This window comes from Streptomyces sp. NPDC001904 (genome assembly GCF_040297005.1).
GTDB lineage: Bacteria > Actinomycetota > Actinomycetes > Streptomycetales > Streptomycetaceae > Streptomyces.
Window position 1 is genome coordinate 111196 of the sequence record NZ_JBEOYI010000005.1, and the last position, 113311, is coordinate 224506.

100 protein-coding genes (2 of these 100 running past the window's edge) are annotated in these 113311 nt (G+C 72.3%); 39 read left to right on the forward strand and 61 right to left on the reverse strand.

Going from position 1 to position 113311, the window contains the following annotated elements:
• Positions 1 to 175, reverse strand: the 5' portion of a protein-coding gene (locus ABT127_RS09860; protein WP_351446463.1) for an N-formylglutamate amidohydrolase. 641 nt of this gene lie to the left of the window's left edge; only the first 175 of its 816 coding nucleotides appear in the window; the start codon lies at positions 173 to 175; its stop codon lies off the left edge, out of view.
• A 93-nt stretch (positions 176 to 268) separates the two neighbouring features.
• Entirely contained in the window at positions 269 to 1237 is a 969-nt protein-coding gene (locus ABT127_RS09865) for an esterase/lipase family protein (RefSeq protein WP_351446465.1), read from the reverse strand.
• 317 nt (positions 1238 to 1554) lie between these two features.
• On the opposite strand from ABT127_RS09865, the gene ABT127_RS09870 reads away from it, so the two are divergent.
• The 3 genes from ABT127_RS09870 to ABT127_RS09880 all read left to right on the forward strand — a co-directional run bounded on the left by ABT127_RS09870 (position 1555) and on the right by ABT127_RS09880 (position 4527).
• Positions 1555 to 2823, forward strand: a complete 1269-nt coding sequence (locus ABT127_RS09870; RefSeq protein WP_351446467.1) for a PucR family transcriptional regulator — start codon at positions 1555 to 1557, stop codon at positions 2821 to 2823.
• A 123-nt stretch (positions 2824 to 2946) separates the two neighbouring features.
• Positions 2947 to 3237: a tetratricopeptide repeat protein gene (locus ABT127_RS09875; RefSeq protein WP_351447213.1), complete on the forward strand. Its 291-nt coding sequence runs from the start codon at positions 2947 to 2949 to the stop codon at positions 3235 to 3237.
• A 93-nt stretch (positions 3238 to 3330) separates the two neighbouring features.
• Entirely contained in the window at positions 3331 to 4527 is a 1197-nt protein-coding gene (locus ABT127_RS09880; RefSeq protein ID WP_351446469.1) for a methyltransferase, read from the forward strand.
• Here the strand turns inward: ABT127_RS09880 and ABT127_RS09885 are convergent.
• Positions 4501 to 5715 carry an MFS transporter gene (locus ABT127_RS09885; protein ID WP_351446471.1) on the reverse strand — a complete coding sequence of 405 codons (1215 nt, stop codon included), beginning with the start codon at positions 5713 to 5715 and terminating at the stop codon, positions 4501 to 4503. The two genes, ABT127_RS09880 and ABT127_RS09885, sit on opposite strands and share 27 nt — an antisense overlap.
• Complete coding sequence (locus ABT127_RS09890; RefSeq protein WP_351446473.1) at positions 5712 to 6314, reverse strand: ArsR/SmtB family transcription factor; 603 nt, start codon at positions 6312 to 6314, stop codon at positions 5712 to 5714. Before ABT127_RS09890 ends, ABT127_RS09885 begins: the two co-directional genes overlap by 4 nt.
• Positions 6315 to 6593: 279 nt before the next feature.
• Here ABT127_RS09890 and ABT127_RS09895 point away from each other — a divergent pair, with 279 nt between their 5' ends.
• Positions 6594 to 7271 carry an AIM24 family protein gene (locus tag ABT127_RS09895; RefSeq protein ID WP_351446475.1) on the forward strand — a complete coding sequence of 226 codons (678 nt, stop codon included), beginning with the start codon at positions 6594 to 6596 and terminating at the stop codon, positions 7269 to 7271.
• Between the two features lie 27 nt (positions 7272 to 7298).
• Here the strand turns inward: ABT127_RS09895 and ABT127_RS09900 are convergent, their stop codons facing one another.
• Both ABT127_RS09900 and ABT127_RS09905 read right to left on the reverse strand, forming a co-directional pair.
• Positions 7299 to 7751, reverse strand: a complete 453-nt coding sequence (locus ABT127_RS09900; RefSeq protein ID WP_351446477.1) for an SRPBCC family protein — start codon at positions 7749 to 7751, stop codon at positions 7299 to 7301.
• 73 nt (positions 7752 to 7824) lie between these two features.
• Complete coding sequence (locus ABT127_RS09905; RefSeq protein ID WP_351446479.1) at positions 7825 to 9267, reverse strand: dihydrolipoyl dehydrogenase family protein; 1443 nt, start codon at positions 9265 to 9267, stop codon at positions 7825 to 7827.
• Positions 9268 to 9409: 142 nt separating this feature from the next.
• On the opposite strand from ABT127_RS09905, the gene trxA reads away from it, so the two are divergent.
• A complete protein-coding gene (gene trxA, locus ABT127_RS09910; protein ID WP_351446481.1) occupies positions 9410 to 9805 on the forward strand; it encodes a thioredoxin in 396 nt (131 codons plus the stop codon).
• A 27-nt stretch (positions 9806 to 9832) separates the two neighbouring features.
• Here the strand turns inward: trxA and ABT127_RS09915 are convergent, their stop codons facing one another.
• Both ABT127_RS09915 and ABT127_RS09920 read right to left on the reverse strand, forming a co-directional pair.
• On the reverse strand, positions 9833 to 10885 hold the full coding sequence (locus ABT127_RS09915; protein WP_351446483.1) for a LacI family DNA-binding transcriptional regulator: 1053 nt from the start codon (positions 10883 to 10885) through the stop codon (positions 9833 to 9835).
• Positions 10886 to 10929: 44 nt separating this feature from the next.
• Positions 10930 to 11988 carry a glycosyl hydrolase family 18 protein gene (locus tag ABT127_RS09920; RefSeq protein ID WP_351446485.1) on the reverse strand — a complete coding sequence of 353 codons (1059 nt, stop codon included), beginning with the start codon at positions 11986 to 11988 and terminating at the stop codon, positions 10930 to 10932.
• Between the two features lie 71 nt (positions 11989 to 12059).
• On the opposite strand from ABT127_RS09920, the gene ABT127_RS09925 reads away from it, so the two are divergent.
• On the forward strand, positions 12060 to 12515 hold the full coding sequence (locus ABT127_RS09925; protein ID WP_351446487.1) for a type II toxin-antitoxin system PemK/MazF family toxin: 456 nt from the start codon (positions 12060 to 12062) through the stop codon (positions 12513 to 12515).
• Here ABT127_RS09925 and ABT127_RS09930 read toward each other — a convergent pair.
• Positions 12500 to 13342, reverse strand: a complete 843-nt coding sequence (locus ABT127_RS09930; RefSeq protein ID WP_351446489.1) for a TIGR02452 family protein — start codon at positions 13340 to 13342, stop codon at positions 12500 to 12502. The two genes, ABT127_RS09925 and ABT127_RS09930, sit on opposite strands and share 16 nt — an antisense overlap.
• A 234-nt stretch (positions 13343 to 13576) precedes the next feature.
• Between ABT127_RS09930 and egtA the strand changes: the two genes are divergently transcribed.
• Genes egtA through egtD form a run of 4 tightly spaced genes read left to right on the forward strand, consistent with a single transcriptional unit; the run spans position 13577 to position 18025 of the window.
• Positions 13577 to 14884, forward strand: a complete 1308-nt coding sequence (gene egtA / locus ABT127_RS09935; RefSeq protein WP_351446491.1) for an ergothioneine biosynthesis glutamate--cysteine ligase EgtA — start codon at positions 13577 to 13579, stop codon at positions 14882 to 14884.
• Positions 14881 to 16272 carry an ergothioneine biosynthesis protein EgtB gene (egtB, locus tag ABT127_RS09940; protein ID WP_351446493.1) on the forward strand — a complete coding sequence of 464 codons (1392 nt, stop codon included), beginning with the start codon at positions 14881 to 14883 and terminating at the stop codon, positions 16270 to 16272. The genes egtA and egtB overlap by 4 nt, the downstream gene beginning before the upstream one ends.
• Positions 16272 to 17027 carry an ergothioneine biosynthesis protein EgtC gene (gene egtC / locus ABT127_RS09945; RefSeq protein WP_351446495.1) on the forward strand — a complete coding sequence of 252 codons (756 nt, stop codon included), beginning with the start codon at positions 16272 to 16274 and terminating at the stop codon, positions 17025 to 17027. Before egtB ends, egtC begins: the two co-directional genes overlap by 1 nt.
• Positions 17024 to 18025 carry an L-histidine N(alpha)-methyltransferase gene (gene egtD / locus ABT127_RS09950; protein WP_351446497.1) on the forward strand — a complete coding sequence of 334 codons (1002 nt, stop codon included), beginning with the start codon at positions 17024 to 17026 and terminating at the stop codon, positions 18023 to 18025. Before egtC ends, egtD begins: the two co-directional genes overlap by 4 nt.
• A 67-nt stretch (positions 18026 to 18092) precedes the next feature.
• Here egtD and ABT127_RS09955 read toward each other — a convergent pair whose 3' ends face one another.
• The gene (locus ABT127_RS09955) at positions 18093 to 19385 is read right to left on the reverse strand and encodes an extracellular solute-binding protein (RefSeq protein ID WP_351446499.1); all 1293 of its coding nucleotides are present in this window, start codon (positions 19383 to 19385) and stop codon (positions 18093 to 18095) included.
• Between the two features lie 170 nt (positions 19386 to 19555).
• On the opposite strand from ABT127_RS09955, the gene ABT127_RS09960 reads away from it, so the two are divergent.
• Positions 19556 to 19771, forward strand: coding sequence for a dodecin (locus tag ABT127_RS09960; RefSeq protein ID WP_111661451.1), 216 nt, complete (start codon positions 19556 to 19558; stop codon positions 19769 to 19771).
• Positions 19772 to 19803: 32 nt separating this feature from the next.
• On the opposite strand, the gene ABT127_RS09965 is transcribed toward ABT127_RS09960, so the two are convergent.
• Positions 19804 to 20292, reverse strand: coding sequence for a phosphatase domain-containing protein (locus ABT127_RS09965; protein ID WP_351446501.1), 489 nt, complete (start codon positions 20290 to 20292; stop codon positions 19804 to 19806).
• A gap of 53 nt (positions 20293 to 20345) precedes the next feature.
• Here ABT127_RS09965 and ABT127_RS09970 point away from each other — a divergent pair, with 53 nt between their 5' ends.
• A complete protein-coding gene (locus ABT127_RS09970) occupies positions 20346 to 21353 on the forward strand; it encodes an LLM class flavin-dependent oxidoreductase (protein ID WP_351446503.1) in 1008 nt (335 codons plus the stop codon).
• Between the two features lie 4 nt (positions 21354 to 21357).
• On the opposite strand, the gene ABT127_RS09975 is transcribed toward ABT127_RS09970, so the two are convergent.
• Both ABT127_RS09975 and ABT127_RS09980 read right to left on the reverse strand, forming a co-directional pair.
• Entirely contained in the window at positions 21358 to 22344 is a 987-nt protein-coding gene (locus ABT127_RS09975; protein ID WP_351446505.1) for an alpha/beta hydrolase, read from the reverse strand.
• Between the two features lie 56 nt (positions 22345 to 22400).
• The gene (locus ABT127_RS09980; RefSeq protein ID WP_351446507.1) at positions 22401 to 24005 is read right to left on the reverse strand and encodes a phosphodiester glycosidase family protein; all 1605 of its coding nucleotides are present in this window, start codon (positions 24003 to 24005) and stop codon (positions 22401 to 22403) included.
• 216 nt (positions 24006 to 24221) lie between these two features.
• On the opposite strand from ABT127_RS09980, the gene ABT127_RS09985 reads away from it, so the two are divergent.
• On the forward strand, positions 24222 to 26585 hold the full coding sequence (locus tag ABT127_RS09985) for an ATP-binding cassette domain-containing protein (protein ID WP_351446509.1): 2364 nt from the start codon (positions 24222 to 24224) through the stop codon (positions 26583 to 26585).
• On the opposite strand, the gene ABT127_RS09990 is transcribed toward ABT127_RS09985, so the two are convergent.
• From ABT127_RS09990 to ABT127_RS10005, 4 genes are all read right to left on the reverse strand, one after another.
• Positions 26561 to 28078: an acyl-CoA synthetase gene (locus tag ABT127_RS09990; protein ID WP_351446511.1), complete on the reverse strand. Its 1518-nt coding sequence runs from the start codon at positions 28076 to 28078 to the stop codon at positions 26561 to 26563. The genes ABT127_RS09985 and ABT127_RS09990 overlap by 25 nt on opposite strands.
• Positions 28079 to 28204: 126 nt before the next feature.
• Positions 28205 to 28951 (reverse strand): succinate dehydrogenase/fumarate reductase iron-sulfur subunit, encoded by a 747-nt coding sequence (locus ABT127_RS09995; RefSeq protein ID WP_351446513.1) that lies wholly within the window; start codon positions 28949 to 28951, stop codon positions 28205 to 28207.
• A complete protein-coding gene (locus tag ABT127_RS10000; protein ID WP_351446514.1) occupies positions 28948 to 30906 on the reverse strand; it encodes a fumarate reductase/succinate dehydrogenase flavoprotein subunit in 1959 nt (652 codons plus the stop codon). Before ABT127_RS10000 ends, ABT127_RS09995 begins: the two co-directional genes overlap by 4 nt.
• A gap of 6 nt (positions 30907 to 30912) precedes the next feature.
• Positions 30913 to 31584 carry a succinate dehydrogenase gene (locus ABT127_RS10005; protein ID WP_351447216.1) on the reverse strand — a complete coding sequence of 224 codons (672 nt, stop codon included), beginning with the start codon at positions 31582 to 31584 and terminating at the stop codon, positions 30913 to 30915.
• A 132-nt stretch (positions 31585 to 31716) separates the two neighbouring features.
• Here ABT127_RS10005 and ABT127_RS10010 point away from each other — a divergent pair, with 132 nt between their 5' ends.
• Positions 31717 to 32631 carry a LysR family transcriptional regulator gene (locus ABT127_RS10010; RefSeq protein ID WP_351446516.1) on the forward strand — a complete coding sequence of 305 codons (915 nt, stop codon included), beginning with the start codon at positions 31717 to 31719 and terminating at the stop codon, positions 32629 to 32631.
• Positions 32632 to 32659: 28 nt separating this feature from the next.
• On the opposite strand, the gene ABT127_RS10015 is transcribed toward ABT127_RS10010, so the two are convergent.
• The 4 genes from ABT127_RS10015 to ABT127_RS10030 form a co-directional block, all read right to left on the reverse strand.
• The gene (locus ABT127_RS10015) at positions 32660 to 33370 is read right to left on the reverse strand and encodes a VOC family protein (RefSeq protein WP_351446518.1); all 711 of its coding nucleotides are present in this window, start codon (positions 33368 to 33370) and stop codon (positions 32660 to 32662) included.
• A 4-nt stretch (positions 33371 to 33374) separates the two neighbouring features.
• Positions 33375 to 35522, reverse strand: a complete 2148-nt coding sequence (locus ABT127_RS10020) for a putative bifunctional diguanylate cyclase/phosphodiesterase (RefSeq protein WP_351446520.1) — start codon at positions 35520 to 35522, stop codon at positions 33375 to 33377.
• Positions 35519 to 36343 carry an SAM-dependent methyltransferase gene (locus ABT127_RS10025; RefSeq protein ID WP_351446522.1) on the reverse strand — a complete coding sequence of 275 codons (825 nt, stop codon included), beginning with the start codon at positions 36341 to 36343 and terminating at the stop codon, positions 35519 to 35521. Before ABT127_RS10025 ends, ABT127_RS10020 begins: the two co-directional genes overlap by 4 nt.
• A 330-nt stretch (positions 36344 to 36673) precedes the next feature.
• On the reverse strand, positions 36674 to 37627 hold the full coding sequence (locus ABT127_RS10030) for an SCO0930 family lipoprotein (protein ID WP_351447219.1): 954 nt from the start codon (positions 37625 to 37627) through the stop codon (positions 36674 to 36676).
• A 221-nt stretch (positions 37628 to 37848) separates the two neighbouring features.
• On the opposite strand from ABT127_RS10030, the gene ABT127_RS10035 reads away from it, so the two are divergent.
• The 3 genes from ABT127_RS10035 to ABT127_RS10045 all read left to right on the forward strand — a co-directional run bounded on the left by ABT127_RS10035 (position 37849) and on the right by ABT127_RS10045 (position 39939).
• Positions 37849 to 38478, forward strand: coding sequence for a hypothetical protein (locus tag ABT127_RS10035; RefSeq protein ID WP_351446524.1), 630 nt, complete (start codon positions 37849 to 37851; stop codon positions 38476 to 38478).
• 20 nt (positions 38479 to 38498) lie between these two features.
• Positions 38499 to 39260 (forward strand): bestrophin-like domain, encoded by a 762-nt coding sequence (locus ABT127_RS10040; RefSeq protein WP_351446526.1) that lies wholly within the window; start codon positions 38499 to 38501, stop codon positions 39258 to 39260.
• Between the two features lie 169 nt (positions 39261 to 39429).
• Positions 39430 to 39939, forward strand: a complete 510-nt coding sequence (locus tag ABT127_RS10045; RefSeq protein ID WP_351446528.1) for a hypothetical protein — start codon at positions 39430 to 39432, stop codon at positions 39937 to 39939.
• A gap of 120 nt (positions 39940 to 40059) precedes the next feature.
• Here the strand turns inward: ABT127_RS10045 and ABT127_RS10050 are convergent, their stop codons facing one another.
• Positions 40060 to 40551 carry a hypothetical protein gene (locus ABT127_RS10050; RefSeq protein WP_351446530.1) on the reverse strand — a complete coding sequence of 164 codons (492 nt, stop codon included), beginning with the start codon at positions 40549 to 40551 and terminating at the stop codon, positions 40060 to 40062.
• Positions 40552 to 40899: 348 nt separating this feature from the next.
• Between ABT127_RS10050 and ABT127_RS10055 the strand changes: the two genes are divergently transcribed.
• Positions 40900 to 41559, forward strand: a complete 660-nt coding sequence (locus tag ABT127_RS10055; RefSeq protein WP_351446532.1) for a class F sortase — start codon at positions 40900 to 40902, stop codon at positions 41557 to 41559.
• 37 nt (positions 41560 to 41596) lie between these two features.
• Here ABT127_RS10055 and ABT127_RS10060 read toward each other — a convergent pair whose 3' ends face one another.
• The gene (locus ABT127_RS10060) at positions 41597 to 42451 is read right to left on the reverse strand and encodes a polysaccharide deacetylase family protein (RefSeq protein ID WP_351446534.1); all 855 of its coding nucleotides are present in this window, start codon (positions 42449 to 42451) and stop codon (positions 41597 to 41599) included.
• A 131-nt stretch (positions 42452 to 42582) separates the two neighbouring features.
• Between ABT127_RS10060 and ABT127_RS10065 the strand changes: the two genes are divergently transcribed.
• From ABT127_RS10065 to ABT127_RS10080, 4 genes are all read left to right on the forward strand, one after another.
• A complete protein-coding gene (locus tag ABT127_RS10065; protein WP_351446536.1) occupies positions 42583 to 43044 on the forward strand; it encodes a universal stress protein in 462 nt (153 codons plus the stop codon).
• A 97-nt stretch (positions 43045 to 43141) separates the two neighbouring features.
• The gene (locus tag ABT127_RS10070; RefSeq protein WP_351446538.1) at positions 43142 to 44581 is read left to right on the forward strand and encodes an amino acid permease; all 1440 of its coding nucleotides are present in this window, start codon (positions 43142 to 43144) and stop codon (positions 44579 to 44581) included.
• Positions 44582 to 44688: 107 nt separating this feature from the next.
• Positions 44689 to 45225: a sigma-70 family RNA polymerase sigma factor gene (locus ABT127_RS10075; RefSeq protein WP_351446540.1), complete on the forward strand. Its 537-nt coding sequence runs from the start codon at positions 44689 to 44691 to the stop codon at positions 45223 to 45225.
• 146 nt (positions 45226 to 45371) lie between these two features.
• Entirely contained in the window at positions 45372 to 45875 is a 504-nt protein-coding gene (locus ABT127_RS10080; protein WP_351446542.1) for a hypothetical protein, read from the forward strand.
• Positions 45876 to 45896: 21 nt separating this feature from the next.
• On the opposite strand, the gene ABT127_RS10085 is transcribed toward ABT127_RS10080, so the two are convergent.
• The 4 genes from ABT127_RS10085 to ABT127_RS10100 all read right to left on the reverse strand — a co-directional run bounded on the left by ABT127_RS10085 (position 45897) and on the right by ABT127_RS10100 (position 49776).
• Positions 45897 to 47096, reverse strand: a complete 1200-nt coding sequence (locus ABT127_RS10085) for a sensor histidine kinase (RefSeq protein WP_351446544.1) — start codon at positions 47094 to 47096, stop codon at positions 45897 to 45899.
• Positions 47093 to 48607, reverse strand: coding sequence for a sodium/solute symporter (locus ABT127_RS10090; protein ID WP_351446546.1), 1515 nt, complete (start codon positions 48605 to 48607; stop codon positions 47093 to 47095). The genes ABT127_RS10085 and ABT127_RS10090 overlap by 4 nt, the downstream gene beginning before the upstream one ends.
• A complete protein-coding gene (locus ABT127_RS10095) occupies positions 48604 to 48957 on the reverse strand; it encodes a hypothetical protein (protein ID WP_351447222.1) in 354 nt (117 codons plus the stop codon). Before ABT127_RS10095 ends, ABT127_RS10090 begins: the two co-directional genes overlap by 4 nt.
• A 69-nt stretch (positions 48958 to 49026) precedes the next feature.
• Positions 49027 to 49776 carry a LytR/AlgR family response regulator transcription factor gene (locus ABT127_RS10100; protein WP_351446548.1) on the reverse strand — a complete coding sequence of 250 codons (750 nt, stop codon included), beginning with the start codon at positions 49774 to 49776 and terminating at the stop codon, positions 49027 to 49029.
• Positions 49777 to 49855: 79 nt separating this feature from the next.
• Here ABT127_RS10100 and ABT127_RS10105 point away from each other — a divergent pair, with 79 nt between their 5' ends.
• A complete protein-coding gene (locus ABT127_RS10105; protein ID WP_351446550.1) occupies positions 49856 to 50524 on the forward strand; it encodes an anti-sigma factor family protein in 669 nt (222 codons plus the stop codon).
• A 3-nt stretch (positions 50525 to 50527) separates the two neighbouring features.
• Here the strand turns inward: ABT127_RS10105 and ABT127_RS10110 are convergent, their stop codons facing one another.
• From ABT127_RS10110 to ABT127_RS10120, 3 genes are read right to left on the reverse strand one after another with little or no spacing between them, the layout of a single operon-like run.
• Positions 50528 to 51388, reverse strand: coding sequence for an Fpg/Nei family DNA glycosylase (locus ABT127_RS10110; protein ID WP_351446552.1), 861 nt, complete (start codon positions 51386 to 51388; stop codon positions 50528 to 50530).
• Positions 51389 to 51418: 30 nt separating this feature from the next.
• Positions 51419 to 53524 (reverse strand): SpoIIE family protein phosphatase, encoded by a 2106-nt coding sequence (locus ABT127_RS10115; protein WP_351446554.1) that lies wholly within the window; start codon positions 53522 to 53524, stop codon positions 51419 to 51421.
• 47 nt (positions 53525 to 53571) lie between these two features.
• Complete coding sequence (locus ABT127_RS10120) at positions 53572 to 54822, reverse strand: DUF6777 domain-containing protein (protein ID WP_351446556.1); 1251 nt, start codon at positions 54820 to 54822, stop codon at positions 53572 to 53574.
• A gap of 107 nt (positions 54823 to 54929) precedes the next feature.
• Between ABT127_RS10120 and ABT127_RS10125 the strand changes: the two genes are divergently transcribed.
• The gene (locus ABT127_RS10125; RefSeq protein WP_351446558.1) at positions 54930 to 56351 is read left to right on the forward strand and encodes a lipase maturation factor family protein; all 1422 of its coding nucleotides are present in this window, start codon (positions 54930 to 54932) and stop codon (positions 56349 to 56351) included.
• Here ABT127_RS10125 and ABT127_RS10130 read toward each other — a convergent pair.
• The 8 genes from ABT127_RS10130 to ABT127_RS10165 are packed head-to-tail and all read right to left on the reverse strand — an operon-like array spanning position 56312 to position 64312.
• Positions 56312 to 57172, reverse strand: a complete 861-nt coding sequence (locus tag ABT127_RS10130; RefSeq protein ID WP_351446560.1) for an amidohydrolase family protein — start codon at positions 57170 to 57172, stop codon at positions 56312 to 56314. The two genes, ABT127_RS10125 and ABT127_RS10130, sit on opposite strands and share 40 nt — an antisense overlap.
• Complete coding sequence (locus tag ABT127_RS10135; RefSeq protein ID WP_351446562.1) at positions 57169 to 57483, reverse strand: L-rhamnose mutarotase; 315 nt, start codon at positions 57481 to 57483, stop codon at positions 57169 to 57171. Before ABT127_RS10135 ends, ABT127_RS10130 begins: the two co-directional genes overlap by 4 nt.
• Positions 57480 to 58493, reverse strand: a complete 1014-nt coding sequence (locus ABT127_RS10140) for an aldo/keto reductase (protein WP_351446564.1) — start codon at positions 58491 to 58493, stop codon at positions 57480 to 57482. Before ABT127_RS10140 ends, ABT127_RS10135 begins: the two co-directional genes overlap by 4 nt.
• A 5-nt stretch (positions 58494 to 58498) precedes the next feature.
• Positions 58499 to 59266, reverse strand: a complete 768-nt coding sequence (locus ABT127_RS10145) for an SDR family NAD(P)-dependent oxidoreductase (protein WP_351446566.1) — start codon at positions 59264 to 59266, stop codon at positions 58499 to 58501.
• Complete coding sequence (locus ABT127_RS10150; protein ID WP_351446569.1) at positions 59263 to 60627, reverse strand: L-fuconate dehydratase; 1365 nt, start codon at positions 60625 to 60627, stop codon at positions 59263 to 59265. The genes ABT127_RS10145 and ABT127_RS10150 overlap by 4 nt, the downstream gene beginning before the upstream one ends.
• 28 nt (positions 60628 to 60655) lie before the next feature.
• The gene (locus ABT127_RS10155) at positions 60656 to 61681 is read right to left on the reverse strand and encodes an ABC transporter permease (protein WP_502971682.1); all 1026 of its coding nucleotides are present in this window, start codon (positions 61679 to 61681) and stop codon (positions 60656 to 60658) included.
• A gap of 19 nt (positions 61682 to 61700) precedes the next feature.
• Positions 61701 to 63218 (reverse strand): sugar ABC transporter ATP-binding protein, encoded by a 1518-nt coding sequence (locus ABT127_RS10160; RefSeq protein ID WP_351446572.1) that lies wholly within the window; start codon positions 63216 to 63218, stop codon positions 61701 to 61703.
• Positions 63215 to 64312, reverse strand: a complete 1098-nt coding sequence (locus ABT127_RS10165) for a sugar ABC transporter substrate-binding protein (protein ID WP_351446575.1) — start codon at positions 64310 to 64312, stop codon at positions 63215 to 63217. Before ABT127_RS10165 ends, ABT127_RS10160 begins: the two co-directional genes overlap by 4 nt.
• A 244-nt stretch (positions 64313 to 64556) precedes the next feature.
• On the opposite strand from ABT127_RS10165, the gene ABT127_RS10170 reads away from it, so the two are divergent.
• Positions 64557 to 65255, forward strand: coding sequence for a FadR/GntR family transcriptional regulator (locus ABT127_RS10170; RefSeq protein ID WP_351446578.1), 699 nt, complete (start codon positions 64557 to 64559; stop codon positions 65253 to 65255).
• Between the two features lie 150 nt (positions 65256 to 65405).
• Here the strand turns inward: ABT127_RS10170 and ABT127_RS10175 are convergent, their stop codons facing one another.
• The gene (locus tag ABT127_RS10175) at positions 65406 to 66110 is read right to left on the reverse strand and encodes a TetR/AcrR family transcriptional regulator (protein WP_351446581.1); all 705 of its coding nucleotides are present in this window, start codon (positions 66108 to 66110) and stop codon (positions 65406 to 65408) included.
• Between the two features lie 136 nt (positions 66111 to 66246).
• Between ABT127_RS10175 and ABT127_RS10180 the strand changes: the two genes are divergently transcribed.
• Together ABT127_RS10180 and ABT127_RS10185 are read left to right on the forward strand one after the other, a co-directional pair.
• Positions 66247 to 67728, forward strand: coding sequence for an APC family permease (locus ABT127_RS10180; protein WP_351446584.1), 1482 nt, complete (start codon positions 66247 to 66249; stop codon positions 67726 to 67728).
• A gap of 80 nt (positions 67729 to 67808) precedes the next feature.
• Positions 67809 to 69455, forward strand: a complete 1647-nt coding sequence (locus ABT127_RS10185; protein ID WP_351446587.1) for an amidohydrolase — start codon at positions 67809 to 67811, stop codon at positions 69453 to 69455.
• Positions 69456 to 69555: 100 nt separating this feature from the next.
• Here ABT127_RS10185 and ABT127_RS10190 read toward each other — a convergent pair whose 3' ends face one another.
• The 7 genes from ABT127_RS10190 to ABT127_RS10220 all read right to left on the reverse strand — a co-directional run bounded on the left by ABT127_RS10190 (position 69556) and on the right by ABT127_RS10220 (position 76660).
• Positions 69556 to 71106, reverse strand: a complete 1551-nt coding sequence (locus tag ABT127_RS10190; protein WP_351446590.1) for an alpha-L-fucosidase — start codon at positions 71104 to 71106, stop codon at positions 69556 to 69558.
• A gap of 24 nt (positions 71107 to 71130) precedes the next feature.
• On the reverse strand, positions 71131 to 73017 hold the full coding sequence (locus ABT127_RS10195; protein ID WP_351446593.1) for a family 20 glycosylhydrolase: 1887 nt from the start codon (positions 73015 to 73017) through the stop codon (positions 71131 to 71133).
• A 220-nt stretch (positions 73018 to 73237) separates the two neighbouring features.
• Positions 73238 to 73411 carry a hypothetical protein gene (locus ABT127_RS10200; protein ID WP_351446596.1) on the reverse strand — a complete coding sequence of 58 codons (174 nt, stop codon included), beginning with the start codon at positions 73409 to 73411 and terminating at the stop codon, positions 73238 to 73240.
• Between the two features lie 355 nt (positions 73412 to 73766).
• Positions 73767 to 74546: a DUF4142 domain-containing protein gene (locus ABT127_RS10205; RefSeq protein WP_351446598.1), complete on the reverse strand. Its 780-nt coding sequence runs from the start codon at positions 74544 to 74546 to the stop codon at positions 73767 to 73769.
• 87 nt (positions 74547 to 74633) lie between these two features.
• Positions 74634 to 75512, reverse strand: a complete 879-nt coding sequence (locus ABT127_RS10210; RefSeq protein ID WP_351446601.1) for a cytochrome c biogenesis CcdA family protein — start codon at positions 75510 to 75512, stop codon at positions 74634 to 74636.
• Complete coding sequence (locus ABT127_RS10215) at positions 75509 to 76246, reverse strand: DsbA family protein (protein ID WP_351446604.1); 738 nt, start codon at positions 76244 to 76246, stop codon at positions 75509 to 75511. Before ABT127_RS10215 ends, ABT127_RS10210 begins: the two co-directional genes overlap by 4 nt.
• Before the next feature lie 60 nt (positions 76247 to 76306).
• Positions 76307 to 76660: a hypothetical protein gene (locus ABT127_RS10220; RefSeq protein ID WP_351446606.1), complete on the reverse strand. Its 354-nt coding sequence runs from the start codon at positions 76658 to 76660 to the stop codon at positions 76307 to 76309.
• 169 nt (positions 76661 to 76829) lie between these two features.
• Here ABT127_RS10220 and ABT127_RS10225 point away from each other — a divergent pair, with 169 nt between their 5' ends.
• Both ABT127_RS10225 and ABT127_RS10230 read left to right on the forward strand, forming a co-directional pair.
• Positions 76830 to 77408 carry an inositol oxygenase family protein gene (locus tag ABT127_RS10225; protein ID WP_351446609.1) on the forward strand — a complete coding sequence of 193 codons (579 nt, stop codon included), beginning with the start codon at positions 76830 to 76832 and terminating at the stop codon, positions 77406 to 77408.
• A gap of 109 nt (positions 77409 to 77517) precedes the next feature.
• A complete protein-coding gene (locus tag ABT127_RS10230) occupies positions 77518 to 78339 on the forward strand; it encodes an SDR family oxidoreductase (protein WP_351446612.1) in 822 nt (273 codons plus the stop codon).
• Here ABT127_RS10230 and ABT127_RS10235 read toward each other — a convergent pair.
• The 5 genes from ABT127_RS10235 to ABT127_RS10255 form a co-directional block, all read right to left on the reverse strand.
• Positions 78318 to 79817: an SDR family NAD(P)-dependent oxidoreductase gene (locus ABT127_RS10235; RefSeq protein WP_351446615.1), complete on the reverse strand. Its 1500-nt coding sequence runs from the start codon at positions 79815 to 79817 to the stop codon at positions 78318 to 78320. The two genes, ABT127_RS10230 and ABT127_RS10235, sit on opposite strands and share 22 nt — an antisense overlap.
• Positions 79818 to 79877: 60 nt before the next feature.
• On the reverse strand, positions 79878 to 81284 hold the full coding sequence (locus ABT127_RS10240; RefSeq protein ID WP_351446618.1) for a wax ester/triacylglycerol synthase family O-acyltransferase: 1407 nt from the start codon (positions 81282 to 81284) through the stop codon (positions 79878 to 79880).
• 202 nt (positions 81285 to 81486) lie between these two features.
• The gene (locus ABT127_RS10245) at positions 81487 to 83853 is read right to left on the reverse strand and encodes a GH92 family glycosyl hydrolase (RefSeq protein WP_351446621.1); all 2367 of its coding nucleotides are present in this window, start codon (positions 83851 to 83853) and stop codon (positions 81487 to 81489) included.
• Positions 83854 to 83915: 62 nt separating this feature from the next.
• Positions 83916 to 86315, reverse strand: coding sequence for a beta-L-arabinofuranosidase domain-containing protein (locus tag ABT127_RS10250; RefSeq protein ID WP_351446624.1), 2400 nt, complete (start codon positions 86313 to 86315; stop codon positions 83916 to 83918).
• A 67-nt stretch (positions 86316 to 86382) separates the two neighbouring features.
• A complete protein-coding gene (locus ABT127_RS10255) occupies positions 86383 to 89022 on the reverse strand; it encodes a PA14 domain-containing protein (protein WP_351446627.1) in 2640 nt (879 codons plus the stop codon).
• A gap of 190 nt (positions 89023 to 89212) precedes the next feature.
• On the opposite strand from ABT127_RS10255, the gene ABT127_RS10260 reads away from it, so the two are divergent.
• The 7 genes from ABT127_RS10260 to ABT127_RS10290 all read left to right on the forward strand — a co-directional run bounded on the left by ABT127_RS10260 (position 89213) and on the right by ABT127_RS10290 (position 96856).
• A complete protein-coding gene (locus ABT127_RS10260) occupies positions 89213 to 90229 on the forward strand; it encodes a LacI family DNA-binding transcriptional regulator (protein ID WP_351446630.1) in 1017 nt (338 codons plus the stop codon).
• A gap of 194 nt (positions 90230 to 90423) precedes the next feature.
• A complete protein-coding gene (locus ABT127_RS10265; protein WP_351446633.1) occupies positions 90424 to 91524 on the forward strand; it encodes an ABC transporter substrate-binding protein in 1101 nt (366 codons plus the stop codon).
• Position 91525: 1 nt separating this feature from the next.
• Positions 91526 to 93052, forward strand: coding sequence for a sugar ABC transporter ATP-binding protein (locus ABT127_RS10270; protein ID WP_351446636.1), 1527 nt, complete (start codon positions 91526 to 91528; stop codon positions 93050 to 93052).
• Positions 93045 to 94007: an ABC transporter permease gene (locus ABT127_RS10275; protein ID WP_351446639.1), complete on the forward strand. Its 963-nt coding sequence runs from the start codon at positions 93045 to 93047 to the stop codon at positions 94005 to 94007. Before ABT127_RS10270 ends, ABT127_RS10275 begins: the two co-directional genes overlap by 8 nt.
• Complete coding sequence (locus ABT127_RS10280; RefSeq protein WP_502971671.1) at positions 94004 to 95035, forward strand: ABC transporter permease; 1032 nt, start codon at positions 94004 to 94006, stop codon at positions 95033 to 95035. Before ABT127_RS10275 ends, ABT127_RS10280 begins: the two co-directional genes overlap by 4 nt.
• Before the next feature lie 79 nt (positions 95036 to 95114).
• Positions 95115 to 96074, forward strand: a complete 960-nt coding sequence (locus ABT127_RS10285; RefSeq protein WP_351446642.1) for an ATP-binding cassette domain-containing protein — start codon at positions 95115 to 95117, stop codon at positions 96072 to 96074.
• Positions 96071 to 96856, forward strand: coding sequence for an ABC transporter permease (locus tag ABT127_RS10290; RefSeq protein WP_351446645.1), 786 nt, complete (start codon positions 96071 to 96073; stop codon positions 96854 to 96856). Before ABT127_RS10285 ends, ABT127_RS10290 begins: the two co-directional genes overlap by 4 nt.
• Here the strand turns inward: ABT127_RS10290 and ABT127_RS10295 are convergent.
• The 3 genes from ABT127_RS10295 to ABT127_RS10305 are packed head-to-tail and all read right to left on the reverse strand — an operon-like array spanning position 96837 to position 102625.
• Positions 96837 to 99947 carry an ATP-binding protein gene (locus tag ABT127_RS10295; protein ID WP_351446647.1) on the reverse strand — a complete coding sequence of 1037 codons (3111 nt, stop codon included), beginning with the start codon at positions 99945 to 99947 and terminating at the stop codon, positions 96837 to 96839. The two genes, ABT127_RS10290 and ABT127_RS10295, sit on opposite strands and share 20 nt — an antisense overlap.
• A gap of 9 nt (positions 99948 to 99956) precedes the next feature.
• A complete protein-coding gene (locus ABT127_RS10300; protein WP_351446650.1) occupies positions 99957 to 101426 on the reverse strand; it encodes an MFS transporter in 1470 nt (489 codons plus the stop codon).
• The gene (locus ABT127_RS10305; protein WP_351446653.1) at positions 101423 to 102625 is read right to left on the reverse strand and encodes a M20 metallopeptidase family protein; all 1203 of its coding nucleotides are present in this window, start codon (positions 102623 to 102625) and stop codon (positions 101423 to 101425) included. Before ABT127_RS10305 ends, ABT127_RS10300 begins: the two co-directional genes overlap by 4 nt.
• Before the next feature lie 122 nt (positions 102626 to 102747).
• Here ABT127_RS10305 and ABT127_RS10310 point away from each other — a divergent pair, with 122 nt between their 5' ends.
• Positions 102748 to 103788 (forward strand): Lrp/AsnC family transcriptional regulator, encoded by a 1041-nt coding sequence (locus ABT127_RS10310; RefSeq protein WP_351446656.1) that lies wholly within the window; start codon positions 102748 to 102750, stop codon positions 103786 to 103788.
• Between the two features lie 3 nt (positions 103789 to 103791).
• Here the strand turns inward: ABT127_RS10310 and glgC are convergent, their stop codons facing one another.
• Both glgC and glgA read right to left on the reverse strand, forming a co-directional pair.
• Positions 103792 to 105009, reverse strand: a complete 1218-nt coding sequence (gene glgC, locus ABT127_RS10315; protein WP_502971672.1) for a glucose-1-phosphate adenylyltransferase — start codon at positions 105007 to 105009, stop codon at positions 103792 to 103794.
• Positions 105010 to 105029: 20 nt separating this feature from the next.
• Positions 105030 to 106187 (reverse strand): glycogen synthase, encoded by a 1158-nt coding sequence (glgA, locus tag ABT127_RS10320; protein WP_351447230.1) that lies wholly within the window; start codon positions 106185 to 106187, stop codon positions 105030 to 105032.
• Between the two features lie 315 nt (positions 106188 to 106502).
• Between glgA and ABT127_RS10325 the strand changes: the two genes are divergently transcribed.
• Positions 106503 to 107585, forward strand: coding sequence for a DMT family transporter (locus tag ABT127_RS10325; protein ID WP_351446661.1), 1083 nt, complete (start codon positions 106503 to 106505; stop codon positions 107583 to 107585).
• Here ABT127_RS10325 and ABT127_RS10330 read toward each other — a convergent pair.
• A complete protein-coding gene (locus ABT127_RS10330; protein WP_351446664.1) occupies positions 107575 to 108825 on the reverse strand; it encodes a transglycosylase family protein in 1251 nt (416 codons plus the stop codon). The genes ABT127_RS10325 and ABT127_RS10330 overlap by 11 nt on opposite strands.
• A 107-nt stretch (positions 108826 to 108932) precedes the next feature.
• Positions 108933 to 109904 carry an acetylxylan esterase gene (locus ABT127_RS10335; RefSeq protein WP_351446667.1) on the reverse strand — a complete coding sequence of 324 codons (972 nt, stop codon included), beginning with the start codon at positions 109902 to 109904 and terminating at the stop codon, positions 108933 to 108935.
• A 137-nt stretch (positions 109905 to 110041) separates the two neighbouring features.
• Between ABT127_RS10335 and gnd the strand changes: the two genes are divergently transcribed.
• Positions 110042 to 111481 carry an NADP-dependent phosphogluconate dehydrogenase gene (gene gnd, locus ABT127_RS10340; RefSeq protein ID WP_351446670.1) on the forward strand — a complete coding sequence of 480 codons (1440 nt, stop codon included), beginning with the start codon at positions 110042 to 110044 and terminating at the stop codon, positions 111479 to 111481.
• 407 nt (positions 111482 to 111888) lie between these two features.
• Here the strand turns inward: gnd and ABT127_RS10345 are convergent, their stop codons facing one another.
• The 3 genes in view from ABT127_RS10345 to ABT127_RS10355 are tightly spaced (at most 51 nt apart) and all read right to left on the reverse strand, a layout consistent with a single transcriptional unit that may run on beyond the window.
• Positions 111889 to 112320 carry a nitroreductase family deazaflavin-dependent oxidoreductase gene (locus tag ABT127_RS10345; RefSeq protein ID WP_351446672.1) on the reverse strand — a complete coding sequence of 144 codons (432 nt, stop codon included), beginning with the start codon at positions 112318 to 112320 and terminating at the stop codon, positions 111889 to 111891.
• Between the two features lie 51 nt (positions 112321 to 112371).
• A complete protein-coding gene (locus ABT127_RS10350; RefSeq protein WP_351446675.1) occupies positions 112372 to 113028 on the reverse strand; it encodes an aspartate/glutamate racemase family protein in 657 nt (218 codons plus the stop codon).
• A 25-nt stretch (positions 113029 to 113053) separates the two neighbouring features.
• Positions 113054 to 113311, reverse strand: the 3' portion of a protein-coding gene (locus ABT127_RS10355) for a GNAT family N-acetyltransferase (RefSeq protein ID WP_351446678.1). It continues 96 nt past the right edge of the window; the window shows 258 of its 354 coding nt (coding positions 97–354); its start codon lies beyond the right edge, outside the window; the stop codon is at positions 113054 to 113056.

Here is a 113311-nt window from a genome sequence, read left to right on the forward strand (position 1 = left end):
GCGCGTCGGTGATCAGGTCCAGCTCCCGCTCCAGGGCCGCGTCGCCGAGGAGGATGCCGGAGCGGACGTCCGCCGGGATGGCGCGGGAGCCGTGCGGCACGTGGAGGATCACCGGCGAGTCCGGGGCGCCGGGGAGGAGCCGGTACGCGGGGCCGTCGGTGTCCGTGGTGTTCATGACCCCAGCCTGCCCGGCGCCGCGGGCACCACACGGGGCGGGGTCCCCGAACGGCCCCGCCCCGCAACGCGCTTCTCCGGCCGGTCCCCCTTGCTAGCCGACCGGGCCGACGGGACCGGTGAGCGGGAGCACGGTCCGGCACTTCACCGGGCGCGGGTGCGCGGGGTCGAGCGCGTTCAGCACGTACGTGAGGGTGATGGGGTCGTACGCGGCCTCGAGGTGGTCGGTGAGGTCGAGGGCGCAGCCGTCCTGGACGCGGATGTTGCGGACCGTCGCGCCCGGACCCGCCGTCAGATAGCTGTTGGTGTAGGGCGTGACGACCTCGTCGTACTTGCTGGCGATGACCGTGTAGTCGACGCCGGACACGGTGTCGCCGCCCGCGTCGAGCTGCTTGTTGAAGTCCGAGCCGATCTCCTGCTCGACGAGGGCCGGACTGGTCTTGGTGAGCAGGTCGTTGGCCGGCTCCAGCAGGTGCAGGGCGCTGCCGAGCTGGGTGATGCCGCTCAGGGTGGTGCCGTGGTTGGACGGGGTGATGCCGATGAGCTTGCCGACCTTGCCCGCGGCGCTCGGGTCGTTCTTCAGGTAGTAGCGCGGCATCGGGCCGCCGCCCTGCGAGTGGCCGACCAGGTCGACCTCGGCGGCGCCGGTGGCGGCACGCACCTTGTCGACGAAGGTGCCCAGCTTCGCGGCGCTGTCCTTCATGGGCCCGAGCCCCTGGACGGCGCCGGTCTCGCTGTCGGAGCCGTAGTTGAAGGCGAAGACGCAGTAGCCGTTGTTGGCCAGCAGCGGCGCCGCGCCGCGCCAGTTGTCGTTCATGTTCTCCAGCGTGCCGTGGATGAGGACGACGGGCTGCGGATGGTCGGCGCTCGGCCTGCACGCCCAGTCGTTGGCTCCGTCGGGGGCCTGGCCCGCCTGGAGGAATCCCTTCAGGAATCCGCTGGTGAAGTTGTACTCGACCGGCCGGGCGCTGTCGGCCGCCGAGGCGTTCGGCGCGCCAAGGGCGAGCAGCCCGGAAATACCAAGGGCGCTCGCGGCGACCGCGCCGAAAATCGTGTGTCTCATTTCCAGTACCGTCCCTTGTTCTGGAATACCGCGCCTTTCATGGCGTCGGACGGCGAGAAGCTAGAAGCAGTACCGGGCCACGGCAACGGTGTGGGCGCAGGGATTCGTGAGGCACGCAGGACGGTGCCAGGATTGGCCCGCGGCCGTCGGCGAAGGTGTCACCCACATGAGTGTTTTGCGGGTAGTCCCACCCGGACGGCTCACAATATCGCTGGTGAGCGGCCCACCCACGAGGCTATTTGACTTGACGTCAACATCTTGACCCGTGAGTAACAACGGCCCATACTCGGCGGGACGGACGGACGTTGAGGTGGGGCATGAAGGCTTCCGGCACGGCCGGTGCGCCGGGCTTCGGCGGCGCGTGGGTGGCCTTTCCGCAGCGGCTCGCGGTCGAACTCCGCAAGGAGAACCGCACCCTGGCCGCCGAGATCATCCATGAAATCCGCCGGCAGATTCCGGAATTCTCCCGCCCGTTGTCGGGGCAGTTCGGCGCCGCCATCCAGAACGGGGTGGAAACCGCTCTCGCCGAATTCGTCGACCGGGTGGAGGAGGGCGGCGGGGAACTCGACGCGGAGCGGCTGCCCGTCTACCGGGCCCTGGGGCGCGGCGAGTTGTCGGAGGGCCGCAGCCTCGACGCGCTGCAGGCCGCGTACCGGCTCGGCGGCCGGGTCGCGTGGCGGCGCTATGTGCGCGTCGCCCGTCGTCTGTCGCTCGCCACGGACGCGGTGGCGCAGCTCGCGGAGACCGCCTTCACGCACATCGACGAGATCGCGGCCGCGTCCGTCGCCGCCTACGCCCGGGCCCAGGCCGACGCGGCCGGGACGCTCGGCCGTCGCCGGCACCGCCTGCTCACCCTGCTGGTCGCGCCCGACCTCTCCCCCGGCCCCCCTCCGCGTACGGCACGGGCGGAGCCCGTGTCCGACGACGTGCTGCGGCAGGCCGCGCGGGACGCGGAGTGGCCGCTGCCCCGGACGGTCGCGGCGGTCGCCCTGAGTCCTGTGCCCGGGCCGTGGTCGCGCGCGGGCGTCCCCTCGTCGCCTCCCCGCGGGTTCTCACGCGGACTGCGGCTGCCCCCGCTGGTGCTCGCCGATCTCGACGGACCCGCGCCGTGTCTGCTCGTGCCCGATCCGGCGGAGCTGCTCGCCGATCCCCTGCTGCGGCAGGCGCTGCGGGACCGGGCCGGTGCCACGGGCCCGGTCGTGCCGCTGCGACAGGCCGCCGACTCGCTGCGCTGGGCCCGCGCGCTGCGTGCCCACGCCCCGGCGGGCGAGCCGGCCGAGGCGGACCGGCGGCTCACGGATCTGCTGCTGCTCGCCGATCCCCCGCTGGTCCGGCTCATGGCGGCCCGGCGGCTCGCCCCGCTGGACACGCTCACACCGAAGCAGCGCGACCGGCTCGCGCACACGCTGCTCGCCCATCTGCAGACGCCGCACGGCAGCGCTCCGGAGCTCGCCGAGCGCCTGGCGATCCACCCGCAGACCGCCCGGCAGCGGCTGCACCACCTGCAGCGCCTGTTCGGCGCCCAGCTCGCCGATCCCGACGCCCGATTCGAGCTGGAGGCGGCGCTGCGGGCGGGCCTCGCCTGAGCCGTGCGGGCCCGCGGAATATGCCGGGGGCCCACCCTGTTGACGGCCGCGAAGGAGGCAACAGTGGAGCAGCAGAAGTACTACTCGCACGGAACGGCCGCGGAGCGCTGGGAGCGGGCGCGGATGTTCTTCGACGCCAAGGAGTACGCGACCGCCGCCCGGATCCTGGACGGTCTCGTCGCCGAGGTCCCGGAGCAGGTCGCCCCGCGTCTGCTGCTGGCCCGCTCCTACTACCACTCGGCGCAGCTGCGTCGCGCCGAGGCCGAGCTGCGCACCATCGTGGAGCGCGACCCGGTGGAGCACTACGCCCGCCTGATGCTCGGCCGCACGCTCGAGCGGCAGGGCCGGGACACCGAGGCCGCCCCGCACCTGCGGATGGCGGCGGCGCTCGCCGGGGACTTCCCCGAGGACTGATCCGCGGCGGTGCGGCCGGAGCGCGAGCCCGGCCGCACCGCGCTGTCAGCCGGGGCGGGACGGCCCCGGGGCCTCGGCTAGCCTTGCGAGACGATGAACCGCACCGACAAGGCCGCCCCCGCACCCGTGCTCACCACCCCCTGGTCCGACCTGGCCCTCACCCGCCATCCCGAGGACCCGCGCGACCCGCTGCGCGCCTGGGACGCGGCCGACTCCTATCTGCTGAAGCACCTCGCCGAGCAGGGCGTCGACCTGTCCGGGTCCGTCGTGGTCGTCGGCGACCGCTGGGGCGCCCTGGGCACGGCCCTCGCGGGAGCGGGCGGCCGCGCGCCGACGGTGATCTCGGACTCGTACCTCGGCGGGCAGGCCACGCGGACGAACCTGGAGCGCAACGGCCTCTCGGGGCCGGCCCTGCTGACCACGCAGGACGCCCCGCCGTCCCGGGCGGACGTGCTGCTCGTGCGCGTGCCGAAGAGCCTGGCACTCCTGGAGGACCAGCTGCACCGGCTGCGGCCGGCCGTCCACGCGGACACGGTGGTCGTCGGCACCGGCATGGTCAAGGAGATCCACACCTCGACGCTCCAGCTGTTCGAGCGGATCATCGGCCCGACCCGCACCTCGCTCGCCGAGAAGAAGGCGCGGCTGATCCTCACCACGCCCGACCCGTCCCTGACGCCGGGCCCGAACCCCTGGCCGCACCGGTACGCGCTGCCCGACGGCATCGGCCCGCTGTCGGGCCGCACGGTCGTCAACCACGCCGGAGTGTTCTGCGCCGAGCACCTCGACATCGGCACCCGCTTCTTCCTCCAGCACCTGCCGCGCGCCACGGGCGCCCGCCGGATCGTCGACCTCGGCTGCGGCAACGGGATCGTGGGCACGACGGCCGCGCTGACCCACCCCGGCGCCGAGGTCCTCTTCACCGACGAGTCGTACCAGGCGGTGGCGTCCGCCGAGGCCACGTACCGGGAGAACGCGAGCGGTGCGGCGCGCTTCCGGGCCGCCGACGGTCTGGAGGGCGTCCCGGACGGCAGCGTCGACCTCGTCCTGAACAATCCGCCCTTCCACTCCCACCAGGCGACGACCGACGCGACGGCCTGGCGGATGTTCACACAGGCGCGGGCCGCGCTGGCACCCGGCGGGGAGCTGTGGGTGGTCGGCAACCGGCACCTGGGCTACCACCTCAAGCTGCGCCGTCTGTTCGGCAACAGCGAACTGGTCGCCGGTGACCCGAAGTTCGTGGTCCTCAAGGCCGTGAAGCAGGCATCAGGCGCGCGGGGCCGCCGGAAGTGACAGGGCGAGCGCGGCGGCCAGCAGGCACACCGCGCCGCATCCGGCGAGGAACGCCCCGGCACCCCGGGCCGCCGCGACCAGCCCGGCGAGCGGCAGCAGCAGCGGGCTGAGCCCGAGGGTGCACAGCGAGGTGACCGAGGTGACCCGGCCGGTGTAGCCGGGTTCGGTCCACTGCTGGAGGAGGGCGTGGCCGAGGACCATGGGCACTCCGCTCGCGGCGCCGAGCAGCGCGCACAGGGCGACGGCGGCGCCGGGGCCCGGCCGCGCGAGCCCGAGGGCGGCCACGAGCACGCCGGTGGCGGACAGGCTGACGGCGAGCAGGGTGCGCGGTGCGGGAACACGCCGTACGAGGCTGAGCGCGACGCCCGCCGCGGCGCCCGCCACGCTGAACGCGCCGAGCAGCAACGACAGCATGCCGGGGCGCCAGCCGCGTTCCTCGGTGAGCAGGACCAGGGCGGCGCCGACGGGACCGCTGAAGCACATCTCGCCGAGGCCGATGACGGCGACGAGCCGGACGAGGTGCCGGTGGCTCGCCAAGTAACGCAAACCGTCGCGGAGTCGGGAGCCGTCCGAGGTCGCGGCCGGTGCCGGTTCGCCGGGCACGCGGAGGCGGGCGAGCAGTACCAGGGACACGGCGAACAGCGCGCCGACCGCCGCGAACGCCCCCGCCGCACCGGCCGCCGTGAGTGCCGCGCCCGCCGCGAACGGCCCCACGGTGTTGGCACACCGCACCGCGAGTGACCGCATGCCCTGTACGCGCGTCAGCTGGTCCGGCGCGGTCAGCCGCGGGGGCAGCGCACCCACGGCCGGCAGGAACAGCGCGTCGGCGACGCCGAAGCAGACCGCGAGCGCGCCCAGTACCGCGAGGTGCGCACCGCCCGCGGAGAGGGCGACGGCCACGGCGAGCACGGTCAGACAGCGTGCGAGATCGCTGACGATCAGCACCCGGCGCGGTCCGACCCGGTCGGCGAGCACCCCGCCGCCGAGCATGAGAAGGGCGCGGGGCACGGCGCCCGCCGCGAGGACGAGCCCGGCCTGAGCGGGTCCGGCGGTGTCGACGACGGCCCAGGTCAGGGCGGTCATGTAGAGCACGTCGCCGGTGACGGAGGTGGTGTAGGCGCCGAGCCAGCGCAGCACGTTCGGATCGCGGTGGGCGGCGGTCGCCGTCGCCGCCGCCGTCTCGGTCATGTCTCCGCTGCCCCGTCGGCCGGGAACGCCTGGAACTGCACGGTGGCGGGGACGGCGCCCGGCACGGGCTCCTTGTCCCGGTACCGGGCGACGACGGCGTGCACCTCGCTCTTCAGCGCGTGCAGTTCCTCGGGGGTGACCCGCACCGTGAAGTCGCTGAACGCGGACACGGCGAACCACGCGTCGGGCATGGCGGGCACGGTCCGCGCGGCGGCGGCGCGCAGCCTCTCGGCCGCGGCGAGGGCGACGGCCCGGGTGTAGGCCCGCCCTTCGGGTCCGCCGCGCTCGGCCGGATCGTGCTGCGAGGAGCGATGGAGCGCCCGCCACCACCGGTCCCGCCGGTTGCCGCGCTCGACGTCCTCCTCGATGAGTCCGCCCGCGGCGAGTCGGCGCAGGTGATAGCTGGCGGCCCCGGAGTCGAGGTCGAAGCGCCCGGCCAACTGCCGCGCGGTCGCGGGTCCTCGGCGTCGCAGGTCGTCGAGGAGTGCGAGCCGCACGGGGTGGGCGAGCACCCGGAGTGCGGCGGTGTCGAGGGTGAACTCGGCTTCGGAGGAGGGGACATGCGGGTTCAGGGGCCGGTCGTCGGGGGCTTCTCGCATGGCACCCGAGCGTAGATGGAGAAGAGTTGTTCGGGAAGAGTTCTTCGCGAACAACTCTTCGCGATCGATCCTCCAAGGAGAAAAAAGAACTTCCCAACACGTGCATCCACGGGCCGACTTGGGTCGGTAGTACGGGGTGAGTCAGCGGGCTCTACCTCGCCCGCTCACCTCTCTCGTCGCCGGCGCCCGGTGCGCCTGCACGCCCGGGCGTCGGCGGCGTTCACCAGGGATCTCGCGCGCACCTTGTCGGAACGAGTCCCTCCGGGACACGATGCCCGGATGAAGGGTGATCTTTTCGCGAGTGAGTTCATGGTGCAGGCGGCCGAGACGCCGGGCATGTCCGTTCAGAACGCCAAGTCGATCCGGTACGTCGTCGACGGAGAGATGCTGGCGCGGCAGGGGGCGATGATCGCCTACCGGGGGAATCTGCAGTTCGAGCGCAAGGGCCAGGGCGTCGGCGGAATGCTGAAGCGGGCCGTCACCGGTGAGGGGCTCGCCCTGATGAAGGTGAAGGGGAGAGGCGAGGCCTGGTTCGCGCAAGAGGCGCAGAACGTGTTCGTGGTCGACCTCGAACCCGGCGACGTGTTCACCGTCAACGGCCGCAACGTGCTCTGCTTCGACCCCACGCTGTCCTACGACATCAAGACGGTGAAGGGCGCCGGCATCAGCGGCGGCGGCCTGTTCAACAGCGTGTTCACGGGGCACGGCCGGCTGGGCCTGGTCTGCGAGGGCAATCCGCTGGTGCTGCCGGTGTCGCCGCAGCAGCCGGTGTACGTCGACACGGACGCGATCGTGGGCTGGACCGCCGACCTGCGGACCTCCCTGCACCGTTCGCAGTCCCTCGGGTCGATGATCCGCGGCGGGTCCGGGGAGGCGGTCCAGCTCATGCTGGAGGGCGAGGGGTTCGTGGTGGTGCGCCCGAGCGAAGCGGCACCGCAGAAGCCGCAGCAGCACTGAGCACCAGGCGCTGGGGCGACACACGTCCTAGGACCCCGCGGTGGCCGTCCGTTCGGCCACCGCGATCCTGGCCAGCTTGGTGAGCATCATGCCGTTGCGGACCTTCACCAGGTAGTCCACGGGCAGGCCGTGCATCCGGGTGCCCGGGCCCCGCAGGGGATGCCAGTCGAGGACGAACAGCGTGTGCTCTCCCCACGGAATCAGCTTCATGGCGACGCGGGCGGCGCCGAACGGGTCCGCCTTCGCCTCCAGCTCCAGCCGGTGCCCGGGCTCGCAGATCCGGACGATGCTGGTGTCGTCGGTGGTCAGCGGGCCGATGCCGACCCGGAAGCGCAGCGTGGTGCCCACGGCGGGCCAGCCGGGGTCCACCGCGAGCACCTGCTGGTTCCCGGTCACCCATTCCCCGTAGCGGTGGCCGTCGGAGAGCAGCCGCCAGACCTCGGCGGGCGGGCTCAGGATGAGTCGGCGGTTGCGGGCCACGGTGATCACGCTCCTTCTCAGGACAAGCGTGCGACCCCGGTGCCACTCCGGCAACCGCCGACCCGGGACCCGGCTAGCCGCGATACGTCTCCAGCAGCCGCAGCCACACCTCGCTCACCGTCGGGTACGCCGGCACCGCGTGCCACAGCCGTTCGATCGGCACCTCACCGGCGATCGCGACGGTCGCGGAGTGGATGAGTTCGCCGACACCGGGGCCGACGAACGTGACGCCGAGCAGCACCTCTCGGTCCAGGTCGACGATCATGCGGGCGCGGCCGGTGTAGCCGTCGGCGTAGAGGCCGGCTCCGGCCACGTTCGCCAGGTCGTAGTCGACGGCGCGGACGCGGTGGCCCGCCGCCTCGGCCTCGGCGAGGGTCAGGCCCGCGCTCGCCGCCTCGGGGTCGGTGAAGACGACCTGCGGAACGGCGGCGTGGTCGGCGGTGGCGGCGTGGGCGCCCCACGGGTCGGTCTCGAGGAGCGGGACCCCGGCCGCACGGGCGGCGATCGCGGCGCCCGCGATGCGCGCCTGGTACTTCCCCTGATGGGTGAGGAGCGCCCGGTGATTGGCGTCGCCGACCGCGTACAGCCAGTCGCTGCCCTCGACGCGGAGGCTGTCGTCCACGGTGAGCCAGGAGCCGGGGGCCAGTCCGACCGTGTCCAGGCCGATGTCCTCGGTGCGCGGCGCGCGGCCCGTGGCGAAGAGGATCTCGTCCGCCTCCAGGACCGTGCCGTCGGTCAGCGTGGCCGAGATCGTGCCGTCCCTGCGCTCGACCGCCGTGACCGACACGCCGGTGCGCACGTCGGCCCCGGCCTCGCGCAGGGCGTCGACGACGAGTTCCCCGGCGAACGGCTCCATGCGGTCGAGTACTCCGTGGCCGCGCACCAGCAGGGTGACCTGCGAGCCGAGCGCCTGCCAGGCGGTGGCCATCTCGGTGGCGACGACCCCGCCGCCGACCACGATCAGCCGTCCGGGCGCGTGGTCGGCGCTGGTCGCCTCCCGGCTGGTCCAGGGCTTCGCCTCCGGCAGGCCGGGCAGCTCGGGCAGGGCGGCGCGGGTGCCGGTGCAGACCGCGACGGCGTGCCGGGCGGTGAGCACGGTGACCGTGCCGTCCTCGGCGGTCACGGTGACCCGGCGGGGCCCGTCGAGGCGGCCGTGGCCACGGTAGAGGTCGGCCCCGATGGACTCGATCCAGCCGACCTGGCCGTCGTCCTTCCAATGCGACGTGAAGTCGTCGCGGTGGGCGAGCACGGCGGCCGTGTCGAGGGGGCCCTCGACGGCCTGGCGCAGGCCCGGGACGCGCCGGGCGTCGGCCCGCGCGATCACCGGGCGCAGCAGTGCCTTGCTGGGCATGCAGGCCCAGTACGAGCATTCGCCGCCGACGAGCTCGCTCTCCACGATCGCCGCGCTCAGTCCGCCTGCCCGCACCCGGTCGGCGACGTTCTCTCCGACCGGTCCCGCCCCCAGCACGACGACGTCGTACGCGTGGTCATTCGTGGTATCCGTGGCATGTGTCATGACGTCCAGTGTGGTCGTAGGTGTGCGTGCGGGCCACATGGGTATGGGCGCGGAATACGTCCGTCATACGGACGGTTGTGCACAAAGGCATTGCCCCCTACGGCTTCGCCCCGAACCCAGGAAGCAGGAAGAGGGAAACACCATGAGCAGCACCACCATGGAGCTGACGAAGGAGAACTTCGATCAGACGGTCACGGAGAACGAGTTCGTGCTGATCGACTTCTGGGCGTCCTGGTGCGGGCCCTGCAAGCAGTTCGCCCCGGTCTACGAGAAGGCCGCCGAGTCCAACCCGGACCTGGTCTTCGGCAAGGTCGACACGGAGGCGCAGCCCGAGCTGGCCGCCGCGTTCGGCATCCAGTCGATCCCGACGCTGATGATCGTCCGTGACCAGGTGGCCGTGTTCGCCCAGCCCGGCGCGCTCCCCCAGGAGGCCCTGGACGACGTGATCGGCCAGGCCCGCAAGCTGGACATGGACGAGGTCCGCAAGTCCGTCGCCGAGCAGCAGGCTCAGCAGGGGCAGCAGACCGACGAGGCCTGAGCCCTTCGGGGCGGGGTGCGGCGCGGGTCAGGTCGACTCGCGCCGCACCAGGCTCGCGCCCAGCACGTCCCTGGTCTCCGGCTCGGCGGTCGGGGTGCGCACGAGGCGGTCGACGAACTCCGCGAGTTCCTGCCCCGAGGGCAGGGCGAGCCGGACGGTCGTCAGACGGGGGCGCAGCAGCCGTCCCAGCATCAGATCGTCGGCGCCGACGATCGCGACGTCGTCGGGGATGCCGACGCCCGCGTCCTGCAGTGCCCGCATCAGCAGCATCGCGTACTCGTCGTTGTAGGCGAAGACGGCGCCGAGCCCCAACTCTCTTATCTGTGCGACGACTTGAGCCGCATGCTCCTCGTCGTACGCGATCGGCAGCCCGACCGCCTCGGCGCCGGTCTCCCGGATGCCCGCCAGGCGTGGCGCGGCGAACGCGTCCAGGCCCTCCTCGCGGGGCATCAGCACGCCGATCCGGTGGTGCCCGCGCTCCCGCAGGTGGTCCGCCGCGACCCGGCCCACCGCGCGATGGTCGGCGATCAGGGCGTGCGCCCCCTCGACCGGTTCGGCGCCGAGGGTGATGACGGCCCTGGCGCCGGACCGCTGAAGGATGTCGATGCCGCGGCGTCCCATGCCGGCCGGGGCGAGGACGGCGACGGGCCGCAGTTCGGCCCAGGCGCGGGCCGCGTCGTCGCCGCCGACGCCCACGCTCCCGTACTGCACCGCGGTGTAGTCGAACCGGCTCAGGGCCCACTGGAACTCGTTGAGGAATCCGCTGTACAGGGTGCCGACCGGAACGTCCGGCGCCGGCATGAGGACGATGCGGGTGTGCCCGGCGCGCAGGCTGCGGGCGGCCGCGTGCGGGACGTAGCCGAGTTCTCTCGCGGCCTCGTGGACGCGGCGCCGGGTGGGTTCGCTGATCCGTACGGCGCTGGTGTTGTTCAGGACGTAGCTGACGGTGGCGCGCGACACCCCGGCCTGGCGCGCGACGTCCGCGCTCGTCGGCGCCGAACCGCGGGGCGGGCCGGCGGAATCGACGGGCGCGGGCTGCTGTCTGGGTATCTGCGGTTTCTCCACCATGACGTACGGCATCCTTCCAGACGGCTTGCCCGCGCCGTGCGCCCAGGGCGTGTGTCCTAGCCCTCGGCGAGCGCCTTCCACACGGCCGGGTCCTCGAAGCCCAGCGCCCACAGCACCGTGTGCGGGACGTCGTGGGCGCGCAGGACCGTCAGGTGGGCCGCGGTGCCACGTGCGTCCTGGTACCAGACGGTGCGGCGGGTCGTGCCGTCCCGGTACGTGAAGTGCGGGGTGCTGGAGTCGGGGTCGAGGGTGTACGGCGCCTTCTCCTTGCGGCGCAGGGCCTCGGCGTCCTTCCATGTCACGTGCCGGGCGCGGCCCTTGTCGCCGACCGCCCAGTTCCAGCCGTAGGCCGGCAGCCCCATCTCCAGTTTGGCGCGCGGGACTTGGGCGGTGGCCGTGGCCAGGATCTCGTCGTACCACTGCGGGGTGGAGAGCGGGCCGGGCGCGCCCTCGGCCCAGTGCAGGTTGTACCCCATGATGCGGACCCGGTCGGCGGCGGCGCCCAGCCGCTCGTAGTCCCAGACGCGGCCGCTGGTACGGGTCTTGGGGGTCACGGTGACGAAACACTGCTTGCCCAGCTCGTGCAGGCGGGCACAGAGGTCGGTGACGAAGTCGGCGTATCCGGCGCGCACGGCGCGGTAGGTGGCGTCGGGGCTCGGCGCGATGGTCTCGTAGTCGAGGTCGATGCCGTCGTAGGCGCGGCTGCGGACGACGGCGAGGAGCGCGTCGACGTGCTCGGCGCGGCGGGCGGCGCTGGTCATGACGGCGCCGAGGGCGCCGGGCTTCATCTGTTCCATGACGGTCGGGACGACCTGGATGCCCTTGTCGTGCAGGCCGTTGACGATGCGGCGCTCGCCCGCGCCGGGGTGGCCGTCGACGCGGGTGGCGGACTTCGTCTCGTACCAGAAGGGGCTGATGGTGCGGATCTGGTCGGCGTGCGCCAGGGCGTCCTGGTAGGCGTTCTCCTGGTCCCAGTACGGCAGCCAGGCCGAGACGGTGCGCGGCGGGGGCGGTGCGTCGGCGGCCCGCGCGGTGACGGGCGCGAGGGCGCCGGCCAGGAGCAGCAGGGCGGGGAACGCGGTCGGGGCGGTCAGGTGTATGCGTCGTCGTGCCATGTGCCGAGCCTGCGGGTCGCGCGCCGGACCCGCCGCACGGATTGGGCCGTCCAGGCTCTACCGTGACCCGCGTGACTGCCTTTACGGATGATTCCGCGAACGAACACCCCGGCCGCTTCGGAGCGACGGCCACGGTGGAGGCCGAGCCGCACCGGGTGGGCCCGGTGCGCACCGAGTACGCGCCCGCGCACGACGGCGACCCCGATCCGGGGGAGATCGTCTGGACGTGGGTGCCCTTCGAGGAGAACGACGGGCGCGGCAAGGACCGTCCCGTTCTCGTCGTCGCCCGCGAGGCGGCCGGGACGCTGCTGGCCGTGCAGTTGTCGAGCAAGCGGCACGACCAGGACCGCGAGTGGGTGGCGCTCGGCTCCGGGCCCTGGGACCGCGACGGCCGCGATTCGTGGGTGGATCTGGACCGGGTGCTGCGAGTGCACGACCAGGGGATGCGGCGCGAGGCGTGCGCCCTGGACCGCGGTCGGTTCAACACGGTGGTGCTGCGGCTGCGGGAGCGCTACGGCTGGCGCTGAGCGGCCCGTCGACCGGTGAGGACCCGCTCGAACGCCGAGCGGGTCGCCGCGTCCTTCGTGCGGTCGAGCACCGCGAAGACGATCTGCTCGAACCGGCCGTGGAAGCGGCCGTCCAGCAGGTCGGCGAAGGCCCGTGCGACCTGCTCGGGGTCGTTGCGGAAGACGCCGCAGCCCCATGCGCCGAGCACGAGGCGCCGGTAGCCGTGCAGGGCCGCGACCTCCAGGACGCGCTCGGCGCGGCTCGCCAGGGCGGCGGGGATCCGGTCGACCCGCTCCGGGGTGTGGCGCGCGATCACTCCGGCGTTCGGCGCGGGTGAGGTCAGGAAACCCACCGGGAAGGGCTCGTCGAGGAGCCGGCCGCGGTCGTCCCGGAACACCGGAACGCCGGGGGTGTGGATGACCCGGTCGCTGTAGAAGACGTCCCGGTCGGCCCGGTGGTGGTCGTAGAACTCCGGCGCTTCGAGCAGGCAGGTGTAGAGCGCCGAGGCGCGGCAGACGGCCTCCTCCTGGGCCTGTGCCCCGTTCAGGTAGCCGCCGCCGGGGTTGCGGGCGGACGCGAAGTTCAGCACCGCGATCCGCTCCGCCCGCTCCCCCGTCATCCGGCGGGCCGCGTCGAGGCTGCTCTCCCCCGTGACCTCGACCGACGGCTCCGCCACGGCCGGCGCGTGCGGCACGGCCACCGGGCCGGGACCGTACATGCGGGTCCCTTCCCGGGCCCGTGCCACCGCGTCGGCGAGGTGGATCGTGCGCCCGTCCCCCGTGACGTACTCCCCCGTGGCGACGATCTCCTCCGTGCGCTGCGCGAGCTCCCGCAGCCGGGCACTCACGTGCGCTCCCCCGTCGTTCTCATGAACCCATCGTGTGCGCTCGGTGACCCCGCGGACAACAGGTTTTCGCTCGGACGACCGGGCCGCGCTCACCCCCAGGCGCACCCTTGTGCGATTCCCGGCGAGGGACTTGGGTAGACGGGCGATGCCCGAAACGGCCCGACCCGGGCCGAATCGACGCCATGGCCCCGACCGGGGACCATGGGACGGGTGAGGACCAGGAGGAATCCCGGTATGAGCGAGGCAGACTGTACGAGCCCCGGTGTGCTGCGCACCGAGGCCGAGGTGGAGGCCCTGATCCGGGGCATCTGTTTCAAGACCGGCCCGCCCCGCGCGGTCGGTGTCGAGCTGGAATGGATCGTGCACGAGCCGCGTCCGCAGGGGACGCCCTGGCTCCCGTTACCTCCCGAACGACTCGACGCGGCTTATGTCGCACTGCGTGCCGTGCCCCTGCGCTCGGCGCTCACGGTGGAACCCGGCGGCCAGCTGGAGCTCAGTTCGCTCCCCGCCGCCACCCTGACGGAATGCGTCTCGGCCATGCGGGCCGATCTGACCGCCGTCCGCACCGTCCTCCGCGACCACGGGCTGGTCCTGTCGGGCCGGGGCACCGACCCCTGGCGGCCGCCCCGCCGCGTCCTGCACGAACCGCGCTACGACGCCCTGGAGGCCTCCCTCGACCGGGCCGGTCCCGCCGGCCGCTCCATGATGTGCTCGTCGGCGTCCGTGCAGGTGTGCCTGGACGCGGGGTACGAGGAGCCGGGCCCGCTGGGCCACAGCAGGCGCTGGGTGCTCTCCCATCTGCTCGGCGCCGTCCTGGTCGCCGCCTTCGCCAACTCCCCGATGCTGTCCGGACGCGCCACCGGCTGGCGCTCCACCCGGCAGCTGCTGTGGGAGCGCATCGACCGGGGACGCTCCGGCGCGCCGGACCCGGCCCCGGAGCCGCGCACCGCATGGGTGCGGCACGTCCTCGACGCGCCGGTGATGTGCGTGCGCCGGGACAGCGGGCCGTGGGAGGTGCCCGAACGGCTGACGTTTCGCGAATGGGTGCGCACGGGTGCCCCGCGGCCACCGACCCGGTCGGACCTCGACTACCACCTGACCACGCTGTTTCCGCCGGTGCGCCCGCGCGGCCACCTCGAACTCCGCATGATCGACGCCCAGCCCGGCGACGACGGCTGGCTGATCCCGCTCGCCGTGACGACGGCCCTGTTCGACGACCCGCAGGCCGCCGAGACCGCGTACCGGGCCGTGAAGCGGCTGGCGGAGCGTTCCGCGCCGCTGCCCGCGCCGCACAACCCGCTGTGGCAGGACGCGGCCCGCCTGGCCCTCACCGATCCCGAGCTGCGGGAGGTGGCGGGCGTCTGCTTCACGGCGGCGCTCGACGCGCTCCCCCGGATCGGCGCGGATCCCGGGGTGTGCCGGGCCGTCGCCGACTTCACGCAGCGCTACGTCCTGCGCGGCCGCTGCCCCGCCGACGACGTGCTCGACCTGCTCAGCGATCCAGCGACCGCACCCGCACAGGGGAGGACCGTCCGCTCATGAACAGTCGGCAGAACCACCGGAGCGCGGAGACCACGGAGAGCGCCGAGAGCGGGGCCGTGGACCCGGAGGCGCTCAGGCGCCGTGCGGTCGACGCCCTGGAGACCGCGCGGCTGCGCACGACCCTGCTCACGAGCTGCGTCGAGGAGCCCGAACTGACGGCGCAGCACTCGCCGTTGATGTCCCCGCTGGTGTGGGACCTCGCGCACATCGGCAACCAGGAGGAGCAGTGGCTGCTGCGGGCCGTCGGCGGCCGGCAGGCGATCCGGCCGGAGATCGACCCGCTGTACGACGCGTTCGAGCATCCGCGGGCCGAGCGCCCCAAGCTGCCGCTGCTGGCGCCGCGGGAGGCGCGCGGTTACGCGGCGGAGGTGCGCGGAAGAGCCCTCGACGTGCTGGCCGGCGCGTCGTTCGACGCCGAGGGCGGCGCGCGGCTGACCCGGTCCGGCTTCGCCTTCGGCATGATCGCCCAGCACGAGCAGCAGCACGACGAGACGATGCTGATCACCCATCAGCTCCGCACCGGTGCGACCACGTTGACCGCCCCGGACCCCGAGCCGCCGGCCGTGCCGTTCACCGAACCGGCCGAAGTACTCGTCCCCGGCGGCCCGTTCACGATGGGGACGACCGCCGAACCCTGGGCGCTGGACAACGAACGCCCCGCCCACACCCGGCTGGTACCGCCGTTCTTCATCGACACGACGCCGGTGACGAACGGGGCGTACCTGGAGTTCATCGCCGACGGCGGCTACCGCACGCCCGAGTGGTGGTCGTCGGCGGGCTGGGCCCTGGTGCAGGACCACGGCCTGGAGGCACCGCTGTTCTGGCGGCGCGACGCGGGCGGCCAGTGGCTGCGCCGGCGGTTCGGGGTGACGGAGGTGGTGCCGCCCGACGAGCCGGTGCTGCACGTGAGCTGGTACGAGGCCGACGCCTATGCCCGCTGGGCGGGGCGCCGGCTGCCGACGGAGGAGGAGTGGGAGAAGGCGGCCCGCTTCGACCCGGCGACGGGCCGCTCGACGCGCTACCCGTGGGGCGACGCCGATCCGACGCCGGAGCGGGCGAACCTGGGCCAGCGCCATCTGCGCCCGGCCCCCGCGGGCAGCTATCCGCTCGGCGCGTCCCCGCTCGGGGTGCGGCAGCTGATCGGTGACGTGTGGGAGTGGACGTCCAGCGACTTCCTGCCCTATCCCGGCTTCGTCGCCTACCCGTACCGCGAGTACTCGGAGGTCTTCTTCGGCCCCGACCACAAGGTGCTGCGCGGCGGGTCGTTCGCGGTGGACCGGATCGCCTGCCGGGGCACGTTCCGCAACTGGGACTATCCGGTGCGCCGCCAGATCTTCTCCGGCTTCCGCACGGCGCGGGACGCCCAGCCGCGGGAGGACGGTTCCTGATGTGCCGTCATCTCGCCTACCTGGGACCGCCGGTGGTGCTCGGAGAGGTGTTGAACGCGCCGCCGCACAGCCTCTTCCGCCAGTCCTGGGAGCCGCGCAGGCAGCGGCACGGAACCGTCAACGCCGACGGTTTCGGCGTGGGCTGGTACGCCGACGGTGACCCGGTGCCCGCCCGCTACCGCCGCTCCGGCCCGGTCTGGGGCGACGCCTCGTACGCCGATCTGACCCGGGTCGTCCGCAGCGGGGCGCTGCTGGCCGCCGTGCGGGACGCGACGCTCGCGGGCGCGGACGGGGAGGCCGCCGCCGCGCCGTACGCGGCGGGCCCCTGGCTGTTCAGCCACAACGGCGCGGTGCCGGGCTGGCCCGGGTCGCTGGCGTCGCTGGTGCCCGCGCTGCCCGCCGCCGACCTGCTGTCGATGGAGGCACGGTGCGACGCGGCGTTCCTGTGGGCGCTCGCCCTGCACCGGCTGCGCACCGGGGACGAGCCCGCTCAGGCCCTGGCCGACACCGTGCTCGACGTGGCCGCGGCCCAGCCCGCGGCCCGCCTCAACCTCCTGCTCACCAACGGCGAGACGATCGCCGCGACGGCCTGGGGCGACACCCTGTGGTATCTCGCGGACCCCGATCGCGGCACCGTCGTCGCCTCCGAGCCCTACGACGACGATCCGCGCTGGGCCGAGGTCCCCGACCGCACCCTGCTCGCCGCGAGCCGCACCGACGTCCTGCTCACCCCCCTCAAGGAGCCTGCCGCGTGACCACGAACCCCCCTGTGTCCCCGTCCGGTGTCTCCGACGCCTTCGACGTCACCCGCACCCTGCCCGCGGACGCGACCGATGCCGCCCTGCGGGCCGACGCCCTGCACGGTCTGACCCGCACGCCCAAGACGCTCCCGCCCAAGTGGTTCTACGACGCGCGCGGCAGCGAGCTGTTCGACGAGATCACGACACTGCCGGAGTACTACCCGACCCGGGCCGAGCGGGAGATCCTGCTGGCCCGCGCGCCGGAGATCGCGGCGGCGACCGGCGCGCTCGCGCTGGTCGAGCTGGGCTCGGGCTCGTCCGACAAGACCCGCCATCTGCTCGACGCGCTGCCGGATCTCGCGGCGTACGTGCCGGTGGACGTCAGCGAGAGCGCGCTGCGGGGTGCGGCGCGCTCGCTGCTCGCCGAGCGTCCCGGGCTCGGCATCCACGCACTCGTCGCCGACTTCACCCGCGATCTGGTCCTGCCCGCGACTCCGGGGCCGCGTCTGGTGGCGTTCCTCGGGGGCACGATCGGCAATCTGCTGCCCGAGGAGCGGACGGCGTTCCTCGCCTCGGTGCGCGGGATGCTGTCGCCGGGTGACTTCTTCCTGCTCGGCACGGACCTGGTCAAGGACGAGGCGGAGCTGGTCGCCGCCTACGACGACGCGGCCGGGGTCACCGCCGCGTTCAACAAGAACGTGCTGACCGTGATGAACCGGGAGCTGGGCGCCGATTTCGATCCGGCCGCCTTCGCGCACGTCGCGCTGTGGGACGGCCGGACCGAGTGGATCGAGATGCGGCTGCGCTCCGTCCGGGAGCAGGTCGTCAAGATCCCGGCGGTGAACCTGGTGGTCGAGTTCGCGGCCGGTGAGGAGGTGCGGACCGAGGTGTCCGCCAAGTTCCGGCGGGACGGGGTCGCGGGTGAACTGCGTTCCGCCGGGATGGAGTTGACGCACTGGTGGACCGACGAGGCGGGGAGGTTCGCGCTGTCCCTCAGCACAGTCGGAGGCTGAGGATTCGCCAGGATGCCGGTTCGTCGTGGCTGGTCGCGCAGCTCCCCGCGCCCCTGACGGGGCCCGGCTACTCCGCCCGGTCGTCCAGGCGCTTGGTGATCTCCTTCGACGCCTTCTCGGCCTCGGCCCTCGGGTCGGCGCCCATCAGCACCCGGGACATGTACGCCTTGATGGGGTTGTCCGCGGCCTCCACGCTCGCCCAGAGCGGTGAGGCCGGGGTCGCCTTGCCGTGGGCGGCGCCGACGGCCATCGCGGCGACTCCGGGCTCGCCGGCCACGGCGGCGGAGAGCGTGGTCTTGTTCGGCACGTAGTTCATGGTCCTGGCCAGGTCGGTGTTCCACTTCTTCCCGGCCAGGGCCTCCACCACCGCGACCGCGCCCGAGCGGTGGGTGGTGTTCGCGGGGATCACGAGGTCGGACCCGCCGGTGAACACGGAGCCCGCCCGCGCCGCGGTCTTCCCCGGGATCGGGAAGAAGCCCAGTTTGTTCTTCAGGGACGGGTTCTTCTGCAGGATGCGCTGGGCCGCGCCCGGCACCGAGATGATCTGGGCGACGTCGCCCTCGGCGAACCGGTCGGCCTGTGAAGGGTGTTCCTCGTCGGCGTCCTTGGGGCCGTCGCCGAGCGCCTGGAGCTGCCCGTAGAAGGCCATGCCGCGCAGGGCCGCGTCGGTGGCGAGGGCGCCGGTCCAGGTACCGGACGACTCGTGGGCGAGTTCGCCGCCCTCGTCCCAGATGAAGCCCGACAGCGTGTACCAGTCCTGCCCGGCCAGGTAGATGCCCTGCGTGCCGCCGGAGTCGAGACGGCGCGTCATGTCGAGCCACTCGTCCCGGGTCTTCGGCGGCTTCTTGATGCCGGCCGCGTCGAAGAGGGACATGTTGTAGATGACGACTCGGTTGGCGGCGTACCAGGGAATGCCGAACTGGCGGCCGTTGTCGGCGCCGGGCTCGGCCAGGCCGGGCAGCCAGTCGTCCATGCCGAGGTCGCGTGCGGCCTCCAGCGACAGCTCCAGCAGGCCGTCCCCGTCGGCGTATCCCGGGACCTGGGTGTTGCCGACCTCGATGACGTCGGGAACACCGGAGTCCCCGCTCTTGGCGGCGAGCGCACGGGTGACCTTCTCGCCGATGCCCGTCCACTCCTGAATGCGGACGTCGAGACGCAGATCGCCGTGCGCGGCCTCGAAGTCCTTGGTGAAACGGTCGATGAAGGCGTCCGACGCGCTGCCCTGCATCAGCCACACGGTGATGGTGGTCCGCCCCGCGTCACCGCCCGGCAGCACATTGCACGCCGTGGTCAGCAGGCCGGACGCGGCGAGGAGGGGACCGAGGGACAGCACGGCACGGCGGGAGATCACGTGGGTCACTTTCTGCCTGCGGACAGGGAGGTTCGGCCCGACGTGGGGGGACGAGCGGAATGCTCGTACGGGTGTGGCTGGATTTTGGTATGGACCATTGCCGTGGTCAAGAGTTACCGGGGAGTAAGTCGAACACGCGCTCCCTCGCGGAAGTCGCCGGCCTGGGGCACGGTGGAAGCATGTCGAACCACACGTACCGCGTCACGGAGATCGTCGGCACCTCCCACGAGGGGATCGACCAGGCGATCCGCAATGGCATCAGCCGTGCCTCGCAGACCTTGCGCAACCTCGACTGGTTCGAGGTCACGCAGGTCAGGGGCCAGATCGTGGACGGGGAGGTCGAGCACTACCAGGTGGGTCTCAAGGTGGGATTCCGTCTCGAGGACGGTGAGTGAGCGGTCCCCGTCCCGGTCCCGCCCACCGGCTGTCAGGTGCGGCCTTCCCGCTCCTGGGCGTCCTTCAGGGCCGTCGACGCGCTAGCCCAGCGGGCGCGCACGACGGTGAATCCGGCGCGCTCCGCCTCGTCGCAGACCAGTTCGTCGTCGTCGACGAGCATCCGGACGGTGCGGCCGCGCGCCATGCGCCGCAGGGTCTCCAGTTTCGTCCGCCGGGCGGGCCTGCGGTCGTTGTCGCGTCGCATGTGCAGCGTCCCGTCGGGCAGCCCCTGCGCGGCGAGCCAGGCCACGGTGTCGGCCCGGCACCGCTCGGGCCGCCCGGTCAGGTACTGGACCTCGCACTCCTCGGCGCTCTCCCGCGCCAGGGCGATCCCCTTGGGCAGGGGAGGATCGTCCGGGGCCGCGCCGAAGAAGCCGTCCCAGTCCCGCGGCTTGCGCTCCAGGAACCGCTGCCGGTGCGCGGTGTCGGCAAGCGTTCCGTCGAGATCGAATACGGCCAGCGGCTTCTTGTCGGAGGTCACGGGTTTCAGCCTATTGCCGGGAATCTCCGCCGGCTCAGTACGTTGAACACAACGTGAGCACCCTGATCGAAACGACCCGCTTCTCCGTCCTGGACCGCTCCCGCACGCGCGAGGGCCACTCCGGCCCCGACGCGCTGCGCGACACCGTCGCCCTCGCCCAGGATCTGGAGCGGCTCGGGTACCACCGGTTCTGGGTCAGCGAGCACCACGGGGTGCCCGGAGTGGCCGGATCGGCTCCCACCGTGCTGGCGGCCGCCGTCGCGGGGGCCACCAGCAGGCTGCGCGTCGGCACCGGCGGCGTGATGCTGCCCAACCATCAGCCGCTGGTGGTGGCCGAGCAGTTCGGGGTGCTCGAGTCGCTGTTCCCGGGCCGGATCGACATGGGCCTGGGCCGGTCGGTCGGGTTCACGGACGGGGTGCGCCGGGCCCTCGGCCGGGACAAGGACGTCGCCGACGACTTCGCGGGCCAGCTCGACGAACTGCTCGCGTTCTTCGCCGGCACCTCGGCGACGCGCGCGCACGCCCGCCCGTCCGAGGGGCTGCGCGTCCCGCCCTTCGTCCTGGCGATGGGCGAAGGGGCGTCGATCGCGGCCCGGGCGGGCCTGCCCATGGTGATCGGCGATCTGCGCAGCCGGGAGAAGATGCTGCGCGGCATCGACCGCTACCGCGCCGAGTTCCGCCCCTCCGCCTGGGCGGCGGAGCCGTACGTGGTGATCTCCGGGACGGTCGCGGTCGCGGGCAGCGAGCCGGAGGCCCGCCGGCTGCTGATTCCGGAGGCGTGGTCGATGGCGCACTCGCGTACGCACGGCACGTTCCCGCCGCTGCCGCCCGCCGAGCGGGTGGCGTCCCTGGAGCTGACCGCGAAGGAGCGCGAGTTCTACGAGGCGGGCCTGCGCGGCCACATCGCGGGCACCGAGCAGCAGGTCACCGACGAGCTGGAGACGGTGATCAAGGAGAGCGGCGCGCAGGAGGTCCTGGTGACGACCAGTACGTACGACCGGGAGGGCCTGCTGGAGTCGTACCGGCGGCTGGCCCGGATCGCCCGCCTGGCGTCCGCCTAGGGCATCAGCGGACTCCGAGGCCGTGCAGGAGCATCGGCAGCGAGGCGTGCAGTTCGCGCTGCCAGTAGGGCCAGGTGTGGGTGCCGGGGCCGTAGAAGTGGGTGGTGAGGTGCTTGGCGCCCAGGCTCTTCAGCCGGGCGGCGAGTGCGTGGTTCTGCCGGTTGAAGTCGGCCTCCAGGGCGTTGGTGGCGCCCGGCGGGTCCGGCGGGCCCGCGGTGCCGTCGCCGCTGGAGAGGTGGACCGGCAGCTTCTTGAGGCGTGCGGCCAGGTGGTACGGGTCGTGGGCGGCCCAGACGGCGCGCTGGGCGACGGGATCGCCCCACACGCGCAGCGGGTCGGTGCCCTGGCCGGCGAAGAAGCCGAGGATGCGGGTGGTGGACTCGTCGTTCAGGAGCGGGTGGGCGGAGCCGGAGTAGGCGGCCGCCGCCTTGAACATGCCGGGGTGCCGGGCCGCGTAGACCAGCGCGCCCTGACCGCCCATGGACAGCCCGGCGACGACCCGGCGGGAACCGGCGCCCCAGTCGCGCTCCAGGAGGCGGCGCAGGTCGCGGGTGTGGAAGGTGTCCCAGGCGGGGTCGCCGCCCCGGCCGTGGTTCCACCAGTCGCTGTACCAGCCGTTCCAGCCGGCCTCGGGCATGACGACGAGAACGTCTCGCAGGCTTTCGAGCGAGGCCACGTCGGTCTTGCCGGTCCAGGACGTGTAGTCACCGCAGCAGCCGTGCAGCAGCCACAGGGTGGGCCAGTGCTGACGGCGGTCGGCGGGGTCCCAGCCGTCGGGGGTGAGCAGGCGCACCTGCACCGTGCGGCCGCCGAGCGCCGACGCGCGGACCGAGAGGTCCACCTGCCGCTCGGCGACCCGGGTGACGGCGACGACCTCGGCGGCGGGCGGGGCCGGTGCGGCGACGGTGGACGGCGCCGCCCCGAAGGTGAGCAGCAGTGCGGCCAGGACGAGCAGCAGGCGTCCGGCGCGGCGGGTCGGGACGGCGGTCATGGCGGCTCCCACGGGTCGTCGGCGGATCGTGGTCCTGCTGCGGTTCCGGGTCCGTCTCAGTGCGCGGCGGGGAGCACCAGGAGGGCGTCCCCGACCGGGCGTTCACCGGTGGCGTCGGACGGGTCGTTGATGACCTGCCCGTCGACGACCATCGTGGTCGAGCCGCCGCCGTCGAGGTTCACGGCGTCCGTCAGCCCCAGTGCGCGGGCGACCGCCGCGCTCTCCGGGATGCTGAGGCCGAGCGATCCGGTGCTGCGGCCGTCGGCGGTGACGAGCACGGTCCGGCCCGCGGCGTCCGTCCCGGCGAAGGTGCGCGGGTTCCGCTTGTGCACCCAGCCGTAGTAGAAGCTCGGGTTGCCGGGCTGCGCCATGCCGTCGGTGGCCGGGGTGACGTGGAGACGGCCGTCGCGGACGAGTTCGGGGCCGCCGTTGAGGACGCTGGTGGTGCGGGACGGGGTGACGGGGCGGCCCCGGGTGTCCTTCAGGCCGCTCCGGATCCGCAGCGGGCGGCCGGCTTCGGCGAGTGCGGTGAGCCGGGCGGCGGCGGTGCCGGTGGCCTGGACGCTGCGGCCCCCGGCGGGCAGGGCGACGCCGCGCGACGGGCGCACCGCGACGACCTTGCCGTGCCGGTCGAGTACGGCCTCGGCGCCCGCGCCCTTCGGGGTCTCCTTGCCGAACTCGGGGGTGAACGCGACGAGTTCGTCGGGGTCGGTGCAGGTCGTGTCGTGCAGCGGGCGGGCCGTCGGGAGGTCGTCGGCGGTGCCGCCGCAGTTGCGGATCAGGCCGGGTACGCGGTCGACGCCGTCCAGCGGCAGCGAGGTGCGGCCCGCGGTGACGGTGCCGCTCCAGGTGAAGCGGGTGACGTCGGTGCCGCGCGCGGAGTCGTGGACGACGAGGCCGGGTCGGCCGTTCACCGCCTCGCTGAGCAGTTGCCCGTCGTAGACGCCGACGCCGGCCGGGTCTCCGGGGGCGCCCGCCTTGGGGTCGAGGACGAAGAAGCCCGCGTTGACCCCGGCGGTCGCTCCGTCGGCGGCGGCGAGCGCGCTGGTCGTCTCGCGGTTCTCCAGGTCGGGCCCGTAGGAGGCCTTGAGGTCGCCGTGGAACTTCTTCGGGTCGATCGTGAGGACGTCGATGTGCCAGGGGCCGCGGTCGCCCGCGTCGCCGTCCCAGCCGGTGTACCAGGCGGAACCGGTGTATCCGGCGGCGCGCAGCCGGGTGCGCTCCGCGGTGGCCGCGCTCTCGTCGGGGAAGGTGCCGACGCGGACCCGCCAGCCGAGCGTGCCGCCCGCGTAGTCGGCGGTCGCCGGGGTGGTGACCTCCTCTGAGCGGGCGTCGAAGCCCTTCGCGCGGAGCGCCGCGAGGAGTTCGCCCGCGCTCTCCTCGTCCTTGAGCGCGGTCGGCGGCGCGTCCGGGTCGGGGGATCCGGCGCCGCCCGGGATGGACAGCTCCACGGTCCAGGCCATGGCCGGGGTGTCGGCGCCACGCACGATGCGGGTGAGCGTCACGCCCGGCTGGAGGGTCCGCGTCGTCCGGGTCTCGGAGAGCCCGACGGCGCCGAGCGGGAGCCCGTGCAGGGACGCCGACGGGGTCGGTGACGGTGCTGCCCCCACGAGGGCGAGGGCGCACACTGCCGCACCGATGCCGAACAGTCTGCTGTTCACGAACCCCCCACTGGACCGACTGTCGAACCGCTGTCCGAAGAAGACCTCCGTAACGGTGCGTGGGCCCACGACCGGCCGTCAAGGCATGTGCACATCATTCATCGGACGTTCTCCCGGGCGTCCGCCGCCGCGCCGCCGGGCGCGCGCCACCACCACCGGTGGGTGGATCATGGAGGACGACGAAGAGTGACCTCCGCCCGACCGGGAGCCCGCCCCATGCACCACCCCGCCCCGTCCGACCCGCGCCACGACGGCTTCGTGCGGGTGCGCGGCGCCCGTGAGCACAACCTCAAGGGTGTCGACGTCGACGTCCCCCGGGACGTCCTCGCGGTCTTCACCGGGGTGTCCGGCTCGGGCAAGTCGTCCCTGGCCTTCGGAACGATCTACGCGGAGGCGCAGCGCCGCTACTTCGAGTCGGTCGCCCCGTACGCGCGCCGCCTCATCCATCAGGTCGGCGCGCCGAAGGTCGGCGAGATCAGCGGACTGCCGCCCGCCGTGTCGCTCCAGCAGAGCCGTTCCGCGCCGACGTCCCGGTCCTCGGTCGGCACGGTCACCACGCTCTCGAACTCGCTGCGGATGCTGTTCTCGCGGGCCGGCGACTATCCGCCGGGCGCCGCGCGGCTGGACTCGGACGCGTTCTCGCCGAACACGGCGGCCGGCGCCTGCCCGGAGTGCCACGGCCTGGGCCGGGTCCACCGCACCACGGAGAAGCTCCTGGTCCCCGACCCGGCGCTGTCGATCCGCGAGGGCGCGATCGCGGCCTGGCCCGGCGCCTGGCAGGGCAAGAACCTGCGGGACATCCTCGAGGCGCTCGGCTACGCGGTGGACCGGCCCTGGCGGGAGCTGACGCAGGAGGACCGGGACTGGATCCTGTTCACGGACGAGCAGCCGGTGGTGACCGTGCACCCGGTACGGGACGCCGACCGCATCCAACGCCCTTACCAGGGCACGTACATGAGCGCGAACCGGTACGTGCTGAAGACGTTCTCGGACTCCAAGAGCAAGTCGCTGCGGGCGAAGGCGGAGACGTTCCTGCACAGCACGCCGTGCCCGGTGTGCGGCGGGGCGCGGCTGCGGCCCGAATCGCTGGCGGTGACGTTCGCGGGGCACGACGTCGCGGAGCTGGCCCGGCTGCCGCTGACGGAGCTGGCCGCGGTCCTGGACACGCCCGCCCCCTCCGAGACCGCGCGCGTCCTCACCGAGGATCTGCGCGCCCGCATCGGCACGGTCACCGAACTCGGGCTCGGCTATCTGAGCCTGGACCGCGCCACCCCCACGCTCTCGGCGGGCGAGCTGCAACGGCTCCGGCTCGCCACGCAGTTGAGGTCGGGGCTCTTCGGTGTCGTCTACGTCCTCGACGAGCCGTCGGCGGGTCTGCACCCGGCCGACACCGAGTCGCTGCTGACGGTCCTGGACCGGCTGAAGGCGGCCGGCAACTCCGTCTTCGTCGTCGAGCACCATCTGGACGTGATGCGGCACGCGGACTGGCTGGTGGATGTGGGTCCGCTGGCCGGCGAGCACGGCGGCGAGGTGCTGCACAGCGGTCCGGTGGCCGTGCTGAAGGGGGTCGGGGGTTCGGCGACGGCGCGCTTCCTCTTCGACGATTCTCCGCTGACCGCTCGTCAGACCCGCACGCCACGGGGCTGGTTCACGCTCGGTCCGGTGACCCGGCACAATCTGCGGGACGTGACGGCCGAGGTCCCGCTCGGCGCGTTCACGGCCGTCACCGGCGTCTCGGGGTCCGGCAAGTCGACGCTGATCGGCGAGATCACGGAGGACCGGGAGGGGGTGGGACGGCTCGTGGTCGTGGACCAGAAACCGATCGGGCGGACACCGCGCTCCAACCTCGCCACCTACACCGGCCTGTTCGACGTCGTACGCAAGGTGTTCGCGGCCACCGACGAGGCGAAGGTCCGCGGCTACGGCGTGGGCCGGTTCTCCTTCAACGTCGCGGGCGGACGCTGCGAGACCTGTCAGGGCGAGGGATTCGTCAGCGTCGAACTCCTCTTCCTGCCGAGCACGTACGCGCCCTGCCCGACCTGCGGGGGCGCCCGGTACAACGAGGAGACGCTCCAGGTCACGTACCGGGGGCTGACCATCGCCGACGTCCTCGACCTGACCGTGGAGTCGGCGGCCGCGTTCTTCGCCGAGGACCCCGCGGCGACCGCCGTGGAGCGCAGTCTGCGCACGCTCCTCGACGTCGGTCTCGGTTATCTCCGGCTCGGCCAGCCCGCGACCGAGCTGTCCGGCGGCGAGGCCCAGCGCATCAAGCTGGCCGGCGAGTTGCAGCGGGTACGCCGCGGCCACACCCTGTACCTCCTGGACGAGCCGACCACCGGACTGCACCCGGCCGATGTGGAGGTACTGCTGCGGCAGCTGAACGGGCTCGTCGACGCGGGGCACTCCGTGGTGGTCGTGGAGCACGACATGGCGGTCGTCGCGGGCGCGGACTGGGTGATCGACATGGGCCCCGGCGGCGGGGACGCGGGCGGCCGGGTCGTCGCCGCGGGGCCGCCCGCCGCGGTGGCCGCTCGCCCCGAGAGCCGCACCGCCCCCTATCTCGCGCGTCTGCTGCCCTGACGGAGCCGGCCCTTGGCCAGCTTCCCGGTGGGCGTGCGCGGCAGCGAAGCGACGAACTCGACGTCCCTGGGCACCTTGTAGTGCGCCATGCGGTCACGGACGTACGCGATCAGGACGTTCGCCGTCTCCGGCCCCGCCTCGGCGCCTTCGGCCAGTTCGACGTACGCGCGTACCGACTCCCCCATCTCCTCGTCCGGCACCCCGACGACGGCCACGTCGGCGACTGCCGGGTGCAGGACGAGACAGTCCTCGATCTCCTGCGGATAGATGTTGACCCCACCCGAGATGATCATGAACGCCTTGCGGTCGGTGAGGAAGAGGTAGCCGTCCTCGTCGACATGGCCGATGTCCCCTGTGGTGGTCCACGCCGGGTGCTCGGGGTGCTGGGCCTCGCGGGTGCGGTCGTCGTCGCGGTGGTAGCGGAACGGGAGTTCGTCGCGCTCGAAGTAGACGGTGCCGGTCTCCCCTGGCGGCAGGACCTTCCCCTCCTCGTCGCAGATCCTCAACTCGCCGAGGAGACCGGCGCGTCCGACGGAACCCGGCTTGCTCAGCCACTCGTCCGGGCCGATGAACGTGATCCCGTTACCCTCGGTGGACGAGTAGTACTCGTACAGGACGGGTCCCCACCACTCCATCATCCGTCGCTTCACCTCCACAGGACAGGGCGCCGCCGCGTGCACGGCCACCTTCATCGAGGAGGTGTCGTACCGCTCGCGGACGGCGTCGGGCAGTTTCAGCATCCGGACGAACATGGTCGGCACCCACTGGCTGTGGGTGACCCGATGACGCTCGATGGCCGCCAACGCCCCTTGCGCGTCGAAGGAGTTCATCAGGACGACGGTGCCGCCGGTCGCGGTGATCGTGCCGCAGAAGCGCAGTGGCGCCGCGTGGTAGAGCGGTGCGGGGCAGAGATAGACCGTCGTCTCGTCGAAGCCGTACATCGGCTGGAAGAGGAGCTGCACCGTGGACGGCTCGGTGCGGACGTCGCCCTCCGGCAGGGCGGGTTCGACGCCTTTGGGGCGGCCGGTGGTCCCGGACGAGTAGAGCATGTCGGTGCCGCGCGGCTGCACCTCGGGCGGTTCGGCGGACGCGGCGCGCAGCGCGGCGTCGTAGGTGCCGTCGTCCAGACCGAGCACGTGGGTGACGCCGGGCGACAACGCGGCCACGGCCGAGCCGAGTTCGCTCAGGGGGCCGGAGACGACGAGGGCGCTCGCCCCGCAGTCGCGCACGATGTAGGCGGCTTCGTCGGCGGTGAGATGGTGGTTGACGGCCGTGAGGTAGAGGCCGGAGCGCATCGCGGCCCAGTAGACCTCCAGGGCGCGCGGCTCGTTGCCGCAGAGCAGGGCGAGATGGTCGCCCCGGCGCAGTCCGCGCGTGCGCAGGTGGTCGGCGAGGCGCAGCGAGTTCTCCTCCAGCTCGCCGTAGGTCAGAGTGGTGTCGCCGTCGGCCGTGACGACGGCCGGCCTGGCTCGGTCGTACGTTCCCGGATACATGGAGGGGACGGTACCGCGCACAGGTGACGCTGCGTCAGACCCCGGAACGCGATGACGGGACCGGGAGAGCACCTGCTCCCGGTCCCGCCCACCCCGCGCTGTTCGCGGGACGTGTGAGGGTGCGGCTCAGCGGCTGACCTTGCGGTTCGCGCGCAGCCACTCCTTGTTCATGCTCGTGATGGAGAACAGCGGGATGCCCTTGGGGCAGGCCGTCGCGCACTCGCCGGTGAGCGTGCAGCCGCCGAAGCCCTCGTCGTCCATCTGCGCCACCATGTCCAGGACGCGGGTCTCGCGCTCGGGGGCGCCCTGCGGCAGGACGTTCAGGTGGTTGACCTTGGCGGAGGTGAAGAGCATGGCCGCGCCGTTCGGGCAGGCGGCCACGCAGGCGCCGCAGCCGATGCACTCGGCATGCTCGAAGGCGAAGTCCGCGTCCGGCTTGGGCACGGGCGTGGCGTGCGCCTCGGGGGCCGTGCCGGTCGGGGCGGTGATGTAGCCGCCGGCCTGGATGATCCGGTCGAAGGCGGTGCGGTCGACGACCAGGTCCTTGATGACCGGGAAGGCGGAGGCGCGCCAGGGCTCGATGTCGATCGTGTCGCCGTCCTCGAACGACCGCATGTGCAGCTGGCAGGTGGTGGTGCGCTCGGGACCGTGGGCGTCGCCGTTGATGACGAGCGAACAGGCGCCGCAGATGCCCTCGCGGCAGTCGTGGTCGAAGGCGACGGGATCCTCGCCGCGCACGATCAGTTCCTCGTTGAGGGTGTCGAGCATCTCCAGGAACGACATGTCCTGGCTGATCCCGTCCACCTCGTACGTGGACATGGCGCCTTCGGCGTCGGCGTTCTTCTGGCGCCAGACGCGCAGGGTGAGCTTCATGCGTAGCTCCGCTGAGTGGGGTGGACGTACTCGAAGACCAGGTCTTCCTTGTGCAGGGTGGGGGCTTCGCCGGTGCCGGTGAACTCCCAGGCGGCCGCGTAGGAGAACTCCTCGTCGACGCGGGCCGCCTCGCCGTCGGGGGTCTGCGACTCCTCGCGGAAGTGGCCGCCGCAGGACTCGGCGCGGTGCAGCGCGTCGAGGCACATCAGCTCGGCCAGCTCCAGGTAGTCGACGATGCGGTTCGCCTTCTCCAGGGACTGGTTGAACTCCTCGCCGACGCCGGGCACCTTGATGCGGCGCCAGAACTCCTCGCGGATCTGCGGGATCCGGTCGAGGGCCTTGCGCAGGCCCTCGTCGGTGCGGGCCATGCCGCAGAACTCCCACATGAGTTCGCCGAGTTCGCGGTGGAAGGAGTCCGGGGTGCGGTCGCCGTCGACGGACAGCAGCAGGTTCAGCCGGTCCTCCGTCTCGGCGACGACCTCCTGCACGTCCGGGTGATCGGCGCTCACCTCGTCGTGGTGCGGGTTCTTCGCGAGATAGTCGTTGATCGTGGCCGGGAGGACGAAGTAGCCGTCGGCGAGGCCCTGCATCAGCGCGGAGGCGCCGAGGCGGTTGGCCCCGTGGTCGGAGAAGTTCGCCTCGCCGATCGCGAACAGGCCCGGGACGGTGGTCGACAGGTCGTAGTCGACCCACAGACCGCCCATCGTGTAGTGCACGGCCGGGTAGATCCGCATGGGCACCTGGTACGGATCCTCGTCGGTGATCCGCTGGTACATGTCGAAGAGGTTGCCGTACTTGGCCTCGACGGCCTTGCGGCCCATCCGCTGGACGGCGTCGGCGAAGTCCAGGTAGACGCCCTGTCCGCCGGGTCCCACGCCCCTGCCCTCGTCGCACACGTTCTTGGCGGCGCGGGAGGCGATGTCACGCGGCACGAGGTTGCCGAACGAGGGGTAGATGCGCTCCAGGTAGTAGTCGCGCTCGTCCTCGGGGATCCGGTTCGCGGGCCGGTCGTCGCCCTTGGCCTTCGGGACCCAGATGCGGCCGTCGTTGCGGAGCGACTCGCTCATCAGGGTCAGCTTCGACTGGTGGTCGCCGGTGCGCGGGATGCAGGTGGGGTGGATCTGGGTGAAGCAGGGGTTGGCGAAGTACGCGCCGCGCCGGTGCGCCCGCCAGATCGCCGTGGCGTTGGAGTTCATCGCGTTCGTCGACAGGTAGAAGACGTTGCCGTAGCCGCCGGAGGCGAGCACGACGGCGTCCGCGAAGTACGTGTCGATCTTTCCGGTGACGAGGTCCCGCGCGACGATGCCGCGCGCCTTCCCGTCCACGATCACGAGGTCGAGCATCTCGGTACGGGGGTGCAGCTCGATGTTGCCCGCGGCGACCTGGCGGCTGAGTGCCTGGTAGGCGCCGAGGAGGAGCTGCTGGCCCGTCTGGCCGCGCGCGTAGAACGTGCGGGAGACCTGCACACCGCCGAAGGAGCGGTTGTCGAGCAGTCCGCCGTACTCGCGGGCGAACGGCACGCCCTGCGCCACGCACTGGTCGATGATCTCGACGGAGATCTGCGCGAGACGGTGCACGTTCGACTCGCGGGCGCGGAAGTCGCCGCCCTTGACCGTGTCGTAGAAGAGGCGGTGCACGGAGTCGCCGTCGTTGCGGTAGTTCTTCGCGGCGTTGATGCCGCCCTGCGCGGCGACGGAGTGGGCGCGGCGCGGCGAGTCCTGGAAGCAGAACTGCACGACGTGGTAGCCCTGCTCGGCGAGCGTCGCGCCGGCCGAGCCGCCCGCGAGGCCGGTGCCCACGACGATGACGGTGTGCTTGCGGCGGTTGGCGGGGTTGACCAGCTTGGCCTCGAAGCGCCGGGTGTCCCAGCGCTCGTGCACGGGTCCGCCCGGCGCCTTGCCGTCGACGACGGGTTCACCGGTGGAGTAGTCGGTGTACTCACGGGACGAGGTCATGATTGTTCAGCTCACCAATCCGGTCATGACGCCCACGGGCACGGCGATGAAACCGAGCGTGAGAGTTGCGGCGAGGACGTTGCCGACGGTCTTCAGGACGCGGTCACGGGTACGGCTGCCGACACCGAGGGTCTGCGCGGCGCTCCAGAACCCGTGCTGGATGTGCAGGCCGAGGGCGAGCATCGCGACGATGTAGATGACGTTGCCGTACCAGGTCGAGAACGTATCGATGATGTTCTGGTACGGGTGCAGGTGCTGGTATCCGCCGGGGTGCACGGTGCCGGTCGTCAGGTCGAGGATGTGCCAGACGATGAACAGACCGAGGATGATGCCGCCCCAGCGCATGGTGCGCGTGGCGTAACTGGCGCTCGGCTTCTTGTGCACGTACTTGCTGGGGCGCGCCTTGATGTCGCGGCGGCTGAGCTGGTACGCGGACGTGGCGTGTGCCACCACGGCGACGATCAGCACGATGCGCGCGATCCACAGGCCCCACTCGTAGTGCAGGACCGGGCCGCCCATGGTGCGCAGCCAGCGCGCGTAGTGGTTGATCTCCTCGGGGCCGAAGAAGATCTTGAGGTTTCCGATCATGTGGGCGACCAGGTAGAGCAGCATCACGATGCCGCTGACCGCCATCACGGTCTTCTTCCCGACGGAGCTGTCCCACACCGTGCGTGCCATGGACGGTCGTCGGTCCGTCCGCGTTGCCAGAGCCATGTCACAAGACGGTAGGGCCCGAAGACCCGATCGGTCCAAGACATGGTCCAGCTCATTTCCATAGGACACGCCTATCGTGGCGGTACAGTGGCCGGTATGCAGTTCCAGCAGCTCCAGTACTTCGTCGCGGTCGCGGAGACCCGGCACTTCACCCGCGCCGCCGAGCTGGTGCACGTCGCCCAGCCGTCACTGTCGCAGCAGATCAGGGCGCTGGAGCGGGAGCTGGGGGCCGATCTCTTCCAGCGGGCGCGCGGCAACATCACGCTCACGGACGCCGGGGAGGCACTGCTGCCGCTGGCCCGGCGGATCCTGGCCGACGCCGACACCGCCCGCCACGAGGTGCAGGAGCTGGCACAGCTGCGGCGGGGCCGGGTGCGGCTCGGGGCGACGCCGTCCCTGTGCACGGGCCTGCTCCCGGACGTGCTGCGCGCCTTCCACGACCGCTATCCGGGGATCCAGCTGCTGATCGAGGAGGGCGGCTCGCTCGACCTCGTACGGGAGCTGGCCCGCGGGGCGCTCGATCTGGCCCTGGTCGTACTGCCGCTTCCGGCGCCGGCGCCCGCGCTGACCACCGTGGAGCTGCTGCGCGAGGAGCTGGTCGTGGTGTCGTCGCCGAGCGCGCCGCGGCCGGGGCGCGGGCGGCGGTCCGTGCGCATCGCCGACCTGGAGGGCGAGCGGCTCGTCATGTTCCGGCACGGCTACGACCTGCGGGAGCTGACCGTCACGGCGTGCCGGGCCGAGGGGTTCGAGCCGGACTTCGCGGTGGAGGGCGGGGAGATGGACGCGGTGCTGGGGTTCGTGCGGGCCGGGCTGGGGGTCGCCGTGGTGCCGTCGATGGTGGCGATGCGGCCCGGGTCCGACCTCCGGGTCACGCCGCTGTCCCGCCCCGGCCTGCACCGCACCATCGCCCTGGCCCACCGCTCGGACGTCGCGCCACCGCGGGCTGCGCGGGAGCTTCAGGGGATGCTGGTGGAGCGGGGTGGGGGTGACAGCGGCTCGTCACCCGGCTGACGGTCGGTGGGGGCTGGGCGCAGCCCCCCTACGGCGTACGGTCCGTCAAGCAGTACAGGCCCCCGAAGGGATCCCGCAGCACCGACCAGCTGCGACCCTCCCGCACCGGCACACCCCCGGCCGCGACATGCCACCCCCGCACCCGCGCCCGATCGGCGGTCGCGAGATCCAGGTGAGCCGACGCAGGCGCGTCGGAGTCCAGCCGTTGGAGGAGCAACTGGATCGGGGCCGACTTCAGCAGGCGGAACTCCGGGCTGCGGCACGGCACTTCGGGCCATCCGGTCAGCGCCGCCCAGAAATCGACCTCGGCCGCGTACACCCCCGGCGCGGTGTCCAGGCACACCTGATCGAGCCGCCCGGACTCCTCGGCCCCGGCGGGCACCACGGACTCCCCCAGCCACGACACCAGGCAGAACAGATGCCCGGCGGGTGAGCGGAGCACCGCCAGACCCTCCTCGGAGAAGACGAGTTCAGCCCCGAGGGAGAGCGCCCGCGCCGCCTCGCCCGGCACGTCCTCCACCGCGAGATCGAGGTGCGCCCCGCCCGGCCCGTCCGCGACCCCCTGCACCTTGACGTACGGGTCGCCCTCACCCTCGTACGGCACCAGGGTCGCGAACTGCCCACGTTCACCGCGCAGTTCGGACCGGCGCGTCCCCGTCACCCGCGCCCAGAAGTCGCAGGCCGCACCGAACTCCGCGTACGGACGGTCGATGAACACGTACGTCCAGCGGACGGTCACCGGATCACCCCGTGGCGTCGGCGAGCGCCAGCTCGTGCAGGCGGTCCGGCGGGCCCGGACGGGCGTAGTACCAGCCCTGGGCCGTGTCGCAGCCGAGTTCCCTGAGCTGCTCGGCCTGGGCGCCGGTCTCCACGCCCTCGACCGTGACCGCGAGATCCAGGCTGTGGGCGAGCGAGACGATGCCCTCGACTATCTTCAGGTCGACCGGGTCGGCGGGGAACTGCTGCATCCCCTGGGTGAAGGAACGGTCCAGCTTGAGCACGTTGACCGGGAGACGGCGCAGGTTCGCGAGGTTCGAGTAGCCGGTGCCGAAGTCGTCCAGCGCTATGTCGACGCCCATCTCCGAAAGGCGCCGGAGCGGCTTGAGCAGGTCGTCGTCGGCGCCGATCAGCGCCGATTCGGTGACTTCGAGACAGAGCGCGCCGGGTTCGAGGCCGGAGCGTTCCAGGATGTCGACCGTGTCGGAGACGAGCCCGGGGTGCGTGAGCTGCTTCGGCGAGAGGTTGACGTTGATGCGCAGCGGGCCCGCGTCCTCGTGCCGGTCCTGCCAGACGCAGGCCTGGCGGACCGATTCCTCCAGGACCCAGCGGCCGAGCGGCACGATGAGCCCGGTGTGCTCGGCGAGCGGGATGAAGCGGTCGGGGCCGAGGACGCCGTGCTGCGGGTGCAGCCAGCGGACCAGTGCCTCGGCGCCGCGGACGCTGCCGTCGCCGAGGTGGACCAGCGGCTGGTACTCGATGAAGAACTCACCGCGGTCCAGGGCGGCGGGGAGCGCCGTCGTCAGACCGTGCCGGGTGATGGCGCGGGCGTCGGCCTCGGGGTCGGCCAGCTCGTAGCGGTTGCCGCCGGCCGACTTGGCCCGGTACATCGTGATGTCGGCGCTGCGCAGCACCTCGGCGGGGCTGCGGTCGGCGGCCGGGCCCTCGACGATGCCGATCGAGCCGCGCACCGTCAGCTCGCGGCCGTCGATGCGGATCGGGGTGGCCAGCGCGTTCATGATGCGGCCGGCGAGTTCGTCGACCTCGGTCTGCGTGTCGGGGCCCGTGGTCAGCGCCACGAACTCGTCGCCGCCGAGCCGGGCCACCATCTCGCCGCGCTTGGTGGCACAGGCCTGGAGCCGGTCGGCGACCTCGACGAGGAGCCGGTCGCCGACCGCGTGGCCGAGACTGTCGTTGATGGTCTTGAAGCCGTCGAGGTCGAGGTAGCACAGGCCGAACCGCCGGCCCTCGCCCGCGCCGAGCACCTTCTCCAGGCGCTCGAAGAACAGGGTGCGGTTGGGCAGTCCGGTCAGCGCGTCGTGCGTGGCCTCGTAGCGCAGCCGCAGGTTCAGCAGGCGGCGCTCCGTCGTGTCCTCCATCAGCGCCAGCTGGTACTGCGGTTCGCCGTCCTTGTCGCGCAGCAGCGACATGGTCAGGTTGGTCCACAGTGCCGTGCCGTCGGGGCGGTAGAACGCCTTCTCCACCCGGTAGTGCTCACGGTCTCCGCGCACCAGCTCCTGGTAGAGGTGCCAGACCTGCGGGGCGTCGTCGGGGTGGGTCCAGTCGCGGAGGTTGCGGCCGCGCAGCGTGCCCTCGCTGCCGCCGAACATGCGCACCAGCGCGTCGTTCACCTCGAGGACCGTGCCGTCGAGCGCGGCGATGGCGATGCCGATCGCGGCGCCGTGGAACACCGCGCGGAACCGGGCCTCGCTCGCGTGCAGGGCTTCGGCGACGGCGCTGCGCGCGTTCAGCGCGGCCCGCGAGATGGCCTCCTGCTCCGCGAGGGTGCGCTCGCGCAGCGCGGCGGCGAAACCGGCGGCGACGGCGTGCTGGATGCGGGCGCAGCGGGCCCGCAGATCGTCCTCGCGCTCAGGTGTGTCCGCCTCTTCGCCGCAGTACAGGACGAGATAGGAGTCGACCACGCCGAGGGTGCGGCTGAGCGCCTCGGGGTCGGTGCAGTGCGCGTCCACGAGCGCGGCCCCCACGGCCTGCCCCTGGGCCGCGTTCAGCGTGCGCGCGGCCAGCGCCGCCCGCAGCTCGCGGGCCAGCGGGACGAGTTCCTCCTCGAACTCCGGCCTGGTCAGGGACGTCGCCGTCACCGGGAAGATGGCCCGGCTCCAGATCGTGGCGAACCTGCGCAGTCTGTCTTCCGGTCCGCCCGGCTCTTCGCTCACGCCTTGCGCCCCACTCCCACATAGCCCGCGAATGTGTACGGATCCGCGTCCTCGATGTCCTGCGGCGCGTTCTCCGGCCGCCATTCCGGTATCGGGACGATGCCGGGGTCGACCACCTCGTACCCCTTGAAGAACCGTGCGATCTCCTCACGGTTCCGCATGATCAGTGGATTGCGGACATCGTTCCGGTAGACGTCGACCGCGCCGCCGGCCTCTTCCGTCGGTATGGGCATTCCCTCATAGGAGGCATGCGTCACGATCAACAGGCTGCCGGGTGCGAGCGCCTCGCTGAGTTCGGCCACCGCGCCGTACGGGTCGTCGGCGTCCTCGATGAAGTGCAGTACGGCGACCAGGAGCAGTGCCACCGGACGCTCCAGGTCGAGGAGGTCACCGACCTCGGCGCTGTGCAGGATCTCCCGCGGGCCGCGCAGATCGGCCGCGAGCACGGCGGTGTCGGGGTTGCTCTCCAGGACGGCCCTGCTGTGCGCGACGGCGACGGGGTCGTGGTCGACGTAGACGACGCGGGCGCCCGGCCGGGCCCGCTGGGCCACCTCGTGCACATTGCCGAAGGTGGGGATGCCCGAGCCGATGTCGAGGAACTGGCTCACGCCCTGGTCCGCGGCGTAGCGCACCGCCCGCCGCATGAACGCCCGGTTCGCCTGCATGATCTTGGGCAGGCCCGGCAGGAACTCCATGGCCTTGCGGGCGGCTTCCCGGTCGACCTCGAAGTTGTGCGAACCGCCCAGGTAGTAGTCGTAGATCCGGGACACACTGGGCACCGTGATGTCAATGCCCTGCGGGGCCCAGGCAGGACGCTCCATCAATCTCTCCAAGGCGTAGGCGATCCGGTGTTCGAGGCGAGGCTACTGATCAACCGACAAAGGAGCGAGCCAAAACGGAAATTGACCATCCGTTCTCGGTCACTACCTGCGGCACAGACCATTTGGCGGCGATCCGAAACCACCCCGAAACCATCTCTTTCCCAACCGAAAAGAACCGGTCCGTTCCCCCCGCATGACCATCACTTGGCCGCGTGGGAACGGACCGGCGATTCGCCAAATCCTTGACGACTCTACTGTGAGCCGCGCGCCGGACGCACCGGCCCCTCCTGGGTTGTTACCGGGCTCACCGCCCGGCGCGTCACCCGTGGATCACTTCGGCGCGCCCACCGGCTTTCCCTCCGGAGAGGCCGCGTACCAGGTGCCGCCGACGCCCTGGCCATTGGTGTCCCCCGGCTTCTTGTCACCCGAGAACGTGTAGACAGGCCAGCAGTTCAGCGTCTGCTGCTTGCTGCCGTCGGGCCTGGTGAAGGACATGAATCCCTTCAGGGGAATGTTCTTGGTGTCGTTCTTGCCGACCGGTTCGACGGCGGGCCACTTCGTGGCGCACGCGCCCACGCAGTTGGACTTGATGGGCCACGCGGAGTCCTTGAGGAAGCGGTAGACGGTCATGCCGTTCTTGTCGACGACGATCTCGCCCAGCTTCGGATCGTTGCGGGTGGACAGGCCCTTCAGGTCCGCCGGGGCGGCGGCGGCCGGGCTCGCCTTCTTGCCGTCGGGGGCGGCCGCGAACCAGACGCCGCCCACGCCCTGCCCCTTGGCGTCGCCGGGAGCGGTGTCCATCGCGTACCGGTAGACCGGCCAGCCGGCGACGGTGAGCTGCTTCGTGCCGTCCGCCGCGGTCACCGAGCCGATCAGCGAGGAGTCGACCCCGGTGGCGGCCTTGGCGCCGCTCGCGGGCACCGCGGGCCAGGTCTTCAGGCAGGCCTCGTCACAGTTCGACTTGGGCGGCTTCGCGGTGTCCTTGTCGAAGCGGTAGAGCGTCATCCCGGCGCTGTCGGTGAGGACCTTGCCGAGCTTCTTGCTGTCCCACGCGGCGAGTTGACCGGCCGGCTCGGCCTTGGCCGCCGGGCTCGCGGAGCCGTCGCCCGAGGAGCCGTACGCGTCGGAGCCGCCGGATCCGTAACCGCCCTGCGCCCGGGACGCGTTGCCCACGTTCTGCCCGGTCGTGCTCTGGGCGCCCTTGTCCTGACCGCACGCCGTCGTCAGCGCCAGCAAGGCCGCACCTGTCGCTACGAGCGAGGCGCTCCGCCAGGAGGTCTTCATCATCAACTCCCGCTGATTGCTTGGGTGTTGTGCGATCCCGGTCGGGTTCGCACATGGCCCTAGTTACGGGCGGCGGTGCCCCGCGCGTTCAACGCGCGACAAGATTTCTCCCGGACCCCCTCGTGGGGCGCGCAAACCAGAAGTGCTCCCACACCCCTCCTTCGGGGCAATCCGCGCCGATCACGGCGTGCCGGAGCGCGCCGGTGCTCATGCTCTCGGTCGTGCATCGAACCCAGCGGGCCGGACGCCGTTCCTCCGGCCTGGTCCCACGCGCCCTCGCGGCGCTGCTCACCGCCTGGCTGTGCGGCGTGCCCGCCGCGGCGGCATCGGCCCTCGCCCCGTCCGACAGCTGCGCCTACGCGTCCGTCGACGGCGGCGCGCAGGGCGGCGCCGTGGCGGTCTCCGGCGACGGCGGCTTCTGCAGCGCGGGCCCCAGTACGCCCCCGCCGAAGAAGCCCACGCCCAAGCCCACGCCCAAACCGCCGCCCAAGCCCACACCCAAACCCACACCCAAGCCGCCACCACCCCCTCCCCCTCCCCCGTCGCCGCCACCGCCGGCGCCCGAACCGACACCGGAACCGCCGCGCGCGACCCCGGCGCCGCCTCCGCCACCGAAGCCGACCCCCACACCGACACCGACGCCCACCCCCACCCCCACCCCCACCCCGACGCCCACCGAGAGCCCCACCCCGAAGCCGACCCCGACCCCGACTCCGACGCCCGTGAAGTACCCGGCCTACCGCCCCGCGGTCCACCGCGCTCCGCCCCAGAGCGGTCCGTCCCTGGTCACGCTCACCCTGCTCATCACCGCACCCGCGGTGCTCGCGGTCGCGGCCCTGCGCCCCCGCTGACTTCTTTCGTGAGGTAAACGATGTCGGAATGGCTTGTTCTCGCCCTCGCGATGGTCGCCGTGTGCGCCATCGTGCTCGCCGTCCAGGTCCTGCAACAGCGCAGAATCGGCGACGACGACGATCCGTCCGAGACCCCGGACGTGATCGAGTACATGACGATGATGATCGGCGTGGTCTACGCGATCGTCCTGGGTCTGGCCATCGCGGGCGTCTGGGAGGCCCGCAGCGCCGCCCAGGACCACGTCCGCAACGAGGCGCAGGCACTGCACGAGATCCACGAACGCGTCCGGGTCTACCCGGCCGGCGTCCGGGACCGGATCCGCGCGGACGTCGACGCATATGTCAGCCATGTCGTGACCACCGAGTGGCACACCATGCGCACCAAGGGCGAGCTGACCGACCGGGGCTCCCAGCTGCTCGACAAGGTCCGGTACGACGTCACCGACTACGTGCCGAAGAACGACTTCGAGGCCCAGGCCTACCAGCCGCTGCTCGACCAGGTGACCGCCGCCGACGACGCCCGCAACGCCCGCGCCGACTCCACCGGCGCCACCATGCCGGGCGTGGTCTGGTTCGGGCTCGTCATCGGCGCCCTGGTCACCATCGGCATGATCTTCGCGCTGCAGATCCGCCGCACGCCCCGCGAGCTGATCCTCGCCGGCCTGTTCTCCGCGCTGATCGCGTTCCTGCTCTTCCTCATCTGGGACTTCGACGCGCCCTACAGCCGCGGGGTGGCGGCGACGGCCGCGCCGTTCCTGATGCTGTTCCCCGGCGCAGGGTGACGCCGACGGGCCGCCGTGTCCCCTGTCCGGCCCACACGGATGCCCCGTTCGTACGACACCGATCGCGCCCATAAGGGGGTGTCCCTAGCGTTTCGGGCATCGAGGTGCTTGTCCCAAGCGAGCGGAACCGGTCCGCAGCTGCTCCTCGTGGACCCGGAGGAACTCCATCATGACCGCGATACGCACCGCTTCCGCAGCCGCGCTCGGCCTCACCGCCGTCCTGCTCGCCGCCCCCGCGGCGATGGCGGGCGACAACGACTCGTTCCAGGTCAGCGTCGCGCCCACGACCATCGCCGCGGGCGGTCAGGTCACGCTCTACGCGAGCGGGTGCAGCGACATCACCACCGTGTCGGCCGGGATCTTCGACACGGTCACGATCGACAGCGGCAGCGGGCAGAAGACCGCGACCGTCGACTGGGACGCCAAGCAGGCCGCCCTGTACACCGTGAAGTTCGAGTGCAAGGGCGGTCCGAGCCGCAGCGTGGACCTGACCATCGCGTCGGGCAGACAGAACAATCCGCAGCCACTGCCCGTGCCGCACGGGGTGAAGGCGGGAGTCGGCGGCAGCTTCGCCGGGTTCGATCTGCACGAGATCGGTCTCGGCGCGGCACTGATCGTGGGCGCGATGGGCGGCGCGTACTACTTCTCGCGTCGGCGCACCGGCGAGGGCGACGCCTGACGGACCTCGAGAGGGCCGGTGCCCCGAAGACCGCTCGGTCCTCGGCGTACCGGCCCTCTCACGTGCACGGGCCCCGCGAAGGGGGGTCGGGGCCCGCCGTCCCGGGGGTGTCCCGCGGCCCTACGCCTTGCCCTCCGCGCGTCGGCGCATCCAGAACACGCCGCCGCCGATCAGCGCCGAGGCGACGAGGGCCCCGCCGATCGCCATGTCGGTCGGGGTGGCGCCGGTCTGGGTCGAGCCGCCGAGGCCACCGCGGACACCGCCGTGGATGACGGTGAAGGCCGCGGGTCTCATCAGCGGGGCGCCCTGGCAGCTGACGCTCACGTCGTGCGCACCGACCGTGGCGTCGTGCTTGATGGTCGCCGTCCCGCTGGCCATGCTGCCGCCCGGGACCTGGCTGAGGCTGATCGTGCCGAAGGCGTCCGACGACGCCGTGCTGTTCGTCTGGCACTTGGTCCCGTCGACCGACACGGTCACTTCGCCACCGCGCGGGACGACGCTGGGCGAGACGGAGAGGTTGGTCGGGTCCTCCCAGGCCGACGCGGCGGGGGCGGCGAGTCCGACGGCGAGGACCGCGGCGGCGGACACCGCCAGGGCACGGGTGGTACGCATGGAAATCCTCCGCGGAAGACGTCCCCGGGGAACGGTCCCCGGGACTTTCGGCGAGAACGCCTCCCAGACGAACCCTCAGATGCCGTGCGCAGAGCCGCATTTCGGGAATCGGCCGTCCTGGTGAGGCGACACACCGTGAGAATTCCGTAAAGACGGTTATCACCGCAGGTCACGGACCGTCAGAAATTTCCTGGAAGCGGCGACTCGGATGGCTCACCGGGCCTCTGAGCTGCGATGTCGGGGCCACCCGTTCGCCCTTGCCCCGTCGCTGGGCAGGCGCCGCCGACTTAGCGTGCTGATACGCGCAACGGATTCGGTCTCGCCGCCGATTCCAGAGGGGATGAGCGAATGTCCGACGCAATCCTTGAAGAGGAGGAGCAGCCGAGAAAGCGCGCCCCATGGGGCGTGATGGCGCTGGTCCTGCTCACCGGTCTCGCCCTGATCCGCAATGGTTCGGGGGAATTCGACATCGGTCCGCCACAGCCCGCCTCGGCCGCCGCCGCGGACAGCCGTACGCCGGTCTGGGCCACCTCGAAGGCGCCCGATCCGCTGCCGTTCTCCGCGGTCGACCGGGTGCGCATCCCGGCGATCCAGGTGGACGCGCCGGTGATGCCGGTCGGTCTCGACGCCGAGGGCTGGGTGGACGCGCCGCCGCCGCAGGACCCGAATCTGGCGGGCTGGTTCTCGGGCGCGGTGTCCCCCGGGGAGAAGGGCACGGCCGTCGTCGTCGGGCACGTCGACAACATGCAGGGCCCGGCGGTCTTCTACGGTCTCGGCTCCCTGAAGAAGGGAAACCACGTCGAGGTGAAGCGGAAGGACGGGAAGACGGCCGTGTTCAAGATCTACGGAATCGAGGTCTTCGAGAAGTCCGCCTTCCCCGGGAAGAAGGTGTACGGCTCGACCGGCGCCCCGGAGCTGCGGGTCATCACCTGCGGCGGCGGCTTCTCCAAGCAGCACGGCTACGACGGGAACGTCGTGGTCTTCGCCCGCCTGGTGTCCGTGCGCTGAGCGCACGGCCCCGGCGGGCGCCCGGCCGCGGTCCGGGTCAGACGGGGCGGCGCGGCGGCACGGTGAGGCGGTAGCCGTCGTCGAGCAGTGCGGGCAGGTACTCGCGCAGCGCGGCGACGCTCTGCGACCGGTTGCCGCCGGCGTCGTGGTTGAGGACGACGACGCCGGGGGCCGCGCCGGCCAGCACCCGGGAGACGATGGTGCCGGTGCCGGGCGTGTTCCAGTCCAGGGTGTCGACGGTCCAGGCGAGGGGCTCCATGCCGAGTTCGGCGCCGAGCCGGAAGGCGGCCCGGTTCCAGGCGCCGTAGGGGGCGCGGAACCAGGCGGGCGGCTCGCCGACGGCGTCCTCGACGACCTCGCAGGTCCGCTCGATCTCGGGGCGCATCCCCGAGCGGGTCATCCGGGTCAGCAGCGGATGTGTCCAGGTGTGGTTGCCGATGACGTGCCCGTCGTCGGCCATCTCGCGCAGCAGGTCCTTGTTGTCCACGGCCATCTCGCCGCACACGAAGAACATCGCCCGGACGTCGTGCTTGCGCAGGGTGCGCAGGATGTCGGGGGTGTAGCGGGGGTCGGGCCCGTCGTCGAAGGTGAGCACCATGGCCCGCTCGCCGCGGCCGAAGTCCCAGCTGAGGATGGGCTGGTGACGGGCCTTCAGCGGAGTGCGGGCGGTGCGCTGCGGACCGTATCCGGTGAGCGGTCTGAGCCGGTACGCGGACGGCTTCAGGGCGCGGGCAGCGGGCGGGCCGCCGGCGGCGGGCGCCGGGCTCGGGCTCGCCCCCGGCGGCGGGCCGGCCGGGTCGGCGGCGGCGCAGCCGGTGAGGGCGGCCAGTCCGACGGCGGTGAATCCGCGCAGCAACGTCCGGCGTCCGGGCGTGATCTGATGGTTGGTCATGTCTCATCCGTCGCACGGTGCCGGGGGCACCGCGCACACCACCACCGGATGAGACCTGCGAAAGCACCCGTCCGGCCCCGCGCCCCTGCCCCGCCGCCGTCCCCACCAGCGCTTTCCGTTAGCCTCTGGCCGTGACCGAACAGCAGCCCCATCAGTTCGAGCGCGGCACGGACGGCCCGAAGGTGATCGTCGTCGGTGTCGACGGCTCCGACTCGTCGTTCCGGGCCGCGGCCTACGCCGGCGGCCTGGCCCGGCGGCAGCACGCCCTGCTCGCCGTGGTGTACGTACAGCCCGTGATGGCCGCCGGGGCCGCCCTCGGGGTGTCCGTGGCGGAGACGACCGACGAGATCGCGGAGAGCCTCGTCGCGGAGATCAGGGCGGCCTCCGAGCGGGTCAAGGACATATACGACGTCCGCTGGGAGTTCCACACCTTCCGCGGCGACCCCTTCAGCGGTCTGGTGACCGCGGCGGACGAGCTGAAGGCGGACGCCGTGGTCGTCGGCGCGTCGGAGCAGGCCGGGCACCGCATCGTCGGATCCGTCGCGGTGCGTCTGGTGAAGGCGGGGCGCTGGCCGGTCACCGTCGTGCCGTAGGGCGCGTCCGGCAGCGCGCGCCTTCTTCCGCCGCTGTCGTCCTGGGTGCATCATGATCGGCCATCAGCCGACGTCGCAGATGCGAAGAGGTGCGCTCATGACAGCTTCACCGAGACTGCGGATGGGACAGGGCGTGCTGCGCCGCAAGCCCATCGACCAGATCGACGACTCGGCGGCCGGCGGCGGTGGGGACGGCCCCGGTCTGACCCGGTCGCTGGGGCTGTGGCAGCTCACCGCGATCGGTGTCGGCGGGATCATCGGAGCCGGCATCTTCACGCTGGCCGGCACGGTGGCCAACGGCACGGCCGGGCCCGCGGTGCTGATCTCGTTCCTGATCGCGGGCGTGGCGAGCGCGGCGGCCGCGCTGTCCTACGCGGAGTTCGCCGGGCTCATCCCGAAGGCGGGCTCCGCCTACACGTACGGGTACGCGGTCCTCGGTGAACTCGTGGGCTGGTTCATCGGCTGGGACCTCCTCCTGGAGTACACGGCGATCGTCGCGGTCGTGGCGATCGGGATCTCCGGCTACTTCAGCTTCCTGCTCGGCGAGATGGGTCTCGACCTGCCGAAGTGGATGCTGGGCGCGCCCGGTACCGGCAGCGGCCACAAGGTGGACCTGTTCGCGGCGGCCCTGTGTCTGCTGATCGCGTACCTGCTGACCCTGGGCATCAAGAACGCGGCCCGCTTCGAGACGGTCGTCGTCGTCCTCAAGGTGCTCGTGGTGCTGCTGGTGATCGGGGTGGGCTTCTTCCACATCAACACCGGCAACTACACGCCGTTCTTCCCGTTCGGCGTCAGCGGTGCGTTCACGGGTGCGGCGACCGTGTTCTTCGCGGTCTTCGGCTACGACGCCATGTCGACGGCGGCGGAGGAGTCCAAGGACGCCCAGCGCCACATGCCGAAGGCGATCCTGTACTCCCTGGCGATCTCGATGGTGCTGTACGTGCTCGCGTGCCTGGTGCTCACGGGGATGCAGAACTACAAGGACATCGACCCGGAGAGCGGGTTCTCGACGGCGTTCAAGGCGGTCGGGCTGAGCGGCCTGGCGGACGTGATCGCGGTGGGCGCGATCATCGGCATCCTCACGGTGATGTTCACGTTCATGCTGGGCGTGACCCGGGTGTGGTTCTCCATGTCCCGGGACGGGCTGCTGCCGAAGTGGTTCGCGAAGACGCATCCCACGCGGCACGTGCCGACCCGCGTGACCTGGATCGTCGGATTCGCCTCCGCCGCCATCGCCGGGTTCCTGCCGATCGGCGAGGCGGCCGAGCTGACCAACATCGGCATCCTGCTGGCCTTCGTCGTGGTGTGCGTCGCGGTGATCGTGCTGCGCTACCGGCAACCGGAGCTGCCGCGCACCTTCCGGACGCCGGGGATGCCCGTGGTGCCCGCTCTCGGGGTGGTCTTCTCCATCTGGCTGATCACGTTCCTCCAGTGGCAGACCTGGGTGCGGTTCGCCGTGTGGTTCCTGATCGGGCTGATCATCTACTTCGGGTACTCGTACAAGCGCTCGGCCCTCAACGGCGTACCGGAGAAGTAGCGCGGGCGCGTCCGTTCGCCGCACCGTTCGTCGACGGCTTCGACCGTCTGCCGCAGACGCGTGCGCGGTGCCTGGGCGGGCGCGCGGGCATGCGCTGCCATACGCGCATGACGACGGCGCTCACCACACCCACCACCACGGAGGACGGCCTCGCCCGGGTTCAGCGCGAGCACGGCCAACCGCTGTTCTCGTTCCTGCTGCGGCTGTGCGACGGGGACCGGCAGCGCGCGGAGGACCTGGTCCAGGAGACGTACGTACGGGCCTGGCAGCATCCCGAGGCGCTCGACGCGAAGTACGGGTCGGTGCGGCCCTGGCTGTTCACGGTCGGCCGCAGGCTCGCCATCGACGCCCGGCGGGCCCGGCTCGCCCGCCCGGCGGAGGTCGGTGACGCGGTGCTGGAGAACGCCCGGGTCTGTGCCGACCACGCCGACCGGTCCACCGCCGCGCTCGACGTGCGGGACGCGGTGGCGACGCTCAGCCCCGATCACCGCGCGGTGCTCATGGAGGTCTACTTCAGGGGCGCCAGCGTGGCGGAGGCCGCACGAGTGCTCGGCATCCCCGCGGGTACCGTCAAGTCCCGTGCGTATTACGCGTTGCGGGCGTTGCGGAGGGTCCTTCCGGGTTACGCACCTGACCTGGGCTGAAACCGGACCGTAAGTCAAGCATCAGTAAAGCGCCTTGCTCAGGGTGCCGTTTCCTCGGTTGAGTAATCCGCTGTCCTCCCCGGTGAGTTGGACGGGTGGGACCCGGGGGCCGGCGAAGCGCACGGACCGGAGGAAGGCAGGAAGGGATGTTGCACGGAAACGAGGGCGGCTCGTCGGGTGCCGCCGAGGGTGAACTCACTGTTCCCATGGCCTGGTTGTATGCCGAGTACATCGCGGACGAGCTGCTGCGGACCGGCGATCTGATGCCGCCCACGTCCTTCGAGTTCCGGGCGGGCCGTGACGCGCTGGCCCTGACGATCTTCCTGTCCGACGCGGGTGACGAGCTGTCCGGGATCCGGGTGGTGTCGCAGCTGGAGACCTGGTCGTCGCTGACGGCGTACGACCAGCCGTGGCAGGCCTGGGTGCGGGCGCGGTTCCGGGAGCGGGAGGCGCGGGCACGCGGCGCCGGGCACCGCTCGCCCGATCTGCGGCTGGCCACCGCGGCGTGGAGATGGCTGGAGGAGACCGAGCTGCTGGCGCCCGACCTCGACGCCGTGCCGGTGCCCGAGGAGGAGGACGGGCCGCAGGTGTGGACCCCCGCGTGGCAGCTCGGGCTCCCACTGGGGCACCTGGCCATCCATCTGTTCTGACGCGAGGGGCAGGAGGCGCGCTCAGGGTGCGTGGACGCCGGCCCGGTACTTCGGGATGCGGACGGTGATCTTCGTCCCCGCGCCCACGCCGGTCTCGATCACCAGGCCGTAGGCGTCGCCGAACACCTGGCGGAGGCGTTCGTCCACGTTCGACAGGCCGATGCCCGTCGAGCGGTCGCCCTCGCCGCGCAGGATCGCCCGCAGCCGGTCCGGGTCCATGCCGACGCCGTCGTCCTCGATGACGACCTCGGCCTCCGCGCCGGCGTCCCTCGCGCCGATGGAGATGCGGCTGCGGGTCACGGTGCCCTCCAGGCCGTGCTTCACCGCGTTCTCCACGAGGGGTTGCAGGCACAGGAACGGGAGCGTGACCGGAAGGACCTCCGGGGCGATCTGGAGGGTGACGGCGAGGCGGTCGCCGAAGCGGGCCCGGACGAGAGCCAGGTACTGGTCGATGGAGTGCAGTTCGTCGGCCAGGGTGGTGAACTCGCCGTGGCGGCGGAACGAGTAGCGGGTGAAGTCGGCGAACTCCAGCAGGAGTTCGCGGGCGCGCTCGGGGTCGGTGCGGACGAAGGACGCGATCGCGGCGAGCGAGTTGAAGATGAAGTGGGGCGAGATCTGCGCGCGCAGGGCCTTGATCTCCGCCTCGATCAGGCGGGTGCGGGAGCGGTCGAGTTCGGCGAGTTCGAGCTGGACCGACACCCAGCGGGCCACCTCGTCGGTGGCCCGGGCCAGCACGGCGGATTCGCGGGGCGCGTAGGCGACGACGGCGCCTCGTACGCGGCCGTCGGCCACCACCGGGGCGGCGACCGCCCAGCGCAGCGGGCAGTCGAGCGTGTCGCAGCCGCAGTCGAACGCGACGGTGCGCCCGCCCGCGAGCAGCGGTTCCAGCTGCGGCATGACGTGCTGGGCGTGCGGCTGCTCGGACGCGCCGTCCCAGGCGAGGACCGTGGAGCGGTTGGTGAGGGCCAGCGCCTCGGTGCCGAGGAGGCTGCGCAGCCGGCGGGCCGACTTGCGGGCCGTGTCCTCGGTGAGGCCCGCGCGGAGCGCCGGGGCGGCGAGCGACGCCGTGTGGAGGGTTTCGAAGGTGGCGCGCTCCACGGGGGTGCCCACGTCGCTGCGGCCCGTGGGATGGGCCGTGCGGCGGCCAAGCACGAAGCCCGCGCCCAGGAGGACCGGGCAGAGGGCGAGGAGGGTCGCCGTGACGGTGCCGGTGACGGTCACTGGGCCTCGCCTCTCGCCAGGGACTCCGGGAGGTGGAGACGGGTCATGGTGGCCGTCGTGTGCGGGGGGATCGCGGACGGGGTGGCCAGGGAGACCAGGATCATGGCCAGGAAGCCGACCGGGACCGACCAGACCGCGGGCCAGGCGAGGAGGGCGTGCAGCCAGCCCGAGGTGGCCGCGCCGAAGACCGTGAGCGTGACCGCCAGGAGGGCCGAGCCGCCGCCCAGGAACAGGCCCGCGAGCGCGCCCGGCGGGGTGAGGCGGCGCCACCAGATGCCGAGGACCAGGAGCGGGCAGAAGGAGGACGCCGAGACCGCGAAGGCCATGCCGACGGCGTCGGCCACCGGGACGCCGTCGACGAGGAGGGCGCCGCCCAGGGCCACCGCCATGGCCAGGACCACGCCGAGCCGGAAGTGCCGCACTCCCCTGCTGGGCAGCACGTCCTGGCTGACCACGCCGGCCACCGCCATGGTCAGGCCCGACGCGGTGGACAGGAACGCGGCGAACGCGCCGCCCGCCACCAGCGCGCCCAGCAGGTCCCCCGCGACTCCGTCGATCATGCGCCCCGGCAGCAGCAGCACCGTGGCGTCCGCGTCGTGGGCCGCGGTGAGTTCGGGGACGTAGCGGCGGCCGAGCCAGCCGTAGAGCGGCGGCAGGAGGTAGAAGACGCCGATGAGGGCGAGGACCACGACGGTCGTGCGGCGGGCGGCGCGTCCGTGCGGGCTCGTGTAGAAGCGGACCACGACGTGCGGGAGGCCCATGGTGCCGAGGAAGGTCGCGACGATCAGGCCGTACGTGGCGTAGAGCGGATGGTCGGCGCGGCTGGTGGCGAGGGGCCGGCCGGCGCCCGCGCCGGCCGCGGGCAGGTCCGAGGGCGGCAGCGCCCCGGGCTGGCCGCCCTGGCCGCGCCAGGCGAGGAGCAGGAAGCAGGCGGGCACCAGCAGCGCCGTCAGCTTCAGCCAGTACTGGAAGGCCTGGACGAAGGTGATGGAGCGCATGCCGCCCGCGGCGACCGCGAGGACCACGACGGTCGCCACCAGCGCGGCACCGAACCAGCGGGGCGCCCCTGTGAGGATCTGCAGCGTCAGTCCCGCCCCCTGGAGCTGGGGCACGAGATAGAGCCAGCCGGCGCCGACGACGAACAGGCTCACCACCCGGCGGACCTGGCGGGACTCCAGGCGTCCTTCGGCGAAGTCCGGGAGGGTGTACGCGCCCGAGCGGCGCAGCGGGGCCGCGACGAAGACCAGCAGCACCAGGTAGCCCGCCGTGTAGCCGACCGGGTACCAGAGCATGTCCGGGCCGTGCACCAGGACCAGGCCCGCGACGCCGAGGAAGGAGGCCGCCGACAGGTATTCGCCGCTGATCGCGGCGGCGTTGAGGCGGGGTCCGACGGTGCGCGAGGCCACGTAGAAGTCGGACGTGGTGCGGGAGATGCGCAGGCCGAAGCCGCCGATGAGGACGGTGGCGAGGACGACGACGGCCACCGCGGGGATCGCGTACGCCTCGTTCACGGTGCTCCGGGCTCGCTGCTGTCGCGGCCGTGGACGAGGGCCGCGAAGTCGCGTTCGTTGCGTTCGGCCCGGCGCACGTACCACCAGGCGAGGAGGACGAGGAACGGGTAGCAGCCGAAGCCGAGGACGAGCCATTCGACGGCCGCGTTGCGCAGGGCGCCGAAGAAGAGCGGGAGGATCGCCACGGGGGCGGCCAGGACGACGAACGCGGCGATACCCGACCGCAGTTGGCTGCGCATGAGGGAGCGGACGTACGCGGCGCCGAGCGTCGTCTGTTCGTCGATCTCCCACTGGGTGCGCAGGCCGGGCGGACCGGTCGCGCCGTGCGCGGTGCGCGGCTCGCCGGTCACCACCTGACGTCGTGGTTCGGACACGGGCGGAGTGTAGGCATCTGTGGCGCGTCTGAGGAAGGGGGCTGGTCAGCCGCTGGAGCGGCGCATCAGCAGCTCCCGCACCCGGCCGGTGTGGCGGCGGCTGACGGCGATCTGCGCGGCGCCGACGCGCACGGTCATCCCGGCGCCGTCGAGGCGGAGTTCGTCGATGCGGTGCAGGGCGACGAGGTGGCTGCGGTGGACGCGGACGAAGCCCAGGGGCTGCCAGCGTTCCTCCAGGGTGGTCAGCGGGATGCGGACGAGGTGGCTGCCGCCGTCCGCGGTGTGCAGGCGGGCGTAGTCGCCCTGCGCCTCGGCGTAGGTGATGTCGGCGACCGCCAGCATGCGGGTCACGCCGCCGAGTTCGACGGGTATCCGGTCGGCGACGGTGGCCGGGGGCGGGGCGAGGGTGATGCGCTCGGCGGCTCTGCGGACGGCTTCGGCGAGGCGTTCGCGGCGCACCGGCTTGAGGAGGTAGTCGACGGCCTTGAGCTCGAAGGCCTGGACGGCGAAGTCCTCGTGGGCGGTGACGAAGACGACCAGCGGCGGACGGGCGAACCCGGCGAGGAGGCGCGCCACGTCGAGGCCCGTCAGGCCCGCCATCTGGATGTCGAGGAAGAGCACGTCGACGGCGCCGTCGCCGCCGGGGCCCTCCTCCAGGGCGCGGCCGATGCGGCGCAGCGCCTCGGTGGCGTCGGTGGCGCCCTCGGCGCTGTGCACGCGGGGGTCCGCGCGCAGGAGGTAGAGGAGCTCGGCGAGGGCGGGTTCCTCGTCGTCGACGGCCAGTACGCGCAGCATGCGGCGGAGTGTAATCGCGCGGTCGCTTGAATGAATCGGCTGCCCCGTGCGTACCGGTGGTCGAGAGCGGGAGGAACGCATGAGGTCCCTGGAACGGCATCGTGACGCGGGCGCCTACGCCCTGGGGGTTCTCGACCCGGCGGACCGGTTCCGCTTCGAGGACCATCTGGCGGGCTGTGCCGCCTGCACGGCGTACATCGGTGAACTGACGCCCACCACAGGGCTGTTGGCGATATACGCGCGGGCGACACCGCCGTGCGTGGACTGGTGCGCGCGGGCCGCGCCGACGCTCGTCGAGCGGGCCGTGGACCGGCTCGGCGCGCTGCACCGCGCCGGGCGCAGGCGCGTCTGGGCGGCGGTCGGCGTGCTGGCGCTGCTGGCGGCGGCCGGGGCGGGCGCCGTGCTGCGGCATCCGGCCGGGGGCGGGAACGGGCTCGCGCTGCACGGACGCGACTCGGCGTCCGGGGTGACGGCCCGGCTCACCGCGGACGGGCGCGGCTGGGGCAGCCGGGTCGACCTGGAGGTACGGGATCCGGGCGGGCCGCGGGTGTGCCGGCTGGTCGCGGTCGGGCGGGACGGGACGGAGCAGACGGTGGCGAGCTGGTCGGTGCACGGCGGCGCCGGCCCGGACCGGGTGACGGTGACGGGCGGGGCCGCCGAACGGCCGGACGCCATCGCGCGGTTCGAGGTGCGGTCGGCCGGTGGCGGGCGGCTGCTGTCCCTGCCGGTGCCCGTGCCGTCGCCGTGACGCTCACTTCAGCAGCCGGGACATCCTGCGGTCGGCCAGCGGCTTTCCGCCCGTCTGGCAGGTCGGGCAGTACTGCAACGAGCTGTCGCTGAAGCTGACTTCACGGATGGTGTCGCCGCACACGGGGCACGGTTCGCCGGTGCGGCCGTGCACGCGCAGGCCGCTCTTCTTCTCGGCCTTGAGGCGGCCCGCGGCGACCCCGCGCGAGCGTTCCACGGCCTCGGTCAGGGTGGTGCGCAGCGCCTCGTAGAGGGTGTGCACGTCGTCGGGGGTGAGGGTCGCGGCGAGCTTGAAGGGGGACATGCGGGCCGCGTGCAGGACTTCGTCACTGTAGGCGTTGCCCACGCCCGCGATCAGCTTCTGGTCCCTCAACGCCCCTTTGATCTGGCGCCGTTCGCCGTCGAGCAGCGCGGCGAAGGCCCGCTCGTCGAAGGTGTCGGCGAGCGGGTCGGGGCCGAGGCGGGCGACGCCCGGGACGTCGCCGGGGTCGTGGACGACGTACACCGCGAGTTTCTTGGTGGTGCCGGCCTCGGTGAGGTCGAAGCCCTCGCCCGTCTCGAGGGCGACGCGCAGCGCCAGGGGGCCCTTGCCGGGTTTCGGCGGGCCGTCGGGGAGCCGGTCCTTCCACTGCAGCCAGCCCGCCCGGGCCAGGTGGGTGACGAGGTGCAGTCCGTCGGCGTCGATGTCGAGGAACTTGCCGTGCCGGGCGACGGCGGTGACCGTGCGGCCTTCGAGGGCGGTGGGCGCGGGGTCGTAGGTCTTCAGGACGCTGATCGCGACGGGCAGCACGCGCACGATCTCGTGGCCCACCAGATGGTCGGCGAGGAAGTCCTTCAGCGCCTCGACCTCGGGCAGTTCCGGCATGGGGTTCCTCCTTCTGTCACAGACGGACTGTCAGCCGCGGGCGCGCACCACGAACTCGCACCACACGCATTTGCCGCCGCCGCGCGCCTCCACGCCCCACACGTCGGCGAGCCGGTCGACGAGGAGCAGTCCGCGCCCGGAGACGCCGTCCTCGCCCGCTTCGCGGCGGCGGGGCAGGGCGCTGGAGGTGTCCTCGACGTCGACCCGGAGCCGCCGGTCGGTGCCGGTCAGGACGCGCAGGGTGACGATGGCGGCGCCTTCGGTGTGCATGAGGGCGTTGGTGACGAGTTCGTCGGCGACGAGTTCGATCTCGTCGGCGCGCTCGGCCGCTCCCCAGGCGCGCACGGCGGCGCGGATCATGTGCCGGGCCGCGGTGAGGGCCTCGGGGTCGCCGGGCGGCACGTGTTCGGTGAGCCGGCCGCCGCTGCGGGCCGCGCCCGCGCCGCGGCGGCGCAGCAGCAGGAGCGCCACGTCGTCGTCCCCGCCCCGTTCGTCGACGGAGCCGCAGAGCCGGTCGGCGAGCCGGTCGATGTCCGCGGGGCCGTTGCCGACGAGCGTGGAGAGCGCCTGCATCCCGTCGTCGAGGTCGGTGCCGGGCTGTTCGACGAGGCCGTCGGTGCACAGCAGCAGCATTTCGCCCGGGTCGAGTTCGACGGTCGTGACCGGGTATTCGAGCCGCCCGAACTCGGCGGACAGGCCGAGCGGGAGGCCGCCCTCGACGGGCACCTTGCGGCACATGCCGTCGGTGCGGCGCAGCAGCGGGTCGAGGTGGCCGGCGCGCACGAACTGCACGACGCCGGTGGACAGGTCGGTCTCGGCGTACAGGCAGGTCGCGAAGCGTTCGGTGTCGAGTTCGTGGAGGAAGACGGAGGCGCGGGCCATGACGGTCGCGGGGGTGTGGCCCTCGGCGGCGTACGCGCGCAGCACGATGCGCAGTTGTCCCATGACGGCGGCGGCGTGCGTGTCGTGCCCCTGGACGTCTCCGATGACGGCGCCGACCCGGCCGCCGGGCAGGGGTATGACGTCGTACCAGTCGCCGCCGATGTCCCGGCCGAGGGACGCGGAGCGGTAGCGGACGGCGATGTCGGCGCCGGGCACGTTGGGGATGGTGCGGGGCAGCATGGCCTGCTGGAGCCCCTGGGCGAGGTCCTTCTCCTGCTCGTAGAACATGGCGCGCTGGAGGCTCTGCGCGATGCTGCTGCCGAGGGCGACGAGGACGTTGCGCTCGGACTCGGAGAAGCCCTTGCGGTCGTGGTAGAGCAGGCCCACGACGCCGATGGGCCGGGCCTGGGCGATGAGCGGCAGATAGGCGGCGGAGCGGATCCCGAGGTGGGTGATGTGCGGCCACAGCGCCGGGTACGAGACCTCGAAGTCCTCCGGGGACTCGATGAACCGGGGGGCGAGGGTGCGCACGACCTCGCTCATCGGGTACGGGTCGTCGATGCGGGTGACGTGGGTGCCGGGCACGAAGCTGCCGCGCGGGCCCTCGGCGACGAGATGGATGCGGCCCGCGCGCACCAGGCCCATGACGAAGCTGGTGGCGCCCAGGTGCTCGATGCCGTGGGTCTCGCGCAGCACGTCGATGACGTCTCGGACGGTCCGGGCGTGCGCGAGGGCGGCGGTGGTGTTCTGCACGACGCTGGTCTCGCGCTGCCGGGCGGCCGCGCGGGCGGCGCGCTCGTGCTGGACGGTGGCGTCGTTCAGCTCGTCGGTGGCGTCGCGGACGACGCCGACGATACGGCGCGGGCGGCCGTCCTCGTCGCGGCGGATGTAGCCGCGGGTGTGGGTCCAGCGCAGTTCGCCGTCGCGGGTGCGGATGCGGAAGTAGGCGCCGTAGTTCTCGTCGCCGTTCTTCAGGGCCCGCGAGACGATCGCGTCGAGGCGTCCCGCGTCCGCGGTGGGGACGCGCGTCCCGAGGCTCTCGGGGTGTCCGTCGTACTCCTGCGGCAGCAGGTCGAACACGTCGTGGGCGTTGCCGTCCATGTGCATCAGGCCGCCGACGAGGTCCCACTCGAAGCTGCCCATGCGCAGACCGCGCCCGTAGGCCTCCAGGAATCCGTGCGGCGAGTCGTCCCCAGGGAGCTCCCCGCCCGGGGAACTCCCTGGCTCCTCGCCGCCCCCGCTGTCCGCGTCCATAACGCCACGCTATGCGCAGGTCCGGGGGGCCGCACGTCTGCGCCCGGTCACGGGGAGACGCCGTCCGAGGCGTCCGGGACCAGGCCGCCGCCGTCGGACTGATCGGGGCTGTCGGGGACCGTGTCGGGGCCGGTGTCCTCGTCCGTCGCGCCGGTGCCCGTCGTGTCCCCGCCGGTGTCGGACGGCTCGTCGAAGCTCGGGGTGTCACTGGTGGGTACGTCGCCGGAGTCGTCCGGGGACACGTCGGTGCCGGAGCTGCTGGGTTCCGAGGACGCCGGGGTCGGCGTCGGGCAGCCGGACGGCCAGGGGGACGGGGACGGGTTGCCGCTGCTGTCGGTCGCGGTGACCGTGGGGCAGGCGGTGCTGGAGGTGGTCTCGCTCGGCGTGCCGGTGTCGGTGGCGCTCTCGGACGTCGAGTCGCTCGCGCTCGGTGACGTGGTGCTCGGCGTCGGGGTGCCGCTCGCGCTGTCGCTCGGGCTCGTGCTCGGGGTCAGGGTCGGTGTGCGGGTGGGGGCCGGCGGCGGGACCACGTGGTCCTTGTGGCCGTCGTCGCCGATCTTCCGCTCGATCCAGGTGTTGTTCACGACGTTCACGATCGTGATGTTCTCGATGACCGTCGGGGCCGGGGTCACGACGACGACCCGGGTCGGCTCGTAGCCGTTCCACGCCTGGCCCTGGCGGCTCGGGCTGCCGTTGAGGGCGACGGGCTGCTTGAGCGGGTTGCCGCAGGCGCAGCGCACGCGCGGCGTGCCGCGTCCGTCGACCATGACGGCGGTGCCGGACTGGAGCACCGACTGGAACGTGGTGGCGCGGCCGTCGCGGTAGCCGTGGTTGGTGACCCGGGTGTCGGCGCGCAGCACGACGGGGGTGAGCCCGCGCAGGAAGCCGGGGACGTCGGCGCGGGAGATCCCGGAGGCGTCGGCGAAGGCGCCGGCCTTGGCCTGGTCGGCGATGAGGAAGCGGACCTGCTTCTCGACGTCGCAGCTGCCGAGCGCGTGGGTGCCGCCGTAGAGGCCGGGGGTGGCGCCGGAGATCTCGCGGGCGCCCTGCTGGGCGGCCGAGGGGGTGCCGGTCGGCGAGGGTTGCGGCGTTCGGGTGACGGGCGGGCTGCTCGCGTCCGAGGTGGCGGTGGAGTCGGTGAAGGGGTCGGGGCCCTGGGCGGCGACCGGCTGGAGGAACAGCTCGCCCTTCCCGTCGGCCGTGTTCTTCCCTCCGTCCCCGGAGCATCCGGCGAGCAGCAGGGCCGCCGATATGCCGAGGGCCGTGACGTAGGTTCTGGTCCTGATCCGTGCGCGCACGCGCCTCTCCCACCTGTGCACCAGCGATGTGTCCCTCCATCTCTGGGCCCGGCGCGCGGGAGCCGCAAGTCGTGACCTTCGCGGGGGCCCGGGCCCACACTGAGGGCGTGGACTGGTTCTCGGCGTCCGATTCCGCCTGGCTGGGCCGCCTGGTCCTCCAGCGCGGTCTGGCGGCGCTGTACCTCGTGGCGTTCGCCGGGGCGGCGTTCCAGTTCCGGGCGCTGATCGGGGAGCGCGGGATGCTGCCGGTGCCGCGGTTCCTGGACCGGGTGCCGTGGCGGCGGGCGCCGACGCTGTTCCGGCTGCACTTCTCGGACCGGTTCTTCGCCGGGTGCGCGTGGAGCGGCGCGGCCGTCGCGGCGGCGCTGCTGGCGGGGGCGGACGGGCTGCTGCCGCTGTGGGGCGCGATGGCGCTGTGGCTGGTGCCCTGGGCGCTGTATCTGTCGATCGTGAACGTCGGGCAGGTCTGGTACGGCTTCGGCTGGGAGTCGCTGCTCCTGGAGGTCGGTTTCCTGGCGGTCTTCCTCGGCAACGACGAGGTCGCGCCGCCGGTCCTGGTGCTGTTCCTGCTGCGCTGGGTGCTGTTCCGGCTGGAGTTCGGGGCGGGGCTGATCAAGCTGCGCGGGGACGCCTGCTGGCGGCGGCTGACCTGTCTGTACTTCCATCACGAGACGCAGCCGATGCCGGGCCCGCTGAGCTGGTTCTTCCACCACCTGCCACGGCCGCTGCACCGGGTGGAGGCGGCGGCGAACCACGTCACCCAGCTCGTCGTGCCGTTCCTGCTGTTCGCGCCGCAGCCGGTGGCGTCCGGCGCGGCCGCGCTGATGATCGTCACCCAGTTCTGGCTGATCCTGTCGGGGAACTTCGCCTGGCTGAACTGGCTGACGGTGGTGCTGGCGGTTCCCGTCCTCGATCTCTCGCTGCCCCCGTTCTCCCTGCGGATCCCGCCGGAGCCGTCCGGTCCCCCGCTCTGGTACGAGGTCGTCGTCCTGGCGCTGTGCTGCGTGGTCGCCGTGCTGAGCGTCCGCCCGGTGCGCAATCTGCTCTCGCGGCGCCAGTCCATGAACCGTTCGTACGACTCGCTCCACCTGGTGAACACGTACGGGGCGTTCGGCACCGTCGGACGGGTCCGGCAGGAGATCGTGGTGGAGGGCACGGCGGACCCGGAGCCGGGGCCCGCGTCCGACTGGCGGGCCTACGGGTTCAAGGGCAAGCCGGGTGATCCGCGCCGGATGCCGCGGCAGTTCGCCCCGTACCATCTGCGGCTGGACTGGATGATGTGGTTCGCCGCGCTGTCGCCCGCGTACGCCCGTTCCTGGTTCGGGCCGTTCGTGGAGCGGCTCCTCGCGGGCGACCCAGACACGCTGCGGCTGCTGCGGCACTGCCCGTTCCCCGACGCGCCGCCCGTGTACGTGAGGGCGCGGCTGTTCCGCTACCGGTACACGACCCGGGGCGAGCGGCGGGCGTCGGGGGCCTGGTGGGAGCGGACCTACGTGCGGGAGTTCCTGCCGCCGACGCGGTCGAGATAGATCCGCTCGGCGGTGCGCGCGAACACGTCCTCGTCGCGGGCGCCCACCAACGCCACTGCGGCGTCGACCACTTGTCGGTACGTGGCTGCGAGGGTGCACACCGGCCAGTCGGACCCGAACAGGACGCGTTCGGGTCCGAAGGCGTCGAGCACCGCGTCGGCGTACGGGCGGAGGGTGTCGACGGTCCAGGTGGCCGGGTCGGCCTCGGTGACCATGCCGGAGAGTTTGCAGACGGTGTTCGGCAGCTCGGCGAGCGCGCGCAGGTCGGTGCGCCACGGGTCGAGCCGTCCGGCCGCGATCTCCGGCTTGCCCAGGTGGTCGAGGACGAAGGTGAGTTCGGGGTGGTCGGCGGCCGCCTTCACGCAGGCGGGCAGCTGGTGCGCGTGCACGAGGAGGTCGTAGACGAGTCCGGCGTCGGCGACCGCGGTCAGGCCGCGCCGCACGTCGGGCCGGATCAGCCAGCCGGGGTCCGGCTCCCCCTGGACGGGGTGGCGGATCCCCACCAGGTGCTGCCCGCCCGGGAGTCGGCGCAGCCGGGCGAGTTCGTCGGCGATGTCGGGCCGGGTGAGGTCGGTCCAGCCGACCACGGCGGCGACGAGGGGGCTGTCCGCGGCGAGCGCCAGGAACTCGGGGGTCTCCTCGGCCACCGGAACCGTCTGCACGAGGACGGTCGCCGTCACCCCGGCCGCGCGTGCCTGGGGCAGAAGCTCTTCGAGGGTGAAGTCGCGGCGGATCGGCGCGAGTTCCGGGCCGGTGATCCAGTCCTGGTCCCGTACGGAGAGGTCCCACACGTGGTGGTGGGCGTCGACGATCGCGGTCACGGCAGCTCCCAGACCACCGGCAGGCCGGCGTCCGCGCCCTCCGCGGAGTAGTCGTGGACGACGTCGAGGAGCTCGTCCATGCGGGCCTGCCAGGCGATGTTCACCGGCAGCCGGTCGAGTTCGGCGAGCAGCCGGGAGTAGTCCGCGCACTCCAGGACGTGGAAGAGGTCGGTGCCGCTGCGCCAGATCGTCCACCGTTCGGCGCCCGCCGCGCGGATCGCGGCGACGAGCTCGGCGGGGACCTCGCGGTGGGCGGCCTCGTACTCCGCGACGCGGTCGGCGCGGACCTTGGTGTGCAGGGCGACTCTCACGCGGGCTGTTCCTCTCCGGGGGCTGTGGGGGTCGGGACGTCGGCGGGCAGCAGCTTCTCCGCACGGGCCTCCCGCCAGAGGTCCGCGGGCACCGAAGAGGCGAACTGCCGTGCGGTGTCGTGGACTTCGGCGGCGGAGCGGGTGCCGACGAGGACGCCGGTGACGGCTTCGTGCCCGTACGGGAAGGCGAGGGCCGCGGCCCTCAGGGTGGTGCCGTGGCGCCGGGCGAGGGCCTGCCAGGCCAGGGCGCGCTCCACCAGGTCGGCCGGGGCGATGTCGTAGTCGAAGGTGGCGCCCTGTCCCGGGTCGGCGAGCAGGCCCGAGTTGAAGACGCCGCCGACGACGACGGACACCCCGCGTTCGGCGGCCGCGGGCAGCAGCGCGTGCAGGGCCCGCTGGTCGAGGAGGCTGTAGCGGCCCGCGCAGAGCACCACGTCGACGTCGGTGTCCCGGACGAACCGGGTGAGCATTCCGGCCTGGTTCATGCCCGCGCCGATGGCGTCGACCAGGCCTTCGGCGCGCATCCGTTCCAGCTCCGGGTAGGCCTCGCCGAAGGCCTGCTCGGCGTGGTCGTCCGGGTCGTGGAGGTAGACCACGTCGACCCGGTCGAGGCCGAGCCGCTCCAGGCTGTCCTCCAGGGAGCGCCGCACGCCCGCCGCGCTGAAGTCCCAGACGCGGCGGTGGGCGGCGGGCGTCGCGAAGCCGTCGGCGCTGTCGTCTCCCCCGGCGCCCGCGTCGTCGGCGGGCTCCAGGATCCGGCCGGCCTTCGTGGACAGGGTGTATTCGGCGGCGGGCCGGGTGCGCAGGAACGCGCCGACGCGGCGCTCGGAGACGCCGAGGCCGTAGTGCGGCGCGGTGTCGAAGTAGCGGATGCCGGCGTCCCAGGCGGCTTCGAGCGCGGCGTGCGCCTCGTCGTCGACGACCGGGGTGTAGAGGTTGCCGATCGCCGCGGCACCGAAGCCGAGTGCGGTGACGGGTACGCGGGTGCGGCCCAGGGTGCGGGTGCGCATCGGGGTCACTGTCCCGCGGGGCGCAGCCGCAGTCCCTGCATGCCGCCGTCGACGGCGAGGGCGGTGCCGGTGGTGGCGCCGGAGAGGGGGCTCGCGAGGTAGGCGACGGCGCCCGCGACCTCGTCGGCGGAGACGAGGCGGCCGGTGGGCTGGCGGGCTTCGAGGGCGGCGCGTTCGGCGGTCGGGTCGTCGGCCCGGTCGAGGAGGCGGCCGATCCACGGGGTGTCGGCGGTGCCCGGGTTGACGCAGTTGACGCGGATGCCCTCGCGTATGTGGTCGGCGGCCATGGCGAGGGTGAGGGACTGGACCGCGCCCTTGGATGCGGAGTACAGGGCGCGCTGCGGCAGGCCCGCGGTGGCCGCGATGGAGCAGGTGTTGACGACGGCCGCGTGGCCGGAGGCGCGCAGCGCGGGCAGCGCGGCACGGGTGACGCGGACCATGCCGATGACGTTGACGTCCAGGACGCGGTGCCATTCGGCGTCCTCGTTGTCGGCCACGGTGCCCTGGGCGCCGATGCCCGCGTTGTTGACGAGGATGTCGAGGCCGCCGAGGTCGGTGACGGCGGCGGCGACGGCGGCCCGCACGGTCTCGTCGTCGGTGACGTCGGCGGCGTATCCGCGCAGCGGCTTGTCGACGGTGGTGATGTCCCGGTCGAGGACGGCGACGGTGGCGCCGCGCGCGGTGAGGAGTTCGGCGGTGGCGCGGCCGAGGCCGGAGGCGCCGCCGGTGACGAGGGCCTTGAGGCCGTCGAAGTCCTTGAGGGTGTCGCTCATGCTGCGGCTCCGTTCGTGTGGGGATCGTGCTGCCCGGCGCGGTCGCGCACCCAGAACGCGCCGTCCGGGAAGGTGAATTCGGCGATGGACTCGGCCCGCATGGTGGCGGAGAAGCCGGGTGCGGCGGGCGCCGTGTAGTGGCCGCCGGCCATGACCACCGGGTCGACGAAGTGGTCGTGGAGATGGTCGACGTACTCGATGACGCGGTCCTCGGTGGTGCCGGACAGGGCGACGTAGTCGAACATCGACAGGTGCTGGACGAGTTCGCACAGGCCGACGCCGCCCGCGTGCGGGCAGACGGGGACGCCGAACTCGGCGGCGAGCAGCAGGATCGCCAGGTTCTCGTTGACACCGCCGACGCGGGCGGCGTCGATCTGCAGGATGTCGAGGGCGCCGGCCTGGAGGAGCTGCTTGAAGACGATGCGGTTCTGGACGTGTTCGCCGGTGGCGACCTTGACCCGGCCGACGGCCCGGCGGATGGCGGCGTGCCCGAGGACGTCGTCGGGGCTGGTGGGTTCCTCCACCCAGTACGGGTCGAACTCGGCGAGCGCGCGCGTCCATTCGATGGCCTCGCCGACGTTCCAGCGCTGGTTGGCGTCGATGGCCATCCGGATGTCCGGGCCGATGGCCCGGCGTGCGGTGCGGCAGCGGCGGATGTCGTCGTCGAGGTCGGCGCCGACCTTCAGCTTGATCTGGGTGAAGCCCTCGGCGACGGCCTCCCGGGCGAGCCGGCCGAGCTTGTCGTCGCTGTAGCCGAGCCAGCCGGGGGACGTGGTGTAGCCGGGGTAACCGCGGGCCAGCAGGTCCGCCGTGCGCCCGTCGGCGCCCGCGCGGCCCGACCGGAGCAGTTCCAGGGCCCGCTCGGGGGTGAGGGCGTCGGCGATGTAGCGGAAGTCGACCTGGGAGACCAGCCATTCGGGTTCGGCGTCGGCGAGCAGCCGCCACAGCGGTTTCTCGGCGCGCTTGGCCGCGAGGTCCCACACCGCGTTGACGACGGCGCCGATCGCCATGTGCATCACGCCCTTCTCGGGTCCGAGCCAGCGCAGTTGGCTGTCGCCGATCAGGTCGCGGTTGAGGCTGCCCGGGTCGGCGCACAGCTCGTCGACCGGGCGGCCGACGACGTGGTGGCGCAGGCTGCGGATGGCGGCGACCTGGACGTCGTTGCCGCGACCGATGGTGAACGTGAAGCCGTGCCCCTCGTGTCCGTCGGCGGCGTCGGTGCGCAGCACGACGTAGGCGGCGGAGTAGTCGGGGTCGGGGTTCATGGCGTCGGAGCCGTCCAGTTCCCGGGAGGTCGGGAAGCGGATGTCGAAGGTTTCGAGCGCGGTGACTCGGGTGACACCGTCGGTGGTCGGGGGCACGTGTTGCCTTTCGGGGCGGGGGCGGGGATCAGTCCTGGGCTCTGCCGGACGTGAGACGGGCGATGATCAGCGCGAGCAGGATGATTCCGCCGTAGATGGCGTCGATCCAGAAGGACTGCACCTGCGCCATGGTCAGCATGTTCTTGACGACGCCGAGCAGCAGGATGCCGGTGAGCGCGCCGAGGAGGGATCCCTTGCCGCCGTCGAGGCTGATGCCGCCGATCACGGCCGCGGCGAACACGGTGAAGATCCAGTTGTTGCCCTGGTTGGCGCCGATGGCTCCGACGTAGCCGGTCTGCATGATGCCGCCGACGGAGGCCAGCACCCCGGCGAGCACGAAGACGCCGAGCATCACGCGGTCGACCCGGATGCCGGCCGCGCGGGCGGCCTCCCGGTTGCCGCCGATGGCGTACAGGGCGCGGCCCCAGCGGTGGTACTTGAGGAGCAGTCCGGCCACGAGGTAGCAGGCGCCGGCGACCCAGACCGACAGGGGGATCTTCAGGAATGTGGTGGTGGCCAGGGCGAAGAACGCGTCGGGCAGCCCGAAGAGGGTCTTGCCCTTCGTGGCCCCGACCAGCAGGCCGCGCATGATGATGAGCATGGCGAGGGTGACGATGAAGGCGTTGAGCCTGAGCTTCACCACCAGGACGCCGTTGAAGGCGCCGATGGCCGCGCCGACGACGAGGATCGCGAGGATCGCCAGCCAGGCGGGGAACTCGGTGCCGAAGCCGGACTGCGCCACGGGCAGGAGCAGCAGCGCGCCGACCGCGGGCGCGATGCCGACGACGGATTCCAGGGAGAGGTCGAACTTCCCGCTGATCAGGACGAGGGACTCGGCGAGCACCACCATCGACATGGCGGCCGAGGCGCTCAGGATCGAGATGAGGTTCGCCTCGGTGAAGAAGGCGTCGTTCAGCACCGCCCCGAGGACGAGCATCAGCACCAGGGCGGGTACGAGGGCGAGTTCGCGGGCGCGGCGCAGCAGGACGCCCTTGGGGGTGCGGGCTCCGGGGCGGGCGGGGATGTCCGTCGCCGGGGCCGTGGTGCCGGTCACGATGGGCTCCTTCTCGAGGTCAGTCACGGTCCACCCCCTCGATGGAGGCGATGAGTTCGTGGTCCGACCAGCCAGCGGCGTGCTCGGCGACGAGGCGCCCGTGGAAGAGCACGAGCACCCGGTCGCAGCGGCGCAGGTCGTCCAGCTCGTCGGAGACCACGAGCACGGCGGTGCCGTCGTCGCGGGCGCTGTCGACCCGGCGCAGCAGGGATTCCTTGGACTTCACGTCGACGCCCGCGGTGGGGTTGATGAGGACGAGGAGGTGGGGGTCGGAGGCGAGGGCGCGGGCCATGACGACCTTCTGCGCGTTGCCGCCGGACAGGTCGGAGACAGGTTGGTCGGGGCCCTCGGTGTGGATGTCGAGGCGGTCGATCAGGTCCCGGGCGACGGCCCGGCGGCGGTCCGTGCCCACGAATCCGTACCGGCCGAGTCGTCCGAGGACGGAGAGCGTGGCGTTGTCGCCGATGGTCATCCCGGTGACCAGGCCCTGGTCGTGCCGGTCGCGGGGGACGCATCCGACTCCGGCGCGGAGCGCTGCCGGGACGTCGCCGAACGGCAGCTCCGCGCCGTCGATCCGGGCCGTGCCGGAGGTGGGGGTGTGCAGTCCGGTCAGGGATTCGGCGAGCGCGATCTTGCCGCTGCCGCTGGATCCGGCGAGGCCGACGACCTCGCCGCGGCGCACGGTCAGGTCGATGTCGGCGTAGGTGTCCGAGGTGAGTCCCGTGACGGAGAGGACCACGGGAGCGTCCACTGCGTTCTGTTCGGCGACCGCCTCCGCCGCGGCGGCCGCCTGTTCCGCGATCGCCTCCCCCGCCATGGCCTCCACCAGCGCGGGGCGCGGCAGTTCGGCGACGGGCGCGGTGGTGATCCAGCGGGCGTCGCGCAGCACGGTGACCGTCTGGCAGACCTCGTAGACCTCTTGCAGGTGGTGGGAGATGAACAGGAAGGTGACGCCGGAGTCCTGGAGTGCGCGCATCCGGGCGAAGAGGCGCTCGATCTCCTTGTTGTCGAGCTGTGCGGTCGGCTCGTCGAGGACGATGAACCGGGCGCCTCCGCTCAACGCCCGTGCTATCTCCACCATTTGGCGGTCCTCGACCTTGAGGTCGGCGGTGCGGGCGTCGGGGTCGACGTGGATGTCCCAGGTGCGCAGCAGCCGGTCGGCCTCCGTGCGCAGCTTCTTCCAGCTGAAGAATCCGTGGCGGGCCTCGGGCTGCCGGTTGATGAAGAGGTTCTCGGCGACGGTCAGTTCGGGGACGACGGTCGGTTTCTGGTAGACACAGGCCACCTTGGCGCGCCAGGCCGCCCGGTCGCCAAGCGGCGGCGCGGGCTCGCCGTCGAACAACAGGGTTCCCGCGTCGGGTGCCTGAAGTCCCGTCAGGATGGTGACGAGGGTGGACTTGCCGGCGCCGTTGCGGCCGACCAGCGCATGGGACTCGCCGGCGCGCACGGTCAGCCGGCCGTCGGCGAGGGCGACCGTGGGCCCGTACCGTTTGGCGATGCCGTCGGCCTCGACCAACGGTGCTGTGGGAGACGTCATTTGACCGTGTTTCCCCACAGCTCGGGGTCGTCGACGTTCTTCTTGGTGACCAGCGGGGCGGGCAGCTGGTCCTCCAGGATGCCGCTGGGCAGCTCGACGATCGTGGAGTGGTGATCGGTCGGCCCGGGCTTGAACGTCTTCCCCTTCATCGCCGCCTTGATGTAGTACATGCCGTACTTGGCGTACGCGTCGGCGGGCTGGGAGACGGTCGCGTCGATCTGGCCCTTGCGGATGGCGTCGAACTCCTGCGGGATGCCGTCGTTGGAGACGATCGCGATGTGCCCGGCCGTGCCCGCCTTCTTCAGCAGGCCCTTGGACTTGAGGGTCTGCAGGGTCGGCGCGAGGTAGACGCCGCCCGCCTGCAGGTAGATGCCCTTGATGTCGGGGTTGGCGTTGAGGAGGGTGTCCAGCTTGGAGGCGGCGGTGTCCGACTCCCACTTGGCCGGGATCTCCAGGACCTTCAGCTTCGGGTACTTCTTCTTCACGCAGTCGCGGAACGCCTTGGACCGGTCGCGGCCGTTGACCGACGCGAGGTCGCCCATGATCTGCACGACCTTGCCGGACGTCACCTGCCCGCCGAGGTAGTCGCAGGCCTTCTCGCCGTACGCGACGTTGTCGGCGCGCACCACCATGGCGACCTTGCCCTTCTCGGGCGCGACGTCCACGGCGACGACGGGAACGCCCTTGCGTTCGGCCTGGTCGAGCCCGGCGGCGACGGCGGCGCTGTCCAGCGGGGCGACCACGAGGCCCTTGACGCCCTGGTTGAGCTGGTTGTTGATGTCGGTGATCTGCTGCGAGGGGTCGCTGTTGGAGTTGACGGTCTTCAGCGCGTCCACGCCCTCGGACGTCGCCATCTTCGGCACGTAGTCGTTGTACGACTGCCAGAACGGCGAGGTCAGCAGCGGCAGGACGACACCGACCTTGCCGGTGCCGTCGCCGCCCGAGCCGCTGGAGCCCGCCGCGTCGTCCTTCGTGCTGCCGCAGGCGCTCAGGGCGAGGGCGACGCATCCCGCGACGGCCGCCGCGCGCAGCGTCCGGCCGCTCGGGCCCCGTACGGCTCTCGAACTCTTCGTGCCTTTCGTGGTGCCAGTCATCGGACCGCTCCTCGGCTCCGGAGGTCATGGGGGGGACGGGCCGGTTCCTGCCCGTCCAGGCACCGGCCGCGCCCAGAGATTTATCAGACCACTTCGCTTCCCCGACACCCTCCGGCGCCATTTTTCTCGGTATTTACGCCTCCGAGACCCCAGAGAGGTCGGACCACCTTGGTAGTGGTCGGACCACTTGGCTGGTTAGACTGCTCGGCATCCGGCAGCGGATCCTGTGTGGGAGGACGTCATCGTGGAGCAGACCGCACCCCAGCGGGGCACTGTCACGGAGCGGGCGATCGAGCAGATCAAGGCGATGATCGGCGGCGGCCGTCTGGAGCCGGGGCAACGGCTGCCGACGGAGCGCGATCTGGCGGCGCAGCTGGGCATCTCGCGCTCGTCGATGCGGGAGGCGATCCGGGCGCTCACGGTGCTCGGCGTCCTCGAGGCGCGGCACGGCTCCGGCATCTACGTGACGCAACTGGAGGCCGGCGACCTGCTGGAGACCTTCGGGGTCGTCGCCGACCTGTCACGCGGGCCGCAGCTCGTGGAACTCCTGGAGGTGCGCCGCATCCTGGAGTCGACGGCGACGGCGCTCGCCGCGGCGCGCATCACCCGGGCTCAGCTCGCCGAGGTGGAGGAGCACTTGGCGGCGATGGAGGCCACCGACGATCCGGAGGAGATCCTCTCCCACGACCTGGCCTTCCACCGGGCGATCGTGGCGGCCGCCGGGAACGAGACGATGGCGGCGATCCTGGAGGGCCTGTCGTCGCGGACGTTCCGGGCGCGGGTGTGGCGGGGGTATCAGGAAGAGGGCGCCTTCGAGCGGACCCGACGCGAGCACGCCCGCATCCACCGGGCCCTCGTGGCGCACGACCCCGAGGCCGCGCGGGCCGCTGCCGCGGCGCACGTGGGCGAGGTGGAGGCCTGGTTGCGGAGTCAGCTGGCCTGACCCGTCGTGCGGCTCCGGTGGGGGCTGGTCGCCCGAGATGCGCACTGCGTGCGGCATCTCATCGGGGAAGGCTGCGCGCAGCGCATGCCTTCAGGGGCGCGGGGAACTGCGCGACCAGCCACACTCGACCCGCACCCGGCAACGCACCCACTAACCCCCCTCCCCCGGCGCCGCCGCAACAAGCGCAGCCAGCACCAGCTCCAGCGCCGTCTCGAACGAACTCCCCGCCATCAGCGGCAGCTCCCCCCGCACGGCGGCGAGATGCGGATGCCCGGCGTCCGACAGCTCGGCGTACACCCCGACCCACGCCCGGTCATCGGCCTCCCGCCGCTCCACGGGCAACGCCAGATGCGCGGCATCCAGCGCCGCATGCCCCAGCACGGTGTCCACGAAAGCCGAATAGTGCCGGACGGCATCGGCGTCCCCGAACCCGGCCCGCCGCAGCAGCCCGATCCCCGCGTCCACGGCCCGGAACTCGTGCGCCCGCCGCGTCACCCGGTACGCCGCGAGCGCGGCGACCCGCGGCTGCTCCCGGTACCCCCGATGGATCCGCAGCGCCATCTCCCGCAGCGCGTCCCGCCACGGCATGCTGTCGGGCTCGAACCCGGCCATCGCGTCGCCGATGATCCGGTCGGCCACGGCCAGCAGCAGATCGTCGGTGTTGTGGAAGTACCGGTAGAGCGCGCTCGGGTCACAGCCCAGAGCGGCCCCGAGCCGCCGCACGCTCAGCGCGTCGGGCCCGTGCTGCCCGACGAGCCGGAGCGCGCAGTCCACGATCACGTCCTCGGACAGCAGCACCCCCGACCTGGTCGGTTTGCGGCGCCGCCGCTCCGCGGGAATCCGCCCGTCGGCCATCGCGTGCACCCCTTCCTCCGGGACATTGCCGAACTGCGTCGTTCTTATGTCAACACCATTGACGCAATGTTGACAAGGCCGGTTTGATCGCAGCCTCCTCCCACACCTCCCGTTCTCCGGTCCCAGGAGTCTGTCCATGAGAAGTGAACCCCCAGGCCTGCGCCGTTCCCTCGGCGTCGTCGACGGCATCGCCATCGCCGCCTCGAGCACGGCCGCCACCACGAGCATCGGCATCGGGATGGGCTCGCTCGCAGCGACCGTGGGTCTCCAGGCGCCGGCGATCCTGCTCGTCGCGTTCGTCCCGATCCTCGGCATCGCGACGGCGTACGCCCGGCTGAACCGGCACGAGCGGAACATGGGCAGCGGCTATGTGTGGGTCGGCCGCTCGCTCGGCCCCTGGCTGGGCTTCCTCACCGGCTGGGTCACCCTGGTCGGCACCCTGATCTTCATGGCGTACACGAGCGCGGTGACCGGCTCGGTGTTCCTGCAGTTCGCGAACAAGGCCCATCTTGAGTCCGTCGGCGGCCTGCGGCTCGACCCGAACTCGACGGCGCTGTCCACCGTCGTCGGTCTGCTGGTGCTGGCCGCGGTCACGGTCACGGCCGTCACCGGGGTGCGCAAGGCGACCCGGCTGCAGGCGTGGCTGCTGGTCTTCGAGTACGCGGTGCTGCTCGGCTTCTGCGGCTGGGCGCTGGTCCACGGCTCGCACGGCTTCTCCTGGTCGTGGCTGAACCCGCTGGCCGTGCACGACGGCACCGGCTTCGCCCAGGGACTGGTCCTTGCGGTGTTCTTCTTCTGGGGCTGGGACGCGGCGTTCAGCGTCACCGAGGAGACGAACGACGTGCGGGACGCGGGGCGCGGCGGCTTCATCGCCCTGTTCACGATGCTGGCGCTGTTCCTGTACGGGTCCGTGGCCTTCCAGCGCGAGATGTCGCTGTCCGAGCTGATGGAGCAGGGGCCGCAGGCGCTGACCTACCTCGGCGCGAAGCTCGCCGACGAGCCGTGGGCGAGCCTGCCGCTGCTCGCGCTGCTGTTCTCGGCGGTGGCCTCGCTCCAGTCCAGTGTCATCCCGACGGCCCGCGGCCTGCTGGCCATGGGCCGGGACCGCACCATGGGTCAGGTGTGGACGAAGGTCAGCCCGCGCTACGGCTCCCCCGCCATCGGCACCGTCCTCGTCACGTCGATCTCGGCGGCCGTGGCCCTGCTGGCGCTGGCCATCCCGAAGCTGAACGAGATGATCCTGGCCGCCGTGAACTCCATCGGTCTCGTGGTCGCCCTGTACTACGGCCTCACGGCGCTCGCGTGTGCGGTGCGCTTCCGCGGGATGCTGCGCACCGCGCCGCGCGAGGCGCTGCGCGCGGTCGTGGCACCGGGTCTGAGCGGGACCGCCCTGCTGGGCATCGGCGTCTATCTCGGCCGTGACTACGCGACGATGAGCGACCACTTCGAACTCAGCCCGGACAACGGCTGGTTCATGCTGTCGGTGCCCGCGGCGATCCTGCTGTCGGGGCTCGCGATGGCGGCCGTCGCCAAGTACCGCCGACGCTCGCCCTACTTCGTCACGGGCCGGGGCACCGACGCCGACGCCGTCCCGCTGGCAGCCACCGAGGTCCCGTAGGAAGACCCCACCCCCTCCCTTCACACCCGTACCACCCGCATCGCCCGTACCACCCGTACTGAAGCAAGGAGTTGCCGCACATGCCCGACACCCCCTCCGCCGATCTCGTCCTCACCGGCGGCCCGGTCCACACCGGCGCGCCGGCCCGGTCCCGGGCGACCTCCGTGGCCGTGCGCGGCGAGCGCGTCGTGGCCGTCGGACACGACGAGGTGCGCGAGCTGATCGGCCCGCGCACCGAGGTCGTCGACCTGGCGGGCAGGCTGCTGATCCCGGGCTTCCAGGACGCGCACGCCCATCCGGTCGGGGGCGGTCTGGAGATGGGCCAGTGCGATCTGAGCGGGGCGACGACGCTCTCCGAGTACCGGGAGACGATCGCCGCGTACGCGAAGGCGCACCCCGACGCCGAGTGGATCACCGGGGGCGGCTGGGCGATGGAGGCGTTCCCCGGCGGCCTGCCGACCGCGGCCGAGCTGGACGCCCTCGTCCCCGACCGGCCGGTCTATCTGGTGAACCGGGACCATCACGGCGCCTGGGTCAACTCCCCGGCCCTGGAGCGGGCCGGTCTCGACGCCCGTACACCCGACCCGTCGGACGGCCGGATAGAGCGGCACCCGGACGGCTCCCCGACGGGCATGCTCCAGGAGGGGGCCGCGAACCTCGTCGGCAGGCTGGTGCCGACGGTGACCCGGGAGGAGCGCGTCGCCGGGCTGCTGCGCGCCCAGCAGCTGATGCACTCCCTCGGTGTGACCGCCTGGCAGGACGCCCTGCTCGGCGACCACGCCAACCTCACCGACCCGACCGACGCGTATCTGGCGTGCGCCGAGGACGGCAGTCTGACCGCGCGCGTGGTCGGTGCGCTGTGGTGGGACCGGGCGCGCGGCACCGAGCAGATCGAGGAGCTGCTGGCGCGGCGCGCGGCGGGCACCCGGGGCCGGTTCCGTTCGACGACGGTGAAGATCATGCAGGACGGGGTGGCCGAGAACGGCACGGCGGCGCTGCTCGGCCCGTACCTGGACGGCTGCGGCTGTGTGTCCGACAACAGCGGGATCAGTTTCGTCCCGCCCGAGGACCTCAAGACGTACGTCACCGCACTGGACGCCCACGGCTTCCAGGTGCACTTCCACGCACTCGGCGACCGGGCCGTGCGCGAGGCGCTGGACGCGGTGGAGGCGGCCCGCCGGGCCAACGGCCGGACGGACACCCGGCCGCACCTCGCCCACCTCCAGGTGGTGCACCCGGACGACATCGGCCGGTTCCGGGCGCTGGGCGCGACGGCGAACCTGCAGCCGTTGTGGGCGGCGCACGAGCCGCAGATGGACGAGTTGACCATCCCGTTCCTGGGCGCGGAGCGCGCCGGGTGGCAGTACCCGTTCGGGGCGCTGCTGCGGTCGGGGGCGACGCTCGCGGCGGGCAGCGACTGGCCGGTGAGCAGCCCCGATCCGCTGCAGGGCATCCACGTGGCGGTGAACCGGCTGGCCCCGGACGCGCCCGCGGGGACCCCGGTCTTCCTCCCCGGGGAGCGGATCGGCCTGCTGGACGCGCTCACCGCGTACACGGCGGGCAGCGCGTACGCGAACCACCTCGACCACGAGACGGGCACGATCGCCCCGGGGTTCCTGGCGGACCTGGTGGTCCTCGACCGTGACCCGTTCGCGGGACCGCCCGAGGAGATCGGCACGACGCGCGTGGAGCAGACCTTCGTGGGCGGGTCGAGGGTGTTCGGCTGAGACGGGCCGTCACTCAGGCGTCGGCTCGCACGCGGGCCGGCAGCCTGGAGAGGGCTGCCGAGGGGGCGGGGACCCGCGCCGGGACCCCGCCCTCCCCGCCTCACGCCTGTGACTTGTACAGCCCGAACTGCTTGAGGCGGACCGTCGAGCGGGCCCGCGTCACGCGCAGCCGCCAGCGGCGGGCCGTGACGGGGGCGGGCAGCGCGATGATGCGGGCCGCGCCGACGGTGCCGAGTTCGGCGGCGGTGGTCCAGGCGCCGTCGACCTGCGCCTCGACCACGGCGTGCTCGATCTGCTGGCCGTGCCGGATGTCCTCGGCGATCCGGATCCGGTCGACCGCGCGCGGTGCGCCGAGATCGACGGTGCGGCCGCCGCCCCGCTCCGCCCGCACTCGGGCGCCGCGCGCCAGGTCCTCGGGCAGCTCGCGGTCGGTGCGCTCCCGGAACTCCTTGAGGCGGGCGACGTCCGCGGCGGGCAGCCGTCCGTCGGTGTCCGGCGGAATATTGAGCAGCAGCACGGCCCCGCGCCCCACGGACCGGTACCAGATGTCGGTCAACTCGGCGACGGACTTGGGCTGTTGGTCGGCGTGGTAGAACCAGCCGGGCCGGATCGACACATCGCACTCGGCCGGCCACCACTGCAGCGCGGCGGCGTCCGGCTGCGCGGCCAGGAGGGCGTCGCGGCTGCCCTCGTCGGCGGAGTCGTAGGGCAGGACACGGTCGTACTTGCCGTTGCCGCTGTCCTTGACGGCGATGACGCTCCACTCGTTCTCGCGCGCCATGCCGTCCTCGTTGCCGACCCAGCGGACATCGGGCCCGGACACGGCGATGGACGCGTCCGGGGCGAGGGCGCGCACGAGGGCGTACCAGCTGTCCCAGTCGTACGTCTCGACCTTGTCCGGCGGGATGCGGCCCTGTGCGCCGTCGAACCAGACCTCGTCGACCGGTCCGTACTCGGTGAGGACCTCGTAGAGCTGGTTCAGCATGTGGGCGCCGTAGTCGGTGGCGTCGAGTTCGTGCGCGGGCAGGTCGCGGCCCGTGCGGTCGTCGCCGTCGACGAGGGTGGGGATCGTGCGGGCGGTGCGGGCGCTGCCGTTGGCGTAGACGCCGTCGAGGTACTGGTTCTCGTCGGCGGGCGAGATGTAGACGCCGACCTTGATGCCGTGGGCGCGCATCGAGTCGGCGAAGGAGCGCAGGACGTCGCCCCGCCCGTCGCGCCAGCCGCTGCTCGCCACGGTGTGCCGGGTGTAGCGCGACGGGTAGAGGACGAAGCCGTCGTGGTGCTTGACGGTGAGGATGGCGAGCTTGAATCCTCCGTCGCGCAGGGCGCGCGCCCACTGGTCGGTGTCCAGGGCGGTGGGACGGAAGACGTCCGGGTCCTCGTCACCCGTGCCCCATTCGAGGCCGGTGAAGGTGTTGACGCCGAAGTGCAGGAAAGCGGTCTTCTCCAGTTCCTGCCAGGCGAGCTGACGCTTCGTCGGCCGTACGCGCGCCGCCTTGGCGATGAGTTCGGCGGGGGTGTCGTCGGGGCGGACGGGGATCCGGAAGTGGGGTTCGGCGGTGGCCGGTGCGGCGATCGCGGGCGGGCCGGTGGTGGCGACGACCGCCGTGGCGGTGGCGGCGAGAAGGACGTGCCGTCTGCTGAGAGCCATGGCTTGCGGGTCCTTTCGGTCGGGTCAGGTGCGGGTCAACTGCCAGACGGCCGGAGCCTGCTGATCGTCCGGGTACTGGACGAGCGAGCCGTCCGAGGTGACGTGGACGCCCATCCGGGTGAGGGCGTTGGTGAGCCGGTAGCCGCCGGAGGTCTCGGTGAGCTGCCAGCGCTGGAGGGTGTTCTTGGCGTCGCAGGTCTCCCGGGTGACGGCGGAGCCCGGTTCGAGCGGCAGACCGTGGGTGAGCCTGCCGCTGCGCGTCTCCAGGCAGGCGCCGGCCGCGTCGGTCAGGGTGACGTAGCCGTCGGCGGTACGGGTGACGGTCAGCTCCTGGACCGTGGCGCGGTGCCGGGTGTCGGTGAACGCGTAGGTGCCGTCGGCGACCGGTACCCGGGTGAGGTCGCGCCACCCGGGGGCGTGGGTGACGGACCCGGCCCGCGCGGTGAAGTCGGCGTAGGTGGCGTCGGGGTGCGGTGTTCCCCAGGTGGCCTGGGCGATGTGGGCGAGGGGCAGCTCGGTCGTCGCCGCGACCTGGTTCTCCGTCTCGGCGGCCGCGTAGTCCGGCCAGAGGCTGATCTTGGCGCCGGTGATGCCCCGGGCGGAGGCGAGCTTCTCGCCCTCGAAGCTGCGCGGGTCCCACCGCTCGTCGTACAGCTTCTCGGTGTCGCTGTGGAAGCCGCCGCGCACGAGGTAGAGGGAGTAGGCGGCGTTCATCACGGGGTGGCCCTGGGCGATGAGCTCGCTGGGCTTCACCTTCACGTCCAGCCAGTGCTCGACCGTCGTGCCGGGGGCGACGGGCACGGTGTTGTCGCCGGTCAGTCCGTCGTTCCAGATGCGCAGTCGCTTGCCCTTGCGCGCCGCGTACGCCTCGACCCGGTTGACGAAGTCGATGAAGGCGTCCTGCGGAGTCGCGTCCTGCCCGTACCTGGCCCGCGCGTACTCCAGGATGTGCGGATACTTGGCGAAGTCGGAGCCGAGCATGAATTCGTCGGCACCCATGTGCCACCACTTGGCCGGGAACACGTCGCTGTACTCGTCGATGAGGCTCGTGTAGTAGTCGAAGGCCTCGGGCGCGGTGATGTCGAGCCGCGAGGGCTGCGCCTGGCCGTCTGCGTCGACGAGTTGCAGGTCGGGGCGGTTCTCGAGCCACGGGTCGAAGTGTCCGGGTGAGTTGATCTCCGGGACGATCGTCACGTGGTACTTCTCGCCGAGCGCGACGAGCCCGCGGATCTCGCTCCTGGTGTAGTAGCCCCAGGAGTTGGCCTCGGGGTGGGCGTCGCTCTTCACCTTGAGTTCGAGGAGGAGCTGGTTGAGCTTGTGGTACGCCATGTCGCGGACCAGGTTCTCCAGCCATTCCGTGGAGATGTGCACGTAACAGGCGCAGACACCGACGCCGCGCTCCCGGTAGCGCGGCACGTCGACGGCGCGTCCCGCGGGGATCCTGTCCCCCTGGGCGAGGAACTGCAGGAGGGTACGGGTGCCGTAGAAGGCTCCGGTCTCGGCGGCTCCGGTGATCCGCAGCCGCTTCCCGGCGGTCAGCTCGTAGCCTTCGCCGCCCAGCCGGGCCCGCGCGCCGGGAGCGACGTCGACAACGATGTCACCAGTGCGGGAGGGGCCGCCGACCACCGGCACGACGCCGTGGCCCGCGGCCCGCAGATCGTCGGCGAGGGTGCGGGCCACGCGCCGGGACGCGGCATCGGCGGCGACGAGGCGGCTGTCGTCCCCGTAGGTGAAACTCCCCTCCCCCGGCGTCCAGTCGGCGAGGGCCGGCACGGTGGCGGGGGCGGCGGCCGGTTCGCCGGCGGCGCGGGCCGAGGGGGCCGGTGCGGCGAGCAGCAGCAGGGCCGCGGCGGCCCCGGCGAGCCGGTGTCCGCGCCACCGCGACGGGTTGAGCGCACTCGATTGGGTCATGACATCGGATGGTTCAAGCTAGGCATGAACGTGTCAATGGAGCAGAGTCCCTGACTGCTTGGACTTTCCTGAGACACCTACGACAGACGCCCCGACATCCATCCGATGAATACGGCCAAGCACCGAAGACGGCCGGACGGCACCCGGAAAACCCGTTCGCCCGCACCCCTCGTCATCGAGGGGTGCGGGCGACGGGCTCAGGGTGGCGCTACCCCGAAGATCAGTCGACGCTGGGCAGGATGTGCGGCTCGGCCAGATCGTCCTCGTAGCCGGCCAGCCGAATGGGCGCCGAGCGGGCCCAGACATCCAGGCTGCCGAGCTTCTCCGGCCTGCGGCCGGCGCGCTCCGTACGGTCCTTCGGGCGTTGTTCAAGATTCGTCTGCTCTGGTGTCACCGCGCACTCCTTGTGTGTCGGGTAACCCGCTCCGGCGGTACCGGCCCAGCGTCACGCAGGACACCGGACGCCCGATCGGGTGTGAGTAGAGGGCCAGTTCGGGCGCGGTGGCGCCGGTTGCGCTGGTGGGATCGGCCGTGGTGACCGGCCTCTCCCCGGACGGAACCATGGGTACGGGTGGGACCCACGTGCGGTAACCGTCCGGCTACAGACTAACCAAATGAGCGGGCGTCCGCTCGATAGGGCTGAATTCTGTCGTCCCCTCGGGGGTCGTCAGGTGTTCATTCAGCCATGCGGCTCCGTTCCGGCGCGACCGGATTTGCCTCCGGCCGCCCCGCGGTCCGGCACGGGTGGGTCAGGAGGTGGGGGCGGGGCGGTCGGTGTTGATCGTGCGGCCCTCGTCCGCGGTCGGCTCCGCCGACGGGCGGGAGGTCGCGTCCGGGGAGCCGGTGGGCAGAGCGGGTTCCGGCGTGTCCGGCGCACGGCCGTTCGGCGGGGGCGGGCCGGTCGGGCTGGCGGTGGCGCCGTTCGCCGCCTCGTTGGCGATCGCGTCGAAGTCCACGTCACCGGTGTTCTCCAGCATCGTGATGTGGTCGAGGACGGTCTGGTTGGCGTCGGTGGCCAGTTCCCGCACCAGTGAGTTGCGGGTGGTGTGGCGGATCTGCGCCAGCAGCGCGAAGACCTTTCCGTGGGCGTCCCGCAGCAGATTGGCGAACTTCTGCTCATAGTCCTTGCCGCTGGCCGCCGTCAGCTCGTTCAGCCAGCCCTGCTGCTGGGCGTTGGGCTGGTTGGGGAGTTCCACGCCCAGCTTCGCGGCCACGGAGCGCACCCGCTGGTCCAGGTCGGTGTGGCCGACGACGAGGTGGTCGCCCGCGTCCCTGATCGCCTTCGTCGGCGCGCGCTCCATGGCCTGCTGGCCCGCCGGGATCTCCCACAGCCCGGCGAGTCTGACGCGGACGACGAAGTCCCGGTCGCTCGCCGACAGCGGGCCCCACTGGGTGGCCACGGTCGCGGCGTTCAGGTTCGCCTGCCCGGTTCCCGACCGGCTGGCGTACGACCAGATCGGGAACGCCAGGGCACCGACGGTGGCGACCAGGGCGGCGAGGATGAGGGCGGTGCCGTTGACGCGACGCAAGCAGGCCTCCCGGAGACCGAGGCCGGCTCGCCCCGACGGCGAGCCGGATGGTGACACGGGAAGATACGCGCGGGACGGACCTCGTGTTCAGTTCTTCGCGGGGTTCGCAGGACTGACGGTCGCCTCGTTCTCCTCCGGCGCCGTCCGCGGCCGGCCCCGCCCCCAGGCCCGTACGACGAGGACGATCCCCACCAGGGCCACGACGGCCGCGAGCAGCACCCCGTCGGGGACGTGGGCGCCGGCCTCGCGCGCCCACTGCTCGGCGGCGAACGAGCCGTCCACGTCGAGCAGTCCGGGCAGCGCCGTCGTCCCGTCGAAGACCAGGAAGAGGGTGCCGAGGACGATGAAGAACAGCCCCGACGCGAGGGTGGTGCTGTGCGTCTCGAAGCGGCCGAGCCGGACCGGCCGCCCGCGCAGCAGGCGCCGTCGGCCCAGGTCCCAGCGCTGCCACAGCAGCGCGAGCAGGAACAGCGGCACCGCCATGCCGAGCGCGTAGACGGCGAGCAGCAATCCGCCGTACACCGGGTGGCCGCCGAGCGCGGCCACGGTCAGGACGCTGCCGAGGATCGGGCCCGCGCAGAATCCGGCGAGGCCGTAGACGGCGCCGAGCGCGTACGTGGACAGGGCTCCGGTCGGGCGGATGCGGCCGGACAGTTCGCTCATCCGGCGCGAGGCGAAGCCGCGCCCGGCGATCTGGAGCACCCCGAGCGCGATGATCAGCCAGCCGCCCGCCGAGACGAGCAGGTCCCGGTTGCCGTAGAAGAACCGTCCCGCGTACGAGCCCGCGGCGCCCAGCGGGACGAGCGTGGTGGCGAGCCCGAGGTAGAAGATGCCGGTGCGCGCGACGAGGCGGGTGGGGCTGTCGATGGAGTAGGCGAAGAAGGCGGGCAGCAGCAGCGCGCTGCACGGGCTGAGCAGGGCGAGCAGTCCGCCGAGGAAGGCCGCGAGGTAGCCGATGTCGCTCACCGGGCGGCCTGCGCCTTCGCCGTCTCGATCGCCTGCTCGAACGTGGCGTCGGGCTGGGCCCCGGCGATGGGCTGCCCGTTGACGAGGAAGGACGGGGTCGAGGTGGCGCCCAGCGCGTACGCCTCGTCCCGGTCCTTCCGCACGGCCGCGCGGGCCGCGTCGCTGTCGCGGTCGGTGCGGAACCGGTCGAGGTCGTCCACGCCCGCCTCGCGGGCGAGCGCGTCGAGCCGGGCCGCCGCGAAACCCTTCTCCTTGGCGCCCTCGGCATAGGCGGCGCGGTGGAACTCCCAGAAGCGGCCCTGCTGTCCGGCTGCCCAGGCGGCGCGCGCGGCGGCCTCGGACTCTGCGCCGAAGATCGGGAAGTTGCGCCACTCGATGCGCAGGGTGCCCGCGTCGACGTACTTCTTCACGAGGCCGGGTTCGGTGTCGCGGGCGAACTTGCCGCAGTAGCCGCACTTGAAGTCGGCGTACTCGACGAGGACCACGGGCGCGTCGGCCCTGCCCTGCGCGAGGCGGTCGTCGGCGTCGCGCCGGGCGAGCTTCGCGAGCCGCGCCGTGGCCTCGTCGGGCTGCTGTCCCGCGGCGGCCTCCTGCCGGGAGGCGTCGGTACGGGGTTCGGGGCGGGTCGCGGTGTACGAGACCGTGCCGAGCAGGGCCGCGGCGACCGCGACGGCGGCGACGAGGGCGAGGGGGCGGGCCTTGGAGGAGGCGGGGCTGTTCGGGGTTTTCGGCATGCCGAAGTCGTCCTTGCGTGAAGGGGGGTGGGAAGCGGACACGGGGCGGAGCCGTGGCTGCTACACGCGCAGGACGGAGAGTTCGACCGGTGACGGCGGGTCGTGCGGGGGCGGGCCCCGGCCCGCGGGGACGGTGGGCGCGATGCCTTCGAGGACGGCCGTCGCACCGCATCCGTGGTCGTACGCGAGCGGGGCGAGCAGTTCGTGTGCGGACGTGCCGCGCGAGGGCACACCCTGACGGCTGTCGGGAGCGTGCTGTTGTTCGGGGGCGCAGCCCGGACTGCTGGGCACGGCCCGCTCGACCGCCGCCGGGACCGGCGCGTACGCCGTCGCCTCGCTGCCGGTGCCCTGCGCGCAGCCCAGCAAGGCGACCAGGAGGGTCACCAGGAGCGCGGGGGCAGCGAGGCGGGGCACGCGCCAATTCTGCCTCATGGGCACCGGTCCGCCGTCATCGACGCCCAACGCCCGCGCGGGCGCGGCGTTCCGGACCGTGCGCGGGCGTTAACGTCCCGTTGACCGGTCGGTCAGCTCCGCATGGTCTGCTTCCGGACAGGCCTCGGCAGATCTTCGGGAGGAGCCGTCCATGGACCGGGTCATTCTGCGCACCGTCGACGAGTTGATGGCCGCGCTGCGCGCCTGCCGGGGCGCGTGGGACACCCCCGACCGCAGCGGCGACCCCGTCGATCTGCACGACCACGCCCTGCAGACCGCGGCGCTGCTGCGCCGCTCCCACCCCAGCGACAAGGAGTTGCAGGTGGCGGGTCTGGTGCACGACCTGGGGCATCTGCTGCGCCCGGGTGACGACGCGGGTCACGCCGAGACGGCGGCGGCCGCGGTGCGCGGGCTGCTCGGCGCCCGGGTCGCGCACCTGATACGTCTCCATGTCCCGGCCAAGCGCTATCTGGCCGCGGTCGAGCCGTCCCGCGCCCTGTCGGCCCAGAGCGCGCTGACGCTGGAGGCGCAGGGCGGCCCGATGACGGCGGCCGAGGTGGCGGCGTTCGAGGCGGACCCGCACGGGGCGGACGCGGTGGACTTGCGCCAGGCGGACGACGCGGGCAAGGTGATCGGTCTGGACGCGGGCGTGATGGACGACTGGCAGCCGCTGCTGACCCTGGTGGCGGCGCAGCACCGGCGGGAGCCCGCACCCCTGCGCACCCGCTGAGGAGTGCGCCGCGGAAGGGGGACGTCCCACAGAAACCCCACCAACTCCCCACGCTCATCGCACGTCTGACAGATCGTCACGGCCATATCGACCGTGAGATCGTACGCGCATGACGTCGCAGCGTTCCCTGGCAGGCCGGGCCGCCGTCGTGACCGGCGCCTCGCGCGGCATCGGCCGGGCGGTCGCCGAAGAACTCGCCCGCGCGGGCGCCCTGTTGTGCGTCACCGCGCGGGATGCCGCAGGTGTCGAGGACACGGTCGCCGCACTGCGTGCGCAGGGCGCGGACGCCGTCGGCGCGGCGGGCACGGTCGCCGACCCCGCGCATCTGTGGGAGGTGACGGAGCGGACCGTGGCGGCGTTCGGCCGCGTCGACATCGTGGTGAACAACGCGGCGACGAACCAGCCCTACGGTCCGCTCATGGACGCCGACCCGGACGCGTGGCGCACCGCCTTCGCCGTCAACGTCGAGGCACCGCTGCGGCTGGTGCAGTGCGCGTGGCGGGCCTGGATGAGCGAGCACGGCGGCGCCGTGGTCAACGTGTGCACCGAGGGCGCCACGCACGTCGGCCCGAACGTGGGCGCCTACAACACGAGCAAGGCGGCGCTGCGCCATCTGACCGCGCAGCTGGCGGGCGAGCTGGGGCCGTCGGTGCGCGTCAACTCCGTCTCCCCCGGCCTGGTCCGCACCGAGCTGGCCCGGTTCGTGTGGGAGGGGGCCGAGGAGTCGATCGCGGCGGGCCTGCCCGCGGGCCGGATCGGCGAACCGGCCGATGTGGCCCGTGCCGTGCGCTGGCTCGTCTCCGACGAGGCGGACTGGATCACCGGCGCCGATCTGCTGGTGGACGGCGGCACGCGCGTCCGGGCCGCTTCAGTGGCCGGGGACGCGCATGCCGTGCAGCGGCAGCTGCGTCACCACTTCCCGGGGGCGTAGTCCTTCAGGAAGACGCCGTACACGTCGTCGCCGGCCTCGCCGCGCACCACCGGGTCGTAGACGCGGGCGGCGCCGTCGACCAGGTCGAGCGGGGCGTGGAAGCCCTCCTCGGCGAGGCGCAGCTTGTCGTAGTGCGGGCGCTCGTCGGTGATCCACCCGGTGTCGACCGAGGTCATGAGGATGCCGTCGGACTGGAACATCTCCTGGGCGCTGGTGCGGGTCACCATGTTCATCGCGGCCTTCGCCGCGTTGGTGTTCGGGTGGCCCGCGCCCTTGTAGCCGCGGCCGAAGACGCCTTCCATCGCCGAGACGTTGACGACGTAGGAGCGGCCGCTCCTGGCGTTCTTCGCGGCCTCGGCCATGGAGGCGCGCAGCTTGCTGATGAGGATGAACGGCGCGGTGTAGTTGCACAGCTGGGTCTCGAGGAGCTCCACGGGGGAGATCTGCTCGATGCTCTGCACCCAGGTGTTGCTCTCGACGACGTCGGGCACCAGGCCGCCCGCGTCGATGGCGGTGCCGTCGAGGTGCCGCTCCACGCTGGCGTTGCCCGCGACGAGCGCCAGGTCGGCGACCTTCTGCGCGTCCATGCCGCCGGTGCCGATGGGCAGCGCGGCGATGCCGTCGACGGCGCCCGAGTTGAATGCGCCGATGACGGAGTACGGGGGCAGCTCGCCGGCGGGCAGCGGTGCGCTCTCGCCGTCGACGAGGGCGGCGTACGCGGACGGGAGCCGGCGCACGGTCTGCGTCGCGTTGTTGATCAGGATGTCGAGCGGGCCCGCCTCGGCGACCCGGTCGGCCAGCGAGACGGCCTGCGCCGGGTCGCGCAGGTCGATGCCGACGACCTCCAGGCGGTGGATCCAGTCGCCCGAGTCCTCCATCGCCGTGAAGCGGCGGATGGCGTCCTTCGGGAAGCGGGTCGTGATGGTGGTGTGCGCGCCGTCGCGCAGCAGCCGCAGCGCGATGTACATGCCGATCTTGGCGCGGCCGCCGGTGAGCAGCGCGCGCTTGCCGGACAGGTCGGCGCGGACGTCGCGCTTGTCGCGGTTCAGCCGGGCGCAGTCGGCGCAGAGCTGGTGGTAGAAGTAGTCGACTTCCACGTACCGGGTCTTGCAGGTGTAGCAGGAGCGCGGGCGCTGGAGTATCCCCGCGATCCTGCCCGCCTCGGTGACGGACGACGGGAGGATGCCCTCGGTCTCGTCGTCGATGCGCTGCGCGGACCCGGTCGCGGTCGCCTCGGTGACGGCCTTGTCGTGGGCGGTCTTGGCGGCACGCCGGTCCTGCCGGCGGCGCTGCTTCACGGTCCGGTAGATGCCGGCGGTGGCGCGCCGGACCGTGATCGCGTCGGGGTGGTCGACGTCGATCTTGTCGAGTTCCGCCAGGACCGAGAGGCAGACGGCGAGACGCTCGGGGTCGATGCCGGGACCGTACGCGATCTCGTCCTCGGCCCCCGGGGCCTCATGGTTCTCTGTCACCGTCATCGCCGCTGCTTCCTGTCCGCGCGTGGCGCGCGAACCGCGCACGCTGCTGAACGGCGAATTTTACGTAGCGGTGGCAGGTGTCTCCAAACCCGCGCCCGGAACAGGTGCGCAGGCCGCTGTCAGCGCCGCGACCTCGGCCGTGATCGCACGGGCCAGCCGGTCGAGGTCCGGCACGGCCTCGGCGTCGGCGACGAGGCCGTAGTGCACGCTCCCCCGGTACGTCGAGACGGCGACGGCGAGGGACTGGCCCTGGGCGAGCGGGGCCAGTGGGAAGACCTCGGTGAGCGGGCAGCCACCGAGGGTCAGGCCGAGGCTGGGCAGCGGGACGCTGGTGACCATGAGGTCGAACAGCAGGCGGGCGTTCCGGCCGACGAGCGCGCCGCCGAGGCGGTGGCCGAGCGGCGGCACGTGGTCGGCGAGCAGGGCCACGGCTCCGGCGCCGCGGTGCGGGCCCCGGTCCTTGTGCCGGTCCATCGCGGCGCGCACCGCCCGCAGCCGCTCCACGGGGTCGTGCTCGGCGACCGGCAGTCGCACCAGATAGCCGGAGAGCCGGTTGCCCTGCGGGTGGGCGGTGCGCGGGCGGCGGCGCGAGACGGGGATCAGGGCGCGCGGCTCGACGCCTTCGCTGCCGTCGCCGCGCTCGTCGAGCCAGCGCCGGACGGCTCCGGCGACGACCGCGATCAGGACGTCGTTGACGGTGCCGCCCGCGGTCTTGCGGATCCGGTGGATGTCGTCGAGGTCGAGGACGACGCCCGCGATGCCGCGGGTGCCGGTGGGCTCGGCGGCCAGCGCGGGCGAGGTCCGCACGCCCCAGGTGGCCCGCGCCACGGAGGCGCCGATCGAGACGGCCTGCGCGGTGGCGCCGGTCACGGCGCGGACATGGGCCGGATAGCGGCGCGGGTCGAGATCGCCGAGCGTGATGTCGCGCATGCCGGGGAACGGCAGGCGCAGGCCGCGGCGCGGCCCGGGCTCGGGCTTCGGGGTGCGCGCGACGGGCAGGTCGACGGGGTCGAGGACGGCGGCGGCGAGCGTGAGGGCGCGCAGTCCGTCGGCCAGGGCGTGGTGGAACTTGAACAGCACGGCGAAGGAGCGGCCGTCCGCCGCCGGCAGGACGTGCGCCTCCCAGGGCGGCCTGCGGCGGTCCAGCGGACGCTCCATGAGGGCGCCCGCGGCGGCGTGGAAGTCGGTGACCGGCCCGGTGATCCGCACATGGTCGAGCGGGTCGAAGTCGGCGACGGGCACCCGGGCCGCGCCGCCCACCGGGACGAGCACCCCGGCGATCCGCATCCGCAGGCCGGGCACGGCGGGCGCGCGGGCGGCGAGCAACTCCCGGGCGTGCTCGGCGGCGCCCGGCGCGTCGGCCTCGAACACCCCCAGTGCGCCCAGGTGCATGGGGTGCTCGGGGGTTTCGATGTTCCAGAAGGCAAGGTCGAGAGGGGCGAGCAGGTCCGGGCTCTTCGCAGTCATGGAGTGCTCTCGCGTCGACGACGGGGGAACGGGGAACGAGGAGACGCAGTCAACAACCCACAGTCGATTACGGTCAAGTACGATCTAGGCACGCACAGTTAACAACAGATTAAGACCCGCCACGCGCGTGTACCGCTGCGCATGGCGGGTCTCGTGTGACGGCTGTGCCGTGGTCGCGTTCGTCCGCGTCGTGTCTAGTGCGTCACTTCACCACGGGGGGCGCCTCGTCGGCGCCGGTCCCCCACGACGACGGGCGCGGGCCGACGGTGAACGACAGCTCGCTCGTGCCGCGCAGGTCCGCGGTGGTCAGGTACGTCTTGCCGTACGCGGTTCCGCCGACCCGCGCCGACTGGACGTAGCGGTCGGTGTCCGAGGTGCCCGGCGCCCGGACGGTCAGCCTGCCCTTGGGGTAGTAGCGCCGGTCGAGGGTGAGGTCGACCCGCTCGAAGACGGGCGTCGACAGGCCCCAGACGTCCGTGCCCGGCTGCACCGGGAAGATCCCGATGGAGGACAGCACGTTCCACGCGGACATGGTGCCGAGGTCGTCGTTGCCGGTCATGCCGGTCGGCTCGTCGGTGAACAGGGTGAGGGCCCCGTGCACGACGTCGGTCGTCTTCCAGGGCTGCCCGGTCGACAGGTACGTGTACGGCGCGATCAGGTCGGGCTCGTTCTGCGGGTTGTACTTGTCGGCGTTGTAGTAGTCGTACGGTCCGTTGACCCACACCTCGCGGGCGGTCTTCGCCGGGTCGGCGAGGAGCTGGTCGTAGGCGAAGAACGAGTCGAGGCGCTGGTTCGCCGCGTCCGTCCCGCCGATCAGGCCGACCATGCCGGGCAGGTCCTGAGGGACGAGCCACTGGTACTGCCAGCTCGTGCCCTCGTGGAAGCCCTCGCTCTGGGCCGGGTCGGCCGGTCCGGTGAAGTCGCCGGCCGCGTCGCGGGCCCGGAAGAACCCGGTCGAGCCGTCGAAGATCTTGCGGTAGTTCTGGGCCCGCTCGGCGTACCGCCGCGCGTCGTCCTCGTGGCCGAGCTTCCTGGCCATGCGGCCCAGCATCGCGTCGGCGAGGGCGTACTCCAGGGTGGCCGAGGCCCCGTGGTCGTAGTCGGAGTCGCCGGGCTTCACGTGCGCGCGGTCCTTGATGTACGGGGCGAACCCGTCGGCGAGGTACTCCTTGTTCGCCTCGCGGCCGACCGGCGCGGAGTCGGCCGGAGGCACCCCGTCGGCGTTCTTCTTCAGCGCGCGGTACGCGTCCTCCTCGTGGCCCTTGAGCAGGCCCTGGTCATAGGCGTTGGTGAGGAAGGGGGTGACCGGGTCGCCGGTCATGATGTTCGTCTCGACGGTGCCGTAGCCCCACTTGGGCAGCCAGCCGCTGTCCTTGTCGATCTGGATGACGGACAGCGCCATGTCCCGCGACTCGCGCGGCGCGAGCAGCGACAGGAGCTGGGCCTGGGTGCGGTAGGTGTCCCACAGGGACCAGTTCTGGTAGTAGGTGAAGCCCTTGGCGCGGTGGATCTTCTGGTCCCAGCCGGTGTAGCGGCCGTCCACGTCGCCGCCGATGTTCGGGGCGAGGAAGGACCGGTAGAGGGACGAGTAGAAGGTACGGCGCCTGGTGTCGGTGCCGCCCTGGGCGCGGACGTCGTCGAGCCGGTCCTCCCAGGCCGCCTGCGCGGCGCCGCGCACCTTGTCGAAGGAACGGCCGCCCTCCGCACGGAGGTTGAGTGCCGCGCCCTGCGCGTCGACGTAGGAGATCGCGGTGGTCGCCTCGACGGTGCGGTCCTTGCCGGTGTCGAAGCGGACGTAGGCGCCGGTGCGGTCGGCGTCCGCCTCCGTGGCCTTGGAGCCCGCCGTGACGGTGTCGCCCTTCCAGGTGCCGGACGCCGTGAACGGCCGGTCGAAGCGGGTGATGGTGTACACGGTGTACTGCTTGGTGTCCTGGCAGAAGCCGCTGCCGGTGATGGCGGTGCGCACCGTGCGGTTGTCGAGGATCTCGACCTTGGTGTGCGCCGTCCTGTGCAGCGACTGCCCGGCGTTGATGAGGACGTTGGCCTTGTCGGTGTCCGGGAAGGTGTAGCGCTGCACGCCGGTGCGCTTCGTGGCGCTCAGCTCGGCCTCGATGCCGGTCTTCAGGCCCACCTTGTAGTAGCCGGGCGACGCCTTCTCGTCGTCGTGGCTGAACTCGGCGGCGTACGTGGCGTAGTCGGTCGACGTGATGTCGCCGGTCGTGGGCAGGACGGGCAGGTCGCCGCCGAGGCCGCAGCCGACGCCCGACAGGTGCACGGTGGAGAAGCCGCGGATGTGGTTCTCCGAATAGTCGTACCCGGTGTTGTGCCCGGTGTCCGGTGAGAACTGCACCATGCCGAACGGCACGGCGGCCCCCGGGTAGGTGTTGCCCTCGTTCTCGGTTCCGATGAACGGGTTGACCAGATCGGTCAGTCGGCCGGTGTCCGCGGTCGCGGCCTGCGCCGCGGGGGCCGCCAGGCCGGTGCCCAGGAGCACGGCCGCGCCGAGCGCCCCCAGGGCGCGGCGGGCCCTCGGTCCCGTCGTGCGCGTTCTCGTCGTACGGCTTCTCATACTGGGCCTCTCGACAACGTTGTCAGCAAGCGCGGTCATTCTTCGTCGGTGTCGGTGGCCCGTCAAGACGGCAGGCGCCACAGATGGTCCTCCGTCCCGTTGTCGGCGAACTGCACCACTTGTGCACTGTTGTTGGTGGACATCCCGTCGACGCCGAGGACCTTTCCGCTGTGCTCGTTGCGCAGCAGGAACCAGCCGTCACCCTTCTCGACGCGGGTCCACAGCAGGTCGGGGCGGCCGTTGCCGGAATCCTCGAACTGGACGACCCGCGCGCTGTCGGCGGTCGAGCTCCCCTCCACAGCGAGGTACTTCCCGCTCTGACCGTTGCGGATCCGCAGTCGGCCGTTCCCCGCGTCGAGCAGTTGCCAGGCGTGGTCCCCGGTGCCGGAGTTGTCGAACTGGACCACGCGGGCACCGTCGGCGGTGGACATGGAGTCGACGGCGAGGACCTTGCCGCTGTGCTTGTTCTGGATGCGGCGGTACGGCGGTTCGGGGGTCCACGGGTGGCCGTCCGGGGCCGCCGTCGGGAAGGACGTGATCCGCAGCCGGGCCGCGCCCATCGGCACGAGCGTCACGGTCTCGACGGCCGCGCGGCTGCGCGCGGGGCTGGGCTGGAGCGGCCCGACCACGTGCTCGTCGTCCGCGATCCACTCAGGCAGGCTCCGCGCCCGGGCCGCCAGGGTGAGCGGGGTGCCGTCCAGGGTGAACGGGTTGGCGGGGAGCGGGCCGGAGCGACGCCGCAGCGTGGGCGAACCACCGGGCACAAGGCCGTAGTTCCAGGTGGAGGCGGCGTGGACGTCGTACTCGGGGAAGGTGTCGGTGCCGCCGGTGCGGACGTACTTCTCGGCGATCTTCAGCGAGTAGGTGAGCGGCCCGTGGTCGACGCTGACACTGTCGTGGTTGCCGCTCCAGGTGCGCAGGGTGGTGCGCTGGGGCAGCCGCAGGGTGACGCGGTCGCCGTTCTTCCAGGTGCGGCGGATCTCGGCGAACGAGGGACCCGAACCGGCCGGTACCGTGCGCCCGTTGACGGCGAGACGCGGCTTCTCGCACCAGCCGGGGACGCGCAGCCGGAGGGGGAACGCGACGGGCTCGTCCACGCTCAGGGTCAGGGTGACGGTCTCGTCGAACGGGTAGTCGGTCTCCTCCCGTACGGTCACGGTGGCGTCCCCGATCCGGGTCTTCACCTCGCTCGGGGCGTACAGCGCGGCGGCGAGTCCGCCGTCCGGCGTCGCGAGCCACAGCTCCTCGGTGAAGTAGGGCCAGCCCATGCCGTAGTTGTGCGGGCAGCACCGGTACTGGTCGACGCCCGGCAGGTACGCCTGCATGGCGAAGCCGTTCTGGAACTGCCCGTCCGTCTTGCGGGAGTTGTCGAGGTCGACGCTGTTGGCACTGGTGACGTAGTGGATGGCCTTGCCCTGCGGGTCGAGGGACGCGGGCAGCATGTTGAAGGCCAGGTCCTCGCAGCGGTCGGCCCACACCGGGTCGCCGGTGATGCGGGTGAGCAGCTCGTGGCTGGCCATGAACTCGACGATGCCGCAGGTCTCGAAGCCCTGCCGCGGGTCGCCGAAGCCGGGCCTGACGTTCTCGTCGCCGGCGATGCCGCCGCCCGGGAACTGGCCGTAGTCGTGCAGGACCTGCTCGTACGTACGGTAGGTGGCCCGCACCAGGGCGTCGGTGTCACCGGTGGCCCATTGGGCGTACTGGGCGGGCTCCCTGAAGCCCTGGGCGATGTTCACGTTGTGCGGGGTGGGCAGGTCGCCGGTCCAGTCGGCGCCGTAGCGGTGCATCTTGTCGACCAGGCTGTTGAGGAACGCGTCGCCCGTGCGCTCGTACAGCCAGCGCGCGGTGTCGATGCCGTCGCCCCAGCGCACGGAGACCCAGCTGGAGTCGAAGGCGCCCTTGCCCTGCGCCTCCATGAACGTCAGGAAGCGGGTCAGGAACGGCACGATGCGTTCGTCGTGCGTGTACTCCTGGTAGGTGCGCAGCGCCATCAGCAGCGGCAGGAACGGCCAGAAGTCGGGGCCGCCGTTCAGGGAGGTGCGCAGGGCACGCGGGCCGAAGAAGCCGTCCGCCTCCTGGGTGGCGAGGATCGCGTCGATCCAGCGCTTGCAGGTGGCGAGCGCGCCGGCGTCCCGGGTGGCGATCGCGAGCGGGACGAATCCCCTGAGCCAGTAAGGGAGTTCTTCCCATCCGCCCAGTTCTGGGTGGACCCAGCCGCAGGTGTCCATGACGAGGAAGTGGGACGCCTCGGCGTAGCGGCCGCACAGTCCGGCGAGCTGGATCCTCAGCTGTTCGGCGAGCCAGCCCTTCGCGGTGATGCTGCCGACGGGGAGACGGGTGAGGGCGTCGGCGGCCGGGGCGGCCGCGGCAGCCCGCGCGGTGACGGCCGGCAGACCGCCGAACGCGGTGGCCGCGGAGACCACCGTCGCGGCCTGCAGCACGCCGCGTCGTGTCACTGTCATGAGTGTGCTCCCACGAGAGAGAAGGGGCGGGCCCGGCGATGCGGGCCCGCCCCGGGGGCGTACGGAATCAGGCGCAGTTCTGCACGGTCGCCTGCGAGGCGTCCTTGATCAGCTGCTGCTGGGCGTCGTGCAGGCGCTTCACGTCCGGCTTGACGACCCTGCGGTCGTAGGTGAGCAGGCCGTTCAGCTCGCCCTCCACGTCGGAGATCTGCGTGTAGACGGCGCCGTTGGAGCCCTGGCAGGCCAGCTTGTGGACCTCACCGAGCTTTTCGAGGTAGTCGTCCGTGTACGTCGCCGGGTCCACGTCGACGTAACTCTGCTGCACCGCCCAGGCATGGCCGGGCACGGCGAGGCCGAGGCCGCCGTACTCGCCGCTGACCAGGGCTCTCTTGCCGTCGGGGTGCGGCGGCAGGGCGGGGCTCGGGTAGCCGTGCTCGTCGATGATGTCGCCGGTGCCGCCGTCCCGGCCCAGGTTGATGCCGGACATGGAGTTGATCAGGCGGGTCGGGTCCCAGGACTTCGCCTGGTCGGCGAGGCGGGCCTCGTCGTACTGTCCCCAGCCCTCGTTGAGGGTGACCCACATGATGACCGACGGGTGGTTGTAGTGCTGGTCGATCATGACCTTCATCTCGCGCTCGAACTCGGCGCGGGCGGCCGTCGACGGGTTCGTGCCCGCCTCCATCGCCGGCATGTCCTGCCAGACGAGCAGGCCCAGCTTGTCGGCCCAGTAGAACCAGCGGTCGGGTTCGACCTTGATGTGCTTGCGGACGGAGTTGAAGCCCATCTGCTTGTGCATCTTCAGGTCGTACGCGAGGGCCTCGTCACTGGGTGCGGTGTACAGGCCGTCGGGCCAGAATCCCTGGTCGAGGGTGGCCATCATGAAGGTGGGCTTGCCGTTGAGAACGGTGCGCGGGGTGCCGTTCACGTTCTCGACCTTCACCGAGCGCATCCCGAAGTAGCTGCCGACCCGGTCGCCGCCGACGCTCACCTCGAGGTCGTAGAGGTAGGGGTCGTCGGGGGTCCACAGGCGCGGGTTCTTGATCTTGAGGGTGAGCGTTCCGCCGGAGGTTCCGGTGGCGGTGGCGACCTTGCGCTTGCCCGCGTACGCGGTGGCGGTCACCGGGAGACCGTCACGAACGCCCGTCGTCCCGACGGCCAGTTCGCTCTTCTCGACGCTCGGCGTGAGCTTGAGGTCGCTGACGTGGTCGGCGGCGACCGGCTCCATCCACACCGTCTGCCAGATACCCGACGACGGGGTGTACCAGATGCCGCTGGGGTCGGTGCGCTGCTTGCCCATCGGCGGGTTCTCGCCGTCCTTGGCGTCCGTCGGGTCGTAGACGCCGACGATCAGCTCCTGGGTGCGGCCCGGCTTCAGCGCGTCGGTGATGTCGGCGCTGAACTTGTCGTAGCCGCCCTTGTGGTCGGCGACCTTCTTGCCGTTGACGTAGACCTCGGACTGCCAGTCGACGGCGCCGAAGTTCAGCTGGAGGTGTTTGCCGCTCCCGATCTTCCAGCCGGCCGGGACCGTGAAGGTGCGCCGGTAGAACATGCGGTCCTCGTGGCGCTCGACGCCGGAGAGCTGGGACTCCACGGGGTAGGGCACGAGGATCTTCTCGCCGAGCTTCTTGCCGACGGGGACCGGGTCGCCCTTCGCGGCGCCCGCGAACTCCCAGGTGCCGTTGAGGTTCTGCCAGTCGTCGCGGGTGAGCTGGGGGCGCGGGTACTCGCGGTGGGCGTTGCCCGCCGTGACGTCGTCGCCCCACTTGGTGCTCAGCTCGTACGTGGAGTGGTTCGGGCCGCTCGACCAGAAGGTCCCGATGGCGGTGCCGTCGCTCCCGGTCAGACCGCCCTTGCCGTCGTAGGTGACGTCGGCGAGACCGTCGGCGTCGCCCTGCTTGTTGCCGACGACCGGTTCCTTCAGGCCCACGACGAGGGCCCTCGGGTCGTTCGGGTCGGCCTTGACCCTGCTCAGCGGCCACTTCGCGCCGCCGACGACGGCCGACAGGTGGTCGCCGACGTCGCCCGGCACCTTGCCGAGCTTCTGCGCGAAGTCCAGCTTGAGGGTGCGGCCGTCGCCCAGGACGGTGGTGCCGATGGCGCCGTCGTACTTCCAGTCGTCGGGCAGCCGGAACGCGGAGGACGGGATCGCCTCCTTGGCCTCGCCCGGCTCGGTCCAGCGCAGGTGCAGGTTCGAGCCGCCGAAGTGCTCGAAGTACTCCACCTTGATGTCGACCGCCTTGTCGGCGGTCAGCTCGACGGGCGCGGAGGTCTGCTCCTTGTCCCAGTCGTCGACCCAGTGGTCGACGACGAGCTTGCCGTCGACCCAGAGCCGGAATCCGTTGTCCCCGATGAGGGAAAACGTTGTCATGCCGGACTTCTCCGGGACGAGCTTTCCGGTCCAGCGGACGTTCGCGTCGTCGGCGCTGCCGGTGGCGGCCTGGAGACGGGAATCCAGACTGCCGAAATCGATCTGCGGGTCGAAACCGGTGGCCTTCAGCGTGTCGAAGTCGAAGGCGCCGGGGGCGGATTGGGTGTAGTACTCCCCCTTGAGCCCGTGCGGGACCACGGGTTCGTCGGCGGTGGTCTGCGCGGCCTTCGCCGTGCCGGCCGTGGCGTGCGGTGCCACGGAGAGCGCGGTGAGTCCAAGTGCCGCGGTGATCAGCAGGGCCAGCGGTCGGCCCCGGTGTCTGAAGCTACTGGTGCGCACGGATCCTCCTGGTATGGAACGCGGGTGACGCGTCGAGGAAGGGTGGCGGCTCGCCGCTCTAGTCGGTACAACTCGTTTGTACATCGTTGGAAAGAACGGCAGTTGGCATGACAGCACGCGTCCCCGCGTGCTGTCCAGGGTCATGACAAGCGCGTCCGAAGAGCGGGCGCGGTGAGCCGAAGGAGATTCCGTGCGGGTGAGCCTGAAGGATGTCGCGGAACGCGCGGGCGTCTCGATCAAGACCGTTTCGAACGTCGTGAACAACTATCAGCACGTCACGCCCGCCATGCGGGCCCGGGTGCAGGAGGCCATCGACGAGCTGGGCTACCGGCCGAACCTGACCGCCCGCAACCTGCGCAAAGGCCGTACGGGGATCATCGCGCTCGCCCTGCCCGAGCTGGGCAACCCGTACTTCGCCGAGCTGGCCGGCGCGGTGATCGACGCCGCCGCCGAGCACGACGTGACCGTGCTGCTCGACCACACCCGGGGCGAGCGCCAGCAGGAGCTGCTGGTCAGCCAGGGCTTCCGGGCCCGGGTGATCGACGGTCTGATCCTCAGCCCGCTGGAGCTGGAGGCGGACGACCTGCGCGGCCGGGACGGGGACGAGGTGCCGATGGTGCTGCTCGGCGAGCGCGAGTACGGCCTGCCGTACGACCACATCGCCATCGACAACGTCGCCGCGGCCCGCACCGCGGTGCGCCATCTCATCGGCCGGGGCCGCACCCGGATCGCCTACCTGGGCGAACGCACCGACTCGGCGAACCAGCCGGCCCGGCTGCGACTGGCGGGCTGGCGCGAGGAGTTGACGGGCGCGGGGCTGCCCGCCCCGGAGACGCTGGTGGGCGCGACCGGTGGCTGGGACCGCGGGGACGGGGCCGAGGCGATGGCCCGGATGCTGGACTCCGGGGTCCGGCCCGACGCGGTGTTCGCGTACAACGACCTGGTGGCGATCGGGGCGATGCGGGTGCTGCACGAGCGGGGCCTGCGGGTTCCGTGGGACGTGGCGGTGGTCGGGTTCGACGACATCGCGGAGGGCCGGTTCGGGGCGGTCACGCTGACCACGATCTCGCCCGACAAGCTGGCCATCGCCCGGCTCGCGGTGCAGTCGCTCCTGGACCGCCTGGAGCGCCCCGCCGAGCAGGTCGGACGCGAACTGACCGCGGAGTTCCGGCTGGTGGAACGGGAGAGCACCCTGGGGCGGCGCTGACACCGGATCGTCACCCGCGCCGGAACCCGTCGTTGCGCGAACCCTTTACAGGGTCCTTCCAACGATGTAAAAACCTCCCCTGTACCGCCGATCCATCTCTCGATCCGACCGGTCGAACACTCAGCCATCGCACCAGCCGACCCACCCCGTTGCCGCGTATCCGCGCCGGGCCGTGCCGTTTTGGGGACCTGAACATGACGCAGACCGTGCTCCACCGTCGCCGTACCTCCGCCCGGGCCCTGTTCGCCGCCGGCCTCGTCGCGAGCCTCGCGCTCGCCACCGGCTGCGCCAAGTCGGAGGACGACAACTCCAGCTCCGACAAGGCCAGCTCCAGCGCCAAGGGGGACGCCGGGCAGGAGGTCGCCTCGTCCGGCACCGGCAAGACCTGTGACGTCGCCGCGTTCGGCGGCAAGAAGCTCGACCTCAAGGGCGCCACCGTGGGCTTCTCCCAGTCCGAGAAGGAGGCCAACCCGTTCCGTATCGCGGAGACGGCGTCCATCAAGGCGGAGGCGAGCAAGCGCGGCATCAAGCTGCTCACGGCGAACGCCCAGTCGCAGTTCTCCAAGCAGATCAGCGACGTCCAGGACCTCATCGCCAAGGGCGCGGACCTGCTGGTCATCGCCCCGCTGAACTCCGACGGCTGGGAGCCCGTGCTGCGCGCGGCGGGCGCCAAGCACATACCGATCATCACCGTCGACCGCAAGATCAACGCGACGGCCTGCAAGGACTACGTGTCCTTCATCGGCTCGGACTTCGTCGAGCAGGGCAAGCGGGCGGCCGACCAGATGATCGAGGCGACCGGCGGCAAGGGCACCATCGCGATCCTGCTCGGCGCCGCGGGCAACAACGTCACCACCGAGCGCACCAAGGGCTTCGAGGACCAGATCAAGGCGAAGGCACCGGGCCTGAAGGTCGTCTTCAAGCAGACCGGCGAGTTCGCCCGTGAGAAGGGCCAGGCGGTCACCGAGCAGCTCATCCAGTCCAAGCCGGACATCACCGGGATCTACGCCGAGAACGACGAGATGGGTCTCGGTGCCGTCAACGCCCTCAAGGGCGCGGGCAAGAAGGCCGGCGCCGTGAAGATCGTGACGGTGGACGGCACGCGGAACGCGGTGCAGGGCATCGTCGACGGCTGGATCTCCGGCGTCATCGAGTCCAACCCGCGCTTCGGTCCCCTCGCCTTCCAGACGCTGGACTCGTTCACCAAGGGCGACAAGGTCGGCCAGGACATCGTCATCAAGGACAGCGCCTACACGAAGGACAACGCCAAGACGGACCTCGACAAGGCGTTCTGACATGCTGTCAGTGAAGAATCTCAGCAAGACGTTCCCCGGCGTGCGCGCCCTCGACGGTGTCGACTTCACCGCGCGCGCCGGGGAGGTGCACGCGCTCATCGGGGAGAACGGGGCGGGCAAGTCCACGCTCATCAAGGTGCTCACCGGCGTGTACCGGCCGGACCCGGACGCCGGGGAACTCGCCTACGACGGTGCGCCGGTCAGCTTCGCCACGCCGCTCGACGCCCAGCACGCGGGCATCTCCACGATCTACCAGGAGGTCAATCTCGTCCCCCTGATGAGCGTGGCGCGCAATCTCTTCCTCGGCCGTGAGCCGCGCGGCCGGCTCGGCCTGATCGACTTCCGGCGGATGCACCGGGAGGCGGACGCGGCGCTGCGCGAGCTGGGCGTGCGGGTGGACGTGCAGCGTCCGCTGCGCGAACTCGGCGTCGGCGCACAGCAGATGGTCGCCCTGGCGCGTGCGGTCTCGGTCGACGCGAAGGTCGTCATCATGGACGAGCCGACGTCGTCGCTGGAGCCGCGCGAGGTGCAGACCCTGTTCGGGGTGATCCGGATGCTGCGCGAGCGGGGCATCGCGGTCGTCTACGTCAGCCACCGGCTCGACGAGCTGTACGAGGTGTGCGACACGGTCACCGTGCTGCGCGACGGCAAGGTCGTGCACACGGGGAACCTCGCCGACCTGGACCGGCTCGCCCTGGTGTCGCTGATGCTCGGCCGCGCCATCGGCGACGTGCAGGACGAGGGACTGACCAAGTTCTCCGGCGAGCACGACGCGGCGGCCGAACCGGTGCTGCGGGCCGAGGAGCTGACGGCCCGCCACCAGTTGCACGGAGTGTCGATCGAGGTGCGGCCCGGGGAGGTCGTCGGGCTCGGCGGGCTGCTCGGTTCGGGGCGCAGCGAGACCGCGAAGGCGATCGCCGGCGCGTTGCCGACGGACAGCGGCCGGGTCGTCGTGGCCGGCGCCCGGGTCCGTACGGGGTCCACCCCGGCGGCGATCCGGGCGGGCATCAGCCTGCTGCCCGAGGACCGCAAGGCCGAGGGGATCGTGCCGGGGCTCTCGGTGCGGGAGAACATCGCACTCGCCGCACTGCCGGGCCTGTCCCGGTTCGGCCTGGTCGACGAGGGACGGATCGACAAGATCGTCGACACGTTCGTGAAGCGGCTCCACATCAAGGCGTCGGGCCCGCACCAGAAGGTCGGCGAGCTGTCGGGCGGCAACCAGCAGAAGGTGCTGCTCGCCCGCTGGCTGGCGATGAACCCGAAGGTGCTGCTGCTCGACGAGCCGACGCGCGGCATCGACGTCGGTGCCAAGGCCGAGGTGCAGAAGCTCATCGACGAGCTGGCGGACGACGGTCTCGGTGTGCTGCTGATCTCCTCCGACATGGAGGAGCTGATCGAGGGCTCGGACCGGGTCGTCGTCCTGAAGGACGGCGCGGTGGTCGCCGAGCTCACCGGAGACGCGGTCACGGAGGATCGTCTGATGCGCGCGATCGCCGCAACTCCCTCCGAAGGGAAGCACGTTGAGTGAACTGACCCTGGGCAGGGCCGGTGTCGACCGCGACCGGCTGCTGCGCCTCCTCCAGGACTACGGCGTGTACGCCGGTGTCGCGGTCCTGCTGCTGGTGAACATCGCGTTCACCCCGCACTTCCTGTCGACGGAGAACTTCCGCACCCAGGCCGTGCAGGTGGCGCCGGTGCTGATCGTGGCGCTCGGCATGGCGCTCGCCATCGGCAGCGAGGGCGTGGACCTGTCGGTCGGCTCGGTAATGGCGCTCGCCACGTCCGTCGTCTCCCTCTACCTGGGCTACGGCCCGCTGATCGCCGTCGTGGCGGCGCTCGTCGGCGGGGCCCTGGTGGGCGTCGCGAACGGGGCGCTGGTGGCGTTCATCGGCGTCCAGCCCATCGTCGCCACGCTGGCGCTGATGGTCGCCGGGCGCGGTCTCGCCCTCGTCCTGCTGCCCCAGCTGAAGGACGTACGGGATCCGGGGCTGCGCTCGCTCGGCACCGGTGACGTGCTCGGCATCCCCTATCTGGTGCTGATCGCGGCGGCGCTGGCGCTGCTGGTCGCCTTCGTCGTGCGGCGCACCACGTTCGGCCGGCAGTTGCTGGCCATCGGGGACAGCCGGCCGGCCGCGCAGCTCGCGGGACTTCCGGTGCGCCGGGTCCTCATCCTCGTCTACGTCGCGTCGGGCGTCCTCGCGGCGATCGCCGGTGTGCTGGCGACGGCTCGGCTGACCGCGAGCGACCCGACGTCGCTCGGCAATCTGATGGAACTCTCGGCGATCACCGCGGTGGTGGTCGGCGGTACACCGCTCACCGGCGGCCGGGTGCGGATCGGCGGCACGGTCGCGGGCGCGGTGCTGATCCAGCTGCTCACGGCCACGCTCATCAAGCACGACCTGCCGCCGTCGTGGACACAGATCGCGCAGGCCGTGGTGATCGTGCTCGCCGTCTACGCGGCCAGGGAGCGGGGGAAGCGATGACGATGACTGACTCCACGACGGCCAAGACGGCCGGGCCGTCCGGGACGGCCGAGGACGAACCGCTCGGCGCGACACGGGCGGAGCGGCTGAGCGCGCTCGCCCAGCAGCACGGCGCCCTGGTCACGCTGGTGATCGCGGTGATCGTCGCGTCGCTCTCCTTCGACACGTTCCTGACCGGGGACAACCTGGAGAACATGGCGCTGTCGTCGGCGTTCCTCGCGGTCGTGGCGCTCGGCATGACGTTCGTGATCGTCACCGGTGGCATCGATCTGTCGGTCGGGTCACTGTTCGCGCTCGGCGGGGTGCTCGCCGCGTGGGGCTCGCAGTACGGGACGGTCGTGGCGCTGCTGCTGCCGCTCGCGGTGTGCGGGCTGATCGGCCTGGTGAACGGGCTGCTCATCGCACGCTCCCGGCTGGCCCCGTTCATCGTGACGCTGGCGGCGATGCTCGGTGCGCGCGGGCTGCTGCTCGCGATCACCGACGAGGGTTCGACCACGTATCTCGTCGACAAGTCCACGTTCTTCGCGACGCTCGGCCAGGGCAAGCTGCTCGGGATCGGCGTGCCGGTGTGGATCACGCTGGCGCTGTTCGTGGCCGGTGCGGTCGTTCTTCGCCGCAGCCGCTTCGGACAGTACGTGTACGCGGTCGGAGGCAACGAGGACGCGGCGGCCCTGATGGGTGCGCCGGTGGCCCGGACGAAGATCGGTGTGTACACGGTGTCGGGGCTGTGCGCGGGCCTCGCCGGTGCGCTGAACGCGGCGTGGCTGGTGTCCGGCGTGACCATCCTCGGCTCCGGCATGGAGCTGGAGGCGATCTCGGCGGTCGTCATCGGCGGCACGCTCCTGACGGGCGGCTTCGGGTTCATCAGCGGGTCGCTCGTCGGCGTCCTGCTGCTGAAGGTCATCCAGAACGTGATCAACCAGATCGGTTCGCTGGACTCCGCGTACCAGCAGGTGGTCAGCGGCGCGTTCCTGGCTGTCGTGGTGATCGCACAGACCTGGCTCGGGAGGCGTCGACGGGTGCTGTGAGCAGCGGTTTCACCGGTTTCACCGGCACTGAAACCGGTGTGAAGCCGCGTTGAGAGCGTCGTGCCGCACGCTCTGCGGCATGACGACAACGACCAGGCCGCCGCTCGCGGTGGCGGCACACGGGCTCCACAAGTCCTTCGGCGACAAGGTGGTGCTCGACGGCATCGACCTGACGGTGCCGGAGGGCACGATCTTCTCCCTGCTCGGGCCGAACGGCGCGGGCAAGACCACCGCCGTCAACATCCTCTCGACGCTGCTGCGCGCCGACGCCGGCGAGCTGCGGGTCGGCGGCCACGACGTGACCGCCGACCCGCAGGCCGTACGGTCCGTGATCGGGGTGACCGGGCAGTTCTCGGCCGTGGACGGGCTGATCACCGGTGAGGAGAACATGCTCCTCATGGCGGATCTGCACCATCTGTCCAAGGCGGAGGGCCGCCGGGTCGCCGCCGAACTGCTGGCGCGCTTCGACCTGGTGGAGGCGGCGAAGAAGCCTGCCTCGACGTACTCGGGCGGCATGAAGCGGCGCCTCGACATCGCCATGACGCTGGTCGGCAGCCCGCGGATCATCTTCCTCGACGAGCCCACCACCGGTCTCGATCCGCGCAGCCGCCACACCATGTGGGGCATCATCCGCGAGCTGGTCCGCGACGGCGTCACCGTCTTCCTCACCACGCAGTACCTGGAGGAGGCGGACGAACTCGCCGACCGCATCGCGGTGCTGCACGACGGGCGGATCGCCGCCGAGGGCACCGCCGACGAACTCAAGCGGATCGTCCCGGGCGGCCACGTCCGGCTGCGCTTCACCGACCCCGACGCCCACCGGTCGGCCGCCGTCGCCCTGCGCGAGGCCACCCGCGACGACGAGGCGCTCACCCTGCAGATCCCCAGCGACGGCAGCCAGCGCGAACTCCGCGCCATTCTCGACTGGCTGGACGCGGCCGGCGTCGAGGCCGACGAACTGACCGTGCACACGCCGGACCTGGACGACGTGTTCTTCGCCCTGACCAGCACCGACCAGCCGAAGGAGACCGTGCGATGAGCGCCCTGACCCTCGCCGTCCGTGACACGCGGACCATGCTGCGCCGCAACCTGCTGCACGCCCGCCGCTACCCGTCGATGACGCTGAACCTGCTGCTCACGCCGATCATGCTGCTCCTGCTGTTCGTGTACATCTTCGGCGACGTGATGAGCGCGGGCATCGGCGGCCACGACCGCTCCGACTACATCGCCTACATCGTCCCCGGCATCCTGATGATGACCATCGGCGGCACGGTGATCGGGGCGGCGGTGTCCGTCGCCACCGACATGACCGAGGGCATCATCGCCCGGTTCCGCACCATGGCCGTCTTCCGCGGTTCGGTGCTCATCGGACACGTCGTCGGCTGTGTGCTGCAGTGCGTGGCGAGCGTGGTCCTCGTCGGCGCCGTGGCCGTGGCCATCGGGTTCCGGTCGCACGACGCGACGGTCCTGGAGTGGCTGGCGGCGTTCGGGCTGCTCGTGCTCTTCTCGCTCGCCCTGACCTGGATCGCGGTCGGCATGGGGCTGGCCAGCCCCAACCCGGAGGCGGCGGCCAACAGCGCGCAGCCGCTGATCCTCCTGCCGCTGATCTCCAGCGCCTTCATCCCGGCGGACACGATGCCGGGCTGGTTCCGGCCGATCGCCGAGTACCAGCCGTTCACCCCGGCGATCGAGACGCTGCGCGGTCTGCTGCTCGGTACGGAGATCGGTCACAACTGGTGGATCGCGCTGGTCTGGTGCGTCGCGCTGGCCGCGCTCGGACACCGCTGGGCGACGGCGTCCTTCAACCGCGACCCGAAGTGAGGGTACGGGCCGCGTCCCCCAGTTCGTCCCGCTCCAGGGCGGCGTACGCCGACACCGCGTCGGTGAACGCCGCCCTGTCGGCGTGCTCGGCCGCCCGCCGGGCCCGCTCCGCGGACATCGTGGGCTGGAACTCACGCCCCACCCCGAGCCGTTCGGCCAGCGCGATCATCCGCACGGCGCGCGCGGCGTCGGACCCGATCGCCGCGAGGCCGAGCGCGTGCAGCACGGGGCCGAGCACGTACAGGTCCCCCGGCGAACAGACCGGAGCGGAGAGCGCCGTACGCAGCCACTGCCGCAGCCTGCCGAGCGTCATGGCGACGGGGTCGAGCCGGTCGGCGTGGGCGTGCGCGGTCACCGACACCGACTGCACCACCAGGGCCCACGGTTCGAACGCCACCGCGTCGCTGTGCCGGGCCCCGGCGGCGAGCATCTGCTCCACGGCGCCGCGCCACAGTCCGAGTCCGACCTCGGTGAGCCCGCGGGCCAGGGCGATCTCGGCACGTCCGGCCAGGTCGGGCCGGTAGTAGGCGTCCTGCTGATGGGTGGTGTCCTGCTCCGTGCGGCGCAGCCAGTACTCGGCCTCGTCGGGGTCCGCGCGTTGCAGGCAGGCGAGGACCAGGTGCCAGCGGATGAAGATGTAGTCGTGCCCGTCGTTCAGTCGCGGCACCACCGCGAGCACCGCCTGGAGGTGCTCGTACGCCTCGTCGCCGCGTCCCGTGCGCAGATACAGCTCGCTCAGCCGGGAGTGGGCCATGAGCTGCACGGACGGGTTGTCGGCCGGGGCCAGTTCGGTGAGCATTCGGTGGGCCGAGGCGATCGCGCGGTCGAGGTCGTGCGCGTGCTCCCAGACGTACGTGGCGATGCCCTCGGCGATCCCGGCGACCAGGGGCTGTCTGTCGGCGCAGAGCCGGCGCAGCGCGGCATGGTCGGGCGGCCGCATCTCGGGGACCGCGCTCAGCACGGCGGCGGTGGCGCGCAGCAGGGTGTCCGGCGGGGCCGCGGGCAGGCGGCGCAGCGCGACGAGCTGGCGGACGGCGCTGACGCCCGACCCCATGAGCAGGGCGGCGACGCACAGCACGGCCGCGGCGCGGGCGACCTCGACCCGCTCGGGCGCGGGCCGGTAGTGGGAGAGCAGGGGGCCGGTGTCGGCGGCGAGCAGGGCGAGGCGGGGGTAGTTGGCGTCGTTGGACCACAGGGTGGCGAGGACGGCGGTCAGCGCGGCGACGGTGGGGCCGTCCTCGCGGGCGAGGGCGTGCCGCAGGGCGAGCACGAGGTTGTCCTGCTCGGCCTTGATCCGCTCCCAGCCGGGCAGCGGCTCCGAGCCGAAGATCACGTCGTGGTGCGCCTCCCCGAACTCCCGCGCCCAGGTGAGGAGCAGGCCGACGGCGTGCTCGTCCTCGCCCGCCTCGGCGCGTCGGGCCGCGCTGAACTCCCGTACGGTCTCCAGCATCCGGAACCGCACTCCGGCCGGGGTGTCGGCGGCGGTGACGAGGGACTGCCCGGCCAGCTCCTCCAGCAGGAACAGGGCGTCGTCGCCCAGGACCCGGTCCGCCGCCTCGCCGAGGAAGCCGCCGGGGAGGACGGAGAGGGTGCGCAGCGCGGCGCGGGCTTCCTCGGCGAGGAGGTTCCAGCTCCACTCGACGACGGCGTGCAGGGTGCGGTGGCGTTCCGGGGCGTCGCGGGCTCCGCCGCGCAGCAGGGCGAAGCGGTCGCCGAGGCGGCGGGCGATCTCGGGTACGGACAGGGCGCGGACCCGCGCGGCGGCCAGCTCCACGGCGAGGGGCAGCCCGTCGAGGTGGCGGCAGAGCGCGGCCACGTCGTCGGGCGGCAGCTCGACGCCGGGCCGGGCGGCACGGGCGCGCTGGGTGAACAGCTCGACGGAGGTGGCGAGTTCGAGCTCGGGCAGTGCGTACACGGCCTCGGACGTCAGGCCGAGCGGGGCCCGGCTGGTGGTGAGGATCCGCAGGTCCTTCGAGGACGAGACGAGGGCCTGTACGAGGTCGGCGGCGCCCCGCACGACCTGTTCGCAGTTGTCCAGGACCAGCAGGGCGGGGCCGGGGCCGAGCGCGGCGACGATGCCGGGGACCGGGTCGGACGGCGACGGCGCGGTCGGGGCGCTGCCCGCGCCGAGGGCGGAGGCCACTTCGGCGGCGACGTCCGGGTCGGCCGAGACACCGGCCAGCGGTACGAAGTGGACGACGCGCTGGGTGGCCAGGCGGCTGACGGCGTGCGCGAGCCGGGTCTTGCCGAGGCCGCCGGGGCCGACGACGGTGACGGCGCGGGAGCCGGTCAGGAGCGCCCGCACCGCCGCGATGTCGTCGTCCCGGCCGAGCAGCCGGTTCGGCTCGTGGGGGACGCCGTGCCGCACGGCGGGCGCCTCCCCGGACAGCAACTCCTGCTGAATCGACTTCAGTTGCGGCCCCGGATCGGTGCCGAGCGCGTCGCGGAGCGCACGGCGGTGGGCCTCGTAGCGGGTCAGCGCCGCGGAGGGACCCGCGATGGCCGCCTCACCGCGCAGCAGTTCGGCGAGGACCTCCTCGTCGTGCGGGTGCCGGGCGGCGGTCTCGGCGAGCGGCTCCGCGGCCTCGGTGTGGCGGCCGAGCCGGGCCAGCGCGAGGGCCCGGGCGCGGGCGAGCGCGGTGCGGACCGGGGCGCGCTCGCCGCGCAGCGCCGCGACCGGGTCGTCGCCGCTGTCGTCGGGAGCGGCTTCCCAGAGGGCGAGCCCCGCCTCGGCGGCGGCCAGCGCCCCGGTGTGGTCCCCCGCCCTGGCCCGGTCGGCGCTCGCGGCGGCGTGCAGGAGCAGGGCAGAGCTGTCGATGCGGTCGTCGGCGAGGGCGAGCCGGTAGCCGGTCGGGGTGCTCGCGATGACGTCGGCGCCCAACTGTGCCCGGGCCCGGGAGACCAGGACCTGCACCGCCTTGCCCGGCCGCTCGGGCAGGTCGTCCGGCCACAGGCCGGAGACGAGTCGCTCGGTGCTGCAACCGGCGCGCGGCTCGCCCGCGAGCAGCGCGAGGAGCCCGCGCAGCCGGGGCGCGGTGATCTCCTGTCCGCGCCAGGCCACGCGCGGGAGCAGGATCAGGTCACAGGTCACGCGTGCAGATTAGCCAGGGCGGTCGGACACCGACCCCGCCGGGGCGGGAACGGACGCCCGCGCGCCGGACCGCTCCGCGTTCAGGCCGAGTTGGAGCAGGGCGGCGAGCGCGCAGGCCGCTCCCCCGCCGGTCCAGATCGCGAGGTACGCGGTGAGTGACGGGGTGTCCGTGCCGCCGAGGACGAAGGAGCCGAGCGCGACGGCGAAGACGGCGCCGCCGACGCTGCCGCCGAGTGTCTTGAGGTTGTTGTAGACGGCGGTGGCGCTGGCGGTGCGGTCGGCGGCGCTGCCCTCCACGATCACGGTGGGCAGCCCGCCGAGCGCGAGCCCGCAGCCGACTCCGACCAGCGCGTTGGCCACGGCGAACGGGGCGAGGCCGGAATGCACGCCGAGCAGGGCGAAGTAACCGACGGCGAGCAGGCCGAAGGAGGCGGGCAGCAGCTTGCGGTACCCGATCCGGGCGGCGAGCGACGCGCACAGGGCGGAGGCGACGAACGCCATGACGTTCGGGATGACGCCGTACAGGCTGATCTGCCAGGGCGCGAGGTCGAACCCGTACCCCGTCTCGGCCGGGGACGCGGCCATGAAGGTGACGGCGACGGACTGCCCGCCGAGCATCACGGCACCGAGCACGAACCCGGACGCGTAGAAGGGGGCGCTCTGCCGGCGGGCCACCGCGCGGACGTCGACCAGGGCGTGCGGGCGGACGAGTTGGCCCCTGGTCCATACGGCGAGGAGCACGGCGGAGAGCAGCAGTCCGCCGAGCGTGGGCGCCGAGCCCCAGCCCCAGGCGGCACCGCGCGAGACCGTACCGAGCAGGGTGGCCAGGGTGAGGGCGAGCAGGACGGCCCCGGACCAGTCCATGCGGCCGCGGCCCCGGGTGCGGGACTCGGGGATCGCGGTGAAGGACAGGCCGAGGCAGCCGACGGCCGACACGGCGAGGACGATCAGGGTCGGGCGCAGCTCGCCGAGCAGGCCGAGCAGCGGTCCGACGAGCCCGTGTCCGAGGACGGTGCCGAGGGTGAGGGCGCCGACCAGCATGCCGACGGCCCGGCGTCCGCCGTCGACGCTGAGCCGGTCCCGTACGAGGCCGATCTCCAGCGGCAGCAGCGCGGCCAGAGGGCCCATCAGGGCGCGGCCGAGCAGCAGGACACCGAGGTTCGGGGCGCAGGCCACGAGCACCGTGCCCACCGCGATGATCCCCAGCGCGACCCGGAGCATCCGCCGGTGCCCGTACAGGTCGCCGAGGCGGCCGAGGGCGGGGACGCTGATCGCGGCGGCCAGGTACTGGACCGAGGTGAACCACTGGGCCTGTCCGGTGCTGATCCCCTGCCAGTGCTGGATCTCGGGGACCAGCGGCACGGCCGCGCCCTGGAGGAACCCGCTGACCAGCTCGAAGGCGACGAGCAGTCCGACGACGGCGCGGACCTTCGCCGTACCGGTGCCCGGGTCCGTCCGCGTGCTCCCCTGGGCGCTCACGCGGCTGTTCCCCGGCCGAGGCGCCGCTCGGCGAGCGCGGCGAGCAGGGCGGCCTGACGGGCGAGGACCGCGTCGTCGAAGACGGCCAGCGGCGAGTGGTTCATCGGGGCGTTCGCGACGTCGGTGCCCTCGGGGGCGGCGCCGACCATGAGCATCGCGCCGGGGACGCGCTGGAGGACGAACGCGAAGTCCTCGGACCCGTTGGACGGGTTGGGCGCCTGCCACACCTCGTGCTCGGGGAACAGGTCGCGGGCGGTGTCGAGCGCGAAGGCGGTCTCGTCGGGCGCGTTGACGGTGACCGGATAGCTCACCTCGTAGTCGACCTCGGCCTCGATGCCGTGCGCCTCGGCGATGCCGCGCACCAGGCGCGGCAGCCCCTCGATGAGGCGTTCGTGCGCGGCCTCGGAGTAGCTGCGTACCGTCGCCTCGAAGGTGGCGGTGTCGGGGATGACGTTCTGCTGGGTGCCCGCGTGGAAGGTGCCGACGGTGACGACGGCGGGGTCGAACAGGTCGAAGCGGCGGGTCACCCAGGTCTGGACGGCGGTGACGATCTCGCAGGCGACCGGGATCGGGTCCTTGGCGCTGTACGGGGTCGAGCCGTGCCCTCCCTTGCCGCGCACGGTGACGGTCAGCAGGTCGGAGGCGGAGGTGACGGTGCCGGGGCGGGTGGCGATCCAGCCGCCGGGCAGGGTGTTCGCGGCGACGTGCAGCGCGTAGGCGGCGTCGAGGGGCTTGCCCGCCGCGTCGAGCACGCCCTCCTCGATCATCCGGCTCGCGCCGTTGTGGCCCTCCTCCCCCGGCTGGAACATGAACACCACGTCGCCCTGGAGGTCCGCGCGGCGCTCCGCGAGCAGCGTCGCCGCGCCGACGAGACCCGCGGTGTGCAGGTCGTGGCCGCAGGCGTGCATGGCGCCGGGGATCCGGGAGGCGTACGGGACCCCGCTGCGCTCGGTGACGGGCAGGGCGTCCATGTCGCCGCGGAGCAGGACGGCGCCGCCGGGCCGCGCGCCGCGCAGCACCGCGGTGACGGAGCTGAGCCCCTTGCCGAGGGTGATCTCCAGGGGCAGTCCCTCCAGCGCGGCGAGGACCTTCTCCTGCGTACGGGGCAGGTCGAAGCCGAGTTCGGGTTCCTGGTGCAGGGCGCGGCGCAGCCGGACGAGTTCGGGCTGGAGTTCCTGGGCACGTTCGGTGAGCGACATTCGGGGGTGAACCTCCTGGTACGGTCCGGCTGACCACGGGAGAGCGTGGGGGAATGGCGTCAGGGTGCCGCCCTGCCGCAGGAACGGACGATGAATCGCAGGGAAAACGCAGGAGGCGAGCAGTGACGCAGGAATCCGGCAGCGCCGCGCTGGACGACCTGGACCAGGCCCTCGTGCACGCCCTGCAGATCGCGCCCCGGGCCGGCTGGGCCCGGATCGGCGCGGCGGTCGGGGCCGACCCGGTGACGGTGGCCCGCCGCTGGCACCGGCTGACCCGGAGCGGGTCCGCCTGGATCGGCTGCCATCCGGGACCGGCCGCCGCCGAGTCCGGGCAGGGGTGCCTGGCGTTCGTCGAGGTCGACTGCGCGAACGGGCGGCTGACCGAGGTCGCCCGCGCGCTCGTGGCGGAGGCGCACGTGATCACCGTCGAGCACGTCAGCGGCGGTCGCGATCTGCTGTTGACGGTGCTCGCGCCCCGGCTGTCGGCGCTCACGCACTGGGTGACGCACCGGCTCGGCAGTCTCGACGGCATCGTCACCACCCGCACCCATCTGGCGAGCACGGTGTACACCGAGGGCAGCCGGTGGCGGCTGCGTGCCCTGAGCAGCGAGCAGATCGCCCGGCTCGCCGGGGACGCGGCTCCCCGTGCGGACGCCTCCGTCTTCGAGCTGACCGACCTCGACCACGCTCTGTTCGCCGAGCTGTCGGTGGACGGCAGGGCGAGCCACAAGGTGCTGGCGGAGCGGTGCGGGACGAGTCCCGACACGGTCCGGCGCCGGGTGAACCGGCTGCTCTCGTCCGGCATGGCGCAGTTCCGCTGCGAGGTGGCCCGGCCCCTGTCGGAGTGGCCGGTCTCGCTGATCCTGTGGGGCCGGGCCGCCCCCGCCGAGCTGCGGACGGTGGCCGAGCAGGTCACGGGCGTGCGCGAGGTACGGCTGTGCGCGGGCGTGATCGGCCGGCACAACCTCAAGCTGGTCGCCTGGGTCCGCTCGCTCGACGACGCCCAGCGCTTCGAGGTACGGCTCGCCGAGCGGGTGCCCGCCCTGACCGTCGTCGACCGGGCCGTTGCCCTGTGGCCGATGAAGCTGAACGGGAACCTGCTGGACGAGCGCGGCTACCGCACGGGCGCGGTGCCGATCGACGTGCGGGCCGTGGGCGGCTGACCGTCAGCGCACGGCCTGTCCCTTGCCGAGTGCGATCACCCCGCCCTTGGAGACGGTGTACAGCTCGGCGTCGCGGCCCGGGTTGACGCCGATGGTGGCGCCCGCCGGGACCTCCACGTTCTTGTCGAGGACGGCACCGCGCACCACGGCGCCGCGCCCGATCCGGACGTTGTCGTGCAGCACCGAGCCCTGGACGACCGCGCCGTCCTCGACGCTCACCCCGGGCGACAGGACGGACCGGGTGACCTGCCCGCGGATCACGCAGCCGGGGCTGACGATCGACTCGCTCGCGATGCCGGCGGCGCAGAACCGGGCGGGCGGCAGCTGCCCGGCATGGGTGTAGATGGGCCAGCGACGGTTGTCCAGGTTGAAGGCGGGCCGGTCGGAGACCAGGTCCATGTGGGCGTCGTAGTACGTGTCGAGCGTGCCGACGTCACGCCAGTAGCCGTGGTCGCGCTCGGTCTCGCCGGGGACGTGGTTGCCGTCGAAGTCGTAGACCTGGGCGACACCGCGCTCGGTGAGCAGCGGCAGGATCGAACCGCCCATGTCGTGCGCGGAGTTGTCGTCCTCGGCGTCCTCCTTGAGGGCGTCGACGAGGGTCTTGGTGGTGAAGAGGTAGTTGCCCATGGAGGCGAAGACCTGGTTCGGCGAACCGGGCAGCGGCGGCGGGTCGCTGGGCTTCTCCAGGAACGCCTCGACGCGGGTGCCGTCGCCGGCGGGTGTGATGACGCCGAACGCGGACGCCTCCGCACGGGGCACCCGGATCCCGGCGACGGTGACGCCGGCGCCGGACTCGATGTGCTGGGTGAGCATCTGGCGCGGGTCCATCCGGTACACGTGGTCGGCGCCGAACACCGCGATGAAGTCGGGCTGTTCGTCGTGGACCAGGTTCAGCGACTGGAGGATGGCGTCGGCGCTGCCCGAGTACCAGCGCGGGCCGAGCCGCTGCTGGGCGGGGACCGGCGTGACGTAGTTGCCGAGCAGGCTCGACATCCGCCAGGTCGTCGTCACGTGCCGGTCCAGGGAGTGCGACTTGTACTGCGTCAGGACGCAGATGCGCAGGATGTCGGCGTTGACGAGATTGGAGAGCACGAAGTCGACGAGGCGGTACATGCCGCCGAAGGTCACCGCCGGTTTCGCCCGGTCCGCGGTGAGCGGCATCAGCCGCTTCCCCTCTCCTCCCGCCAGAACGATCCCGAGTACCGAAGGCCCACCGCGCATGACCATCAACCCCCCATGTCTCAACCGCCGTTCAGGATCTCCTCGTATACCCCGACCGTGCGCCGGGCTATCGCGTCCCAGCCGAATTCCGCGGTCGCCCGCTCGCGTCCGGCCGCGCCCATCCGGTCCGCCTCGCCGGGGTCGGCGACCACCGTGTTCAGCGCCTCGGCCAGGCCCCGCTCGAAGCCCTCCGGGTCCTGCTCCGCGTACGGGACGAGCAGGCCGGTCTCGCCGTGGGCCACCACCTCGGGGATGCCGCCGACCGCGGAGGCGACGACCGCGGTGCCGCAGGCCATCGCCTCCAGGTTGACGATGCCGAGCGGCTCGTAGACCGACGGGCAGACGAACGCCATGGCGTGGCCGAGGAGTTGGACGACCTCGGAGCGGGGCAGCATCGACGGGATCCAGTGCACCCCGTCGCGCGTCCGCTTCAGGTCGTCCACCAGCTCCCGGAACTCGCGGCCGATCTCGGGGGTGTCCGGCGCCCCCGCGCACAGCACCAGCTGTACGCCCTTGGTCAACTCGTGGGCCGCGCGCAGCAGATGGGGAACGCCCTTCTGCCGGGTGATGCGGCCGACGAACAGGACGTACGGGCGGTCCGGGTCGATGCCGAAGCGGCGCAGCACGTCGGTACCGGGGTCGGCCTGGTAGAGCGAGACGTCGATGCCGTTGTGCACGACGCGGACCCGCTTCGGCTCCAGCGCCGGGTAGCAGGCGAGGATGTCGTCGCGCATCGCCCGGGACACCGCGATCACCCCGTCCGCGGCCTCGATCGCCGTGCGCTCCGCCCAGGCCGACAGCGCGTAGCCGCCACCGAGTTGCTCGGCCTTCCAGGGGCGCAGCGGTTCGAGGGAGTGGGCGGTCAGCACGTGCGGGATGCCGAGGTGGAGCGCCGCGAGGTGTCCCGCGAGGTTCGTGTACCAGGTGTGGGAGTGGACGAGCTGGCGGCCTTCGAGGGCGGCGGCCATGGAGAGGTCCACGGAGAGCGTGCGCAGCGCGTCGTTCGCCCCGTCCAGGGCCGGCCACGCGCGGTGCCGGCGCACGCCGTCGCCCGCGCCCTCGCCCCAGGTGTGCACCTCCAGGTCGACGAGCGGCCGGAGCTCACGCGCCAGGAACTCGACGTGGACCCCCGCACCGCCGTAGACGTCCGGCGGGTATTCCCGGCTGAGCAGTCCCACTCGCACGCGCGACCCCCGCGTCTTCGTCGGTCGGGCACCACCGCTTCGGATCACAGCCTTCCTCGCACAATCGTTCGAGAACCGCTGTGCGCGGGGCGCGTCTCATGGTCACCCATGAACGGCCCTCGCGGAAGAGTGCCGACACGTTCGGTAGTCCGCTCGACACCCGCCCTGGGGATGACTCGCGACGCGGTGTACTCCATCGGCAGTAGGACCCAATGACTGCTCAGGTCGGACGACGCGAACGGGCGGAACGAGAGATCGTAGAGGTATGACAACCGACCGTCGGCCGCACCGCACCCCCAGGGCCGCCTCATGAGTGCCCTGGCGGTGTCCGTGCTGCTGTCCCTCGTCTCCGCGGTGGCCTACGCGGGCGGGGCGATCGTGCAGGAGCGGGTGGCGGAGACCTCTCCGCAGACGGCGTACGCGCCGCTGCGCAGGCCCGCGTGGTGGGGCGCGGGGTGTCTGAACGGCCTGGGCGCGCTGCTGCACGTCGCGGCGCTCGCCCTCGGCCCGCTGAGCCTGGTGCAGCCGCTGGGCGCGCTGACGATCGTCCTGGCGCTGCCGATGGCGGCCCTGCTCGTGGGGCGCCGCGCAGGGGCCACCGCGTGGCGCGGGGCGGTGATGGCGACGGCCGGTCTGGCGGGCCTCCTCGCGCTCACCGGCAGCGCCTCCGAGCAGTCCTTGGGCGGACCGGAGCGGCTGCTCGTCGGCCTGATCACGGCCGGGGGCGTGCTGGTCCTGACGATGTCGGCGCGGGCCGCGCACCGGCACCCGGTGGCGCGCTCGGTCCTGCTGGCCGTCGCGGCCGGCGGGGCGTTCGGCATGGCCTCGGTGTTCACGAAGTCGGTGGCCGTGGACTGGTCGGGCGAGCCGCTGGAGCAGCTGGCCACGCTGCTGGCGATAGCGGGCCTGGCCGTCACCGGCATGCTCGTGTCGCAGGCCTCCTACCGGGGCGCGGGCCTGGCCGTGCCGCTGGCGACGGCCACGGTCGTGAACCCGGTGGTCGCGGCGGCCGTCGGCCTCACGCTGTTCGGCGAGACGTTCCGGCACGGCACGATCGGCACAGTGCTGGCGCTGGGCTGCGGTGTCGTCGCGGCGGGCGGCCTGATCCTGCTGACGACGGAGCGCATCGAACGCGAGCAGACGACACAGGTCGTCGCCCAGGGCTCGCCGGACACCGCGGACCGTGGCGGCCAGGACGAACCGGCACCGGCGGTTCCCGATGAGGCGGCCGTTCCCGACGGTCCGGCGGTCCCGGAGGGAGGCCCGGCGGCCCGGGACAGCCCGGCGGTCCCGGACAGCCCCGCGGCGCTGGACAGCCTGCCGCGCCAGTCCGCGGACCGGCGCGGCGGACTGGGCAGTCCGCGCGAGGACAGCGGGTTCCTCAGATCCTGACGCCGTGGGCCCGCAGATAGGCGAGCGGGTCCACGTCGCTCCCGAAGCCGGGCCCGGTCCGCACCTCGAAGTGCAGATGCGGGCCCGTGCTGTTGCCCGTGGACCCGGAGCGGGCGATGCGCTGCCCGGTCACCACGCGCTGCCCGCTCTTCACGGCGAGGGCCGACAGGTGCCCGTACTGGCTGTACTTGCCGTCGGCGTGCCGGATCACGACCTCGTAGCCGTACGAGCCGCCCCAGCCGGCCGAGACGACCGTGCCCGACTCGATCGCCTTCACGGAGGTGCCGGTGGGCACCTCGAAGTCGACGCCCGTGTGATAGCCCTTCGACCAGGAGGAACCGGCCGCGTGGTACGGGGTGCCGATGGAGGCCGAGACCGGGGCCACGACGCCGCCCGACGCCTTCTGCCCGGAACCGGCCTTCCTGATCTCGTGCTTCTCGGCGCCGGCCTTCTTCGCCTCGGACTTCTTCGGTTCGGTCTTCTTCGGTTCGGTCCTCTGCGCGTCCGCCTTCTTCGCGTCCGGCTTCTTCGGCGCGGCCCGACGGTCGTCGGACTGCTGCGGCGCGCTCTTCCCGTGTCCGGGCACCGACAGCCGCTGACCGGGGACGATCAGGTCCGGGTCGCCGCCGACGACCGTGCGGTTGGCGGCGTACAGGCGGGTCCAGCCACCGCTCACCTTCCGTGACTCGGCGATGCCGGAGAGGGTGTCGCCGTGGACGACGGTGTACATCTCCGGGCGGCCCTTGCTCGCCGTCGACTGCGGGATGACCTCGGGCTTGACGTCCTTGACGTCCTTGACGCCCCCGGCCGCCTTCGTCTTCCCGGCCCTGGCCTTCTCGACGGTGCGCACCGGCTCGGCCGCGGGGCGGCTGAGCCCTGCCCGCTGCGAGCAGACCGGCCAGGCGCCGGGGCCCTGGCCCGCCAGGACCTTCTCGGCGACGGCGATCTGCTGGTCCTTGGTGGCGAGATCGGCGCGCGAGGCGTAGGCCCCGCCGCCGAACGCGGACCAGGTGGAGGCGGTGAACTGCAGACCGCCGTAGAACCCGTTGCCCGTGTTGATGCTCCAGTTGTTGCTGGACTCGCAGGCGGCGACCTTGTTCCAGGTGCCGACGTCCGCGGCCTGTGCGCCGCCCGCGCCGATCAGCGGGATCGCCATGCCCGCGCCGCCCACGGTCACGGTGAGCGAGGCCCGGTTGACCCGGCTCGGCTGATACCGGCGGTGCCGGCCGCGTAATGCCATTGAACGCCCCCTTGGCTGCCCTGCATCCCACAGGCACACGTAGGAGCCGCAAAGTAGCCTCTCCCCCACCTCGGTGACAAGGGTGCCGTCAGCCACCGTGGCCGTAATCAGTCCCTCAAGTGGCCCGGAATCCACTGGAGTTGGACCAGCTGCTGGAAGGGGCCGCCGCCCTCGTGGTCGTTGAAGGAGTACACCTCCATCGAACGCTCCGGGCCCGCCCAGTGGTTGTACGCCGCGAACACGGTCGACGGCGGGCAGGTCAGATCCTCCAGCGCGACCGAGAACAGACCGGGCGCCGTGGCGCGGGCGGCGAAGTTCATGCCGTCGAAGTACGAGAGCGTGCGGAAGACCTGCTCGTCCTGCCCGATGTGAGTCTTGAGGTACAGGGCGATCTCGCGGTACGGGTGTCGCTCGGTGAGCGTGACCGCGCGGCCGAAGTGGCAGAGGAACGGCACGTCGGGCGCGACGGCCCGCAGATCCGGGACGAGGCCCGCGACGGCGATCGAGATCCCGCCGCCCTGACTGCCGCCCACCACGGCGACCCGGGAGGCGTCGACCAGGGGATGCGCGCGGGCGGCCTCGACGGCGCGCACGGCGTCCGTGTAGACACGGCGGTAGAAGTAGTCGTGCGGGTCCTGTATGCCCTGGGTCATGAATCCGGCGACCGACGGGGCGCTGCCGACCGGGTCCGGTGTGTCACCGACCGAGCCGCCGCTGCCCTGGCCGCGGGTGTCCATGACGAAGTGCGCGAAACCGGCTGCGGCCCACTGCAGGTGGGTGTGCGGCAGGCCGCGCCCGCCGTTGTAGCCGATGTACTGCACGACGGCCGGAATCGGCTCGCTCGTGCCCGCGGGGAGGACCAGCCAGCCCTTCACGGGGTGCCCGCCGAAGCCCGCGAACGTAACGTCGAATACGTCGACCGCCGTGTACGGCACGTCGACGGGCTCGAACCGCGCGTCGAGCGCGTGCTCCCCGGCCTCGGCCAGCGTCTTCTCCCAGAAGGCGTCGAAGTCGTCGGGGGCCGTCAGGGCGGGCTCGTAGCCCCGCAGTTCGTCGAGCGACAGGTCGAAATGAGGCACGCACGGCTCCAGGATCGTAAAGAGTGCGGACGGGCAGCAGGCAGGGATGTCTCGTGGGGGGACCAACGATCACGCTACGCCTCACGACGCCAGAACTGAACAAGATCTTTCATTTTCCCAATCCAGGAGCGACAGGCATGAGCACTACAGCCCAGATCGGTGTCACGGGTCTCGCGGTGATGGGCCGCAATCTCGCCCGGAACTTCGCGAGGAACGGATACACCGTCGCCCTCCACAACCGCACCGCGTCCCGGACGCACCAGCTGGTCGAGGAGTTCGGCGAGGAGGGCATCTTCGTCCCCGCCGAGACCGCCGAGGAGTTCGTGGCCGCGCTGGAGCGGCCCCGCCGCCTGGTCGTCATGGTGAAGGCGGGCGAGGCGACGGACGCGGTGATCCAGGAGTTCGCGCCGCTCCTGGAGCCCGGAGACATGATCATCGACGGCGGCAACGCGCACTTCGCGGACACCCGCCGCCGCGAGAAGGAGCTCAGGGAGAAGGGCATCCACTTCGTCGGCACCGGCGTCTCCGGCGGCGAGGAGGGCGCGCTGCACGGGCCGAGCATCATGCCGGGCGGCAGCGTGGAGTCGTACGCGTCCCTCGGCCCGATGCTGGAGAAGATCTCCGCGAAGGCGAAGGACGGCGCCCCGTGCGTCACGCACGTCGGTCCGGACGGCGCCGGGCACTTCGTGAAGATGGTGCACAACGGCATCGAGTACGCGGACATGCAACTCATCGGCGAGGCGTACCAGTTGCTGCGGGACGTCGCCGGGTACTCCCCCGCGCGGATCGCGGAGATCTTCCGCTCCTGGAACGAGGGGCGCCTCGACTCGTATCTGATCGAGATCACGGCGGAGGTGCTGTCGCACGTCGACGAGGCGACGGGTGAGCCGTTCGTCGACATCGTCCAGGACCAGGCCGAGCAGAAGGGCACCGGCCGCTGGACCGTGCAGATCGCCCTCGACCTGGGCGTCCCGGTGTCCGGCATCGCGGAGGCGGTGTTCGCGCGCTCCCTGTCCGGCCACGCCGACCTGCGCGCGGCGTCCCGGCACCTGGCGGGCCCGGCGGCTCTGGCGCTGCCGGAGTCGGAGGCCGCCGCCTTCGCCGACCGGGTCGAGCAGGCGCTGTACGCCTCGAAGATCGTGTCGTACACGCAGGGCTTCCACGAGATCGCGGCGGGCAGCGAGACCTACGACTGGGACATCGACCTGGGCGCGGTGGCCCGGATCTGGCGCGGCGGCTGCATCATCCGCGCGGCCTTCCTCGACCGGATCACGGCGGCGTACGAGGCCGAGCCCGCTCTGGTGAGCCTGCTCTCGGACAAGGAGTTCGCCGACGAGATCGCGGCGGCCCAGGACGACTGGCGTGCCGTCCTGGTCGCCGCGACCATCCAGGGTGTGCCCACGCCGGGCTTCGCGGCGGCGCTCGCGTACTACGACGCGCTGCGCGCCGAGCGCCTGCCGGCCGCGCTCACGCAGGGCCAGCGGGACTTCTTCGGCGCGCACACCTACCGGCGCACCGATCGCGAGGGCTCGTTCCACACGCTCTGGGGCGGTGACCGCTCCGAGGTGGAGGCCTGAGCCCCTCGGGCCGCCTCACGCGGGTTGCCTCACACGGGTGACGGCTCGGGCTCCGGCGGCGTCGGGTCGGGGGCCGGGGTCGGGCCCGGCGGGACCGGCGACGGCGGGGGCTCCGGCACGGGCCGGGGCATCGGCGTCGGCAGCGGATCCGGGAGCGGTCCCGGATCCGGGACGTCCGGTCCGGGGCCCGGACTCGGCCCCGGGCCCGGGACGGGGCCCGGCGGGACGGGGTCGGGGAACGGCTGGGTCATCACATGCCTCCAGCATCGCGGAAAGGCTCGGTCCGCCCGGCCCCGCGAACGTGCCGGGCCGGGTGAACCTCCACTGTCTCCCGGGGCGCGTGCCCACGCCCGCCGAGTCCACGCGTCCTGTCGGCCGTTCCGTACGCGTCCGCCGTTCCGTGCGCGTCAGCCGTCCGTCCGCACGAGTCGCACCACCGGGATGTCGCGGCTGGTCTTGCGCCGGTACTCGGCGTAGGGCGGGAACAGTTCGACGAGGGAGTCCCAGACGCGGGCCTTGTCGTCGGGCGAGAGGGTCTCGGCGCGCGCGGTGAACCGTTCTGTCCCGACGCGCAACCGCACGTCCGGATTGGCCTCGAGGTTCAGGTACCACAGGGGGTGCTGGTCCGAGCCGCCGTACGAGGCGACGATCAGCAGGTCGTCGCCGTCGCGGCCGTGGATGAGGACGGTGCGGCGCCACTGGCCGGACTTGCGGCCCTGGTAGTCGAGGAGCAGACAGGGGGCTCCCTGGATGGTGGTGCCCCGGGTACCGCCGGACTCCTCGTAGACACGGGCCTGGTCGGCGACCCATCCGGTGGGGCTGATGACGACGTCGGTCATGGCGGTTCCTCGTCCCTCGGTTGCGGTGCGGTGCGGACAGTTTCCTTCGGCCTAAGCGGTTTCGGCCCGTGCGCATTCCGCCGCCGCGGCGGCGAGTCCGAGGCGCGGGCTGGAGAGCACGGGGACGGCGGTGCGGGTGCGTGCGGCGGCGTCGGCCAGGGACGCCTGGGCGAGGACGATCACGTCGGCCTCGGCCTCGGTGACGGCGTCGAGGGCGGCGGCGACCCGGTCCAGGTAGGCCTCGCTCGCGCCCGCGAGGAACAGCTCCCAGGCGTCCTCGACGAGAACGGTGCGCAGGTCGACGGTGCGTCCGGCGCGGCCGGCCTCCTCCTCGACGAGGGCGGCCGTCGGGCCCAGGGTGCTGCGGAGGGTGGCGACCACGACGACGCGGGGTCCCTCGGCGACGGCCCGCGCGGCCATCGGCCGGTCCACCCGCAGCACGGGGAGTCCGGCTGCCGCGGCCTGTTCCTGGGCGACGGCGCCGATGCTGGAACAGGTGCACAGGACGGCGTCGGCCCCGTCGGCCGCCGCCGCCTCCAGCAGCGTACGGACGTCGTCGGCGACGGCCCGTGGTCCGTCGGCGCGGGCCCGCACCAGGAGTTCCTCGCGCACGACGTGGCGCAGCGCGAGGCCGGGGTGGTCGGCGTCGCGCAGGGCGTCGAAGACGGGGACGTGGACGGGTGAGGTGTGCAGGAGCGCCAGCTTCATGCCCGGCACCCTACGCACGCGCAGGTCACCACAGTTCGGGGTGGTCGCCGACGGCCGCCTGCGCGGCGTCGAGGAGCGCGTCGGGAGCCGCGGGCGCCTCGCCCGGGTGCCGGGCCGCCCACTGGACGACGAACGGGCAGAGCGGCGCGACCGCGATCGCCTCCCGGGCGGCGGTCGCGTACAGCTCGCGGGCGAGGGAGCCGCCGATGCCCTTCCCCTCGTGCGCGGGCTCCACGACGGTGTGCACCGGCACGAGGGCGCGCTCCGGCTCCTCCAGGACGAA

What these genes read in the sequence shown, in the direction of transcription:
- ABT127_RS09865 (WP_351446465.1), bottom strand. Translation starts at nt 1,237, where the DNA reads ATGAGACACACGATTTTCGGCGCGGTCGCCGCGAGCGCCCTTGGTATT.
- ABT127_RS09870 (WP_351446467.1), top strand. Translation starts at nt 1,555, where the DNA reads ATGAAGGCTTCCGGCACGGCCGGTGCGCCGGGCTTCGGCGGCGCGTGG.
- ABT127_RS09875 (WP_351447213.1), top strand. Translation starts at nt 2,947, where the DNA reads ATGTTCTTCGACGCCAAGGAGTACGCGACCGCCGCCCGGATCCTGGAC.
- ABT127_RS09880 (WP_351446469.1), top strand. Translation starts at nt 3,331, where the DNA reads ATGAACCGCACCGACAAGGCCGCCCCCGCACCCGTGCTCACCACCCCC.
- ABT127_RS09885 (WP_351446471.1), bottom strand. Translation starts at nt 5,715, where the DNA reads ATGACCGAGACGGCGGCGGCGACGGCGACCGCCGCCCACCGCGATCCG.
- ABT127_RS09890 (WP_351446473.1), bottom strand. Translation starts at nt 6,314, where the DNA reads ATGCGAGAAGCCCCCGACGACCGGCCCCTGAACCCGCATGTCCCCTCC.
- ABT127_RS09895 (WP_351446475.1), top strand. Translation starts at nt 6,594, where the DNA reads ATGAAGGGTGATCTTTTCGCGAGTGAGTTCATGGTGCAGGCGGCCGAG.
- ABT127_RS09905 (WP_351446479.1), bottom strand. Translation starts at nt 9,267, where the DNA reads ATGACACATGCCACGGATACCACGAATGACCACGCGTACGACGTCGTC.
- trxA (WP_351446481.1), top strand. Translation starts at nt 9,410, where the DNA reads ATGAGCAGCACCACCATGGAGCTGACGAAGGAGAACTTCGATCAGACG.
- ABT127_RS09915 (WP_351446483.1), bottom strand. Translation starts at nt 10,885, where the DNA reads ATGCCGTACGTCATGGTGGAGAAACCGCAGATACCCAGACAGCAGCCC.
- ABT127_RS09920 (WP_351446485.1), bottom strand. Translation starts at nt 11,988, where the DNA reads ATGGCACGACGACGCATACACCTGACCGCCCCGACCGCGTTCCCCGCC.
- egtA (WP_351446491.1), top strand. Translation starts at nt 13,577, where the DNA reads ATGAGCGAGGCAGACTGTACGAGCCCCGGTGTGCTGCGCACCGAGGCC.
- egtB (WP_351446493.1), top strand. Translation starts at nt 14,881, where the DNA reads ATGAACAGTCGGCAGAACCACCGGAGCGCGGAGACCACGGAGAGCGCC.
- egtC (WP_351446495.1), top strand. Translation starts at nt 16,272, where the DNA reads ATGTGCCGTCATCTCGCCTACCTGGGACCGCCGGTGGTGCTCGGAGAG.
- ABT127_RS09960 (WP_111661451.1), top strand. Translation starts at nt 19,556, where the DNA reads ATGTCGAACCACACGTACCGCGTCACGGAGATCGTCGGCACCTCCCAC.
- ABT127_RS09975 (WP_351446505.1), bottom strand. Translation starts at nt 22,344, where the DNA reads ATGACCGCCGTCCCGACCCGCCGCGCCGGACGCCTGCTGCTCGTCCTG.
- ABT127_RS09985 (WP_351446509.1), top strand. Translation starts at nt 24,222, where the DNA reads ATGCACCACCCCGCCCCGTCCGACCCGCGCCACGACGGCTTCGTGCGG.
- ABT127_RS09990 (WP_351446511.1), bottom strand. Translation starts at nt 28,078, where the DNA reads ATGTATCCGGGAACGTACGACCGAGCCAGGCCGGCCGTCGTCACGGCC.
- ABT127_RS09995 (WP_351446513.1), bottom strand. Translation starts at nt 28,951, where the DNA reads ATGAAGCTCACCCTGCGCGTCTGGCGCCAGAAGAACGCCGACGCCGAA.
- ABT127_RS10000 (WP_351446514.1), bottom strand. Translation starts at nt 30,906, where the DNA reads ATGACCTCGTCCCGTGAGTACACCGACTACTCCACCGGTGAACCCGTC.
- ABT127_RS10005 (WP_351447216.1), bottom strand. Translation starts at nt 31,584, where the DNA reads ATGGCACGCACGGTGTGGGACAGCTCCGTCGGGAAGAAGACCGTGATG.
- ABT127_RS10010 (WP_351446516.1), top strand. Translation starts at nt 31,717, where the DNA reads ATGCAGTTCCAGCAGCTCCAGTACTTCGTCGCGGTCGCGGAGACCCGG.
- ABT127_RS10025 (WP_351446522.1), bottom strand. Translation starts at nt 36,343, where the DNA reads ATGGAGCGTCCTGCCTGGGCCCCGCAGGGCATTGACATCACGGTGCCC.
- ABT127_RS10030 (WP_351447219.1), bottom strand. Translation starts at nt 37,627, where the DNA reads ATGAAGACCTCCTGGCGGAGCGCCTCGCTCGTAGCGACAGGTGCGGCC.
- ABT127_RS10040 (WP_351446526.1), top strand. Translation starts at nt 38,499, where the DNA reads ATGTCGGAATGGCTTGTTCTCGCCCTCGCGATGGTCGCCGTGTGCGCC.
- ABT127_RS10045 (WP_351446528.1), top strand. Translation starts at nt 39,430, where the DNA reads ATGACCGCGATACGCACCGCTTCCGCAGCCGCGCTCGGCCTCACCGCC.
- ABT127_RS10050 (WP_351446530.1), bottom strand. Translation starts at nt 40,551, where the DNA reads ATGCGTACCACCCGTGCCCTGGCGGTGTCCGCCGCCGCGGTCCTCGCC.
- ABT127_RS10055 (WP_351446532.1), top strand. Translation starts at nt 40,900, where the DNA reads ATGTCCGACGCAATCCTTGAAGAGGAGGAGCAGCCGAGAAAGCGCGCC.
- ABT127_RS10060 (WP_351446534.1), bottom strand. Translation starts at nt 42,451, where the DNA reads ATGACCAACCATCAGATCACGCCCGGACGCCGGACGTTGCTGCGCGGA.
- ABT127_RS10070 (WP_351446538.1), top strand. Translation starts at nt 43,142, where the DNA reads ATGACAGCTTCACCGAGACTGCGGATGGGACAGGGCGTGCTGCGCCGC.
- ABT127_RS10075 (WP_351446540.1), top strand. Translation starts at nt 44,689, where the DNA reads ATGACGACGGCGCTCACCACACCCACCACCACGGAGGACGGCCTCGCC.
- ABT127_RS10080 (WP_351446542.1), top strand. Translation starts at nt 45,372, where the DNA reads ATGTTGCACGGAAACGAGGGCGGCTCGTCGGGTGCCGCCGAGGGTGAA.
- ABT127_RS10100 (WP_351446548.1), bottom strand. Translation starts at nt 49,776, where the DNA reads ATGCTGCGCGTACTGGCCGTCGACGACGAGGAACCCGCCCTCGCCGAG.
- ABT127_RS10105 (WP_351446550.1), top strand. Translation starts at nt 49,856, where the DNA reads ATGAGGTCCCTGGAACGGCATCGTGACGCGGGCGCCTACGCCCTGGGG.
- ABT127_RS10110 (WP_351446552.1), bottom strand. Translation starts at nt 51,388, where the DNA reads ATGCCGGAACTGCCCGAGGTCGAGGCGCTGAAGGACTTCCTCGCCGAC.
- ABT127_RS10115 (WP_351446554.1), bottom strand. Translation starts at nt 53,524, where the DNA reads ATGGACGCGGACAGCGGGGGCGGCGAGGAGCCAGGGAGTTCCCCGGGC.
- ABT127_RS10140 (WP_351446564.1), bottom strand. Translation starts at nt 58,493, where the DNA reads ATGCGCACCCGCACCCTGGGCCGCACCCGCGTACCCGTCACCGCACTC.
- ABT127_RS10145 (WP_351446566.1), bottom strand. Translation starts at nt 59,266, where the DNA reads ATGAGCGACACCCTCAAGGACTTCGACGGCCTCAAGGCCCTCGTCACC.
- ABT127_RS10160 (WP_351446572.1), bottom strand. Translation starts at nt 63,218, where the DNA reads ATGACGTCTCCCACAGCACCGTTGGTCGAGGCCGACGGCATCGCCAAA.
- ABT127_RS10165 (WP_351446575.1), bottom strand. Translation starts at nt 64,312, where the DNA reads ATGACTGGCACCACGAAAGGCACGAAGAGTTCGAGAGCCGTACGGGGC.
- ABT127_RS10175 (WP_351446581.1), bottom strand. Translation starts at nt 66,110, where the DNA reads ATGGCCGACGGGCGGATTCCCGCGGAGCGGCGGCGCCGCAAACCGACC.
- ABT127_RS10180 (WP_351446584.1), top strand. Translation starts at nt 66,247, where the DNA reads ATGAGAAGTGAACCCCCAGGCCTGCGCCGTTCCCTCGGCGTCGTCGAC.
- ABT127_RS10185 (WP_351446587.1), top strand. Translation starts at nt 67,809, where the DNA reads ATGCCCGACACCCCCTCCGCCGATCTCGTCCTCACCGGCGGCCCGGTC.
- ABT127_RS10190 (WP_351446590.1), bottom strand. Translation starts at nt 71,106, where the DNA reads ATGGCTCTCAGCAGACGGCACGTCCTTCTCGCCGCCACCGCCACGGCG.
- ABT127_RS10195 (WP_351446593.1), bottom strand. Translation starts at nt 73,017, where the DNA reads ATGACCCAATCGAGTGCGCTCAACCCGTCGCGGTGGCGCGGACACCGG.
- ABT127_RS10215 (WP_351446604.1), bottom strand. Translation starts at nt 76,246, where the DNA reads ATGCCGAAAACCCCGAACAGCCCCGCCTCCTCCAAGGCCCGCCCCCTC.
- ABT127_RS10225 (WP_351446609.1), top strand. Translation starts at nt 76,830, where the DNA reads ATGGACCGGGTCATTCTGCGCACCGTCGACGAGTTGATGGCCGCGCTG.
- ABT127_RS10230 (WP_351446612.1), top strand. Translation starts at nt 77,518, where the DNA reads ATGACGTCGCAGCGTTCCCTGGCAGGCCGGGCCGCCGTCGTGACCGGC.
- ABT127_RS10235 (WP_351446615.1), bottom strand. Translation starts at nt 79,817, where the DNA reads ATGACGGTGACAGAGAACCATGAGGCCCCGGGGGCCGAGGACGAGATC.
- ABT127_RS10240 (WP_351446618.1), bottom strand. Translation starts at nt 81,284, where the DNA reads ATGACTGCGAAGAGCCCGGACCTGCTCGCCCCTCTCGACCTTGCCTTC.
- ABT127_RS10245 (WP_351446621.1), bottom strand. Translation starts at nt 83,853, where the DNA reads ATGAGAAGCCGTACGACGAGAACGCGCACGACGGGACCGAGGGCCCGC.
- ABT127_RS10250 (WP_351446624.1), bottom strand. Translation starts at nt 86,315, where the DNA reads ATGACAGTGACACGACGCGGCGTGCTGCAGGCCGCGACGGTGGTCTCC.
- ABT127_RS10265 (WP_351446633.1), top strand. Translation starts at nt 90,424, where the DNA reads ATGACGCAGACCGTGCTCCACCGTCGCCGTACCTCCGCCCGGGCCCTG.
- ABT127_RS10270 (WP_351446636.1), top strand. Translation starts at nt 91,526, where the DNA reads ATGCTGTCAGTGAAGAATCTCAGCAAGACGTTCCCCGGCGTGCGCGCC.
- ABT127_RS10280 (WP_502971671.1), top strand. Translation starts at nt 94,004, where the DNA reads ATGACGATGACTGACTCCACGACGGCCAAGACGGCCGGGCCGTCCGGG.
- ABT127_RS10285 (WP_351446642.1), top strand. Translation starts at nt 95,115, where the DNA reads ATGACGACAACGACCAGGCCGCCGCTCGCGGTGGCGGCACACGGGCTC.
- ABT127_RS10290 (WP_351446645.1), top strand. Translation starts at nt 96,071, where the DNA reads ATGAGCGCCCTGACCCTCGCCGTCCGTGACACGCGGACCATGCTGCGC.
- ABT127_RS10305 (WP_351446653.1), bottom strand. Translation starts at nt 102,625, where the DNA reads ATGTCGCTCACCGAACGTGCCCAGGAACTCCAGCCCGAACTCGTCCGG.
- glgC (WP_502971672.1), bottom strand. Translation starts at nt 105,009, where the DNA reads ATGCGCGGTGGGCCTTCGGTACTCGGGATCGTTCTGGCGGGAGGAGAG.
- ABT127_RS10325 (WP_351446661.1), top strand. Translation starts at nt 106,503, where the DNA reads ATGAGTGCCCTGGCGGTGTCCGTGCTGCTGTCCCTCGTCTCCGCGGTG.
- ABT127_RS10330 (WP_351446664.1), bottom strand. Translation starts at nt 108,825, where the DNA reads ATGGCATTACGCGGCCGGCACCGCCGGTATCAGCCGAGCCGGGTCAAC.
- gnd (WP_351446670.1), top strand. Translation starts at nt 110,042, where the DNA reads ATGAGCACTACAGCCCAGATCGGTGTCACGGGTCTCGCGGTGATGGGC.
- ABT127_RS10345 (WP_351446672.1), bottom strand. Translation starts at nt 112,320, where the DNA reads ATGACCGACGTCGTCATCAGCCCCACCGGATGGGTCGCCGACCAGGCC.
- ABT127_RS10350 (WP_351446675.1), bottom strand. Translation starts at nt 113,028, where the DNA reads ATGAAGCTGGCGCTCCTGCACACCTCACCCGTCCACGTCCCCGTCTTC.